The organism is Streptomyces sp. NPDC003393, assembly GCF_053589015.1.
Map to the genome: position 1 here is coordinate 1 of NZ_JBSFRB010000027.1, position 108,277 is coordinate 108,277.

103 protein-coding genes and 4 pseudogenes are annotated in these 108,277 nt (G+C 72.6%); 58 read left to right on the forward strand and 49 right to left on the reverse strand.

What is annotated here, in order from left to right:
- Positions 1 to 101: 101 nt before the first annotated feature.
- A complete protein-coding gene (gene xylA, locus ACWDUZ_RS24100; RefSeq protein WP_451633865.1) occupies positions 102 to 1,268 on the reverse strand; it encodes a xylose isomerase in 1,167 nt (388 codons plus the stop codon).
- A 182-nt stretch (positions 1,269 to 1,450) separates the two neighbouring features.
- Here xylA and xylB point away from each other — a divergent pair, with 182 nt between their 5' ends.
- The 6 genes and pseudogenes from xylB to ACWDUZ_RS24130 all read left to right on the forward strand — a co-directional run bounded on the left by xylB (position 1,451) and on the right by ACWDUZ_RS24130 (position 9,105).
- Positions 1,451 to 2,887 carry a xylulokinase gene (gene xylB, locus ACWDUZ_RS24105; protein ID WP_451633866.1) on the forward strand — a complete coding sequence of 479 codons (1,437 nt, stop codon included), beginning with the start codon at positions 1,451 to 1,453 and terminating at the stop codon, positions 2,885 to 2,887.
- An 84-nt stretch (positions 2,888 to 2,971) separates the two neighbouring features.
- Positions 2,972 to 4,180, forward strand: coding sequence for an ROK family protein (locus ACWDUZ_RS24110; protein ID WP_451633867.1), 1,209 nt, complete (start codon positions 2,972 to 2,974; stop codon positions 4,178 to 4,180).
- A gap of 370 nt (positions 4,181 to 4,550) precedes the next feature.
- Positions 4,551 to 5,150 (forward strand): N-acetylmuramoyl-L-alanine amidase, encoded by a 600-nt coding sequence (locus ACWDUZ_RS24115; protein ID WP_451633868.1) that lies wholly within the window; start codon positions 4,551 to 4,553, stop codon positions 5,148 to 5,150.
- A 212-nt stretch (positions 5,151 to 5,362) separates the two neighbouring features.
- A pseudogene (locus ACWDUZ_RS24120) lies at positions 5,363 to 6,487 on the forward strand (PAS domain-containing protein); the annotation flags it as partial.
- Between the two features lie 199 nt (positions 6,488 to 6,686).
- Complete coding sequence (locus ACWDUZ_RS24125; protein WP_451633869.1) at positions 6,687 to 7,430, forward strand: SpoIIE family protein phosphatase; 744 nt, start codon at positions 6,687 to 6,689, stop codon at positions 7,428 to 7,430.
- Between the two features lie 475 nt (positions 7,431 to 7,905).
- Positions 7,906 to 9,105, forward strand: a complete 1,200-nt coding sequence (locus ACWDUZ_RS24130) for a phosphodiester glycosidase family protein (protein ID WP_451633870.1) — start codon at positions 7,906 to 7,908, stop codon at positions 9,103 to 9,105.
- Positions 9,106 to 9,124: 19 nt separating this feature from the next.
- Here ACWDUZ_RS24130 and ACWDUZ_RS24135 read toward each other — a convergent pair whose 3' ends face one another.
- The 5 genes from ACWDUZ_RS24135 to ACWDUZ_RS24155 all read right to left on the reverse strand — a co-directional run bounded on the left by ACWDUZ_RS24135 (position 9,125) and on the right by ACWDUZ_RS24155 (position 13,433).
- Positions 9,125 to 9,319 (reverse strand): hypothetical protein, encoded by a 195-nt coding sequence (locus ACWDUZ_RS24135; RefSeq protein WP_030167020.1) that lies wholly within the window; start codon positions 9,317 to 9,319, stop codon positions 9,125 to 9,127.
- A gap of 190 nt (positions 9,320 to 9,509) precedes the next feature.
- The gene (locus tag ACWDUZ_RS24140) at positions 9,510 to 10,592 is read right to left on the reverse strand and encodes an acyl-CoA dehydrogenase family protein (RefSeq protein ID WP_451633871.1); all 1,083 of its coding nucleotides are present in this window, start codon (positions 10,590 to 10,592) and stop codon (positions 9,510 to 9,512) included.
- On the reverse strand, positions 10,589 to 11,770 hold the full coding sequence (locus ACWDUZ_RS24145) for an acyl-CoA dehydrogenase family protein (protein ID WP_451633872.1): 1,182 nt from the start codon (positions 11,768 to 11,770) through the stop codon (positions 10,589 to 10,591). Before ACWDUZ_RS24145 ends, ACWDUZ_RS24140 begins: the two co-directional genes overlap by 4 nt.
- The gene (locus ACWDUZ_RS24150) at positions 11,767 to 12,744 is read right to left on the reverse strand and encodes an NADPH:quinone oxidoreductase family protein (RefSeq protein WP_451633873.1); all 978 of its coding nucleotides are present in this window, start codon (positions 12,742 to 12,744) and stop codon (positions 11,767 to 11,769) included. Before ACWDUZ_RS24150 ends, ACWDUZ_RS24145 begins: the two co-directional genes overlap by 4 nt.
- Before the next feature lie 104 nt (positions 12,745 to 12,848).
- Entirely contained in the window at positions 12,849 to 13,433 is a 585-nt protein-coding gene (locus ACWDUZ_RS24155; protein ID WP_451633874.1) for a helix-turn-helix domain-containing protein, read from the reverse strand.
- Positions 13,434 to 13,502: 69 nt separating this feature from the next.
- Between ACWDUZ_RS24155 and ACWDUZ_RS24160 the strand changes: the two genes are divergently transcribed.
- The 8 genes and pseudogenes from ACWDUZ_RS24160 to ACWDUZ_RS24195 all read left to right on the forward strand — a co-directional run bounded on the left by ACWDUZ_RS24160 (position 13,503) and on the right by ACWDUZ_RS24195 (position 22,068).
- Entirely contained in the window at positions 13,503 to 14,513 is a 1,011-nt protein-coding gene (locus tag ACWDUZ_RS24160) for an NAD(P)/FAD-dependent oxidoreductase (protein WP_451633962.1), read from the forward strand.
- Positions 14,514 to 14,646: 133 nt separating this feature from the next.
- On the forward strand, positions 14,647 to 16,185 hold the full coding sequence (locus tag ACWDUZ_RS24165) for an ATP-dependent DNA ligase (protein WP_451633875.1): 1,539 nt from the start codon (positions 14,647 to 14,649) through the stop codon (positions 16,183 to 16,185).
- A complete protein-coding gene (locus ACWDUZ_RS24170; RefSeq protein ID WP_451633876.1) occupies positions 16,182 to 16,664 on the forward strand; it encodes an NUDIX domain-containing protein in 483 nt (160 codons plus the stop codon). Before ACWDUZ_RS24165 ends, ACWDUZ_RS24170 begins: the two co-directional genes overlap by 4 nt.
- 73 nt (positions 16,665 to 16,737) lie before the next feature.
- Positions 16,738 to 18,123: an NADP-dependent succinic semialdehyde dehydrogenase gene (locus ACWDUZ_RS24175; RefSeq protein ID WP_451633877.1), complete on the forward strand. Its 1,386-nt coding sequence runs from the start codon at positions 16,738 to 16,740 to the stop codon at positions 18,121 to 18,123.
- Between the two features lie 25 nt (positions 18,124 to 18,148).
- Positions 18,149 to 18,388, forward strand: a complete 240-nt coding sequence (locus ACWDUZ_RS24180) for a DUF6213 family protein (RefSeq protein WP_028423261.1) — start codon at positions 18,149 to 18,151, stop codon at positions 18,386 to 18,388.
- 519 nt (positions 18,389 to 18,907) lie between these two features.
- Positions 18,908 to 19,975 (forward strand): annotated as a pseudogene (locus ACWDUZ_RS24185) (type III polyketide synthase); the annotation flags it as partial.
- Between the two features lie 332 nt (positions 19,976 to 20,307).
- Positions 20,308 to 21,465 (forward strand): cytochrome P450, encoded by a 1,158-nt coding sequence (locus ACWDUZ_RS24190; RefSeq protein ID WP_451633963.1) that lies wholly within the window; start codon positions 20,308 to 20,310, stop codon positions 21,463 to 21,465.
- 6 nt (positions 21,466 to 21,471) lie between these two features.
- Positions 21,472 to 22,068: a cupin domain-containing protein gene (locus ACWDUZ_RS24195; protein WP_451633878.1), complete on the forward strand. Its 597-nt coding sequence runs from the start codon at positions 21,472 to 21,474 to the stop codon at positions 22,066 to 22,068.
- A 73-nt stretch (positions 22,069 to 22,141) separates the two neighbouring features.
- On the opposite strand, the gene ACWDUZ_RS24200 is transcribed toward ACWDUZ_RS24195, so the two are convergent.
- The gene (locus ACWDUZ_RS24200; protein ID WP_451633879.1) at positions 22,142 to 23,368 is read right to left on the reverse strand and encodes an acyl-CoA dehydrogenase family protein; all 1,227 of its coding nucleotides are present in this window, start codon (positions 23,366 to 23,368) and stop codon (positions 22,142 to 22,144) included.
- Positions 23,369 to 23,538: 170 nt separating this feature from the next.
- Here ACWDUZ_RS24200 and ACWDUZ_RS24205 point away from each other — a divergent pair, with 170 nt between their 5' ends.
- The gene (locus ACWDUZ_RS24205; RefSeq protein ID WP_451633880.1) at positions 23,539 to 24,183 is read left to right on the forward strand and encodes a TetR family transcriptional regulator; all 645 of its coding nucleotides are present in this window, start codon (positions 23,539 to 23,541) and stop codon (positions 24,181 to 24,183) included.
- A 21-nt stretch (positions 24,184 to 24,204) separates the two neighbouring features.
- Here ACWDUZ_RS24205 and def read toward each other — a convergent pair whose 3' ends face one another.
- Positions 24,205 to 24,774 (reverse strand): peptide deformylase, encoded by a 570-nt coding sequence (gene def / locus ACWDUZ_RS24210; protein WP_451633881.1) that lies wholly within the window; start codon positions 24,772 to 24,774, stop codon positions 24,205 to 24,207.
- A gap of 159 nt (positions 24,775 to 24,933) precedes the next feature.
- Here def and ACWDUZ_RS24215 point away from each other — a divergent pair, with 159 nt between their 5' ends.
- From ACWDUZ_RS24215 to ACWDUZ_RS24235, 5 genes are all read left to right on the forward strand, one after another.
- Positions 24,934 to 26,172, forward strand: coding sequence for a MurT ligase domain-containing protein (locus ACWDUZ_RS24215; protein ID WP_451633882.1), 1,239 nt, complete (start codon positions 24,934 to 24,936; stop codon positions 26,170 to 26,172).
- 19 nt (positions 26,173 to 26,191) lie between these two features.
- Positions 26,192 to 26,920, forward strand: a complete 729-nt coding sequence (locus tag ACWDUZ_RS24220) for a type 1 glutamine amidotransferase (protein ID WP_451633883.1) — start codon at positions 26,192 to 26,194, stop codon at positions 26,918 to 26,920.
- Positions 26,921 to 27,271: 351 nt separating this feature from the next.
- Positions 27,272 to 28,297: a 6-phosphofructokinase gene (locus tag ACWDUZ_RS24225; protein ID WP_451633884.1), complete on the forward strand. Its 1,026-nt coding sequence runs from the start codon at positions 27,272 to 27,274 to the stop codon at positions 28,295 to 28,297.
- Between the two features lie 158 nt (positions 28,298 to 28,455).
- Positions 28,456 to 29,406: a cytochrome c oxidase assembly protein gene (locus ACWDUZ_RS24230; protein ID WP_451633885.1), complete on the forward strand. Its 951-nt coding sequence runs from the start codon at positions 28,456 to 28,458 to the stop codon at positions 29,404 to 29,406.
- A 122-nt stretch (positions 29,407 to 29,528) separates the two neighbouring features.
- Entirely contained in the window at positions 29,529 to 29,702 is a 174-nt protein-coding gene (locus ACWDUZ_RS24235) for a hypothetical protein (protein ID WP_451633886.1), read from the forward strand.
- 63 nt (positions 29,703 to 29,765) lie between these two features.
- On the opposite strand, the gene ACWDUZ_RS24240 is transcribed toward ACWDUZ_RS24235, so the two are convergent.
- Genes ACWDUZ_RS24240 through ACWDUZ_RS24255 form a run of 4 tightly spaced genes read right to left on the reverse strand, consistent with a single transcriptional unit; the run spans position 29,766 to position 33,845 of the window.
- Entirely contained in the window at positions 29,766 to 30,977 is a 1,212-nt protein-coding gene (locus tag ACWDUZ_RS24240; protein ID WP_451633887.1) for a sensor histidine kinase, read from the reverse strand.
- A complete protein-coding gene (locus ACWDUZ_RS24245; protein ID WP_451633888.1) occupies positions 30,974 to 32,704 on the reverse strand; it encodes a sodium/solute symporter in 1,731 nt (576 codons plus the stop codon). Before ACWDUZ_RS24245 ends, ACWDUZ_RS24240 begins: the two co-directional genes overlap by 4 nt.
- 12 nt (positions 32,705 to 32,716) lie before the next feature.
- Entirely contained in the window at positions 32,717 to 33,076 is a 360-nt protein-coding gene (locus ACWDUZ_RS24250) for a hypothetical protein (RefSeq protein WP_306185515.1), read from the reverse strand.
- A gap of 13 nt (positions 33,077 to 33,089) precedes the next feature.
- Entirely contained in the window at positions 33,090 to 33,845 is a 756-nt protein-coding gene (locus ACWDUZ_RS24255; protein WP_451633889.1) for a LytR/AlgR family response regulator transcription factor, read from the reverse strand.
- A 251-nt stretch (positions 33,846 to 34,096) separates the two neighbouring features.
- Between ACWDUZ_RS24255 and ACWDUZ_RS24260 the strand changes: the two genes are divergently transcribed.
- The 3 genes from ACWDUZ_RS24260 (at position 34,097) to rocD (ending at position 36,772) form a co-directional block, all read left to right on the forward strand.
- Positions 34,097 to 34,600 (forward strand): Lrp/AsnC family transcriptional regulator, encoded by a 504-nt coding sequence (locus tag ACWDUZ_RS24260; protein WP_451633890.1) that lies wholly within the window; start codon positions 34,097 to 34,099, stop codon positions 34,598 to 34,600.
- Between the two features lie 124 nt (positions 34,601 to 34,724).
- Positions 34,725 to 35,555 (forward strand): dimethylargininase, encoded by an 831-nt coding sequence (ddaH, locus tag ACWDUZ_RS24265; protein WP_451633891.1) that lies wholly within the window; start codon positions 34,725 to 34,727, stop codon positions 35,553 to 35,555.
- On the forward strand, positions 35,552 to 36,772 hold the full coding sequence (gene rocD, locus ACWDUZ_RS24270; protein WP_451633892.1) for an ornithine--oxo-acid transaminase: 1,221 nt from the start codon (positions 35,552 to 35,554) through the stop codon (positions 36,770 to 36,772). Before ddaH ends, rocD begins: the two co-directional genes overlap by 4 nt.
- 105 nt (positions 36,773 to 36,877) lie before the next feature.
- On the opposite strand, the gene ACWDUZ_RS24275 is transcribed toward rocD, so the two are convergent.
- Positions 36,878 to 37,297, reverse strand: a complete 420-nt coding sequence (locus ACWDUZ_RS24275) for a CBS domain-containing protein (RefSeq protein ID WP_451633893.1) — start codon at positions 37,295 to 37,297, stop codon at positions 36,878 to 36,880.
- A gap of 186 nt (positions 37,298 to 37,483) precedes the next feature.
- On the opposite strand from ACWDUZ_RS24275, the gene ACWDUZ_RS24280 reads away from it, so the two are divergent.
- Positions 37,484 to 37,801, forward strand: a complete 318-nt coding sequence (locus ACWDUZ_RS24280; RefSeq protein ID WP_451633894.1) for a hypothetical protein — start codon at positions 37,484 to 37,486, stop codon at positions 37,799 to 37,801.
- 36 nt (positions 37,802 to 37,837) lie between these two features.
- On the opposite strand, the gene ACWDUZ_RS24285 is transcribed toward ACWDUZ_RS24280, so the two are convergent.
- Entirely contained in the window at positions 37,838 to 38,359 is a 522-nt protein-coding gene (locus ACWDUZ_RS24285) for a DUF4396 domain-containing protein (RefSeq protein ID WP_451633895.1), read from the reverse strand.
- A gap of 107 nt (positions 38,360 to 38,466) precedes the next feature.
- Entirely contained in the window at positions 38,467 to 39,132 is a 666-nt protein-coding gene (locus ACWDUZ_RS24290) for a DedA family protein (protein WP_451633896.1), read from the reverse strand.
- Between the two features lie 170 nt (positions 39,133 to 39,302).
- Between ACWDUZ_RS24290 and ACWDUZ_RS24295 the strand changes: the two genes are divergently transcribed.
- Positions 39,303 to 40,028: a lysophospholipid acyltransferase family protein gene (locus ACWDUZ_RS24295; protein WP_451633897.1), complete on the forward strand. Its 726-nt coding sequence runs from the start codon at positions 39,303 to 39,305 to the stop codon at positions 40,026 to 40,028.
- An 80-nt stretch (positions 40,029 to 40,108) separates the two neighbouring features.
- On the opposite strand, the gene ACWDUZ_RS24300 is transcribed toward ACWDUZ_RS24295, so the two are convergent.
- Entirely contained in the window at positions 40,109 to 41,677 is a 1,569-nt protein-coding gene (locus ACWDUZ_RS24300) for an alpha/beta hydrolase (RefSeq protein ID WP_451633964.1), read from the reverse strand.
- Positions 41,678 to 42,031: 354 nt separating this feature from the next.
- Positions 42,032 to 43,231: an alpha/beta hydrolase family protein gene (locus ACWDUZ_RS24305; RefSeq protein WP_451633898.1), complete on the reverse strand. Its 1,200-nt coding sequence runs from the start codon at positions 43,229 to 43,231 to the stop codon at positions 42,032 to 42,034.
- Positions 43,232 to 43,412: 181 nt separating this feature from the next.
- Here ACWDUZ_RS24305 and ACWDUZ_RS24310 point away from each other — a divergent pair, with 181 nt between their 5' ends.
- Together ACWDUZ_RS24310 and ACWDUZ_RS24315 are read left to right on the forward strand one after the other, a co-directional pair.
- The gene (locus tag ACWDUZ_RS24310) at positions 43,413 to 44,024 is read left to right on the forward strand and encodes a hypothetical protein (RefSeq protein ID WP_451633899.1); all 612 of its coding nucleotides are present in this window, start codon (positions 43,413 to 43,415) and stop codon (positions 44,022 to 44,024) included.
- 42 nt (positions 44,025 to 44,066) lie between these two features.
- On the forward strand, positions 44,067 to 44,417 hold the full coding sequence (locus ACWDUZ_RS24315) for a DUF6233 domain-containing protein (RefSeq protein ID WP_451633900.1): 351 nt from the start codon (positions 44,067 to 44,069) through the stop codon (positions 44,415 to 44,417).
- 156 nt (positions 44,418 to 44,573) lie between these two features.
- Here ACWDUZ_RS24315 and ACWDUZ_RS24320 read toward each other — a convergent pair whose 3' ends face one another.
- Together ACWDUZ_RS24320 and ACWDUZ_RS24325 are read right to left on the reverse strand one after the other, a co-directional pair.
- Positions 44,574 to 44,855 carry a type II toxin-antitoxin system Phd/YefM family antitoxin gene (locus ACWDUZ_RS24320; RefSeq protein WP_451633901.1) on the reverse strand — a complete coding sequence of 94 codons (282 nt, stop codon included), beginning with the start codon at positions 44,853 to 44,855 and terminating at the stop codon, positions 44,574 to 44,576.
- A 32-nt stretch (positions 44,856 to 44,887) separates the two neighbouring features.
- Positions 44,888 to 45,247, reverse strand: a complete 360-nt coding sequence (locus tag ACWDUZ_RS24325) for an ANTAR domain-containing protein (protein ID WP_451633902.1) — start codon at positions 45,245 to 45,247, stop codon at positions 44,888 to 44,890.
- A 179-nt stretch (positions 45,248 to 45,426) separates the two neighbouring features.
- On the opposite strand from ACWDUZ_RS24325, the gene ACWDUZ_RS24330 reads away from it, so the two are divergent.
- The 3 genes from ACWDUZ_RS24330 (at position 45,427) to ACWDUZ_RS24340 (ending at position 47,409) form a co-directional block, all read left to right on the forward strand.
- On the forward strand, positions 45,427 to 46,062 hold the full coding sequence (locus ACWDUZ_RS24330) for an ATP-dependent Clp protease proteolytic subunit (RefSeq protein ID WP_451633903.1): 636 nt from the start codon (positions 45,427 to 45,429) through the stop codon (positions 46,060 to 46,062).
- A gap of 7 nt (positions 46,063 to 46,069) precedes the next feature.
- A complete protein-coding gene (locus tag ACWDUZ_RS24335) occupies positions 46,070 to 46,378 on the forward strand; it encodes a hypothetical protein (protein WP_451633904.1) in 309 nt (102 codons plus the stop codon).
- A gap of 557 nt (positions 46,379 to 46,935) precedes the next feature.
- The gene (locus ACWDUZ_RS24340) at positions 46,936 to 47,409 is read left to right on the forward strand and encodes a C40 family peptidase (protein ID WP_451633905.1); all 474 of its coding nucleotides are present in this window, start codon (positions 46,936 to 46,938) and stop codon (positions 47,407 to 47,409) included.
- Positions 47,410 to 47,480: 71 nt separating this feature from the next.
- Here ACWDUZ_RS24340 and ACWDUZ_RS24345 read toward each other — a convergent pair whose 3' ends face one another.
- A complete protein-coding gene (locus ACWDUZ_RS24345; protein WP_451633906.1) occupies positions 47,481 to 47,942 on the reverse strand; it encodes an ATP-binding protein in 462 nt (153 codons plus the stop codon).
- 238 nt (positions 47,943 to 48,180) lie between these two features.
- Between ACWDUZ_RS24345 and ACWDUZ_RS24350 the strand changes: the two genes are divergently transcribed.
- Positions 48,181 to 49,041 carry a helix-turn-helix domain-containing protein gene (locus ACWDUZ_RS24350; RefSeq protein ID WP_451633907.1) on the forward strand — a complete coding sequence of 287 codons (861 nt, stop codon included), beginning with the start codon at positions 48,181 to 48,183 and terminating at the stop codon, positions 49,039 to 49,041.
- Between the two features lie 32 nt (positions 49,042 to 49,073).
- Complete coding sequence (locus ACWDUZ_RS24355) at positions 49,074 to 49,304, forward strand: DUF397 domain-containing protein (RefSeq protein WP_451633908.1); 231 nt, start codon at positions 49,074 to 49,076, stop codon at positions 49,302 to 49,304.
- 37 nt (positions 49,305 to 49,341) lie between these two features.
- Here the strand turns inward: ACWDUZ_RS24355 and ACWDUZ_RS24360 are convergent, their stop codons facing one another.
- Positions 49,342 to 50,469: an 8-amino-7-oxononanoate synthase gene (locus tag ACWDUZ_RS24360; RefSeq protein ID WP_451633909.1), complete on the reverse strand. Its 1,128-nt coding sequence runs from the start codon at positions 50,467 to 50,469 to the stop codon at positions 49,342 to 49,344.
- A gap of 147 nt (positions 50,470 to 50,616) precedes the next feature.
- On the opposite strand from ACWDUZ_RS24360, the gene bioB reads away from it, so the two are divergent.
- The 11 genes and pseudogenes from bioB to ACWDUZ_RS24415 form a co-directional block, all read left to right on the forward strand.
- Positions 50,617 to 51,753, forward strand: coding sequence for a biotin synthase BioB (gene bioB / locus ACWDUZ_RS24365; protein ID WP_451633910.1), 1,137 nt, complete (start codon positions 50,617 to 50,619; stop codon positions 51,751 to 51,753).
- Entirely contained in the window at positions 51,746 to 53,053 is a 1,308-nt protein-coding gene (locus ACWDUZ_RS24370; RefSeq protein ID WP_451633911.1) for an adenosylmethionine--8-amino-7-oxononanoate transaminase, read from the forward strand. The genes bioB and ACWDUZ_RS24370 overlap by 8 nt, the downstream gene beginning before the upstream one ends.
- Position 53,054: 1 nt before the next feature.
- Positions 53,055 to 53,783: a dethiobiotin synthase gene (gene bioD, locus ACWDUZ_RS24375; protein ID WP_451633912.1), complete on the forward strand. Its 729-nt coding sequence runs from the start codon at positions 53,055 to 53,057 to the stop codon at positions 53,781 to 53,783.
- Positions 53,784 to 53,923: 140 nt separating this feature from the next.
- A complete protein-coding gene (locus ACWDUZ_RS24380) occupies positions 53,924 to 54,625 on the forward strand; it encodes a class I SAM-dependent methyltransferase (protein WP_451633913.1) in 702 nt (233 codons plus the stop codon).
- A gap of 370 nt (positions 54,626 to 54,995) precedes the next feature.
- Positions 54,996 to 55,835, forward strand: coding sequence for an ABC transporter ATP-binding protein (locus ACWDUZ_RS24385; protein WP_451633914.1), 840 nt, complete (start codon positions 54,996 to 54,998; stop codon positions 55,833 to 55,835).
- Between the two features lie 5 nt (positions 55,836 to 55,840).
- Positions 55,841 to 58,408, forward strand: coding sequence for an ABC transporter permease (locus tag ACWDUZ_RS24390; RefSeq protein ID WP_451633915.1), 2,568 nt, complete (start codon positions 55,841 to 55,843; stop codon positions 58,406 to 58,408).
- 46 nt (positions 58,409 to 58,454) lie between these two features.
- Positions 58,455 to 59,345 carry an LLM class F420-dependent oxidoreductase gene (locus ACWDUZ_RS24395; RefSeq protein WP_451633916.1) on the forward strand — a complete coding sequence of 297 codons (891 nt, stop codon included), beginning with the start codon at positions 58,455 to 58,457 and terminating at the stop codon, positions 59,343 to 59,345.
- A 161-nt stretch (positions 59,346 to 59,506) separates the two neighbouring features.
- Positions 59,507 to 59,932 carry a GNAT family N-acetyltransferase gene (locus ACWDUZ_RS24400; protein ID WP_451633917.1) on the forward strand — a complete coding sequence of 142 codons (426 nt, stop codon included), beginning with the start codon at positions 59,507 to 59,509 and terminating at the stop codon, positions 59,930 to 59,932.
- A gap of 158 nt (positions 59,933 to 60,090) precedes the next feature.
- Entirely contained in the window at positions 60,091 to 61,461 is a 1,371-nt protein-coding gene (locus ACWDUZ_RS24405; protein WP_451633918.1) for a hemolysin family protein, read from the forward strand.
- Positions 61,458 to 62,471, forward strand: coding sequence for a hemolysin family protein (locus ACWDUZ_RS24410; protein WP_451633919.1), 1,014 nt, complete (start codon positions 61,458 to 61,460; stop codon positions 62,469 to 62,471). Before ACWDUZ_RS24405 ends, ACWDUZ_RS24410 begins: the two co-directional genes overlap by 4 nt.
- 127 nt (positions 62,472 to 62,598) lie before the next feature.
- Positions 62,599 to 63,334 (forward strand): annotated as a pseudogene (locus tag ACWDUZ_RS24415) (SGNH/GDSL hydrolase family protein); the annotation flags it as partial.
- A 309-nt stretch (positions 63,335 to 63,643) separates the two neighbouring features.
- Here the strand turns inward: ACWDUZ_RS24415 and ACWDUZ_RS24420 are convergent.
- The 4 genes from ACWDUZ_RS24420 to ACWDUZ_RS24435 all read right to left on the reverse strand — a co-directional run bounded on the left by ACWDUZ_RS24420 (position 63,644) and on the right by ACWDUZ_RS24435 (position 68,410).
- A complete protein-coding gene (locus tag ACWDUZ_RS24420; RefSeq protein WP_451633920.1) occupies positions 63,644 to 64,345 on the reverse strand; it encodes a type 1 glutamine amidotransferase in 702 nt (233 codons plus the stop codon).
- A 221-nt stretch (positions 64,346 to 64,566) separates the two neighbouring features.
- Entirely contained in the window at positions 64,567 to 65,541 is a 975-nt protein-coding gene (locus ACWDUZ_RS24425; RefSeq protein ID WP_451633921.1) for a PDR/VanB family oxidoreductase, read from the reverse strand.
- A gap of 41 nt (positions 65,542 to 65,582) precedes the next feature.
- Complete coding sequence (locus ACWDUZ_RS24430) at positions 65,583 to 67,019, reverse strand: glutamine synthetase family protein (RefSeq protein WP_451633922.1); 1,437 nt, start codon at positions 67,017 to 67,019, stop codon at positions 65,583 to 65,585.
- Positions 67,016 to 68,410: a Rieske 2Fe-2S domain-containing protein gene (locus ACWDUZ_RS24435; protein WP_451633923.1), complete on the reverse strand. Its 1,395-nt coding sequence runs from the start codon at positions 68,408 to 68,410 to the stop codon at positions 67,016 to 67,018. Before ACWDUZ_RS24435 ends, ACWDUZ_RS24430 begins: the two co-directional genes overlap by 4 nt.
- A 111-nt stretch (positions 68,411 to 68,521) precedes the next feature.
- Between ACWDUZ_RS24435 and ACWDUZ_RS24440 the strand changes: the two genes are divergently transcribed.
- Complete coding sequence (locus tag ACWDUZ_RS24440) at positions 68,522 to 69,292, forward strand: IclR family transcriptional regulator domain-containing protein (RefSeq protein ID WP_451633924.1); 771 nt, start codon at positions 68,522 to 68,524, stop codon at positions 69,290 to 69,292.
- A gap of 73 nt (positions 69,293 to 69,365) precedes the next feature.
- Here ACWDUZ_RS24440 and ACWDUZ_RS24445 read toward each other — a convergent pair whose 3' ends face one another.
- The 7 genes from ACWDUZ_RS24445 to ACWDUZ_RS24475 all read right to left on the reverse strand — a co-directional run bounded on the left by ACWDUZ_RS24445 (position 69,366) and on the right by ACWDUZ_RS24475 (position 75,487).
- Complete coding sequence (locus tag ACWDUZ_RS24445; RefSeq protein WP_451633925.1) at positions 69,366 to 70,721, reverse strand: MFS transporter; 1,356 nt, start codon at positions 70,719 to 70,721, stop codon at positions 69,366 to 69,368.
- A 75-nt stretch (positions 70,722 to 70,796) separates the two neighbouring features.
- Positions 70,797 to 71,462 carry a nitroreductase family protein gene (locus ACWDUZ_RS24450; protein ID WP_451633926.1) on the reverse strand — a complete coding sequence of 222 codons (666 nt, stop codon included), beginning with the start codon at positions 71,460 to 71,462 and terminating at the stop codon, positions 70,797 to 70,799.
- Between the two features lie 49 nt (positions 71,463 to 71,511).
- Positions 71,512 to 72,000 carry a hypothetical protein gene (locus ACWDUZ_RS24455; RefSeq protein WP_451633927.1) on the reverse strand — a complete coding sequence of 163 codons (489 nt, stop codon included), beginning with the start codon at positions 71,998 to 72,000 and terminating at the stop codon, positions 71,512 to 71,514.
- Positions 72,001 to 72,008: 8 nt separating this feature from the next.
- Positions 72,009 to 72,917, reverse strand: coding sequence for a PDR/VanB family oxidoreductase (locus ACWDUZ_RS24460; protein ID WP_451633928.1), 909 nt, complete (start codon positions 72,915 to 72,917; stop codon positions 72,009 to 72,011).
- Between the two features lie 65 nt (positions 72,918 to 72,982).
- Positions 72,983 to 74,185, reverse strand: a complete 1,203-nt coding sequence (locus ACWDUZ_RS24465; protein ID WP_451633929.1) for a Rieske 2Fe-2S domain-containing protein — start codon at positions 74,183 to 74,185, stop codon at positions 72,983 to 72,985.
- A 228-nt stretch (positions 74,186 to 74,413) separates the two neighbouring features.
- On the reverse strand, positions 74,414 to 75,211 hold the full coding sequence (locus ACWDUZ_RS24470) for an IclR family transcriptional regulator (protein ID WP_451633930.1): 798 nt from the start codon (positions 75,209 to 75,211) through the stop codon (positions 74,414 to 74,416).
- A 93-nt stretch (positions 75,212 to 75,304) separates the two neighbouring features.
- Positions 75,305 to 75,487 (reverse strand): 4-hydroxylaminobenzoate lyase, encoded by a 183-nt coding sequence (locus ACWDUZ_RS24475; RefSeq protein WP_451633931.1) that lies wholly within the window; start codon positions 75,485 to 75,487, stop codon positions 75,305 to 75,307.
- Positions 75,488 to 75,952: 465 nt separating this feature from the next.
- On the opposite strand from ACWDUZ_RS24475, the gene purB reads away from it, so the two are divergent.
- Both purB and mug read left to right on the forward strand, forming a co-directional pair.
- Positions 75,953 to 77,395, forward strand: a complete 1,443-nt coding sequence (gene purB, locus ACWDUZ_RS24480) for an adenylosuccinate lyase (RefSeq protein WP_451633932.1) — start codon at positions 75,953 to 75,955, stop codon at positions 77,393 to 77,395.
- A 44-nt stretch (positions 77,396 to 77,439) separates the two neighbouring features.
- Positions 77,440 to 77,940: a G/U mismatch-specific DNA glycosylase gene (mug, locus tag ACWDUZ_RS24485; protein WP_451633933.1), complete on the forward strand. Its 501-nt coding sequence runs from the start codon at positions 77,440 to 77,442 to the stop codon at positions 77,938 to 77,940.
- A gap of 30 nt (positions 77,941 to 77,970) precedes the next feature.
- On the opposite strand, the gene ACWDUZ_RS24490 is transcribed toward mug, so the two are convergent.
- A complete protein-coding gene (locus ACWDUZ_RS24490; RefSeq protein ID WP_451633934.1) occupies positions 77,971 to 78,414 on the reverse strand; it encodes a hypothetical protein in 444 nt (147 codons plus the stop codon).
- A gap of 360 nt (positions 78,415 to 78,774) precedes the next feature.
- Here ACWDUZ_RS24490 and ACWDUZ_RS24495 point away from each other — a divergent pair, with 360 nt between their 5' ends.
- Positions 78,775 to 79,932: an ROK family protein gene (locus ACWDUZ_RS24495; protein WP_451633935.1), complete on the forward strand. Its 1,158-nt coding sequence runs from the start codon at positions 78,775 to 78,777 to the stop codon at positions 79,930 to 79,932.
- An 88-nt stretch (positions 79,933 to 80,020) separates the two neighbouring features.
- On the opposite strand, the gene ACWDUZ_RS24500 is transcribed toward ACWDUZ_RS24495, so the two are convergent.
- On the reverse strand, positions 80,021 to 80,782 hold the full coding sequence (locus ACWDUZ_RS24500; RefSeq protein WP_451633936.1) for a GntR family transcriptional regulator: 762 nt from the start codon (positions 80,780 to 80,782) through the stop codon (positions 80,021 to 80,023).
- Positions 80,783 to 81,069: 287 nt separating this feature from the next.
- On the reverse strand, positions 81,070 to 81,954 hold the full coding sequence (locus ACWDUZ_RS24505; RefSeq protein ID WP_451633937.1) for an RNA polymerase sigma-70 factor: 885 nt from the start codon (positions 81,952 to 81,954) through the stop codon (positions 81,070 to 81,072).
- Positions 81,955 to 82,137: 183 nt separating this feature from the next.
- On the opposite strand from ACWDUZ_RS24505, the gene ACWDUZ_RS24510 reads away from it, so the two are divergent.
- Positions 82,138 to 82,968 (forward strand): alpha/beta fold hydrolase, encoded by an 831-nt coding sequence (locus ACWDUZ_RS24510; RefSeq protein WP_451633938.1) that lies wholly within the window; start codon positions 82,138 to 82,140, stop codon positions 82,966 to 82,968.
- A 477-nt stretch (positions 82,969 to 83,445) separates the two neighbouring features.
- Here the strand turns inward: ACWDUZ_RS24510 and ACWDUZ_RS24515 are convergent.
- A pseudogene (locus ACWDUZ_RS24515) lies at positions 83,446 to 83,907 on the reverse strand (EamA family transporter); the annotation flags it as partial.
- Here ACWDUZ_RS24515 and pdxR point away from each other — a divergent pair.
- The gene (gene pdxR, locus ACWDUZ_RS24520) at positions 83,898 to 85,361 is read left to right on the forward strand and encodes a MocR-like pyridoxine biosynthesis transcription factor PdxR (protein ID WP_451633939.1); all 1,464 of its coding nucleotides are present in this window, start codon (positions 83,898 to 83,900) and stop codon (positions 85,359 to 85,361) included. The pseudogene ACWDUZ_RS24515 and the gene pdxR overlap by 10 nt on opposite strands.
- A 431-nt stretch (positions 85,362 to 85,792) precedes the next feature.
- Positions 85,793 to 87,232, forward strand: a complete 1,440-nt coding sequence (locus ACWDUZ_RS24525; protein WP_451633940.1) for an N-acetyltransferase family protein — start codon at positions 85,793 to 85,795, stop codon at positions 87,230 to 87,232.
- Positions 87,233 to 87,341: 109 nt separating this feature from the next.
- Here the strand turns inward: ACWDUZ_RS24525 and ACWDUZ_RS24530 are convergent, their stop codons facing one another.
- Positions 87,342 to 88,565, reverse strand: a complete 1,224-nt coding sequence (locus tag ACWDUZ_RS24530; RefSeq protein WP_451633941.1) for a trans-sulfuration enzyme family protein — start codon at positions 88,563 to 88,565, stop codon at positions 87,342 to 87,344.
- Positions 88,566 to 88,624: 59 nt separating this feature from the next.
- Here ACWDUZ_RS24530 and ACWDUZ_RS24535 point away from each other — a divergent pair, with 59 nt between their 5' ends.
- Together ACWDUZ_RS24535 and ACWDUZ_RS24540 are read left to right on the forward strand one after the other, a co-directional pair.
- Positions 88,625 to 89,134 carry an Lrp/AsnC family transcriptional regulator gene (locus ACWDUZ_RS24535; protein ID WP_451633942.1) on the forward strand — a complete coding sequence of 170 codons (510 nt, stop codon included), beginning with the start codon at positions 88,625 to 88,627 and terminating at the stop codon, positions 89,132 to 89,134.
- 33 nt (positions 89,135 to 89,167) lie between these two features.
- Positions 89,168 to 90,859: a DUF885 domain-containing protein gene (locus ACWDUZ_RS24540; RefSeq protein ID WP_451633943.1), complete on the forward strand. Its 1,692-nt coding sequence runs from the start codon at positions 89,168 to 89,170 to the stop codon at positions 90,857 to 90,859.
- A gap of 66 nt (positions 90,860 to 90,925) precedes the next feature.
- Here ACWDUZ_RS24540 and ACWDUZ_RS24545 read toward each other — a convergent pair whose 3' ends face one another.
- Positions 90,926 to 91,429 carry a rhodanese-like domain-containing protein gene (locus ACWDUZ_RS24545; RefSeq protein ID WP_451633944.1) on the reverse strand — a complete coding sequence of 168 codons (504 nt, stop codon included), beginning with the start codon at positions 91,427 to 91,429 and terminating at the stop codon, positions 90,926 to 90,928.
- A gap of 123 nt (positions 91,430 to 91,552) precedes the next feature.
- On the opposite strand from ACWDUZ_RS24545, the gene ACWDUZ_RS24550 reads away from it, so the two are divergent.
- Positions 91,553 to 91,999: an Lrp/AsnC family transcriptional regulator gene (locus ACWDUZ_RS24550; protein ID WP_451633945.1), complete on the forward strand. Its 447-nt coding sequence runs from the start codon at positions 91,553 to 91,555 to the stop codon at positions 91,997 to 91,999.
- A 35-nt stretch (positions 92,000 to 92,034) separates the two neighbouring features.
- Here the strand turns inward: ACWDUZ_RS24550 and ACWDUZ_RS24555 are convergent, their stop codons facing one another.
- From ACWDUZ_RS24555 to ACWDUZ_RS24575, 5 genes are all read right to left on the reverse strand, one after another.
- Positions 92,035 to 95,031, reverse strand: a complete 2,997-nt coding sequence (locus ACWDUZ_RS24555) for an AAA family ATPase (RefSeq protein WP_451633946.1) — start codon at positions 95,029 to 95,031, stop codon at positions 92,035 to 92,037.
- Positions 95,028 to 96,191, reverse strand: a complete 1,164-nt coding sequence (locus ACWDUZ_RS24560) for an exonuclease SbcCD subunit D (protein ID WP_451633947.1) — start codon at positions 96,189 to 96,191, stop codon at positions 95,028 to 95,030. Before ACWDUZ_RS24560 ends, ACWDUZ_RS24555 begins: the two co-directional genes overlap by 4 nt.
- Positions 96,192 to 96,297: 106 nt before the next feature.
- Positions 96,298 to 96,924, reverse strand: coding sequence for a YigZ family protein (locus tag ACWDUZ_RS24565; RefSeq protein ID WP_451633948.1), 627 nt, complete (start codon positions 96,922 to 96,924; stop codon positions 96,298 to 96,300).
- Between the two features lie 130 nt (positions 96,925 to 97,054).
- The gene (locus ACWDUZ_RS24570) at positions 97,055 to 97,603 is read right to left on the reverse strand and encodes a SixA phosphatase family protein (protein WP_451633949.1); all 549 of its coding nucleotides are present in this window, start codon (positions 97,601 to 97,603) and stop codon (positions 97,055 to 97,057) included.
- Positions 97,600 to 98,331 carry a hypothetical protein gene (locus tag ACWDUZ_RS24575; protein WP_451633950.1) on the reverse strand — a complete coding sequence of 244 codons (732 nt, stop codon included), beginning with the start codon at positions 98,329 to 98,331 and terminating at the stop codon, positions 97,600 to 97,602. The genes ACWDUZ_RS24570 and ACWDUZ_RS24575 overlap by 4 nt, the downstream gene beginning before the upstream one ends.
- Before the next feature lie 149 nt (positions 98,332 to 98,480).
- Between ACWDUZ_RS24575 and ACWDUZ_RS24580 the strand changes: the two genes are divergently transcribed.
- Entirely contained in the window at positions 98,481 to 98,900 is a 420-nt protein-coding gene (locus ACWDUZ_RS24580; protein ID WP_451633951.1) for a CoA-binding protein, read from the forward strand.
- Between the two features lie 91 nt (positions 98,901 to 98,991).
- Positions 98,992 to 100,215 carry a 4-hydroxybenzoate 3-monooxygenase gene (locus ACWDUZ_RS24585; protein WP_451633952.1) on the forward strand — a complete coding sequence of 408 codons (1,224 nt, stop codon included), beginning with the start codon at positions 98,992 to 98,994 and terminating at the stop codon, positions 100,213 to 100,215.
- A gap of 133 nt (positions 100,216 to 100,348) precedes the next feature.
- Here ACWDUZ_RS24585 and ACWDUZ_RS24590 read toward each other — a convergent pair whose 3' ends face one another.
- Positions 100,349 to 100,708, reverse strand: coding sequence for an ArsR/SmtB family transcription factor (locus ACWDUZ_RS24590; protein WP_451633953.1), 360 nt, complete (start codon positions 100,706 to 100,708; stop codon positions 100,349 to 100,351).
- Positions 100,709 to 100,770: 62 nt separating this feature from the next.
- Between ACWDUZ_RS24590 and ACWDUZ_RS24595 the strand changes: the two genes are divergently transcribed.
- The gene (locus ACWDUZ_RS24595) at positions 100,771 to 101,877 is read left to right on the forward strand and encodes a cation diffusion facilitator family transporter (protein WP_451633954.1); all 1,107 of its coding nucleotides are present in this window, start codon (positions 100,771 to 100,773) and stop codon (positions 101,875 to 101,877) included.
- Positions 101,878 to 101,900: 23 nt separating this feature from the next.
- Here ACWDUZ_RS24595 and ACWDUZ_RS24600 read toward each other — a convergent pair whose 3' ends face one another.
- Positions 101,901 to 102,455: a YbaK/EbsC family protein gene (locus ACWDUZ_RS24600; RefSeq protein ID WP_451633955.1), complete on the reverse strand. Its 555-nt coding sequence runs from the start codon at positions 102,453 to 102,455 to the stop codon at positions 101,901 to 101,903.
- A gap of 43 nt (positions 102,456 to 102,498) precedes the next feature.
- Complete coding sequence (locus ACWDUZ_RS24605) at positions 102,499 to 103,071, reverse strand: helix-turn-helix domain-containing protein (RefSeq protein ID WP_451633956.1); 573 nt, start codon at positions 103,069 to 103,071, stop codon at positions 102,499 to 102,501.
- A 93-nt stretch (positions 103,072 to 103,164) separates the two neighbouring features.
- Here ACWDUZ_RS24605 and ACWDUZ_RS24610 point away from each other — a divergent pair, with 93 nt between their 5' ends.
- The gene (locus ACWDUZ_RS24610; protein WP_451633957.1) at positions 103,165 to 104,022 is read left to right on the forward strand and encodes an EamA family transporter; all 858 of its coding nucleotides are present in this window, start codon (positions 103,165 to 103,167) and stop codon (positions 104,020 to 104,022) included.
- Between the two features lie 41 nt (positions 104,023 to 104,063).
- Here ACWDUZ_RS24610 and ACWDUZ_RS24615 read toward each other — a convergent pair whose 3' ends face one another.
- Positions 104,064 to 104,855, reverse strand: coding sequence for an acyltransferase (locus tag ACWDUZ_RS24615; protein ID WP_451633958.1), 792 nt, complete (start codon positions 104,853 to 104,855; stop codon positions 104,064 to 104,066).
- A 106-nt stretch (positions 104,856 to 104,961) separates the two neighbouring features.
- On the opposite strand from ACWDUZ_RS24615, the gene ACWDUZ_RS24620 reads away from it, so the two are divergent.
- Positions 104,962 to 105,489, forward strand: a complete 528-nt coding sequence (locus ACWDUZ_RS24620; protein ID WP_451633959.1) for a gamma carbonic anhydrase family protein — start codon at positions 104,962 to 104,964, stop codon at positions 105,487 to 105,489.
- A gap of 56 nt (positions 105,490 to 105,545) precedes the next feature.
- Here ACWDUZ_RS24620 and ACWDUZ_RS24625 read toward each other — a convergent pair whose 3' ends face one another.
- Complete coding sequence (locus ACWDUZ_RS24625) at positions 105,546 to 106,769, reverse strand: RNA-guided endonuclease InsQ/TnpB family protein (RefSeq protein ID WP_451633960.1); 1,224 nt, start codon at positions 106,767 to 106,769, stop codon at positions 105,546 to 105,548.
- Positions 106,770 to 107,052: 283 nt separating this feature from the next.
- Positions 107,053 to 107,703, reverse strand: a complete 651-nt coding sequence (locus tag ACWDUZ_RS24630; RefSeq protein WP_451633961.1) for a DedA family protein — start codon at positions 107,701 to 107,703, stop codon at positions 107,053 to 107,055.
- Between the last annotated feature and the right edge of the window lie 574 nt (positions 107,704 to 108,277).

A 108,277-nucleotide genomic window follows, 5' to 3' on the forward strand; every position in this document is an offset into this window, starting at 1 on the left:
GACGGTGTTGACGGTCGCCCAGTCGCCGGTGGAGGGGAACGTGTGGCTGACGGCGCCGTTGCCGTTGGGGTGGCCACCTGCCGGACACCTCGCGGTGTGGGTCAGCCCCGCGCCCCCAGCAGGTGGTCCATGGCGAGCTGGTCGAGCCTCTCGAAGGCCATGCCGCGCGCGGCGGCCGCGTCGACGTCGAAGTCCTCGAAGGCCGAACGGTCCGCGAGCAGCGCCTGGAGGCCGTCGGCCGCCGTGGGCTGCGCCAGCTGGTCGAGCCGGGCGGCGCGCAGGGCCTCCTGGACCTCAGGGTCGGCGCGGAAGGCCGCCGCGCGCTCCTTGAGGATGAGGTAGTTGCGCATGCAGCCGGCCGCCGAGGCCCACACACCGTCGAGGTCCTCGGTCCGCGGCGGCTTGAAGTCGAAGTGGCGCGGGCCCTCGTAGCCGGCGCTCTCCAGCAGGTCGACCAGCCAGAAGGCGGCACGCAGGTCACCGGCGCCGAAGCGCAGGTCCTGGTCGTACTTGATGCCGGACTGGCCGTTGAGGTCGATGTGGAAGAGCTTGCCCGCCCACAGGGCCTGGGCGATGCCGTGCGGGAAGTTCAGGCCGGCCATCTGCTCGTGGCCCACCTCGGGGTTGACGCCGTACAGCTCGGGGCGCTCCAGGCGCTCGATGAACGCCAGGGCGTGGCCGATGGTGGGGAGCAGGATGTCACCGCGCGGCTCGTTCGGCTTGGGCTCGATGGCGAAGCGGATGTCGTAGCCCTGGGCGGTGACGTACTCGCCGAGGAGGTCGAAGGCCTCCTTCATGCGGTCGAGGGCGACGCGCACGTCCTTGGCGGCACCGGACTCGGCACCCTCACGGCCGCCCCAGGCCACATAGGTCTTGGCGCCCAGCTCGGCCGCCAGGTCGACGTTGCGGATGGTCTTGCGCAGCGCGTAGCGGCGCACGTCGCGGTCGTTCGCGGTGAAGCCGCCGTCCTTGAAGACCGGGTGCGTGAAGAGGTTGGTGGTGGCCATCGGCACGGTCATGCCGGTCGCGTCGAGCGCCTGCCGGAAGCGCTTGATGTGCGACTCGCGCTCGGTGTCGGAGGACCCGAAGGGGATCAGGTCGTCGTCGTGGAAGGTCACTCCGTGGGCGCCCAGCTCGGCCAGACGCTGCACCGTCTCGACCGGGTCGAGGGCGCGGCGCGTGGCGTCGCCGAACGGGTCCCGTCCCTGCCAGCCGACGGTCCACAGGCCGAAGGTGAACCTGTCCTCGGGGGTGGGCTGGTAGTTCATGCCGCGGCTCCTTGCTCGCTTGCGACTATTTCGTCATGGCGGTTTACAAATTAGTATGCCAACGCGTCCCTGGGAAGGGACACGGGGTCGCGACCGATGTCACGCGCGCGTCGCGAATCCCGGACAAACGTTGAAACCGCAGGTCAGCGCCCGTGGGCCGCGAAAAAAGTTAGGGAGAGCCGATGTCAGCAGCCGAGGGTCCGCTCGTCGTCGGTGTGGACTCGTCCACCCAGTCCACCAAGGTGCTCGTCGTCGACGCGGCCACCGGTCGGGTCGTGGCGAGCGGCCAGGCACCGCACACCGTGTCCTCGGGGGCGGGCCGCGAGAGCGACCCGCGTCAGTGGTGGGACGCCCTGCGCGCGGCGCTGCACCAGTGCGGGGAGGCGGCGCACGAGGCCGCCGCCGTCTCGGTCGCCGGCCAGCAGCACGGTCTCGTCACCCTGGACGCCCAGGGCGAACCCGTACGCCCGGCGCTGCTGTGGAACGACGTGCGCTCGGCCCCGCAGGCCCGGCGGCTCGTGGCCGAACTGGGCGGCCCCAAGGCCTGGGCGGAGCGGACCGGCAGCGTGCCCGGCGCCTCCTTCACGGTGACGAAGTGGGCCTGGCTGGCCGAGCACGAACCGGAGGCGGCACGGTCGGTGGCCGCGGTGCGGCTGCCGCACGACTACCTCACCGAGCGGCTGACGGGCGAGGGCAGCACCGATCGGGGCGACGCCTCGGGTACGGGCTGGTGGGCGTCCGCGACGGAGGCCTACGACGACGAGGTCCTCGCCCGGGTCGGGCTCGACCCGGCGCTGCTCCCCCGGGTGGTCCGGCCCGGCGAGGTGGCGGGCACCGTGCGCGACAGCCATGACCTGCCGTTCTCCAAGGGCACCCTGGTCGCGTCCGGCACCGGTGACAACGCCGCCGCCGCGCTCGGCCTCGGGCTGCGACCCGGCACGCCCGTGCTGAGCCTCGGCACCTCGGGCACCGTGTACGCGGTGTCCCGGCACCGCCCCGCCGACCCCTCCGGCACCGTGGCGGGCTTCGCCGACGCGCACGGCGACTGGCTGCCGCTGGCCTGCACCCTGAACTGCACCCTCGCCGTCGACCGCGTCGCCGCCCTGCTCGGCCGGGACCGGGAGGCCGTCGAGCCGGGCACCACCGTCACCCTGCTGCCCTACCTGGACGGCGAGCGCACCCCGAACCTGCCCGACGCGTCCGGGCTGCTGCACGGTCTGCGTCACGACACGACCGCCGGGCAACTGCTCCAGGCCGCCTACGACGGCGCCGTCCACTCCCTGCTCGGCGCGCTGGACCTGGTCCTCGACCAGGACGCCGACCGGACCACTCCCCTGCTGCTGATCGGCGGCGGTGCCCGGGGCACGGCCTGGCAGCAGACGGTGCGGCGGCTGTCGGGCCGGCCGGTGCAGGTCCCGCGGGCCAAGGAGCTGGTCGCGCTGGGCGCCGCCGCTCAGGCGGCCGGCCTGCTGACGGGCGAGTCCCCGGTCGCGGTCGCCAGCCGCTGGAACACCGCCGACGGGCCGGTGCTGGAGGCCGTGGAACGGGACGAGGAGACGCTCGCGAGGATCTCCGGGGTACTCTCCGACGCGGCCCCGCTGCTGGAGCGGGGCCACTGACCTGCTGACCGGACCGGCGGGAGCCCGCCGGCAGACACGGCGGCGGGCTCCCGCCGCCGGACACCGACCGAGGACGACGGAGGCATGACCGCACCGCTGCACGAGCCGCACCTGGCCGGGCCCGGACGGGCGCTGCCCGACACCCAGCAGGGCATGCGTCGGCGCAACCTCGCCCGGGTCATGCACACCGTCAGCGCCGAGGGGCCGCTGTCCCGGGCGGCGGTGGCCTCCCGCATCGGTCTGACCCGCGCGGCGGTGTCGACACTCGTCGACGAGCTCATCCGCTCGGGGCTGCTGGAGGAACTGGGCCCCGAACGGCCCGGCCGGGTCGGCCGCCCGGGCTCGGCGCTGGCCGTCAGCCGGCGTGGCCCGGCCGGAGTCGGCGCGGAGGTGGGCGTCGATCACCTCGCGGCCTGCGTGGTCGATCTGCGCGGCCAGGTGCGGGCGCGTGCGGTGCGGCACGGCACGAATCGCGGACGCTCCGCCGAACCGGTGGCGAAGGACCTCACCGCGCTGATATCCCAGGTGGTCGCCGAGGCGGAGCAGCATGGGCTGTGGCCGGCGGGGCTCGCCGTCGCCGTGCCCGGTCTGATCGCCCGGGACGGCCGTACGGTCGTGCGGGCGCCCAACCTCGACTGGCACGACACCGATTTCGCCGCCCTGCTGCCGGACGCGTTCGCCCCGGCCGTGGACAACGAGGCGAACTTCGGTGCCCTGGCGGAACTCTGGCTCGGCGAGGGCACGCCACGGGACTTCCTGCATGTGTCGGCGGAGATCGGCATCGGTGCCGCGGTGATGGTCGACGGACGGCTGCTGCGCGGTACCCGCGGCTTCGCGGGTGAGCTGGGGCATGTGCCGGTCGAGCCGGAGGGACCCGCGTGCCCGTGCGGCGGGCGCGGGTGCCTGGAGCAGTACGCGGGCGAGGAGGCGGTGCTGCGGGCGGCGGACCTGGAACCCGGCGAGGGCCGTGTCGGGCTTCTGGCGGCCCGCGCCGAGGCCGGTGACGAGCGCGTGCGGCGCGCGCTGAGCGGCGCCGGTACGGCGCTCGGCATCGCGTTGACCGGAGCGGTCAATCTGCTCGACCCCGAAACCGTCGTGCTGGGCGGCGCGCTCGCCGCTCTCGCGCCCTGGCTGCTGCCGTCGCTGAAGGCCGAGCTGGCCCGGCGCACGGCCGGACCCGCCTGCCCGGTGTCCGTGTCCCGGTTCGGACCGGAGGGTCCGCTGCTGGGCGCGGCGCACGCGGTGGTACGGGGCGTCCTCGACGACCCGGCCGCGGTCGCCCAACGCGCCTGAACACAAGGTCACCTCACCCGATCGGGTGGCCGAGTTCTCCACAATTCCCGGCTCCTCCACTGAACACGGCGATGCTCTTCTGCCCAATCCCCGGGCGCCGTACCGTGATTCACGCGAGCGCCGATCCGGCCCGGGACGCGAAGGCGCCAGCGGACGGCCGCGTCGGTCGGCCGTCGGGCGCGACACCAGCCACACCGGTGCGGCCGTGCTCCACGGGGAGCGGCGTGCCGTACGCGAGACTCACCGCCACCGAGACACTTTCGCGACGCCGGGCATCCGGCGAGCGACCGACCCCCTGCCGGCCACCAGCACCTCCCGCAGGGACGAGCAGCCCCAGACGACGAGCACCCCACGAGAAAGGCCATCGATCATGGACCGGGCCGGACTCCAGCCCACCAGACGACGGATCCTGAAGGGCGCAGCCCTGGCCGTCGTTCCCTACGCGTTACTTCCCGCGACCCGGGCAGGCGCCCGGACCGACACCGCCGACTGTCCGCCCGCCGAGTGGCAGCCGGCGAGCATCTCCAACTACACGGCGTCCGACCGGCCCACCAGCTACTCCGTCGACCGAGTGATCATCCACGTCACCCAGGAGACGTACGCCGAGACGTTGGCCGTCTTCCAGAACCCGCAGAAGGAGGTGTCCGCGCACTACGTCGTGCGGTCCGCCGACGGGCACGTCGCGCAGTGCGTGCATGAGGCGGACGTCGCCTGGCACGCCGGTAACTGGGACTACAACACGCACAGCATCGGCATCGAGCACGAGGGGTGGGTGGACGAGCCGGCCTATTTCACCGACGCCCTGTACGAGCAGTCGGCCAGGCTCACCGCGGCGGTCTGCGACCGGTACGGCATCCCCAGGGACCGGGGGCACATCATCGGCCACGACGAGGTTCCGGGCGCGGATCACACCGATCCCGGACCGAACTGGGACTGGGTCCGCTACATGGGGCTGGTCAACCTGGCCTGACGGGCACCGTCCTCCCCGCCGGCCGTCGGCGGTCGTACGACCAGGGTGCTGGGCGTGCGGCGTGCCCGCGGGCGGAGCACCTGGAGAGGCACCACCGGGCGCGTGCCGGCGGGTGCGGACCCGGGCAGGGCCGGGAGCGTCGGCCGAGACCGAAGGAGGTCGCAGTGGCGTACGGCGGTCCGGGGCGGCCCGCGGACAAGATGTTGGCCGCCATGCTGGAGGCACTGTTCACCAGTTCCCCGGTCGGGCTCCATCTGCTGGACACCGATCTGCGCGTGGTGCGGCTGAACACCGCGACGTCCGGCATGCGGGGTGTTCAGGTGGAGGACATGGTCGGACGGCCCGTCCGCGACGTCTACCAGGTGGTCGAGGACAGCGACATGGAGACGGTGCTGCACCATGTGCTGGAGACCGGGGAGCCCCTGTGGCAGCGCATCGTGCGGGCGCAGATCAAAGGGGAGCGGCCCGAGGAACGCCACTTCGAGGTCACCGCGATGCGGCTGGAGAAGCAGGGGCCGCAGCCGGAGGTGCTCGGGCTGGCGGTCACCGTGGTCGACGTCACGGAGCGTGAGCGGGGCCGTGTCCGCTCCGGGGTGCTTGACGCCGTGCGTCGACGGGTGGGTCGGGCTCTGGACCCGTCGGTGACCGGTGAGGAACTCGTGGCGGCCCTGGTTCCGGACTTCGCCGACATCGCGATCGTGGAGGTGGTGGACTCGGTCATCCGCGGGGACGAGCCGCCACCGGCCCCGCTGCCGCCGGGCACCGCGCTGATGCGCACCGCCTTCCGCAGCGGCCAGGCGCACCCGCCGCAGGCGCATCCCGTGGGTGAGGTGCGCCGGCTGCCGGGGCCCACACCCTTCACCCAGGCGCTGGCCGATCTGTGCCCCCGGGTGGTGCCCCTGCACGCGCCCAGCCCGTGGATGGACATCGACCCGCCCCGCGCGGAGGCGATGCACTCCTCGAAGTCGCACACCCTGCTGGTGGTGCCGCTGGCGCTGCGCGACGCGGCGCTGGGCCTGGTCAGTCTGTACCGCACCGGGCAGTCGCCGCCGTTCGACACGGGCGACCGGCAGCTCGCGGTCGAGCTGGCCGCTCACACCGCCCTGGCCATCGACAACGCGCGGCGATACATCCGCGAGCACACCATCGCCGCCACCGTCCAGCGACAGCTGCTGCCCCGGCGCCCGGAGACGCACCCGTCGCTGGAGACCGCCTATCTGTCGGTGAGCGGTGTCGACCCCGGCGCCTGGTACGACACCATCACGCTGTCCAGCGCCCGGACCGCGCTGGTGATCGGCAATGTCTCGGGCCGGGGTCCGAACGCGGCGGCCGGCATGGGGCAGCTGCGGACGGTCGTGCGGTCCCTGGCGGCGTTCGACCTCCCCCCCGGACGAGCTCCTGGCCCGGCTGCACGACACAGCTGCCGAACTCGCCTACGAGCGGGCGAATCTGCCGCTTTGAGATCCCCTCCGGCGGGAGGCACTGACCGCCGACTGCGCGTACGCCGTTCACGACCCCCTGACCGGCACCTGCGTCATGGCGACGGCCGGGTATCTCACGCCCGTGGTGATCCGCCCCGACCACAGCATGATCATCCCCGACACCCCGGCCGGGCCGTCTCTGGGCGTGGCGGAGGACGCGCCGTTCGCGACCACCGAGTTCGCGGTGACGGCCGGCAGCGTGCTGGTCTTCACCAGTGACCCGCTGGTGACCGGGTACCTCGCGGAGTCCTCCCGCCCGCTGCGGTCGGCACCCGACTACGCGGAACGACCGCTGCAGGAGCTGTGCGACGACATCGTCCACAGCCTCCCCGAGGGCTTGGGCGCGGGGGACCCCGCGGTGCTCATCGCGCGTACCCGCGCCTTCCCCGCCGAGGGGCGCGCGAGCTGGTGCTTCGGCAACGATCACGCCTCGGTGGCGACCGCGCGCCGTCTGACCTGCGAGCAGCTGGCCGAGTGGGGCGTGGACGACGAGACGACCTTCAACACACAGCTCATCGTCAGCGAACTCGTCACCAATGCCCTCCGCTACGGGGCGCCGCCGATCGAGGTCCGCCTCATCCACGACCGCGTGCTCACCTGCGAGGTCCGCGACGCGGGCCAGGCCGCGCCACACCTGCGGCACGCCCGGGTGGCCGACGAGGGCGGCCGCGGCCTGTTCATCGCCGCGGAGCCGGCACAGTCGTGGGGCGTGCGGTACATGCACTCGGGCAAGATGGTCTGGACCGAGCAGCCGCTCGCGGACGAACCGGTGAGGCCCACAGCCACCGCTCCTGCCTGACCGGCCGTCCCCACCCTCCCGCGCGCCGGTTCCGCGAGCGCACCCCTGACTCCCCACGCGCCGGTTCCGCGTGAGGGACCGCGACAGCCCGCGCGAGCGCAACCCTGACTCCACGAGCGGCGGCTCCCACATTCGAGACCCCGACAGGCCGCGCCGGCGCAACCTGACTCCACGGGCGCCGGCTCCCGCGTGCAGGACCCCGACAGTCTTGTGATCGACGTACGTCGCCACCCCTGAGGCCGACGCGAGCGGCCCGGCCGCCAGGTCACCTCCGGGCTTCGCCCGGGTCTCCACCGTCACCGCTCGAAGCACCCGAAGGAGTGCGTTTTCCCACCCGTTTCCGCGTCGTCGGCGTCCGCGCACCGTGCGCGGCCCCGGATTCTGGTGCACTTCCCTGAGTTCAGGCGGAGTTGACGAGACATCAGGGGAGACGGTGGGCACTGCGACACGTCGCTGCGGACGGCTCAGAACGGCGTTGACGATCTTCCTGGCCTGCGGCTCGCTGGCCGGCGCGACCTTGGTGGGGGCCTCGCCGGCCAGTGCCGGCGGCCCACGGCGCGCCGAGGTGATCGCCCCGGGCGTGGAGTACCGGGACTTCGACCTCGTCACGGCCCACGGCGTGACCCACGCGCACCTGGTCAGCGTCGACCTGGACGACAAGCACGTACGGGTCGGTCTGCTGCGTCCGCGCGCGGTGGCGTCCCGGGGCACGGTGTCCCGACTCGCGGACACCCAGGGCGCGCTGGCGGGGATCAACGGCGACTTCTTCCACATCTCCGAGTCCCAGCACCCGGGCGTCGCGGTCACCGGTTCGGCCGTCGGCCCGGAGATCGCCGACGGGCGTGTCCTCAAGGCCGCGGTGCCGCGCGGGCAGCGCTTCGGCCCCGCCCTGCCGTCGGGCACGACGACCGAGGACGTGCTCGGTGTGGGCACGGACCGCACCGCGCGCCTGGACCGCCTGACCCTGTCCGGCTCGGTGAACTCACCGGAGGGCGTCTGGAAGCTCGGCGGTCTCAACCAGTACGCACTGCCGGTGGGTTCGATCGGGGCCTACACCTCCGACTGGGGCAGCGCCTCACGGGCCCGGGCCACCTGCGGCACGGACTCCGGCAGAAGCGCTCCGTGCAGCACGGACACCTACGAGGTGACCGTCAAGAGCGGTCAGGTCGTCGCCACGGCCGGCAAGCCCGGTGGCGGCACCATCCCGGCCGGGACCACTGTGCTGGTGGGACGCGAGGCGGGAGCCCGTCAGCTGCGCAAGTTGTTCAAGGGCGAATCGGTGCGGGTGGAGCACCATGTGACGGCGGTGTCCGGGGCCGCGTACGCCTTCGCCGTCGGCGGGTTCCCCGTGCTGCGGCACGGCGCGCCGCTGTCCGGCCTGGACAACACGGCGACCGCGGTGCGCACCGCGGTGGGCATCGGGAGCGACGGGCACCGTCTGCTGCTGCTCGCCCTGGACGGCGCCTCCAAGTACCGCAGCGGTCTGACGGTGGCCGAACTCGCGGCTCAGTTGCGGAGGCTGGGTGCCACGGAGGGGTTCAACCTGGACGGCGGCGGCTCCAGCACGCTGGTCGTCCGCAGGCCGGGGAAGAAGGTGGTGAGCGTGCTCAACCATCCGAGCGGGGGCGCCGAACGGGCGGTGGCGAACGGGGTCGGGGTCTTCTCCGCCCCGTGAGCGGTTTGGTGAGGAGGACTCAGGGCCGCAGGCTGCTGACGATCTGGGCGGTGGCCTCCAGTCCCTCGTGGATCGTGGGTGCCATGCTGGTGCCGGCCAGGAAGAAGCCGAGCAGGACGCAGACCAGGCAGTGCGAGAACTTCAGGGCCCCGTTGCGCACGAAGATGATCGCCAGGATGGCGAGCAACAGCACCCCAGAGATGGAAATGGCCACCGTGAACCTCCTCCGCCACGCTCACTCGCGGCTTCCGGCCGCAAGTGTGGCGTAGCGGAGGGTTCGACCGGGCGGCTGACGTGTCCTCCGAACGTGTGGTTCTGCGAAGGGCTTGCACCGATCGCCCACCGGCGCCGAGGGCCGGGCGTCGCACCCCGCGGTGCACCCCGTCGGCGCCGAGGGCGGTGGGTCAGGGCGCCTGGAGGTCGACCAGGTGGGCCAGCGTCTCGCGGTGGGCGCCGGCCGTGCCGTAGGCGATCGAGTCCGCCTTGGCCCGCTTCAGGAACAGATGGACCGGGTGCTCCCAGGTCATGCCGATGCCGCCGTGCAGTTGCAGCGCCTCCTCGGCCGCGTGCACGGCGACCGGGGCGGCACAGGCCTGCGCGACGGCCACCGCGACATCGGCGTCCTCGTCCCGCGCGAGGGCATCGGCCGCGTTGCGGGCGGCCGCGCGGAGGCCCACGACCTCCAGCCACAGCTGGGCGAGCCGGTGCTTGAGCGCCTGGAACCCGCCGACCGGCCGGTTGAACTGCTTGCGCTCCTTCAGGTAGCGCACCGTCTCCGTCAGCGTCCCGTCGGCCAGCCCCAGTTGCTCGGAGGCGAGCAGTCCCGCCCCGGCGCGCAGGGCCCGGCGCACGGCGGGCTCGGCGTCGCCGATCCGGCGTCCGGCGGCGCCGTCGAACCGTACGGTGGCCACGGGACGGGTCAGGTCGAACGACACCTGGCCGGTGACGGTCACCGCTTCGGCGTCCACCGCGTACAGGCCGCCGTCCTCGGCGGGGACCAGCAGCACGTCGGCGACGGCCGCGTCCGCGATGCCGGTCAGCTCCCCGTGCAGGGCGCCGTTCTCACGGCGCACCACGGGCACGGCGGCGCCGGGGGCCAGGTGCAGGCCGACCGCGAGGGCGCCGATGGAGCGGCCGGAGGCCAGCCGGGCGAGCAGCGCCTCGTCGCCGCAGGCCAGCAGCGCCTCGGTCGCGACGACGGCGCTGGTGAGATACGGGACGGGGGCCACGGCCCGACCCAGCTCCTCCAGCACGACGGCCGCTTCCCGGTGCGTGGCGCCCTGCCCGCCGCGCTCCTCGGGCACCAGCAGTCCGGCCAGTCCCATGCCGTCGGCGAGCGCCTTCCACAGGGCGAGGTCGTGCGGGGCGTCCGACTCCGCGCGGGTGATCACTCCCGCCGGGTCGCAGTGGTCCGTGAGCAGGTCGCGGACGGCGGCGCGCAGCGCCTGTTCCTCCTCGGAGTAGAGAAGATCCGGCTGGGTGCTCATCGGGCCAGGTCCTTCCATGCGACGTCCTTGTCGGTGCGGGGTTCGGCGGGCAGGCCGAGGACCCGCTCGGCGACGATGTTCAGCAGGATCTCGCTGGTCCCGCCCTCGATGCTGTTGCCCTTGGCGCGCAGGTACCGGTATCCGGCGTCCCGGCCGGTGAAGTCGACCAGTTCGGGGCGGCGCATGGTCCAGTCGTCGTACAGCAGCCCCTCGGCGCCGCGCAGTTCCACCTCCAGGCCGCTGATCTCCTGGTTCAGGCGGGCGAAGGCGAGCTTCATGCCGGCGCCCTCGGGGCCGGGCTGGCCCGCGACGAGCTGCTGGCGCAGCCGCTCTCCGGTGAGACGGGCGACCTCCGCCTCGACCCACAGCTTCAGCAGCCGCTGATGCAGGTCGTGGGTGCGCAGCTCCGGGCGCTCACGCCAGGTCGTGGCGACCACGCCGATCATGCCGCCCTCGCGGGGCAGGCGCATGCCGCCGATGGCGACGCGTTCGTTGTTCAGCGTGGTCTGCGCGACGCGCCAGCCGTCACCGATCTCGCCGAGGCGGCGGGAGTCGGGGATGCGGACGTCGGTCAGGAACACCTCGTTGAACTCGGCCTCCCCGGTGATCTGCCGCAGCGGACGGACGTCGACGCCGGGGTCGGTCATGTCGCAGACGAAGTAGGTGATGCCCGCGTGCTTGGGCACGTTCGGGTCGGTGCGGGCGATGAGGATGGCCCAGCGGGCGTTGTGCGCGCCCGACGTCCACACCTTCTGCCCGTTGACCACCCAGTCGTCCCCGTCCCGGACGGCGCGGGTGCCGAGGGCCGCGAGGTCGGAGCCGGCGCCGGGCTCGCTGAAGAGCTGGCACCACACCTCCTCGCCGGTCCACAGCGGCCGCAGGTAGCGCTGCTTCTGCTCCTCCGTGCCGTACCTGAGGATCGTCGGGGCGGCCATGCCGAGCCCGATGCCGTTGCGGCGCGCGTCGTTGTCGGGGGCGCCGGCGGCCTCCAGTTCGGCGTCGACGACGGCCTGCAGGGAGCGGGGGGCGCCGAGGCCGCCGAGCCCCTCCGGGTAGTGCACCCAGGCCAGTCCCGCGTCGAAGCGGGCCCGGAGGAAGTCCAGGCGGTCGGTGGTCGCCGGCGGGTGGGCGGCCAGCAGCTCTCCGGTGCGGCTGAGCAGGTCGGCTGCGTCGGTCATACGGCGGCTCCGTTCTCCAGCGTCGGTACGACGGCCACCCGGCCGGTGGTGAGGCCGTCGGCGACCCGTTGCACGGCTGCCGCGGTCTTCTCCAGCGGCACCCGCTCGCTCACCAGGGGCCTGATGGCGCCCCGTGCGGCCAGCTCCGTGAGTTGTTCGTGGCAGTGCTGGACCAGCTTCGGGTTCTTGGTGTTGTACAGGCCCCAGTGCAGGCCGAGGATCGCGTAGTTCTTGATCAGGGCGTGGTTGAGCGCCGGACTCGGGACGGAGCCGCTGGCGAAGCCGACGACCACGATCCGGCCCTCGAAGGCGACGGCCTTGGCCGACTGGGCGTAGGCCTGGCCGCCGACCGGGTCGTAGATCACATCCGCGCCCCGGCCGCCGGTGGCCTCCTTGACCGCGGCGACGACGTCCTCGCCGCGCCGGTCGACGACGACGTCACAGCCCAGCTCCCGGGCGACGGCGGCCTTGTCGGCGCCGCCGACGACACCGATGACCGTGGCGCCGGCCGCCTTGCCGAGCTGCACGGCCGCACTGCCGACCCCGCCGGCGGCGGCGTGCACGAGCAGCGTCTCGCCGGCCTGCAGGCGGGCCCGGCGGTGCAGGCCGAACCAGCCCGTCTGATAGCCGATGTGCAGGGCCGCGGCCTCGGCGTCGTCGAGCGCCTCGGGAGCGGGGAGCAGGCCCGCGGCGTCGGCGACGGTGTACTCGGCGAAGCCGCCGTGGGGCAGGGCCGGATGGGCGATCACACGCCGGCCGTCGGGTGTCTCGCCGCAGATCTCCACGCCCGGAGTGAAGGGCAGCGGCGGCCTGACCTGGTACTGACCGCGGCAGAGCAGGGCATCCGGGAAGTTGATGTTGGCCGCCCGCACCCTCAGCAGGACCTGGCCGTCGCCGGGCGTGGGCCGCTCGGTCCGCTCCAGGCGCATCACCTCGCCCGGCTCGCCGTTCTCGTGCACTCGCCATGCCTGCATGCGCCGCCTCCACGGGACTGCGGTTCTCGGACACTGGGACAGTCGGACCGGGCCCGACCAGAGGCATACTAAGCGGTCGCTTGCCCATCCGGGAACACCGGTCGTCAGTCGTCTTCGCCGCGCCGCGACGGCCGTGCCCGTACGTGCATGCGCTCGCCCTGCGGCCCGAACAGGCTCAGGAACTCCACGGGCCCCTCCCCCGTCGAGCCGAACCAGTGCGGCACACGCGTGTCGAACTCCGCCGCCTCGCCCGCCGTGAGCACCACGTCGTGCTCGCCCAGCACCAGCCGCAGCTTCCCGGAGAGCACGTACAGCCACTCGTACCCCTCGTGGGTCCGGGGCTCCGGTTCGAGACGGCGCCGTGGTTCGAGGACCTTGAACGCCTGCAGGCCGCCCGGCTGCCTGGTCAGCGGCCAGTGGGTGCGGCCCCCGCGCACGATCGGCTTGGCCCGCACCCGGGGATCGCCCACCGGAGGGGCGCCGACCAGCTCGTCCAGAGGCACCTGATGCGCCTGTGCGATGGGCAGCAGCAGCTCCAGGCTCGGTCTGCGCAGGCCGGACTCCAGCCGTGAGAGAGTGCTCACGGAGATGCCGGTCGCCTCCGACAGTGCGGCCAGGGTCACCTCGCGATCCTTGCGGATCCGCCGCAGCCTGGGCCCCACACCGGCCAGTACGTCGTCTGTCGTCATGTCGCCATTGCAGAATCAGCAAGAATGTTTGTCAATCCGGCATGGCTGAGGCGATCGTCACCGGTGGAGGTGGTCACCGTGACCGAGAAGCATCCCAGGACCGAGCACTACGAAGCGGTCGTCGTCGGAGGCGGGGCGGCCGGGCTGTCCGCCGCGCTGGTCCTCGGCCGCGCCCGGCGACGCACGCTGGTCGTCGACGCGGGCGAGCCGCGCAACGCGCCCAGCGCGCACATGCAGGGCTTTCTGTCCCGGGACGGCATGTCACCGGCCGAATTCCTGGCCGTCGGCCGGGAGGAGATCGCACGGTACGGGGTCGGCCTGGTCCGGGACCGGGCGGTGGACGCCGTCCGCGGCGCGACCGGCGAGTTCGATGTCACCCTGGCGGGCGGCGGCACCGTCCACGCCCGGCACCTGGTCGTCGCCACCGGACTGAAGGACGAGCTCCCGGCGGTCCCGGGCGTGGCCGAGCGCTTCGGCCGGGACGTGCTGCACTGCCCGTACTGCCACGGCTGGGAGGTCCGCGACCGGGCCTTCGGCGTGCTCGCCACGAGCCCGCTGAGCGTGCACCAGGCACTGATGGTCACCCAGTGGTCCAAGGACGTGACCCTGTTCCTGCACCAGGTCGGTGAGGAGGAACTCTCCGACGACGATCTGCGCAGACTGGCCGCGGCCGGGGTCGACGTGGTGCCGGGCGAGGTGGCGGGTGTGGTCGTCGAGGCCGACCGGCTGACCGGAGTCCGGCTCGCCGGGGGCACTTCCTCCGGGGGAGGCCCGACGCACGCTCGTGAGGTGCTGTTCGTCGCCCCTCGTGCCGTGCCGCGCACCGAACTCCTGCGGCGGCTGGGCGCCGAGCTGCGCGAGACGCCCTTCGGCGCCTACCCCGTGATCGACGAGCGCGGCCTGACGACCGTCCCCGGCCTGTGGGCCGTCGGCAACGCCGGCGGCTTCACCGAACAGGTGATCAACGCGGCCAGCCGGGGCTACCGGGCCGGTGCGGCGATCAACGGCGAACTGCTGTTCACCGACCTCGACGCGGCGTTGGCGGCACGGGGCACCACGCAGGCCACCGCCCGGGCGTAGCGCCGCGGGAAGGGACCGAGCCCCACGGATGAACCGTGGGTCGCGGACGACCCGTGACGCGCACGAACCGCACTCCGAGAACAGTTCGTGCCGCCCGGGTGTGCGCCGGCGGCCCGCGGTGCACCATGGCTGCATGTTGCTCGCGCGGCTGGCGGAGGTGTCACGGGAGGTCGCGGCGACCTCGGCGCGGTCCCGGAAGACCGCGCTGCTCGCGGAGCTGTTCCGGGAGGCGGACGCCGGCGACGTGCCGATCGTCATCCCGTATCTGGCGGGACGGCTGCCGCAGGGGCGCCTCGGGGTGGGCTGGAAGGTGCTCGGCCGCCCGGTCCCCCCGGCCGCCGCGCCGTCGCTCACCGTGCGCGCGGTGGACGCCCGGCTGAGCGAGCTGGGCAAGGTGTCCGGGCCCGGCTCGCAGACGGAACGCGCCCGGATCGTCGGCGAGTTGATGGGCGCGGCCACCGAGGACGAGCAGCGCTTCCTGCGGGGCCTGCTCACCGGGGAGGTCCGGCAGGGGGCGCTGGACGCCGTCGCCGTGGAGGGGCTGGCCGCCGCGACGGGCGCACCGGCGGCGGACGTGCGGCGCGCGGTGATGCTGGCCGGGTCGCTGCAGACCGTGGCCCAGGCGCTGCTCGCGGACGGCCCGGCGGCGCTGGAGCGCTTCCGGCTCACCGTGGGCCGTCCCGTCCTGCCGATGCTCGCGCACAGCGCGTCCTCCGTGGCCGAGGCGGTGGACAAGCTGGGCGGGTGCGCCGTGGAGGAGAAACTCGACGGCATCCGGGTCCAGGTGCACCGCGACGGCGACACGGTGAGGGTCCACACCCGCACCCTGGACGACATCACCGGCCGGCTGCCCGAAGTGACCGCGGCCGCACTGGGGTTGCCGGGCGAGCGGTTCATCCTGGACGGCGAGGTCATCTCCTTCGGGTCGGACGGGCGCCCGCGCTCCTTCCAGGAGACCGCCGGGCGCGTCGGCTCCCGGCTGGACGTGGCCACGGCCGCCGAGGCGGTCCCCGTCTGGCCGGTCTTCTTCGACGCGCTGTCGGTGGGCGACCGGGACCTGCTCGACCTGCCGTTCAGCGAGCGGCACGCCGAGCTGGCACGGCTGGTCCCGGAGCCCATACGGGTGAGACGTACCGTCGTGTCCGGGTCGCAGGAGGTCGGGGCGGCCGAGGACTTCCTCGCCCGGACCCTGGAGCGCGGTCACGAGGGCGTGGTCGTCAAGGCGCTCGACGCCCCCTACAGCGCGGGCCGCCGCGGCGCGTCCTGGCTGAAGGTCAAACCCGTCCACACCCTCGACCTGGTGGTCCTGGCCGCGGAGTGGGGGCACGGCCGCCGCACCGGCAGGCTCTCCAACCTCCACCTCGGCGCCCGTACCGCCGACGGCTCCTTCGCCATGCTCGGCAAGACCTTCAAGGGCATGACGGACGCGATGCTGGCCTGGCAGACCGAGCGGCTGCGGGAGCTGGCCGTGGAGGAGAAGGGCTGGGGGGTGCGCGTGCGGCCCGAGCTGGTCGTCGAGATCGCCTACGACGGCCTCCAGCGGTCCACGCGCTACCCCGCGGGCGTCACCCTCCGCTTCGCCCGGGTCGTGCGCTACCGCGAGGACAAGCGCCCCGAGGAGGCGGACACCGTGGAGACGCTGCTGGCCGCGCACCCGGGGGTCGCGCCGTGAGCGACCGTCGGGGCGGGCACAGTGCCGGCCTGCTGCTGTTCCGGCGCACCGGCGACGGCACCGCCGGCCTGGAGGTCCTGCTCGGGCACATGGGTGGCCCGTTCTGGGCCCGGCGTGAGGCGGGGGCCTGGACCGTGCCCAAGGGCGAGTACGAGCCGGACGAGCCCGCCTGGGAGGCCGCCCGCCGCGAGTTCCGGGAGGAGCTGGGGCTGGAGCCGCCCGAGGGCGAGGCCCTGCCGCTCGGCGAGGTCCGGCAGAAGAACGGCAAGATCGTGACCGTCTGGGCGGTCGAGGCCGATCTCGATCCGGCGACGGTGGCCCCCGGCACGTTCCTGATGGAGTGGCCGCCGCGCTCCGGGCGGACCCAGGAGTTCCCGGAACTCGACCGTGTCGCGTGGCTGGGCCTGGACCGGGCCCGCGAGGTGATCGTGACCGCCCAGGCCGCGTTTCTCGACCGGCTGGCGGAGCACTCGCTCTGACGAGGCACTACGCGTTGCGGTGGCCACCGCCGCGCGGGAAGGTCGAAGCACAGCGCTCCCAGGGAGGTCAGTCATGTCCATCGCCACGGTGAACCCGGCCACCGGCGAGACGCTCAAGACGTACGAGGCCATGGACGAGGAGGAGATCGAGCGCCGGCTCCAGCTCGCGGAGGCCACCTTCCGTACCTACCGGACGACGGCCTTCGACGAGCGCGCCCGCCTGACCCGCGCGGCCGCCGACCTCCTCGTCGAGGACCAGCAGGACGTGGCCCGGATGATGACCACCGAGATGGGCAAGCCGGTCCGGCAGGCCCGCGCGGAGGCCGTGAAGTGCGCCAAGGCGCTGCGCTGGTACGCCGACCACGCCGAGGAACTGCTCGCCGACGAGAAACCGTCCGACGCCGACGTGAAGGACTCCGGCGCCACCGAGGTCCGGGTGCGCTACCGGCCGCTGGGGCCCGTGCTCGCGGTGATGCCGTGGAACTTCCCGCTCTGGCAGGTGATCCGTTTCGCCGCGCCCGCGCTGATGGCGGGCAACGTCGGACTGCTCAAACACGCCTCGAACGTGCCGCAGACCGCCTTGTACCTGGAGGACCTTTTTCACCGGGCCGGCTTTCCCGAGGGCTGCTTCCAGACCCTGCTGATCCCCTCTCGCGCGGTCGACGACATCCTGCACGACGAGCGGATCAAGGCCGCCACCCTCACCGGCAGCGAGCCCGCGGGCCGGGCCGTGGCGTCCACCGCCGGTGAGATGATCAAGAAGACGGTGCTGGAGCTGGGCGGCAGCGACCCGTTCGTGGTCATGCCCTCCGCCGACCTCGCCCGGGCCGCCGAGGTCGCGGTGACCGCGCGGTGCCAGAACAACGGGCAGTCGTGCATCGCCGCCAAACGGTTCATCGTGCACACCGACGTCTACGACGCCTTCGCCGCACGCTTCGTCCGGGGCATGCAGGCGCTGAAGATGGACGACCCGTTGCACGAGGAGACCCAGATCGGGCCGCTGTCCAGCGAGCAGGCCCGCAAGGACCTGGAGGAACTGGTCGACGACGCGGTGCGCGGCGGCGCGACGGTGCTGTGCGGCGGCAAACGCCCCGACGGGCCCGGCTGGTACTACCCGCCGACGGTCCTCGCCGGCATCACCCGGGAGATGCGGATCCACCGGGAGGAGGCCTTCGGCCCGGTGGCCACCCTCTACCGCGCGGCCGATCCGGACGAGGCCGTACTGATCGCGAACGACTCACTGTTCGGACTGAGTTCGAACGTGTGGACGCACGACGAGGCCGAGATCGACCGGTTCACCCGGGATCTGGAGGCGGGCAGCGTCTACGTCAACGGGATGACCGCCTCCCATCCGGCCTTCCCCTTCGGCGGGGTGAAGCGGTCGGGGTACGGCCGTGAGCTGTCCGGGCACGGAATCCGCGAGTTCTGCAACATCACCACGGTATGGCACGGAGCGTGAACGTTCCGCGGCTACGATCCCTCGTGTGAACCGCGAAGTGACTCTCCCTCTGATCGTCGACGACCGCGGTACCTTGCAGGTGGCCGCGGCCGATGTGAGCAAGCTGCTGCGGACGGTGGGCGGCCGGTGGCTGCGCCTGGTCGAGGCCGGGCAGGAGGGTCTCGACGAGGACACGGTGGCCGCGCTGACCATCGAACTCGCCAAACTGGCCGACCGGATCGACGTGGCCTGCATCGCGCACAGCAGCGGAGCGGCCTCCGGATAGGCACCGCGCGGGACCCGACGAGCGCACCGCTCCGCGCCACGGGGCCGCGGCCGCTTCCTCCTCCCCCCCGCCGTCGGCCGCTTCCTCCACCCGCGCCGTCTCCCGCACGGAAGACCGCGCCCCCCTACGACCGCGCCACCGCCGCTTCGTCGCCTCCCGACCGCCCAGCCGTCGCTTCGTCGCCCCCCGAACGCCGCACCGCCGTCCCGCCTCCGCGCCTGGCGCGGCGCGCGCGCCCTCGCACTCCGTGCCTTGTGCCGCCCATGGCGGAGTCCCAACGAAGCGCGCCCACCGTACCCGGACGCCCAAGCCCCTGATCTGCGCTTCTCTCCTGGTCGCCGCCCTCCCGCGCACGGCCGGCCGGACGGTCCGGGGCACCGCGGCCCCGTTCCGTCATCGCCGGATTGGAGTAGTCCGGCGAGAGATCGTCGCTCTCCCGGGTGATCGTGGGTGGACCACCCTTCTGGGTGCACCACCCTCTGACCGGGGGGCTACCGGCCTTCCGGAAGGCGAAAGCAGGCACGGATCATGGCGACTTTGTGCAGGCCCTCGGTGTCCGTTCCAGAACACGTGATCACCATGGAGGAAACGCTGGAGCTCGCGCGTTCCCGTCACGCGGACCACCCGCAACTCCCGCTGGCCCTCCGGCTGATCGAGAACACCGGTGTGCACACCCGGCACATCGTCCAGCCCATCGAGGAGACCCTGAAGCACCCGGGCTTCGAAGAGCGCAACAAGCTCTACGAGCACGAGGCGAAGGCCCGGGTCCCCGCGGTCATCCAGCGAGCGCTCGACGACGCCGAACTCCTGACCACCGACATCGACGTCATCATCTACGTCTCGTGCACGGGCTTCATGATGCCCTCGCTGACGGCGTGGCTGATCAACGAGATGGACTTCGGCTCCACCACCCGCCAGCTGCCCATAGCCCAGCTGGGCTGTGCGGCGGGCGGCGCCGCGATCAACCGGGCCCACGACTTCTGTTCCGCCTACCCGGACGCCAACGCGCTCATCGTGGCCTGCGAGTTCTGCTCGCTGTGCTACCAGCCGACCGACCTCGGCGTCGGCTCGCTGCTGTCCAACGGCCTGTTCGGCGACGGCATAGCCGCCGCCGTGGTCCGCGGCACCGGCGGCACCGGTGTCCGGCTGGAGCGCAACGGTTCGTACCTGATCCCCAAGACGGAGGACTGGATCGCGTACGACGTCCGGGAGACCGGTTTCCACTTCCTGCTGGACAAGCGGGTGCCGACGACGATGGAGCCGCTCGCCCCGGCCCTCCAGGACCTGGCCGCCATGCACGGCTGGGACGCGACCGACCTGGACTTCTACATCATCCACGCGGGGGGCCCGCGCATCCTCGACGACCTCAGCAAGTTCCTGCACGTCGAGCCGTACGCGTTCCGGTTCAGCCGGGCCACGCTCACCGAGTACGGCAACATCGCGAGCGCGGTCGTGCTGGACGCGCTGCGCCGTCTGTTCGACGAGGGCGGCGTCGAGGACCGCGCACGCGGGCTGCTGGCCGGGTTCGGGCCCGGCATCACCGCGGAGATGTCCGTCGGCAGCTGGCAGAACGGGGGCCGGTCATGACCGACACCGCCGACGTGACCGGGGCCCCCGACGTGACCGGGGTGACCGAGCCGACCGGGGCGCTGGAGGCTTCAGGGGTGGCCGGGGCGACCTCGGCCACCGCGGTGGCCGGCCCGGCCGGGGCGAGCGAGGCGACGCTCTCCGAGACGCTGACCCTGACCGAGACGCTCACCACCACCGAGACGCTCAGCCCCGCCGAGCCCCTGCCCCTCACCGAACCCCTGCCCTCCACAGAGCCCCTCCCCGTCACCGAACCCCCACCGGTCACCCAGCCGCCTCCGCTCACCGAACCGTCCCCCGTCACCGAGCCCGCCCCCGGGTCCTTCCCCCCGATCCGGCACTGGCCGGCGTTCGACCTGCCCGGAGTCGACTTCGACCCGGTGCTGGCCGACCTGATGGAGGAGGGCCCGGTCACCCGCATCGAGCTGCCCAACGGCGAGGGCTGGGCATGGCTGGTGACCCGCATGGACGATGTGCGGCTGGTCACCAACGACCCCCGGTTCAGCCGGGAGGCGGTCATGGACCGGCAGGTCACCCGGCTCGCCCCGCACTTCATCCCGAGCCGTGGCGCGGTGGGCTTCCTCGACCCGCCCTACCAGACCTGGTTGCGCCGCTCGGTCGCTCCCGCGCTCACCGCGCGCGGTGTCGAGCGGATGCTCGACGAGCTGCTCGACGAGCTGCTCGCGGCCGGCCCGCCCGCCGACCTCACCAGCGCTGTGCTCAGCCCGTTCCCGATCGCGGTGATCTGCGAGCTGATGGGTGTGCCGACCGCCGACCGGCAGAGCATGCACACCTGGACCCAGCTGATCCTGTCCTCCTCGCACGGCGCCGACGTCAGCGAGCGGGCCAAGGAGGAGATGGGCGCGTACTTCACCGAGCTGATCGACGCGCGCGCGGAGAGCGCCACCGGGGACGTGGCCTCGCTGCTCGGCGCCGCCGTCGAGCGCCGTGAGATCTCCCTCGCGGAGGCCGTGGGTCTCGCGGTGCTGCTCCAGATGGGCGGCGAGGCGTTCACCAACAACAGCGGGCAGATGTTCTACATCCTGCTGACCCGGCCCGAGCTGGCCGACCAGCTGCGCGCCCGGCCGGAGATCCGTCCGCAGGCCATCGACGAACTGCTGCGCTACATCCCGCACCGCAACGCGGTCGGACTGTCGCGGATCGCACAGGAGGACGTGGAGATCAAGGGAGTGCGGATCCGGGCGGGCGACGCGGTCTACGTGTCGTACCTGGCCGCCAACCGTGACCCGGACGTGTTCCCGGACCCGGAGCGGATCGACTTCTCGCGCAGCCCGAACCCCCATGTGGCGTTCGGCTTCGGCCCGCACTACTGCCCGGGCGGCCAACTGGCCAGGATGGAGGCGCAGCTGCTGGTCGACGCCCTCCTCGACCGGCTGCCGGGGCTGCGGCTGGCGGTGCCGCCGGATCAGGTGCCCTTCCGCAAGAGCGCGTTGATCCGCGGGCCCGAAGCCCTGCCCGTGACGTGGTGAGCTGAGATGACGGCGACGAACGAGCCCTACTTCACCACGGTCGTGGACGGCCGAACCCCGGCGTCGGACGAGGATGCCCCGCCCGCCGAGAACGAAGGGCTGCTGGTACCGCCGGGCCACGGCCGGGTCGTCCAGACCCCCGCCCAACGCGTGACGTTCAAGGTGACCGGCTCGCACTCCCGGACGGCCTCCACCTTCGAGGTGGAGGTCCCGCCGGGCTTCGACGTGGGCGCCCATGTGCACACGCGCAGCGAGGAGTTGTTCTACGTGCTGGAGGGCGAGGTGGACGTGCTCGCCTTCGAGCCGCGGATCCGGACCCCCGACCGCTGGCAGAAGTGGGAGTCCCCGTCCGGCAAGCGGGTCGTGCGGGCGACGCCGGGCACGGTCATCGTGGTGCCCCCGGGCTGCCCGCACGCGTTCGCCAACCCCACGGAGACCCCGGCGAAGATGTTCTTCCAGGCCTCGCCGCCCCCGGACCACGAGCGGTACTTCGAGGAGCTGCTGGAGATCCTGGGCACCAAAGGCCCCCCGGACCATGAGGCCATCGAAGACCTGCGCCGACGCTACGACATCGAACAACTGACACCGCTGAGGCACCGCTGAGCCGCCGGGCCCTGTCGGCGCACGTCCGTGCGGCCCGCCCTTCGGGCGGAGGACGGGAATGTGACGACAGGGCCTAGCGGATCGGCATGCCGGAGATCGTGCGGGCGATGACCAGTCGCTGGATCTCGCTGGTGCCTTCGAAGATGGTGTAGATCGCCGCGTCGCGGTGCATGCGCTCCACCGGGTACTCGCGGGTGTACCCGTTGCCGCCGAGGATCTGGATGGCCTGGGCGGTGACCTTCTTGGCCGTCTCGCTGGCGAACAGCTTGGACATGGAGCCCTCGGCGGCCGTGAAGGGCTTGCCGTTGACCGCCATCCAGGAGGCGCGCCAGACCAGCAGCCGGGCCGCGTCGATCTGGGTGCGCATGTCGGCGAGCTGGAAGGCGACGCCCTGGTTGTCGATGATCGGCCGGCCGAACTGCTCACGCGTCCCGGCGTAGTCGAGGGCGACCTCGTAGGCGGCGCGGGCGGTGCCCACGGCCATGGCGCCGACGGCCGGGCGAGAGGCCTCGAAGGTGGCCATGGCGGCGTTCTTCACGCGCTCGCCGCCCTTCTTGGCCTTCTCCCGGGCGCGGGCGAGACGCTCGTCCAGCTTCTCCTTGCCGCCCAGCAGGCAGGAGCCGGGGACGCGCACGTCGTCGAGGATCACCTCGGCGGTGTGGGAGGCGCGGATGCCGTGCTTCTTGAACTTCTGGCCCTGGGCGAGGCCCGGTGTGTTCGGCGGGACGATGAAGGAGGCATGGCCCTTGGACCCCAGTTCCGGGTCGACGGAGGCGACGACCACGTGCACGTTGGCGATGCCGCCGTTGGTCGCCCAGGTCTTGGTGCCGTTGATCACCCACTCGTCCTTGGCCTCGTCGTACACCGCGCGGGTGCGCAGGGAGGCGACATCGGAGCCGGCGTCGGGCTCGGAGGAGCAGAAGGCGGCGACCTTCACGTCGTTCGGGTCGCCGTACATCTGGGGGATCCAGGTGCCGATCTGCTCCTCGGTGCCGTTGGCGAGGACGCCCACCGCGGCCAGGCCGGTGCCGACGATGGACAGGGCGATGCCCGCGTCGCCCCAGAACAGCTCCTCCATGGCCATGGGGATGCCGAGGCCCGTGGAGTCGAAGTACTGCTGGGCGTAGAAGTCGAGGGAGTAGATGCCGACCTTGGCGGCCTCCTGGATGACCGGCCAGGGAGTCTCCTCACGCTCGTCCCATTCGGCGGCCGCGGGCCGGATCACATCGGCGGCGAAGCCGTGCAGCCAGTCCCGGACCTCCTTCTGTTCGTCGTTGAGCTCCATGGTGAACTCGGCCATGTCCCCTCCAGTGCCACACCTGCGTGTTACTTACGGTAACCCTACTTTGTTACCGACCGGTAGGGAAAGTCAAATCCGCTGTCCGCCGTCGGCAGCCCGTTCGATGTCCCGGGGCCGGTGAGTGTTAGTTTGCGCAGGCGTCACCGAATCAGCACGGGTGGGGAGAGCTCATGGACACCACACAGCGGACCGAACAGCAGCGGTCCGCCGACCGCCGACGGCGCGAGCTGCTGGAGGCCGCCGACCGGGTGGTGCTGCGCGACGGCCCGCAGGCCTCGATGAACGCCATCGCCGCCGAGGCCGGCATCACCAAGCCGATCCTCTACCGCCACTTCGGCGACAAGGGCGGCCTGTACGCCGCTCTCGCCAAGCGGCACACCGACGCCCTGCTCGACTCGCTGCGGGCCGCTCTGGACGCCCCCGCCGACCGGCGCGAACGAGTGGAGTCGACGCTGGACACCTATCTGGCGGCCATCGAGGCCCGCCCGCAGGTGTACCGCTTCCTGATGCATCCGGCGGAGGGTGGCCAGGGCGGCGACCAGGGCTTCGACGTCGGCAAGCACTCCGCCCCGCTGCTGCGCCGCATGGGCGAGGAGCTGGCCCAGGTCATCGAGGAGCGCCTGGACCTCGGCCCGAACAGCCAGCAGCTGGCGCGGGTATGGGGCCACGGCATCGTCGGCATGATGCACGCGGCCGGGGACTGGTGGCTGGGCGAGCGCCCCTGCTCCCGCGCGGAACTGGTCCGCAGCCTGGCCGACCTCCTCTGGGGCCGCCTCGCGGCGGCCGGGGACCGGATGGGCGGCCCGGGATTCTGAGCCCGGACCTCCCGCGTTGTCTCAGCGCCCGGGCCTTCCGCCACCGACCCGGTCGCGGTGCCAGGGCGCCCTCGCCGCCTGCCTGAGCAGCCTGCGCCGGCGCCACCCCGTCAGGCGGTCCGGGTACAGGCCGCCGTCCAGGTGATCGCACTCGTGCTGAAGACAGCGCGCGAAGAACCCCGTCCCCTGCACGGTGACCGGCTCTCCTGTCGCCGTGAAGCCCTCGACGACCGCCTCGTCGTACCGCTCGGTGCCCGCCTCCAGGCCCGGCAGGGACAGACAGCCCTCCGGGCCGCGGAGCACCACGCCGCCGGTCTTCACCAGGCGTGGGTTGACCACGTGCCCGAGGTGACGTACGTCCTCGTCGTCGGGGCAGTCGTAGACGAACACCCGGAGCGACTCCCCCACCTGGTTCGCGGCCAGGCCGACGCCACGGGCGGCGTACATCGTGGCGAAGAGGTCCTCCACGAGCCGCGACAGTGCGGGACCGAAGCCGGTGATCTCACGGCAGGGCGCGTGCAGCACGGGGTCCGAGAGCAGGCTGAGGGGCCGGACGCGCCCGCGGGCGCCCGGGATCGAGCGGTGTGGCATGGCGGCAAGGGTACGGTCCTGTCGTCACGCGCGAAGGGCGCGCGTGCGTCGCGACGGTGCCGGGGTTCGGGAGTGCGAACCGATCTCGATAGGCTGAGGTCCACACCACGTTGCCGGATGGCTCAGGCGCGGCGCGTACGCAAGGAGGATCGAGGACGGATGGCAGGCAACTCGGACCCGCTCACGCCGCGGGCCAAGCTGGCCGTGACCGCGGGCAAGGCGGTCGCGGCGGCATCGCGTGCCGCGGGGCGCGGCAGCGGTTCGGTGATCGGCGGTCGGGTGGCCCTCAAGCTCGACCCCGAGCTGCTCGGCCGGCTCGCCCAGAACCTGGACGTCGTCCTGGTCTCGGCGACCAACGGCAAGACCACCACCACACGGCTCATCGCCGAGGCGCTGCGGGCCGCGGGCCCGGTCGTCTCCAACGCCCTCGGCGCCAACATGCCGGCCGGCATCACCTCCGCGCTGGCGGGCGGCTCGGACGCCAAGTTCGGCGTGATAGAGGTCGACGAGAAGTACCTCGCGGGTGTGGCCCGCGACACCGGCCCCAAGTGCATCGCGCTGCTCAACCTGTCCCGCGACCAGCTGGACCGGGCCGCCGAGACCCGGATGCTCGCCGAGAACTGGCGTGAGGGCCTGGCCGGCTCCAAGGCCGTGATCGTCGCCAACTGCGACGACCCGCTGGTGGTGTGGGCCGCGTCCTCCTCGCCCAACGTGATCTGGGTCGCCGCCGGCCAGATGTGGAAGGACGACGCCTGGTCGTGCCCGTCCTGCGGCGGCGTGATGCAGCGCCCCGGCGACGACTGGTTCTGCGGGGAGTGCGGCTTCCGCCGGCCCACCCCGAGCTGGGCGCTCTCCGGCGACCACGTGCTGGACCCGCACGGCTCGGCCTGGCCGATCCACCTTCAGCTGCCGGGCCGCGCGAACAAGGCCAACGCCGCCTCCTCCGCGGCCGTCGCCGCCGTCTTCGGGGTGCCGCCGCAGGTCGCCCTGGAGCGGATGTACCAGGTGCAGGCGGTCGCCGGACGCTACGACGTGGTGCAGTTCCAGGGCCGCGACCTGCGCCTGCTGCTGGCGAAGAACCCGGCCGGCTGGCTGGAGACGTTCTCGCTGATCGACCCGCCGCCCACCCCGGTCATCCTGTCGGTGAACGCGCGCGGCGCCGACGGCACGGACACCTCCTGGCTGTGGGACGTCGACTACACGCGCCTGACCGGCCACCCGCTCTTCGTGATCGGTGACCGGAAGCTGGACCTCGCGGTGCGCCTGGAGGTCGCGGGCCAGCACTTCCAGGTCTGCGAGAACCTCGACCAGGCCGTGCAGCAGGCCCCGCCGGGCCGGATCGAGGTCATCGCCAACTACACCGCGTTCCAGGACCTGCGCCGCCGCGTCGGCAACTGACCAGGAGGACGACCACTTCATGAGCGACAACCAACTGCGGCTGGTGTGGATCTACCCGGACCTGCTGAGCACCTACGGCGACCAGGGCAACGCGCTCGTCGTGGAACGCCGGGCCCGGCAGCGCGGCCTGGACGTGGCCCGCCTCGACGTGCGCAGCGACCAGCCGATCCCCACCTCCGGCGACATCTACCTGATCGGCGGCGGCGAGGACCGGCCGCAGCGGTTGGCGGCGGAGCGGCTGCGCCGCGACGGGCACCTGTACCAGGCCGTGCAGAACGGGGCGATCGTGTTTTCCGTCTGCGCCGGGTACCAGATCCTCGGCCACGAGTTCGTGAATGACCTCGGCCAGCGCGAGCCGGGCCTGGGGCTGCTCGACGTGGTCTCCACGCGCGGTGAGGGCGAGCGGTGCGTCGGCGACGTGCTCGCGGACATCGACCCGCGTCTCGGCCTGCCTCAGCTGACCGGCTTCGAGAACCACCAGGGCGTCACCCACCTCGGCCCGACCGCCCGCCCCTTCGCGCAGGTCCACATCGGCAAGGGCAACGGCACGGGCGACGGCACGGAGGGCGCGTACAACGACACCGTCTTCGGCACGTACATGCACGGACCGGTGCTGGCCCGCAACCCGCAGATCGCGGACCTGCTGCTGAAGCTGGCGCTCGACGTCAACGCGCTGCCGCCGGTCGACGACCGCTGGTACGAGGCCCTGCGCGGCGAGCGCATCGCGGCCGCGCAGCAGCCCGCGTAGGAACGGCGGCCCCGCCGGCCCAGCCGCGCGGCCGGCTCGCGCGACGCGGCCACGCCGCCTGCCCGCGCGAGGCCGGCCGTCCAGCGGCATGTGCGCCTCCGGGAAACCGCCTCGGCGCGCGTCCGGGGGCGCGCGGAAACGGTCCTTCCGCGGCTCGCGCGACCTCGCGGGCACCGGCCCGTCAGCACGGCGCGATCAGCCCGTCTGACGGGCCGTCCGCACAGGTGAGCGGCCCCGTCCAGCAGGCGGACGCTCGGTTCGGACCTGCCCCCTGGTGCCGCTAGGGTGGCGGGGATCGAGCCGGACAGCGCGGTCCGGTCCCATGCCCAGGTGGAGAAGGTTGTTCGGGCTATGCGCATTGGTGTCCTCACGTCCGGCGGCGACTGCCCCGGCCTGAACGCCGTCATCCGGTCGGTCGTGCACCGCGCCGTCGCCGACCACGGCGACGAGGTCATCGGCTTCCGGGACGGCTGGAAGGGCCTCCTGGAGTGCGACTACCTCAAGCTCGACCTCGACGCGGTCGGCGGCATCCTGGCCCGCGGCGGCACCATCCTCGGTTCCTCCCGCGTCCGCCCCGAGCACCTGCGGGACGGTGTGGAGCGGGCCAGGGGTCACGTCCAGGAGCTCGGACTGGACGCGATCATCCCGATCGGCGGCGAGGGCACCCTCAAGGCGGCCCGGCTGCTCTCCGACAACGGGCTGCCCATCGTCGGCGTGCCGAAGACCATCGACAACGACATCTCGGTGACCGACGTCACCTTCGGCTTCGACACCGCCGTGACCGTCGCCACCGAGGCGCTGGACCGGCTGAAGACCACCGCCGAGTCCCACCAGCGGGTGCTGATCGTCGAGGTCATGGGACGCCACACCGGCTGGATCGCGCTCCAGTCCGGCATGGCGGCCGGCGCCCACGCCGTCGTGGTTCCCGAGCGGCCCTTCGACATCGAGGAACTGACGAAGAAGGTCGGCGAGCGGTTCTCGGCGGGCAAGCGGTTCGCGATCGTCGTCGCCGCGGAGGGCGCCAAGCCGCTGCCCGGCACCATGGACTTCGACGAGGGCGGCAAGGACATCTACGGCCACGAGCGGTTCGCGGGCATCGCCCGGCAGCTCTCCCTGGAGCTGGAGCACCGCCTGGGCAAGGAGGCCCGGCCGGTCATCCTCGGGCACGTGCAGCGCGGCGGCACGCCGACGGCGTACGACCGGGTGCTGGCCACCCGGTTCGGCTGGCACGCCGTGGAGGCCGTGCACCGCGGGGAGTTCGGCCGGATGACCGCGCTGCGCGGCACGGACATCGTGATGGTCTCGCTGGCCGAGGCGGTGGAGACCCTCAAGACGGTTCCCGCCGACCGGTACGCCGAGGCGGAGTGCGTGCTGTAGCTCACACACGGCACACGCGGACTCGCACCGCCCCCGGTCGCCGTCGCGGCCGGGGGCGGTTCTAGTCTGGTGCGGACAGACAGCTGCGGACAGACAGCGGCGGACACGCACAGCTGCGGTCAGACAGCGCACAACCCCCACGAATCAGGAGCCGGCGGATGGATCACAGCGGGCATGGCATGACCATGGACCTGCCGCCGTTCACCCTGGGCCGCGGCCTCGAGTGGTCCGCCGACCCGTTCTTCCTCGTCGCCTGTCTGCTCGGGCTCGGCCTGTACGGCTGGGGCGTGGTGCGGCTGCGCCGGCGCGGCGACACCTGGCCGGTGGGCCGTACCGTCGCGTACGTCATCGGCGTGCTGACCGTGGCGCTCACGATGTGCACCGGGCTGAACGACTACGGCATGGTCATGTTCAGCGTGCACATGGTGCAGCACATGGTCATCAGCATGCTGTCGCCGATCCTGATCCTGCTCGGTGCCCCGATCACCCTGGCGCTGCGCGCCCTGCCGGTGGCGGGGCGGGGCCGCAAGGGGCCGCGCGAAATGCTGCTGGCCCTGCTGCACAGCCGCTACGTCCAGGTCGTCACGCACCCCGCGTTCACCATCCCGCTGTTCATCGCGAGCCTGTACGCGCTGTACTTCACACCGCTGTTCGACCTTTTGATGGGGTCGAGGACCGGGCACATCGCGATGATGGTGCACTTCCTCGCGGTCGGCCTGGCGTTCTTCTGGCCGATCATGGGCGTCGACCCTGGTCCGAACCGGCCCGGCTATCTGATGCGGATGCTGGAGCTCTTCGCCGGCATGCCGTTCCACGCGTTCTTCGGCATCGCGCTGATGATGGGCTCCACGCCCATGGTGGACACCTTCCGGCATCCGCCGGCCTCCCTCGGCATCGACGCGCTGTCCGACCAGTCCGCGGCCGGCGGCATCGCCTGGGCCTTCAGCGAGGTCCCCTCGGTCCTGGTGCTGCTGGCGCTGCTGTTCCAGTGGTACCGCTCCGAGCAGCGGCAGGCCAAGCGCAAGGACCGGGCCGCGGACCGGGACGGCGACAAGGAACTCGAGGCGTACAACGCCTATCTGGCCTCCCTCCAGGCGCGCGGTAACTGACCACCCGGAGGGGATCCTCCTGGAGTCCGTCCCCCTTCTCCGCATTCCGCCGCACCCCCACCGCTCGAACGGCGGAACCGGGGCACCATGGAGGGGAGACGGACCACGAGGAGGGTGTCGCGATGCCCGGTTCGACGGACGGTTCCACGAAGACGATGGGGGCGCTCACCATAGGCGCCCTGGTCGCCGTGACGGCCTACTCGGTGGCGCTCGGCGGCAACGGCTGGCTGTGGTTCGGGTGGGTCGTGCTGGGCCTGATCACCCTCGCCATGGTGGTCACCCACGGCAGCGCCTGAGCCCCCGGGCGGCGGAACTCCGGTCACCGCAGGCATCGGGACCGGACCGCAGGGCCGTGTTCCTCAGTCGGCGAGCTGCCCGATCCGTCCCGAGGAATGCACGCCCGGCTGGTACTTCGGCAGCCGGACGGTGATCTTCATGCCCGCGCCCGGCGCGGTCTCGATGACCAGACCGTGACCGTCGCCGTAGACCTGGCGGAGCCGGTCGTCGACGTTGGACAGCCCGATGCCCCCGGAGGGGCTGTCCTCGCCGGCGAGGATGCGGCGCAGGAGCTCGGGGTCCATGCCGGCGCCGTCGTCCTCGATGACGACGAGCGCCTCGGCTCCCGCGTCCTGGGCGGTGATGCGGATCCGGCAGGTGCCGGCCTTGCCTTCCAGGCCGTGCTTGACGGCGTTCTCCACCAGCGGCTGCAGGCACAGGAAGGGCAGGGTGACCGGGAGCACCTCGGGGGCGATCTGGAGGGTGACGGCCAGACGGTCGCCGAAACGGGCCCGCACCAGCGCCAGGTAGTGCTCGATGGCGTGGAGCTCGTCGGCCAGGGTGGTGAAGTCGCCGTGCCGCCGGAACGAGTAGCGGGTGAAGTCGGCGAACTCCAGCAGCAGCTCGCGGGCGCGCTCGGGGTCGGTGCGGACGAACGAGGCGATCACCGCGAGCGAGTTGAAGATGAAGTGCGGGGAGATCTGCGCCCGCAGCGCCTTGATCTCGGCCTCGATGAGCCGGGTGCGCGACCGGTCGAGCTCGGCGAGCTCCAACTGGACGGAGACGAACCGGGCGACCTCGGCGGCGGCACGGACCAGGACGGCGGACTCCCGGGGCGCGCAGGCGACCAGGGCGCCGTGCACACGGTCGTCCACGGTGAGCGGGGCGACGACGGCCCAGCGCACCGGGCAGTCCGGGGTCCGGCAGGTCAGGCGGAAGGCCTCGCCGCGGCCGGTGTCCAGCGGCCCGGTGAGCCGGTCCATGATCTCGCCGCGGTGGTGGGCGCCGATCCCGTCCCAGGCCAGCACCTGGGTGTCGTCGGCGAGGCAGAGGGCGTCGGTGCCGAGCAGGGAGCGCAGCCGGCGGGCCGACCTGCGGGCGGTCTCCTCGGTCAGCCCGGCCCGCAACGGGGGCGCGGCCAGGGATGCGGTGTGCAGGGTCTGGAAGGTGGCGTGTTCGACGGGGGTGCCGAGCCCGCCGAGGCGCGGCGGCCGCGAGGTGTGCCGGCCGAGCCAGAACCCGGCGCCCAGCAGCGGCAGGACGGCCACGCACAGTCCGGCGAGGAAACCGCTCACGCCTGCACCTCCGCCCTCAGCTGCTCGGGCAGGTGGAAGCGCGCGAGGACCGCGGCCGTACCGGCGGGGACGCGCCCCGGGGTGGCCAGGGACACCAGCACCATGGTGAGGAAACCCAGGGGCACCGACCACAGCGCGGGCCAGGCGAGCAGGGAGCGCAGCGGGCCGCCGCCGGGGAGGCCGGCCATGGTCACGGCGACGGCGACGAGCGCGGCGCCGCCGCCGGTCAGCATGCCGGCGGCGGCGCCGGGCGGGGTGAGCCGCCGCCACCAGATACCGAGGACGAGCAGCGGGCAGAAAGACGAGGCGGACACGGCGAAGGCGAGCCCGACCGCGTCGGCCACGGGCAGTCCGCCGACCAGCACGCTCGCGGCCAGCGGCACGGCCATCGCGAGCACCGTGCCCAGCCGGAAGTGCCGTACGCCGCGGGCGGGCAGCGGACCGCGCGAGGGCAGCACGTCCTGGGTGAGCACCCCGGCCACCGCCATCGTCAGGCCGGAGGCGGTGGACAGGAACGCGGCGAAGGCACCGCCCGCCACCAGCGCGCCCAGCAGGTCGCCGCCGAGGCCGCCGATCATCCGGTCGGGCAGCAGCAGGACGGCGGCGTCCGCGTTGCCGGTGATCGTCAGCTCCGGGGCGTAGATCCGGCCCAGGGCGCCGTAGAGGGGAGGCAGCAGGTAGAAGCCGCCGATCAGGCCGAGGACGGCGACCGTGGTGCGGCGGGCGGCGACGCCGTGTGGGCTGGTGTAGAAGCGGACGACGACGTGAGGCAGGCCCATGGTGCCGAGGAAGGTGGCGACGATGAGGCCGTAGGTGGCGTACAGCGGGCGGTCCTCGCGGCCCCCGGTGAGCGGGGTGGACATGCCGCCGGTGTCCTTCCGGGCGGCCTCGGGGACGGCGGTTCCCGCGGCGAAGGTCAGCCGGGTGCCGCGCTCGAGGCGGTGGGTGCCGACGGCCAGGGTCACCTCCCGGTCGTGGTGGGCGCGGCCGTCGACGGTGCCGGCGACGGTGACGGTGAGCGGACGCTCCAGCCGCAGGTCGAGGGTGCCGTCGACACGGACGGTGCGCCGCTCGCGGAAGGCGGGCGGCTCGTCGAAGGCGTGGCGCGGGGCGCCGTCGCCCTGCCAGGCGAGGACGAGGAAGAGCGCGGGGACCAGCAGGGCGGTCAGCTTCAGCCAGTACTGGAAGGCCTGGACGAAGGTGACGCTGCGCATGCCGCCCGCGGCGACCGTGGCCACCACGACGGCGGCCACGACGACGCCGCCGAGGGCGTTCGGCGCGCCGGTGAACACCGCCAGGGTCAGCCCGGCGCCCTGGAGTTGCGGCAGCAGGTACAGCCAGCCGACACCGACCACGAAGGCGCCCGCGAGCCGGCGCACGCCCTGTGAGCCGAGCCGGGCCTCGGCGAAGTCGGGCAGCGTATAGGCGCCGGAGCGGCGCAGCGGGGCGGCGACGAACAGGAGCAGGACGAGATAGCCGGCGGTGTAGCCGACCGGGTACCAGAGCATGTCGGGGCCCTGGACCAGGACCAGGCCCGCGATGCCGAGGAAGGAAGCGGCGGAGAGGTATTCGCCGCTGATGGCGGCCGCGTTCAGGCGAGGGCCGACGGTGCGGGAGGCGACGTAGAAGTCCGACGTCGTCCGGGACACGTGCAGTCCGAACGCGCCGACCAGGACGGTGGCCACGACGACGAGGGCCACGGCGGGGACGGTGTAGGCGGAGTTCACGGTCGCGCGTCCTCAGCGGTCCTCGACGAGCCGGACGAAGTCGCGTTCGTTGCGTTCGGCACGGCGCACGTACCAGCGGGCGAGGAGCACGAACGGGGCGTAGAGGCAGAAGCCGAGGACCGCCCAGGTCAGGCGGCGGGCCTCGGGGGCCGCGGCGAAGACCAGCGGCAGTGGGGCGACCAGCAGTACCAGTACCGCGAACACCGCCAGGGCGGTGCGCAGCTGGCTGCGGATCAGGGAGCGGACGTAGGTGTGTCCGAGGGTGGTCTGCTCGTCGATCTCGGTGCGCGGGCGGTAGTGGCCCGGGGCCCGGCGGGTGCGGCGGGGCGGACCGGTGACGGTGACGCGGCGTTCGCCGGCGTCCTGCGGCATGGCGTACGACCCCCTAGTGCGCGGTCCGGCGCAGCAGCAGTTCCCGCAGCTCACGCGCGTGACGGCGGCTGACCTGGAGTTCCTCGTCGCCGACCAGCACGCTCACCGAGCCCGCGTCCAGGCGGAGCTCGTCGATGTGGCGCAGGGCGACCAGGTGCCGGCGGTGGATGCGGACGAAGCCTCTCGAGCGCCAGCGTTCCTCCAGCGTGGACAGGGGGATGCGGACCAGGTGGCTGCCCCGGGTGGTGTGCAGGCGGGCGTAGTCGCCCTGGGCCTCGACGTGGGTGATGTCGTCGACGGCGACGAAGCGGGTCACACCGCCGAGTTCGACGGGCATCTGGTCGGGGTCGGGCTCGCTGACGGTGATCCGCGGGGCGGCGTCGCGCAGTTGGGCGGCGCGGCGGACGGCCTCGGCGAGGCGTTCCTTGCGGACCGGTTTGAGGACGTAGTCGACGGCCTTGAGGTCGAAGGCCTGCACGGCGAAGTCCTCGTGGGCGGTGACGAAGACGATCAGCGGCGGCCTGGCGAACCCGGTCAGCAGCCGGGCCAGGTCGAGCCCGTCGAGGCCGGGCATCTGGATGTCGAGGAAGACGACGTCGATGGCGTCGGGTCCGTCGGGGCCGGACTGGAGGGCCCGGTTGATGCGGCGCAGCGCCTCGGTGGCGTCGCCGGCGCCCTCCACGCCGGTGATCCGGGGGTCGGCGTTCAGCAGGTACAGCAGTTCCTCGAGCGAGGGGCGTTCGTCGTCGACGGCGAGGGCGCGCAGCATGAACGTGGAGTGTAGGGCCTCTCGTTCGGATCAGGCCGGGCTCGCGGGGTCTGGCACGCACATCCGCGGCGTTGTCGTCACTCGCCGACGCTCCGCGTCGACTCCCTCCTCCGCCTTGCATCTGCACGCCCCAGACCCCGCTCCCTGATCCAGCCTGATCCGAACGAAAGACCCTGTGGGCGAAAGGCGCGCCATGACATGTCCCGGGCCTGGACGTTCGCGCTGGATACGGTGGTGGATACAGTGCGGACATGAACAGCAGGCCGGTACCGTTCGACGACCTGGATCGGAAGATCCTCACCGCCCTGATGGCGAACGCCCGCAGCAGTTTCGCGGAGATCGGCACGGAGATCGGACTGTCCGCGACGGCCGTGAAACGGCGGGTGGACCGGCTGCGCGAGACGGGTGTGATCACCGGGTTCACGGCCACGGTGAAGCCGGCGGCGCTGGGCTGGCGCACGGAGGCGTACGTCGAGGTGTACTGCGAGGGAGCCGCGCCGCCCCGGCGGCTGGCCGAGGTGGTGCGCAACCATCCGGAGATCACGGCGGCCATGACGGTGACCGGTGGCGCGGACGCGCTGCTGCACGTGCGGGCGCGGGACGTGGAGCACTTCGAGGAGGTGCTGGAGCGGATCCGGACGGAGCCGTTCATCCGCAAGACGATCAGCGTGATGGTGCTCTCGCATCTGTTGCCGGACAGCCCGGAGGCGGGTACGAGCCAGCCGGCCCCCGAAGACGCAGCGGACGTGCGCTGAGCGGTTCGGATACGCAGCGTTCCTGCTCGAACACGCAGCTTTCGTTCCTTGTCGGCCGTATCCGTCCCTTCCTACCGTGGTGTCAACCCTCAGTCGACACCCCAGGAAGCGGAGGAACCCCTTCGTGCCCGAGTCCCGTGTGCCGCGCCGGCGGCGCTTCGTCGTCTGCGAACCCAGACATTTCGCCGTGCAGTACGCGATCAATCCCTGGATGCGTCCGGACCGTCCCGTCGACGTCCCGCTCGCCCAGGCACAGTGGCAGGCGCTGGTCGACGCCTATCGCGCCTACGGCCACACCGTCGAGACCGTGGAGCCCGTGCCGGGTCTGCCGGACATGGTCTTCGCCGCGAACGCGGCCGTCGTGGTCGGCGGCCGCGTCTTCGGCTCCCTCTTCCGCGCCCCCGAGCGGCGCCCGGAGTCCCTCCCCTACGACACCTGGTTCAAGTCGGCCGGGTTCGACGTCTACCGGCCGGAGTCGGTGTGCGAGGGCGAGGGCGACTTCGTGCCGGCCGGGCGCTGGCTGCTCGCCGGCACCGGCTTCCGCACCACGCCGGAGGCCCATCGCGAGGCTCAGGAGTACCTGGGCGTGCCGGTGATCGGCCTGACCCTGGTGGACCCGTACTTCTACCATCTGGACACGGCACTGTTCGTCCTCGACGACGGCACGGACGGCACCGACGGGAACATCGCGTACTACCCCGAGGCGTTCTCGCCCGGCAGCCGCGAGGTGCTCGCCCGCCTCTACCCGGACGCGGTGATCGCCACCCGCGAGGACGCGATGGCCTTCGGCCTCAACTCCGTCTCCGACGGCCGCCACGTCTTCATCTCCCCCGGCGCCACCGCCCTCGCCGGCCGGCTCGCCGACCACGGTTATCTGCCCGTTCCCGTCGACCTGTCGGAGTTCCACAAGGCAGGCGGCGGTATCAAGTGCTGCACCCAGGAGATCCGCTCATGACCGCACCCGCACGCACCCGCACCTCCGACGAGCTGATCCGCGCCGAGGAGCCTGTCCTCGCGCACAACTATCACCCGCTGCCGGTGGTCGTGGCCCGGGCCGAGGGCGCCTGGGTGGAGGACGTCGAGGGCCGCCGCTACCTGGACATGCTGGCCGGTTACTCGGCCCTGAACTTCGGCCACCGCCACCCGGCGCTGATCCAGGCGGCGCACCGCCAGCTGGACCGCCTCACCCTCACCTCGCGTGCCTTCCACAACGACCGGCTCGCCGAGTTCGCCGAGCGGCTGGCGGAGCTGACCGGGCAGGACATGGTGCTGCCCATGAACACCGGCGCCGAGGCGGTGGAGAGCGGCATCAAGGTGGCCCGCAAGTGGGCGTACGAGGTCAAGGGGGTCCCCGCCGACCGGGCGACGATCGTGGTCGCGGCGGACAACTTCCACGGCCGTACGACGACGATCGTCAGCTTCTCGACGGACGAGACGGCACGGTCGGGCTTCGGGCCGTTCACACCGGGCTTCCGGATCGTTCCCTACAACGATCTGGCGGCCCTGGAGGCGGCGGTCGACGAGACCACGGCGGCGGTGCTGATCGAGCCGATCCAGGGCGAGGCGGGCGTGATCATCCCGGACGACGGCTATCTGGCCGGTGTACGCGAGCTGACCCGCCGGGCCGGCTGCCTGTTCGTCGCCGACGAGATCCAGTCGGGTCTCGGCCGCACCGGGCGGACCCTCGCCGTCGAGCACGAGAACGTGGTGCCGGACGTCGTGCTCCTCGGCAAGGCGCTGGGCGGCGGCATCGTGCCGGTGTCGGCGGTCGTGGGCAGCCGCGAGGTGCTCGGGGTGCTGCGGCCCGGCGAGCACGGCTCGACGTTCGGCGGCAACCCGCTGGCCGCGGCCGTCGGCACGGCGGTGGTCGAACTGCTGGAGACCGGTGAGTTCCAGCGCCGGGCCGCCGAACTGGGCCTGGTGCTGCGCGAGGGGCTGACCGCTCTGCTCGGCGCGGGCGTGGTGGGCTTCCGCTCGCGCGGCCTGTGGGCGGGCGTCGACATCGACCCGGCCATCGGCACCGGCCGGGAGATCAGCGAGCGTCTGATGCGGGAGGGCATCCTGGTGAAGGACACCCACGGTTCCACGATCCGGCTGGCCCCGCCGCTGACCGTCGCCGAGGACGAACTGCGCTCCGCGATCGGCTCCTTGGAGAAGGTCCTGGCCTCCTGACGGCCCGGTCGACCACGGCTGGGGGCGCCCGTGCGGGCGCCCCCAGCGGTCGGATCCGGTCGTGGCTCGTCGGTTCCGTCCTGTCGCGGTCCGTCCGGTCGCGGTCTACTCGTTGGGCTCGGCCGCGCTGATGCCGCCCAGCGCGGAGCGCGGGTCGCGCTCGATGGCCAGGTCGCCGATGGAGATGATGCCCACGGGGTGGCCCTGGTCGATGACCGGTATACGGCGCACGGCGTGCTCGCGCATCATCTGCACCGCGGTGTCGACCTCCTCGTCCGGGGTCACGGTGAAGAGGTCGGCGCTGCACGCCGACTCGACGGTGCGCTTGTCCTGGTCGCCGCCCTCCGCCAGCGAGCGGATCACCAGATCGCGGTCGCTGACCACACCGCGCAGTTCGTCGCCCTCGCACACCAGGACGATGCCGATGTCCTCGTCGCGCATCTTCTGGGCCGCCGCCGTGACCGAGGTCTGCGGCTCCACCGTCACCAGTCGGCTGGTCATGAGGTCGCGTACGTGCTGAGCCATGACGCCTCCCTTCGTCAGGTCCTGCGGTGCCGTTCACCGCACTGCTCCGCCGGGTACCCGGCGGAGCAGTCAGCGCACATGCCCGCCCGTTCCGTACGGCCTCATCCGCGCGGGCCGGCTCGTTGGTGGAGCGGCGATGCGGGTACCCGACCCGGAGAGACGGCACTTCCTGAGGAGATGACTCCCATGCTGCTCTTCGGCCTGCTTCTCCTGGCGGCCACCGGAGCGTTCACCGGACTGGCCATCGCCGGAAACCTCTCCGGCGGGCCCGACTACACGGTCTCGATGCTCGGCAACCAGATCGTCACCATGAACGCCCTCGCGATCTTCAGCGCCGGGCTGGCCCTCGCTCTCCTCTTCTGCCTGGGTCTGTCCCTGATGACCGGCGCCGCCACGCACCACCGGCGCGCCCACCGGGCCGCGCAGCAACCCGGCCGCTACGGCGGAACGGCCCCCGGCCGGATGAACGAGAGCACGCGCCCGGACGACCGTCCCCATCCGTGACGCCGGCCGGCGGGGCCGGCGTCAGGGCCGGCGCGGTCAGTGGTAGGCGTGCACGACCGCGTGTCCCTTGCCCCGGCCGATCATCCACCGGTTGACCGGAGTGGTCAGCACGAAGGCCAGCACGAGGGAGAGGACCAGCGAGACCCAGAACAGCGCGTCGGCCAGCCCCGCGTCCATCGCGCCGGGCACCCCGACCATGACGGTGTTGTCGATCAGTTCCATCACCGCGATGGACACCGTGTCCGCGGCGAGGGCGACCTTGACCGCCTGCCGCACGGGGACACCCGCGTGGAGCACGCCGCGCATGGTCAGCGCGTAGCCGAAGACGAAGGCCAGGGCGATCGAGACGGTGACCGTGGCCGCGTTGTGCAGCCCGGCCGCCGTGCCGACGACCATGCCGAGCACCTCGCCGATGGCGCAGCCGGTCAGGCAGTGCAGCGTCGCCCGTGCGGCCAGGGGCCAGGAGGCACCCGTGGCGGCGGCCGGGGCGTGCGCGTGTCCCTGGTGGTGTCCATGGTGCTCATGCTGGTGTTCGTGCCGGTGGGCCGGGTGTGTCATCGTCGCTCTCCCCTGTCGGCGCTGATACGGCCCCGCCGGCCGGCGAAGCCCTTCACCACACCGGAACAGCATACCCCCAGGGGGTATTCCCGTCAGCAGCGTTTCCCTCAGGAGTGCTCCTCCCGGCCGTGTTCCTCCCGGCCCTCCCGCCGCCCCCGCCGGCGCCTGCGCCGCAGCAGATGGCGGACGACCAGGGCGGCGACGAGAACGCCGATTCCGACGAACACGTACACCTCGTACCGCTGGATGGTGTCGTAGACGGCGTTGATGTGCGTGCCCGCGAAGTACGCCAGGGTCACCCACAGCCCCACCCACAGCGCCGCGCCGAGCGCGTTGAAGGCGAGGAAGCGGCGCCAGGGCATGCCGGTGGTGCCGGCGATGATTCCGTTGGCCTGGCGCAGCCCCTCGATGAAGCGTGCCACGGTGACGATCTTGCCGCCGTGCCGGGTGAAGAACCGCTCGGCCGCCTCGAACCGCTTCGGCGTCAGGAAGACGTATGTGCCCCAGCGGTGGACGAAGGCGCGCCCGCCGAAGTGGCCGACCACATAGCCGATGTTGTCCCCGACGACGGCGGCCAGGAACCCGATGACGCCCACGGCCACGACGTTCAGCTCACCCGCGCCGGCGTACACACCCGCCGCGATCAGGATGGTCTCGCCCGGGGCGGGGATCCCGAAGTCCTCCACCAGGACCACGCCACCCACGGCCCAGTAGCCGTAGTGGCCGAGCAACGGCGCCAGGTCCTGGAGCGGACCCGGGAGCGGAGGGGCCATACGGCCCACCGTACGTCGCCCGGCGCGCGGGATCCGGCAGGCGCCGCGCGCCCGGTTCCGCGCACCCGCCACCGCACATACACTTGCACCCCACGGCACAGAGGTTGACCTGCGAGAACGTCGGCCTAGCGGGACGGCCCGGCGAATCCGCACGACGAGGAGCGACCCCCTTGTTCTACTATCTGCTCAAATATGTGCTGCTGGGACCGCTGCTCCGGATGGTCTTCCGGCCGCGTATCGAGGGGCTGGAGCATGTGCCGGACTCCGGTGCGGCCATCGTCGCGGGCAACCATCTGTCGTTCTCGGACCACTTCCTGATGCCCGCGATCCTCAGACGGCGCATCACCTTCCTGGCGAAGGCGGAGTACTTCACGGGTCCGGGCCTCAAGGGCCGCCTCACGGCCGCCTTCTTCCGCAGCGCCGGGCAGATCCCCGTCGACCGCTCCGGGAAGGAGGCCGGTCAGGCGGCGATCCGGGAGGGGCTCGGGGTGCTGCGCAAGGGGGAGTTGCTCGGCATCTATCCCGAGGGCACCCGTTCGCACGACGGCCGCCTGTACAAGGGCAAGGTCGGTGTCGCCGTCATGGCGCTCAAGGCGGGGGTCCCGGTGGTGCCCTGCGCGATGATCGGTACGTTCGAGGCCCAGCCGCCGGGCAAGGTCGTGCCGAGGATCCACCCGGTCGTCATCCGCTTCGGCAAGCCGCTGGACTTCTCCCGCTACGCCGGGATGGAGGACGAGAAGGCGGTCCTGCGCGCCGTCACCGACGAGATCATGTACGCCGTCCTGTCGCTGTCCGAGCAGGAGTACGTCGACCAGTACGCGGCCGTGGCGAAGGCCGAGCAGGCGGCCGCCGCGGGCGAGAAGGAGCGCAGGTTCCCGCGGTCACCGCTGGGCTGACCCCCGGGCCCGGGGCCGAGACGGTACGGCGAAGGGGCGGCCATGATGCCGGCCGCCCCTTTGCCGCGTGCGTCCGCCCGCTACGGCTGCGGGGTGGCGTGCGGCGTGCAGGTCACGTCCGCCGCGTCCAGCTTGCCGGTGAGCAGGTAGGCGTCCACCCGGCTGTTGATGCACGGGTTGACGAGACCGGTGACGCCGTGGGAGCCCGCGTCCTTCTCGGTGATCAGACGGGAGCCCTTGAAGCGCTTGTGCAGCTCGACGGCGCCCTGGTACGGGGTGGCCGCGTCGCGCGTGGACTGCACGATCAGCACCTGCGGCAGTCCCTTGCCGGTCTTGACGTTCACCGGGGTCCGCTGCTGAACCGGCCAGGTGGCGCACGGCAGGTTCATCCAGGCGTTGGACCAGGTCAGGAACGGGTACTTGGCGTTGAGCCGGGTGTTGTCCCGGTCCCACTTCTGCCAGCTGGTGGGCCACTTGGCGTCGGTGCACTCGACGGCCGTGTAGACGGCGTTGCCGTTCTCCGAGGAGATGTTGCCCGCGGTGTCGGACATGTCGGGGGCGGCGGCGTCGACGAGCGCCTGGGTGTCGCCGGCGAAGTACTTGCTGAACACCGTTGCGACCGGGGCCCACGCGGAGTCGTAGTACGGGGCGCCCTGGAAGAAGCCGAGCAGTTCGGTGGGGCCGACGACCCCGCCGATCGGGTTCTTCTTCGCGGTGGCGCGCAGCTGGAGCCACTTGGCCTGGACGGCGTCGCGGGTGGTGCCCAGGTGGAAGCTGGCGTCGTTCTTCGCGACCCAGTCCTCCCAGTCCTTCCAGCGGCCCTCGAAGGCGACGTCCTGGTTCAGGTTGGCCTGGTACCAGATGTTGTCCTTCGCCGGGTTGACCACGCTGTCCACGACCATCCGGCGGACGTGGCCCGGGAAGAGCGTGCCGTAGACGGCGCCGAGGTAGGTGCCGTAGGAGACGCCCAGGTAGTTGATCTTCTTTTCGCCGAGCGCGGCGCGGATGACGTCCAGGTCGCGGGCGGTGTTCGGCGTGGTCATCTGCTCGAGCATCGCCCGGCCGGTGCGGTCCAGGCAGCCCTCGGCGTACTCGCGGGCGAGCTTGCGCTGCACGAGTTTGTCGGCCTCGGAGTCGGGCACCGGGTCCAACTTGGGCGCCTTCACGAACTCCTGCGGATCCATGCAGGAGATGGGCGCCGAGTGGCCGACACCGCGCGGGTCGAAGCCGACGAAGTCGTAGGCCTTCGCCACGTTGGCCCAGACGGGGTTCTTGGCGGTGACCCGGGCCGGGAAGCGCAGACCCGATCCGCCCGGACCACCGGGGTTGTAGACGAGAGCGCCCTGGCGCTCCTGCGGGGTGCCGGTATTGCCGATGCGGTCCACGGCGAGCTTGATCTGCTTGCCGAAGGGGTGCGCGTAGTCGAGCGGCACCGAGACGTACCCGCACTGGATGGGCTTGGCCAGTCCCCAGTCCTCGGGGCAGTCCTGCCAGTCGACACCGGCCGCGGCGGCGCGGGCGGCGGCGACGGCGGCGCCGATCGCCTCGCGGTCCTTGCCGTGGCGGCTGTCCGCGCTGGCCGCGGGGGCGGACACGGCGCCGGCTATCAGGGTCGCCGTGACCAGCGCACCGGCCGAACCGAGCGCCATGGCCCGGCTCTTCGCTCTGATGTCCCTCAAGTAGGACCTCCCCGTACATCGTTACGAATCGAGTACGGGGGATCCTTCCGGCTGTGAGGTCCCTGAGAACAGGGGGCGTTGACCTTCTTTGCCAATCCGATAACCGGCGCGGCTTGTTCCGCTCAGCGGAGATCCTGCGCACGCCGAGCGGCCCGCTCGAACGTCTCCCGACCCGTCGCGCCACCCATGCGACGGGGACACACCGGGGTTGACGGACGGCCGAGGGCTGCGGCGGGTGGCTGGATCTCGCCGGCGGGCTGTCGCGGGGACAGCGGGAAGCCCGGTCCCCGCGCGGTGACGAGGCAGCGGCCCCTCTCGGGCCGTCTACGCCAGGCAGCCGTCCAGCCAGTCGAAGACACGCTGCTCGAACAGCGCGCGGCCCATCGGCTCGCAGTGCAGGTGCGCCCCCTCCGACTCGGTGAAGCGCACCAGGTGCTTCGGACCTGGCAGCAGGTCGTACAACTCCCGTGCGGCGCCCGGCCAGAAGTGCTCGCCGTCCGGGTCGGTGACCAGCAGCGGGGTGGTGATCCGGCCGGCGACGGGCGTGACGTCGTACCGGGAGACCTCCGTCAGCAGGTCGAACGGCGACTCGATGCCGTACGGCTTGGCCCGCCAGCGCCACATCGCGGCCGGCCCCGGGTCCTGGCGCAGGCCCTCCTCCATGAAGCCGTCGAAGGCGTCGCGGTCGCCGGACTCCCACAGGCCGCGCAGCTCCGGTCCGAGGTTGCGCCACCAACTGTCCGCCACCCGGACGACCCCCGGGTCGGCGACCGCGGCGGCGATCCGGTGCTCGAAGGCGAGCGCCCGCGGGACCCAGTAGCCCGCCTGGCTGATCCCGGCCAGGGCGAGCCGCCCGGGATCGACGTCGGGGCGGGCGAGGAGGAAGTCGACGACCGGGGTGATCACGTTCTCCCAGTCCGGCCGGAAGGTCACCTGCCGCTCGAAGAGCATCGACTGCTGGCCCGGGCCGTCGAAGAGCAGCACCCGGTAGCCGCGGGCCACCGCCGGGGCGCCGAGCAGCGTCCAGGCGGAGCTGACCGGGCCGTCGCTGCCGTTGTTGACGATCAGCGTGGGCAGCGGACCGGACCCGTTTAGAGGACCGACCAGGTATCCGGGCAGCGAGGTGCCCTCGTACGGGATCGAGACCGGCTCGGCCGGTGGGTCCCAGGCCCGCAGGAAGCGGTCGAAGCACGCGCGGTGCGCGGGAAACACCTCGGCCAGCCGCTCGCCGGGGTCGGCGACCGCGTCCACGCCCACCAGCGCGGTACCGAAATACCCGGCGGCCCGCAGCCAGCAGTCCCGGGCGCTCGCCGTCCGCCCCTCGGCCGCTGCGCGCTCGGCCCGCTCCCGCACCCCGCGGGCCAGCTCCGCCCAGGCCGTGAACCAGGCCTCCCCGTCCCCGTCCGCCACGGCGGATGCGGTGGCCAGCACCTCGCCCACGTCGGCGCCCTGCCGCCAGGCCGAGCCCAGGGCGAGCCGGATCTCGTAGTCGAACTGCTCGTTCGCGCTGAATCGGTGGCCCATGGCGACTCCCGGTCAGGTCGTAGCGACACCCCTCGACCGTCCGGACCGCAGGTTCACGCCAGGAGACTTCCGGCCGGTCCGCACCGCGGGCCACACGCCCCGCCGTCCCGGAGGGTGCGAGCGGCCGCACGGCGGCACGATGGGAGAGGAGACGGGGCGCGTGATCCGGCGGGAGGAAACCATGGCCCAGCAGACAGCGACGAAGGCCCCGGCGAAGAAGTCCGCCGGTGCCGGCAGTGTCTTCCTCTCCTTCGCACCGTGGATCATCTTCGGCGTGGTCGCGAGCCCCAGTACCTGGGAGTACGCGGCGCTCGCCGCCCTGGTCGCCTCGCTCGCCCTGTCGGGGCACGACATGCTGCGCGGCAGGCTCCGCGTCCTGGACGTGACCGGCATCGTCTTCTTCGCCGTGATCTGTGTCCTCGCGCTGGCCCTGGACCGGGCGCAGCTGCTCTGGCTCGAGACGTACGCGCAGGTCATCTCCAACGGTCTGGTGGCCGTCGTGGCGCTCGGATCGCTGTTCGCGGACCCGTTCACCGCGCAGTACGCCCGGGAGTCGACACCCCGCGAGGTGTGGGGCTCGCCCGTCTTCACGCACATCAACCGCGTGCTGACGGCGGTGTGGGGGCTGACTTTCGCGCTGATGACCCTTTCCACCTGGCTGGCCGTCCGGTACCCCGCCCAGGACGACTGGTTCAACTGGCTCGTCCCGGTGGCCCTGCTGGTCGTGGTCGTGAAGTTCACCGAGCACTATCCGGAGGCGTACAAGGCGCGCCCGGCGCACGGAGACGTGTGACCCGGCGGGATCACCGCAGGCCACACGGCTAGACTCGAACATGTGAACGAAGGCAAGCCGTCCCGTCTCGAGCTGCTGCACTTCGCGCGTCGCGTGATCGTGCAGCAGGCGACGGCCGCGCTGGCGCAGATCGACGGGTGGATCGCGGCGGAGGAACGGCGGGAGGCCGAGCGCCGCCGCGGTGAGGAGATGCGGCCGCCGCCTCCGGAGTGGTTCATCGAGGTGGGCCTCAACAAGGGCAACCTGCTGGCGGTGCACACGGGCGACTGCTGGGACCCGGGGAAGCGGCGGCGGCCGGTGACGCGGGCCGAGGCGCTGGACGCGCTGACGCGCCTGCAGGTGACGGCGTGCTCAAAGTGCAGGCCGGACACGGCGCTCGGCGTCCTGGAGTAGGCCGGCTGGCCGGATCGTCCGCTGACGGTGCGGCGCCCGCGCGAAGTGCGGCACGCCGGCGGTGGTGATGTCCGCGCGGATCCGGGCGAACCGTATGAATCGGACCTGAGGGCTGTCCCGCCATCCCCGGCGGGCGCGCGGATCACGGGACAGCCCTCAGCGGGGCTCCGGTCCGGGGTGCTCCGCCGTGATGCCGAAGCGGTGCTGTTCGCGCGGGACGGCGGGGACGTCCCGGACCTGGGAGACTGCGCCGATCACCTGCTCTCCGGCGGGCTCCTCGCTCTCACGCTCGAGCCGTTCCAGGTCGGCGGCGGAGACCAGGGCGACCAGAGGCTTGCCGTGCCGTGTGACCACGACGCGCTCACCGCCGTAGACCACGCGGTTGATCAGGTCGGCGAGTTCAGCCCTGGCTTGCGTCACCGGAATCTCGTAGGCCATACCCCCACCTTACGGGGCGTCCGAGCTCGCCCTCAGGGCTCGGAACGGCCCACGGGCAGGCCCGCCGTGTGCCGATCGAGTGCCCGCCTCAGCTCCTCCAGTTCGGTGTCGGACAACGCGCCGCCCTGCGCGAACTTCAGGACGTGCTCGGCGACCGTGCGCACCTTGGTGTTCGTGCGCTGCGAGACCTCCCGCAGGACCCGCCAGGCGTCGTCGGGCGGCACTCCGGCGAAGGCCACCACGGCGCCGATGGCCTGGTCGATGACCGCGTGCGAGGTCACGGCGTGCCGCAGCTGGCCGATCTCCTCGTGCAGCCGCTCGTGCTCCAGCACGAGATCGGTCACGGAGAGCGGCTGAAGGGGATGCCACCGGGAAATCGCGAAGAACGCCATGGAGATCTCCTGGGTCGTCGAACGGCCGGAGTTCCATCTCCAGCTTGCTCCAGGACCCTCCGGAGCACGACCGGAGACCGGGCGAGCGACGCATCACCGTGCGATCCCCCCCGACATCCACCCCTGATCGTGTACGTCCTGTACATTTTTTACAGAACTCTTTCCGGAGGAGACGCACCATGAACCCACCGCCCGACCACTCCGCCCCACCGGAGTTCACCGAGCTCACGAGCGCCGGACGACGCACCCTGGACCCGTACGCGAAGCTTCTGGAGGAACGGATCGTCCTGCTCGGCACACCGATCGACGACATCTCGGCGAACGACGTGATCGCACAGCTCGTCCATCTCGAGCACCAGAACCCCGACCGGGAGGTGTTCCTCCACATCAGCTCGCCCGGCGGCTCCTTCGAGGCCATGGCGGCCATCCACGACACGATGGCGTTCGTCGCCTGCGACGTGGCCACGGTCTGCCTGGGCCAGGCCGTCTCGGCCGCCGCGGTACTGCTGGCCGCGGGCGCCCCGGGCAAGCGGTCCGCGCTGCCCGGCGCACGGATGGTGCTGCGGCAGCCGTCGCTGCCCGAGCCGGTCGAGGGGCAGGTGTCCGACCTGTCCGTCCGGGCGGAGGAGCTGCTGCGTGTGCGGGCCCGCCTGGAGGGCATGCTCGCGCGGCACACCGGGCGTGCCCCGGAGCAGGTGACCGCGGACCTGGACCGCGAGCGGATCCTGGACGCGCGGGGCGCGCTGGAGTACGGGCTCGTGGACCGGATCGTCCCGGGCCGTGACGCCGTGCGGACCGCTTCGGACGCGGGGTGAGCCGCCGATGCTGCCACCCGAGCCGCCGCCGCTGCCCGCACTGACCCGCGCCGAGGCGGAACTGATCGACCGATACCTCGACGTGGTGGACCTGCTCGGCCGGATCAACCCGGGCCGGCCCGGCGACACCTACCGGGGCCTGAGGGCCGCCCAGGCCCTGGCCGGCAGGGCGGCGGAGCTGCGCGAGGCGCTGACCCTGATGCATCGGCGGGGCGAGACGGAGCTGCACGCGGCGACCCTGGCGCGGGCGCTGCGGGTCCTGGACGGCGACCGGCGCACGGCCCGCGTCACGGTGCCGCCTCACGGTGCGAGTTGACGTCACCGCAGCCCCCCGACGGCCGGACGGTGGAGACACGGCGCGCGTGGATGGGCCGGAACGGCCCACAGGGCGTACGGCCTTTCGGTGGAAACGGCGATCCCCCTTCGGGGCCGCAGCGGTTGCGCGGCGCACCTGCCCCACTTGGCGCAACGAGGTGTGACGACGCTGGTCCGGGCCTCGCTCCGGATGGCGACGGGCGTTCGGGGACCGGGGGTGTCCACCCGAACGGACGAGTGGTGAGTAACAACACAAATCACCTGTCCCACTGGGACTTTCGGAGATCCGTGGGCCAAGATCCCTGTCTGACGACAAGCCCCCGCCGCAGCGGCGGGGCGGTCCGGGCGGACGCCGAGTCCTGCCGCCGCCCGGACGACCGGTCGACGGCAGTGGATCGGCAGGAGTGGAGGACCCGAGCACGACGGGTCGCCGGTTCGGTCACGCCATGGCCGGGCCGAGCAGCCCTTGGGGTGAAGCCGCGTGTCGCGCGGCCGGGCTACTTCGCCAGCCCGAATCCGACAGGTCATCCTTCACAGGCGGCTGACGAAGGGTTGCGCATGACTGCGCTCAATCGTGTCCCGTCGTTCGTGGCCCGGGCCGGTACGGCCTCGGCCCTGACCATCGCCGCCGTGGGCGGCTCGATCGTGGTGCCGGGCTTCGCGCCGGACGCCTCGGCCGCGACCCTGGCGACCAAGGCGCTCAAGATCGCGGCATCCAAGAAGGGCTCCCCGTACCAGTGGGGAGCGACCGGTCCGCGCAGGTTCGACTGCTCCGGGCTCACGCTGTACTCGTTCAAGAAGGCGGGCAAGCGGCTGCCCCGCACGGCCGCCCAGCAGTACAACAGGACCCGCCACATCTCCGCACGCAGCCGCAGGGCCGGGGACCTGGTGTTCTTCCACTCCGGCTCGTACGTCTACCACGTCGGCATCTACGCCGGTACGGGCAGGATCTGGCACGCTCCGAAGACCGGCGACGTGGTGAAGTTGCAGAAGATCTGGACCCGGAGCGTCTGGTACGGCCGGGTCCGCTGACGAGCCCGAGGCGGTGGCGGGGCCTCGGGGCCGCCACCGCCTCGGGCCGCCACGCACCCCGCCGGCCCCGCCTACGGCTCCTGCCGCACCGCCGTCGTGACCGGGCGGCGCTCGAAGGTCCACGGCAGCTCGATCCAGACTGTCTTGCCGCCCTCACGGGTGGGCCGCACGGTGAGGCTGCCGCCGCACTCCGCGGTGAGCCATCGAATGATCACCATTCCCCGGCCGTTGTCCTGCTGGACGGCGGCCGGCAGTCGTCTGGGGAACCGCGGGTGACTGTCGGTCACCCCGATGCGCAGCTGTTCGTCGCGGTCCAGGACCATGTCCACCGTGAAGGTGGGCGACTGCCCGAGGGTGTGCTGCACGGCGTTGGTGGCGAGTTCGGAGACGATGAGCCGCACGGTGTCGGCGGTGTCCGTGTCCGACGACGGCAGGCCCCACTCCGCCAGGGTGTCCACCACATAGGTCCGGGCGGCGGAGACCGAGGCGGGATCGCTCGGCAGAGTGACGGATGCTTCCAGATGGTCTGCCATGGCGACGTCGTCCCTTTCCCACGGGACCGGGGTCCGACACGGAGTGGATGGTTCGAGTACGGTCCCGGACTGGTGCTTCGCCGTCAGACTGCCACCACCGGGCCGGTCGCGGGTGGCGATCCACCAAGATATGCATATATCTGTCGCTCGAAGCGGTGAACTCTGCGACGGCCGAGCGTATTCGGCGCGAGTTCCCGAAGGCTGTCACCTCAGGCGCAGAAGAGTTAAGGAGCAGTCGATGCAGCACGGTCCCGCGGTGCGCCGCCGGAAGCTGGGCGCCGAACTGCGCGCACTGCGCGCCGAAGCGGGCCTCACCAGTGGTGAGGCGGCCCGGCTGGTGGGCTGGCACCAGTCGAAGGTGAGCCGGATCGAGACCGGTGCGAGCGGGGTGAAACCGGCCGATGTGCGGTTACTGCTGGACGCCTACGCGGTCCGCGACTCCCGACTGCGCGATCTGCTCATGGTGCTGGCGGGCTCCGACGGCGGCGACGAACGGGAGCACTGGTGGCACGCCTATCGGGGCGTACTGCCGCCGACGTACCGGGACTTCATCAGCCTGGAGTCCCAGGCCACCGCGATGCGCACGCTGGAGACCTCGGTGGTGCCGGGGCTGTTGCAGACCCCGGAGTACGCCCGCGCGGTGACCCGGGCCGCCGTGGACGGGCTGGACGACGAACGGCTGGACGCCCTGGTGGAGGTGCGGCTGGCCCGGCAGGACGTGCTGCGGGCCGATCCGCCGCTGGAGCTGCACGCCGTGCTGGACGAGGGGGTGCTGCGCCGGGAGGTCGGCGGGCCGGAGGTGATGGCGCGCCAGCTGGAACGTCTGACCAGTGCGGCGCGGCTGCCTCAAGTGCGGCTCCAGGTACTGCCGTTCGCCGCCGGGGCGCACATCGGCATCACCGGGCCTTTCGTAATCTTTTCATTTTCGAATACTTCTGATCTGGACGTCGTTGTTCTCGACCACTTGACGAGTAGCCTCCACCTCGAACGGAAAGAAGACCTAGAGGCCTACACAGAGGCCTTCAACTCCCTTCGGTACCACGCGCTTTCGATCGAGGACTCGTTGGACTTCATCGCCGCGATACACCACGACAGGTGACGGCACGGCACGCAACCGCATAAGGAGGCACCATGTCCGCTTTGCCGCGGCACGTACCTTCCCCTACGGATCTGCACGGTGTGCGGTGGCTGCGCAGCAGCTACAGCACGGGAGCCAACAACTGCGTCGAGACGGCCCGCCCGGCCTCAGGGCCGTGCGCCGGACTGCTCGCCGTGCGCGACTCCAAGGCCCCGGCCGGACCCGCGCTGCTCTTCTCCCCCGAGAGCTGGGCGGTCTTCACGGCCGCGGTGCACCGCATCTGAGTCCCTGTCCGGTGACCCACGGCCGTGTCACGCCGACTCATGGCCGCGTTTCACCGATCACCCGTACAGCGCGTTCGATCTGAGCCCCGGAGAGGTCGGCACGGGCGGTCAGCCGGAGCCGTGAGATGCCGTCGGGCACGGAAGGAGGGCGGAAGCAGCCGACGGCCAGGGCCGCCGCACGGCAGTCGGCCGCCCAGCGCACGGCCTTCTCCGGGGACGGCGCCCGCACGGAGACCACCGCGGCGTCCGGGCGCACCGCCGCGAGCCCCGCCTCGGTCAGGCGTGCGTGCAGTTCGGCCGCCACCGTGCGCGCCCGCGCCGCCCGCTCGGGCTCGCGGCGCAGCAGCCTCAGGGCCGCCAGGGCCGCGCCCGCCGCGGCGGGGGCCAGGCCCGTGTCGAAGATGAACGTCCGGGCCGCGTTGACCAGGTGCTCGATCACCCGGGCGGGCCCGAGCACCGCACCGCCCTGGCTGCCGAGCGACTTGGACAGCGTGACCGTCACGACCACGTCGTCGGCGCCCGCGAGCCCCGCCGCGTGCGCGGCTCCGCGGCCGCCGGCGCCGAGGACGCCCAGGCCGTGGGCGTCGTCGACGACCAGCCCCGCGCCGTACTCCCGGCAGACCGCGGCCGACTCGGCGAGCGGGGCCGCGTCCCCGTCCACCGAGAACACGGTGTCGGAGACGAGGACCGCCTCGCCCGCGTGGGTGCCGAGCGCCTTGCGCACAGCCTCGGGATCGGCGTGCGCGACGACCTGGGTGGTGGCGCGGGCCAGCCGGCAGCCGTCGATGAGCGAGGCGTGGTTGCCCGCGTCGGAGACGATCAGCGAGCCGTGCGGCGCGAGAGCGGTGACCGCGGCGAGATTGGCGGCGTATCCGGAGGAGAACACGAGAGCCGCCTCGAAGCCGCAGAAGTCGGCCAGCTCGCGCTCCAGTTCCGTGTGCAGTTCGGTGGTGCCGGTGACGAGCCGCGATCCGGTGGAGCCGCCGCCCCAGGCGTGCGCGGCAGCGGCGGCCGCGTCGGTCACCTCGGGGTGGCGGGCCAGCCCCAGGTAGTCGTTGCTCGCCAGGTCCAGCAGCGGCGAGTCGGCGGGGCGGGGCCGCAGGGTCCGTACGAGTCCGGCCCGGCGGCGCGCGTCCGCCTGCCCGTCGATCCAGCCGAACGCCATGGTTCCTCCGGGCTTTTGTAGGCAGTGCACAGACACTAGCCCGACGACCAGCCGGGCATCGTGTGGCAATACCCACACGTCGAACCGGCGGTAGTTGTACGAACCCTCCTTGGCCCGGGACGGTTCCGTAGGACAGGATCAACTCTCATGGACCTGCTGAACACGCTGGTGGACAAGGGGCTTCGGCGCGAACTGCCGACCCGTGAGGAAGCTCTGGCCGTGCTGGCCACCTCCGACGACGACCTGCTCGATGTGGTGGCGGCGGCCGGAAAGGTGCGCCGTCACTGGTTCGGCCGACGGGTGAAACTCAACTATCTGGTCAACCTCAAGTCGGGTCTGTGCCCCGAGGACTGCTCCTACTGCTCTCAGCGGCTCGGCTCCAAGGCCGACATCCTCAAGTACACCTGGCTCAAGCCGGAAGAGGCCTCCGCGGCCGCGGCGGCCGGACTGGCCGGCGGCGCCAAGCGGGTCTGTCTGGTGGCCAGCGGGCGTGGTCCGACCGACCGCGACGTGGACCGGGTCTCGGAGACCATCAAGGCCATCAAGGACCAGAACGAGGGCGTCGAGGTGTGCGCCTGCCTCGGACTGCTCTCCGACGGCCAGGCCGAGCGCCTGCGCGAGGCCGGGGCCGACGCCTACAACCACAATCTCAACACCTCCGAGGCGACCTACGGCGACATCACCACCACCCACACCTACGCCGATCGGGTGGACACGGTGACCAAGGCGCACGCGGCCGGGCTGTCCGCCTGCTCCGGACTCATCGCCGGCATGGGCGAGAGCGACGAGGACCTGGTCGACGTGGTGTTCTCGCTGCGCGAGCTGGACCCGGACTCGGTGCCGGTGAACTTCCTCATCCCGTTCGAGGGCACCCCGCTGGCCAAGGAGTGGAACCTCACCCCGCAGCGCTGTCTGCGCATCCTGGCGATGGTCCGGTTCGTCTGCCCCGATGTGGAGGTACGCATCGCCGGTGGCCGCGAAGTGCACCTGCGCACGATGCAGCCGCTCGCCCTGCACCTGGCCAACTCGGTCTTCCTCGGTGACTACCTGACCAGCGAGGGCCAGGCCGGCAAGGCCGACCTGGAGATGATCGCGGACGCCGGGTTCGAGGTGGAGGGCGCCGACCAGGTGACGCTGCCGCAGCACCGGGCGTCCGGCGGCTGCCACGACGGCGGGGTGTGCGGCACCGCGGCCGACGCGGCCCCCTCGGCGAGCGAGCCCCGCACGGACCTCGTCGCCGTACGCCGCCGGGGCGCCGGAACGGATCTCGCACCCAATGCCTGATCCGCACGACCCTTCCGAGCCGAGCGTGTCCCGGCTGCTGGAGCTCGACCGGCGGCACGTGTGGCACCCGTACGGCCCGATGCCCGGCCGTCAGGAGCCGCTCGTCGTGGACTCGGCGAGCGGGGTCCGTCTGAAGCTGAGGCTCGCCGACGGAACCGACGACGAGGTCGTGGACGGCATGTCGTCCTGGTGGGCGGCGATCCACGGCTACAACCACCCGGTGCTCAACGAGGCCGTCCGTGCCCAGCTGGACCGGATGAGCCATGTGATGTTCGGCGGGCTCACCCACGAGCCCGCCGTCCGACTCGCGAAGCTCCTTGTCGACATGTCGCCCGACGGTCTGGAACATGTCTTTCTCGCCGACTCCGGGTCGGTCTCGGTCGAGGTCGCGGTCAAGATGTGCCTGCAGTACTGGCGCTCGCTGGGCCGGCCGGCCAAGCGGCGGCTGCTGACCTGGCGGGGCGGCTATCACGGCGACACCTGGCAGCCGATGTCCGTGTGCGATCCCGAGGGCGGGATGCACGAGCTGTGGACCGGCGTGCTGCCGCGCCAGGTGTTTGCCGAGGCGCCACCGGCCGAGTACGAGGAGGCGTACGCCGCCCATCTGCACGAGCTGATCGAGCGCCACGCCGGTGAACTGGCCGCCGTGATCGTCGAACCGGTGGTGCAGGGCGCGGGCGGGATGCGCTTCCACTCCCCCGCCTATCTGCGGGTGCTCCGCGAGGCGTGCGACGCGCACGACGTGCTGCTGGTGTTCGACGAGATCGCGACCGGGTTCGGCCGCACCGGCGCGCTGTTCGCGGCGGAGCACGCGGAGGTGACGCCGGACGTGATGTGCGTGGGCAAGGCGCTGACCGGCGGTTACCTGACGATGGCGGCGACGCTGTGCACCGCGCGGGTGGCCGACGGGATCTCCCGGGGCGAGGTGCCGGTGCTGGCGCACGGTCCGACGTTCATGGGCAACCCGCTGGCGGCGGCCGTGGCCTGCGCCTCGATCGAACTGCTGCTCGGCCAGGACTGGCGCACGGAGGTGGAACGGATCGAGGCGGGACTGCGGACGGGCCTGTCCGACGCGGCCGGGCTCGACGGGGTGAAGGACGTCCGGGTGCTGGGCGCCATCGGGGTCGTCCAGCTCGACCACCCGGTGGACATGGCTGCGGCGACCCGGGCCGCCGTGCGCGAGGGCGTGTGGCTGCGGCCGTTCCGCGACCTGGTGTACACGATGCCGCCGTATGTCACGGGAGACGAGGACGTGGCACGGATCGCCCGCGCGGTCCGCGCGGCGGCACGGGAGGGATGAGATGCCGGTACTGGTGGTCACGGGAACGGGCACGGAGGTCGGCAAGACGGTCACGACGGCGGCGGTCGCCGCCGCGGCCGTCGCGGCGGGACGGTCCGTGGCGGTGCTCAAGGCGGCGCAGACCGGGGTGGGCCCGGACGAGCGCGGGGACGCGGCGGAGGTCGCCCGGCTCGCCGGTGCGGTGACGGCGTGTGAGGTCGCCCGCTATCCCGAGCCCTTGGCGCCCGGGACGGCCGCGCGCCGGGCCGGGCGGACGCCGGTGCGTCCGCAGGACGTCGCCGAGGCCGCCGCCAAGCTGGCCACCGAGCACGATCTGGTGCTGGTCGAGGGGGCCGGCGGTCTGCTCGTACGGTTCGACGAGGCGGGCGGCACGCTGGCGGACGCGGCACAGTTGCTGCGGGCCCCGGTCCTGGTCGTCGCCTCGGCCGGTCTGGGCACGCTGAACACCACCGAGCTGACGGCCCGGGAACTGCGCGGCCGCGACCTCGACCTGCTGGGCGTGGTGATCGGCGGCTGGCCCGCCGAACCCGACCTCGCCTCGCGCTGCAACGTGGCCGATCTGCCGAAGGTGGCCGGTGCCCCGCTGCTGGGCGCCCTGCCCGACGGCGCCGGGGTCCTCGCCCCCGCGGACTTCCGGAGGGCCGCCCCGAAGTGGCTGGCGCCCCGCCTGAACGGCAGCTGGGACGCGGCGGCGTTCGCCCGGCGGGAGGCACCGGCGCCGTTCGCCTGACGCCTGTACGCGGCGGGCCCGCGGAGCTCCCTCAGTCGGGCGGGTGATGGCCCTTGCGGCCGGGCGGGTCCGTGCGGTGGAGTCGTAGGCAGGAGTACGGGGGACACTCCCCGTAGGCCCGTCGCGTCCGGGAGGTCGTCATGTCGCTGCGGTCCACCGGCTCCGGCCAGGTGACGCGGGATGCCGTGCACCATCCGCTGTTCGCCCGCTGGTACACGCGGCTCAGCGTGGCCGCCGAGGCCAGGATGGGGATGGCCGGGGTCCGCGAGCGGCTGCTCGGCGGGCTGGCCGGGCGGGTGATCGAGATCGGCGCGGGCAACGGGCTGAACTTCGCCCACTACCCGGACACCGTCTCGGAGGTCGTCGCGATCGAGCCTGAGCGCCTGCTGCGGCAGAAGGCCGTGGCGGCGGCCCGGCACGCCGAGGTCCCGGTGGACGTGGTGCCGGGCTCTGCGGAGGCGTTGCCGGTCAAGAGCGAGGGCTTCGACGCGGTGGTGTTCTCGCTGGTGCTGTGCAGTGTGCGCGATCTGCCGCGCGCCCTCGCCGAGGCGCGGCGGGTGCTGCGGCCGGGCGGCGAGGTGCGCTTCTTCGAACACGGCACGGGCGGCGGCCCGGCGATGGCCCTCACCCAGCGCGTCCTGGACCGCACGGTGTGGCCGCTGCTGGCCGGCGGCTGCCATCTCTCCCGCGATCCGGTCGCCGCCCTGCGGGCGGCGGGGTTCGAACTCGGGCCCTACCGGAGGGTGATGATGCCCGAGACCGGGCCGGTCCTGCCCAGCTCGTACTGCTCGCTGGGCACCGCCTGGCGGCCGCCGGCGGACGCCGCGACCCCCCGCCGCTGAGCGGACCTCTGTTCGTACGGCCCGCTCACGGGCGCCACCGGCGCAGCGCCGCGCGAGATCCTCACCGACGCCTCACATCTCCCCGGCTCCCCCCTCTCCGCCCGTCCGGCCACCGTCCCGCCGGCCCGGTCGGCCGAACCGCCGGCACCCGCGAGACGCCGCCCCTGGGACGGGAGGAGCCGAGCCTCCGGTCGACGGGTGCCCCCTACACCTGAATCGGGGCGCCCACCCGAGGGTGGAGCCGGGGGTGGAGATCGGCTCGGCCCAACGGGGGATACCGGCTGCGCGCCCGGTCACACTACGCTCGACGGGGGACAAAGCAGTCATAGATCAGCACGTTCCACGTCCACGCACCACCGAGGAGGGCACTGTGTCCACACCCGCTCCGGTGTCGGGCCGGGCGTCGTCCGGCGGGATCGCCGCCCGCGCCCGCGGTCTGACCAAGGCCTATGGTTCGGGCGAGACCGCCGTGCTCGCGCTGGACGCGGTGGACGTCGACATCGCCCGCGGCCGTTTCACGGCGGTCATGGGTCCCTCCGGTTCCGGGAAGTCGACCCTGATGCACTGCCTGGCGGGTCTGGACACCGTCTCGGCGGGGCGCGTGTGGATCGGCGACACCGAGATCACGGGGCTCGGGGACCGCGAGCTGACCCGGCTGCGGCGGGACCGGATCGGGTTCATGTTCCAGTCGTTCAACCTGATCCCCACGCTGAACGCGCTGGAGAACATCACCCTGCCCATGGACATCGCAGGGCGGGCACCCGACCAGGCATGGCTGGACCAGGTCATCGACACCCTCGGGCTCAGGAACCGGCTCGGCCACCGGCCCTCCCAGCTCTCCGGGGGACAGCAGCAGCGCGTGGCGTGCGCGCGGGCGCTCGCCTCCCGGCCCGAACTGATCTTCGCGGACGAGCCCACCGGCAATCTCGACTCGCGCGCCGGCCTGGAGGTGCTCGGCTTCCTGCGGGACGCCGTCGACAGTCTCGGCCAGACCGTCGTCATGGTGACCCACGACCCCGGCGCCGCCGCCCACTCCGACCTGGTGCTCTACCTCGCCGACGGACGCATCGTGGACGAGCGGGAGCACCCGACCGCGGAAGCCGTGCTGGAGCGCATGCGCCTGTTCGCCGGGGAGGCCGACCGGGCGGCGGGTCCCGCTCTCGGGACCCCGCTGCGCGGCGGGGACGGCACCGCCGTCGGGGAGGCCTGACCCCGGTGCTCAGGGCGACACTGCGCAGCTTCCTCGCACACAAGGGGCGGCTGCTGCTCTCGGCCCTGGCCATCGTGCTCTCCGTGGCCTTCGTCGCGGGCAGCCTGATCTTCTCCGACACCGTCAGCCGCACCTTCGACCGGCTGTTCGCCTCGACCGCCGCCGATGTCACGGTGGCGCCGAAGCAGGAACTGAGGTCGCCGGTGCGCACGGGCGCGGTGCAGACCGTGCCGGCGTCGCTCGCCCGGCGGGTGGCCCAGGTGCCGGGCGTCGCGGCGACCCAGGTGGACGCGACCGTCGAGAACGTGGTGGTGGTCGACAGCAGCAACGAACCGGTCGGCCCGACCACCGGCGCGCCCACCATCGCCCGCAACTGGGAGGTCACCGGCCGCAGCCCGGTGAAGCTGACCTCCGGTCACGCACCGCACGGGGACGGCGAGGCGCTCCTGGACGCCGACACCGCCCGGCACAAGCGCGTGCGGATCGGGGACGTGCTGACCGTGCAGGCCCAGCCGGGCACGTTCCGGGTGCGGGTGGTCGGCATCGCCACGTTCACCACCACCAACCCGGGCGCGGCGCTGCTGTTCCTCGACACCCCGACCGCGCAGGCCAAGCTGCTCGGCTCCACCTCCCGTGCGACCAGCATCTCCGTGGAAGCCGCCGCTGGCGTCACCGACGCCCAGCTCAAGCAGCGTGTGGCCGCGGCGGTGGGCAGCGGGACGTACGACGTGAAGACCGCCGGTGAGCAGGCCAAGTCGGCCGCCGCGAGCCTCGGCGAGTTCCTGAAGATCATCAAGTATGTGATGGTCGGCTTCGCCGGGATCGCGGTCCTCGTCGGGATCTTCCTGATCGTCAACACCTTCTCGATGCTGATCGCCCAGCGCACCCGGGAACTGGGCCTGGTGCGGGCCCTGGGCGCGGACCGGCGGCAGGTGCGGCGGTCGGTGCTGACCGAGGCGGTGCTCCTGGGCGTGGTGGCCTCCACGCTGGGTCTGGCGGCCGGCATCGGCCTCGCGGCCGGTCTCATCCGGCTCCTGGGCGTCTTCGGCATGAACCTGAGGACGACCGAGATGGTCATCGGCTGGGCCACCCCGGTCGCGGCCTACGTCGTCGGCGTGGGCGTCACGTTCGTGGCGGCCTATCTCCCGGCCCGCCGCGCCGCGGCCGTCTCCCCGATGGCGGCCCTGGCGGACGCGGAGGTGGCCGGGTTGGGACGGCCGCTGCGGGTGCGTGCGCTGGTGGGCGCGGCCATGGGGGCGGCCGGTGCGGCGGCGCTCGGGGGCTGCGCGGCCGCGAGCAGGACCGCGACCGCCGCCTCGCTGCTGGGAGTGGGCGTCGTCCTCACGCTGATCGCCACGGTGGTCGCCGGGCCGCTGCTGGTGCGCCCGCTGATCCGGGTGCTGGGCGGGGTCTTCCCGGCGGTGTTCGGGGCGGTCGGGCGGATGAGCCAGCGCAACGCCCTGCGCAATCCGCGGCGGACCGGCGCGACCGCTGCCGCGCTGATGGTGGGGCTGGCCCTGGTCGGCGGCATGTCGGTGGCCAGCGCCTCCATGACGCGCTCCTTCGACCGGCAGATCGACAAGACGCTCGGCGCCGACTACATCGTGCAGAACCGCAACTTCCTGCCCTTCTCGCAGCAGATCACCGAGGCGGTGCGCCGCACCCCGGGCGCGGGTACGGTCGTACGGCAGCGGCTGGCGGCGATCGCGGTGCGGCTGCCGGACGGCAAGCGGGTGGAGACGGCGGCCAGTGGCTTCGACCGGCAACTGGACGCGGTCGCCCACATCACGTACCGGGCGGGTAACTCCGCGGCGGCGCTGGCCGACGGGCACCTGGCCATGGACATCGACTTCGCCCGGAGGCACGGCGTGCGGGTGGGCAGCGTGCTGCCGGCCGAGTTCCAGAGCGGGCGCCGGGGCGAGCTGACCGTGGCGGCCCTGACCGACCAGGACCAGGCCGAGGGGTTCGGCCTCCAGGGCGGGCTGTACCTCGGCCTCGGCACGCTGGAGAAGTACGTGCCCGGCACCGAGGACGTGGCCGTGTTCGTGAACGCCGCCCCCGGCACCGGCGCCGGCGAGCTGCGCTCCCGGCTGGAGCGGAACCTCGCCCCGTATCCGAACGTGCAGGTCCGTGACCAGGCGGACTACAAGAAGCTGGTGCACGACCAGATCGCGGTGCTGCTCTATCTCGTCTACGCGCTGCTCGGCCTGGCGATCGTCATCGCGGTGCTCGGCGTGGTCAACACGCTCGCGCTGTCGGTGGTGGAGCGCACACGGGAGATCGGGTTGCTGCGGGCGATCGGGCTGGCCCGGCGGCAGCTGCGGCGGATGATCCGGCTGGAGTCGGTGGTGATCGCGGTGTTCGGCGCGGTCCTGGGCTTGGGCCTGGGCCTGGTGTGGGGCGTGTGCATCCAGCGCGTCCTGGCGCTGCAGGGTATGACCGCGCTGGCGATCCCGTGGGGCACGATCGTGGCGGTCGTGATCGGTTCGGCCGTCGTGGGGATCGTGGCGGCGCTGCTGCCGGCGCTGCGCGCGTCCCGGATGAATGTGCTGGCGGCGATCGCGCACGAGTGATGGAATCACCGCAGGAGCTCAAGTAGCCTCCGGCGGAGGAGAGTTCATGACGCGTCCGTTCCGTTTCGGTGTCAATCTGCTCGATCTCGCGCCCGCCGGGGAGTGGCGCGCCAAGTGCCGTCGGGCCGAGCAGCTCGGCTATGACGTGCTCCTCGTCCCCGACCACCTCGGCTGGCCCGCGCCGTTCCCGGCCCTGGTGGCGGCCGCCGAGGCCACCGAGCGGCCTCGGCTGGGCACGTTCGTGCTCAACGCGGGCTTCTGGAACCCGGCGCTGCTGGCCCGCGAGGTGGCGACGACGGACGCCCTGACCGACGGCCGGCTCGAAGTGGGGCTGGGCACCGGCTACGTCCGGGCGGAGCACGAGAGGGCCGGGCTGCCGTGGGGTTCGCCGGGCGAGCGTGTCGATCACGTGCGGCACACGGTGGAGGAGCTGAAGCGGCTGCTGGGCTCCCCCGAGCAGGAGCCCCGGCCGGTGCAGGAGCCCGGCATCCCGCTGCTGATCGGCGCCAACGGCGACCGGATGCTGCGGCTGGCCGCCGAGCACGCGGACATCGCGGCCTTCACGGCCGCGCGATCGGTGCCGGGGAGCGCCTCCGGGCAGCTGGAGCCGCTCACGGCCGAGGAGCTCGACGAACGGGTGGCGCTGTACCGCAAGCTCGCGGCGGGCCGCCCGGAGCCGGCCGAACTCAATCTGCTCATCCAGCTGGTGGCGGTCACCGACGACCCCGAGCCCGTGCTGCAGCCGCTGCTGGAGCGGCTGCCGAGGCTGACCGTGGAGCAGGTGCCGGCACTGCCCATCGTGCTGGTGGGCACCCTGGAGCAGATCGTCGAACGGGTGCGGGCGCAGCGCGAGCGGTACGGCTTCACCTATCTGACTGTGCTGGAGCCGTACATGGAGGCGTTCGCGCCGGTGATGGAGGCGCTGCGGGGTGCGTAGACACGCGTGGGTGCACAGGTGCGCCTGCGCACAGACGGGTGGGCGGGCGCGCGGTTTCCCGCGGGGCCGGGCAGGCGGGGCGCACGCGCGGGCAGGTGGGCGCAGGTGTCCGGATGGTGGAATTCCGTGGCGCGCGACTCGGCAGGTGATGGGATCGCCCGATGAGTGATCTGCGGATACGGGCCGCGGTGCCCGAAGACCTCGATGCCGTTCTGCGTTTCTGGAAGGCGGCCGCGAAGGGCGCCAGCATCAGCGACGACCTGGAGGGTGTGCAGCGGCTGGTCGCGCGCGACCCCGAGGCGCTGCTGCTGGCCGAGCGGGACGGCGAGCTGGTCGGCACGGTGATCGCGGGATTCGACGGCTGGCGCTGCCATCTGTACCGGCTCGCGGTGCACCGCGGCCGGCGGCGGCAGGGCATCGGCTCGGCGCTGCTGGCCGCCGCCGAGGAACGGTTCGTCGGCCTGGGTGGGCGGCGCGGCGACGCGATGGTGCTCACCGGCAACGAGACCGCGCATCACGCCTGGCGTGCGGCGGGCTACGCGCCCGAGGAGCACTGGCGGCGCTGGGTGAAGCCGCTGACGGAGTGAGACGCCACAGGCTTCTTTACCCATCCTTTACTCTTGGAGGAGCACTCGGTCCTGCATGAAAGGTTGTGAGCGTCCGCCCATGGGCGAGCCTCCCGGTACGCGGCCCCACCGCCGAGCGATCCCCCTGGTCCTGCCCGAGGATGAGAGGGGGTGACCCGATGACCGAAGTGCTCCTGCTGATCGTGGCGGTGCTGCTGTGCGTGGTCTGCGGTGCCTTCGTGGCCGCCGAGTTCTCACTGACCACGGTCGAGCGCAGCGCCCTGGAGCGGGCGGCCGAGCGCGGCGAGCGGGGCGCCTCCGGTGCCCTCAAGGCCGTCCGGAGCCTGACGTTCCAGCTCTCCGGGGCCCAGCTCGGCATCACCGTCACCAACCTGGTGGTCGGCATGCTCGCCGAGCCCTCGATCGCCCGGCTCATGTCGGGACCGCTCCAGCAGATCGGCCTGTCCGGGTCCGCGGCGACCTCGGTGGCGCTGGTGCTGGGCACAGCGCTGTCGACGATGTTCCTGATGGTGGTCGGCGAGCTGGTGCCCAAGAACTGGGCGATCTCCTCCCCGCTGGCGGTGGCCCGGCGGGTGGGCACCCCGCAGCGCTGGTTCAGCGCCGCCTTCCGTCCCTTCATCACCCATCTCAACAGCACGGCGAACCGGGTGGTGCGCCGGCTCGGTGTGGAGCCCGCCGAGGAGCTGGCCTCCGCACGCGGCCCCCAGGAGCTGGTGGCGCTGGCCCGGCACTCCGCCAGGGCGGGCGCCCTGGAGCCCGACACGGCCGAGCTGTTCGTCCGCACGCTCAACCTCGCCGACCTGACCGCGGAGAACGTGATGACGCCGCGCGTCCAGGTCGTCGCCCTGGACGCGCAGGCCACCTGCGAGGACGTGGCGAACGCGACGCGGGCGACCGGCCTGTCCCGCTTCCCCGTCTACCGCGGCAGCCTCGACGGGGTGGTGGGCACCGCCCACATCAAGGACGTACTGGCCGTACCCGTCCATCGGCGGATGCGTCTGAAGGTTTCGGAGATCATGCGCGAGCCGCTGTTCGTCCCCCAGTCGCTCACCGTCGACCGGCTCCTCGACCGGCTCTCGGGCAGACGCACGATGGCGGTCGTCATCGACGAGTACGGCGGCACGGCCGGCGTGGCGACGCTGGAGGACATCGTCGAGGAGGTCGTCGGCGAGGTCCGCGACGAGCACGACCCGCACGAGACGCCCGACCTCGCTCCTGCGGGCGCCGACGCGGAGGGCCGCGGCCTGTACTCGGCCGACGGCTCCGCCCGCATCGACCAGCTGGCGGGCGTCGGGCTGCGGGTGCCGGAGGGGCCGTACGAGACGCTCGCCGGTCTCGTCGCCACCGAGCTGGGCCGGATTCCCCGGACCGGGGACGTGGTGCAGGTCGCCGGCTGGCGGCTGGCGGTGGTGGACGCGAGCGGACGCCGCGCCGCGCGGGTGCTGCTGCACGCGCCCCTCGACGACGAGACCGCGCCGCCGCCGCGCCACGGCCTGCACCCGGGCGACGGGAAGAGGGCCGGCCGGTGACCGCCGTACAGATTCTGATCGGTCTGGCGACCCTGGTCGTCAACGCCTTCTTCGTGGGGGCGGAGTTCGCGCTGATCTCGGTACGCCGCAGCCAGATCGAGCCGTACGCGGAGGAGGGCGACCGCCGGGCGAAGAGCGTGCTGTGGGGGCTGGAGCACGTGTCCGCGCTGCTCGCGGCGGCACAGCTCGGCATCACCCTGTGCACACTGGTCCTCGGTGTGGTGGCCGAGCCCGCGATCGCGCACCTGCTGGAGCCGGTGTTCCACGCGGTGGGCGTGCCGATGAGCGCGGGGCACGCGGTGTCGTTCGTGATCGCGCTGGCCCTGGCGACGTATCTGCACATGCTGCTGGGCGAGATGGTGCCCAAGAACGTCGCGCTCGCCGAACCGGTGCGCAGCGCGCTGCTTCTCGGCCCGCCGCTCGTCGCGCTGTCCCGGGCGCTGCGCCCGGTGATCTTCACGGTGAACGCGTTCGCGAACGCTTTGCTCAGGCTGTTGCGGGTGGAGGCCAAGAACGAGGTCTCGGCGACCTTCACGGACCGGGAGCTCGCCGAGATCGTCAAGGACGCCAGCCAGGCCGGCCTCATCGACGACCGTGCGCAGGAGCGGCTGCACGATGCTCTGGAACTGGGCAGCCGGCCGGTGCGCGACGTGGTGCTCCCGCTGAGCAAGGTCGTCTACGCGCGCGTCGGGATCACCCCGGAGCAGCTGGAGCGGTTGTCGGCGGAGTCCGGGTTCTCCCGCTTCCCGGTGGTGGACGAACAACGCCGGATCATCGGTTATCTGCACGTCAAGGACGCGCTGGACGCCTCGCCGAGCAACGAGCCGTTCCGGCTGCGGGACATGCGTCCCATCGCCCGGGTCCGGGAGGGGACACCGCTGGACGACGTGCTCACCGCGATGCGGGGCAGCCGTACGCATCTGGCGGCGGTGCTGGGCACGGACGGACGGTTGGCGGGCCTGGTGACGATGGAGGACGTGCTGCGGGAGCTGTTCGGCCAGCCGGTGTGAAGGGCCGGGGCGCGGAGGCCCACCGGGCGGGACGGAGCCCGGAGCGAGTGAAGCATCGCCGAACGGGGCGGAGCGGAACCGACCGCTTGGTATGCGTGCGCGAGCGCGGGATACGATCGCTCACGCCATGCAGACGAATCCCACACACACCAGCCTGGTCGCGGTCGGCGACTCGTTCACCGAGGGCATGTCGGACCTGCTGCCCGACGGCTCCTACCGGGGCTGGGCCGACCTCCTGGCGGCCCGGATGGCCGCCCGTACGCCGGGCTTCCGGTACGCCAACCTCGCCGTGCGCGGAAAGCTCATCGGACAGATCGTCGACGAGCAGGTCGAGGTCGCGGCGGCCCTGCGGGCCGACGTGGTGACCTTGGTGGGCGGGCTCAACGACACCCTGCGACCCAAGTGCGACATGGGCAGGGTGCGGGGCCTGCTGACGGAGGCGGTGGAGCGGCTGGCGCCGTCGTGCGGGCAGCTGGTGCTCATGCGCAGCCCCGGCCGGCAGGGACCGGTCCTGGAGCGCTTCCGGCCGCGCATGGAGGCGCTCTACGCCTGCGTGGACGAGCTCGCCGAGAAGCACGGGGCCGTCGTCGTCGACCTGTACGGCGCGCCTTCGCTGGGCGACCCGCGGCTGTGGGACGTGGACCGTCTGCACCTGACGGCCGAGGGTCACCGCCGCGTCGCGGAGGCCGTGTGGCAGGCGCTCGGCCGCGAGCCCGAGGACCCCGAGTGGCGCACGCCGATGCCCGGGACCACGCCGCCGGGCTGGATCACCCGCCGGGTCGCCGACGTCCGCTTCGCCCGGCAGCACCTGCTGCCCTGGATAGGCCGCCGCCTGACCGGCCGCTCCTCCGGCGACGGTATGACGCCGTTGCCGGTCCCCCGCTGGGATGATCCGGTGTGTGCCGAGCACTGCCTCGAGATCGGTTGCTACGGGACCTGGGCCGACCTCTGGCCGGACGGTTCACCCGCTGCGGCCCCGCACACGCACAGGGCCGTAGGTCTCTCAGAGCCGTGTGCCGTGTGTGCCACGGCTGCCGGGGCCTGATGCGCGGTCCGGAAGACGCCTTGTGCGGATGCCACCCGCACCGTCGTGGAGACGGGAGCGGGCGCTCGGATCGACGCCGGACACGTGAAGCCGAAGGACAGGTGACAACGGCCCGGGAGCCTCCCGATCAGAGGTGCCGGGCACAGAAGGCGCCCACGAGTTGATCGCAGGCACGGACGCTGTCCTCTTCGTGGTGTTGGATCTCGCGGCGCAACGCGTCCGCGTCCAGGCCGCCGTCGCCGGTGTCCGGCGACGCGCCAGTGGCGGCCCACCGTTCGGTCCAGCTGTCGAAGCTGTCGACCGTGGTCTCCGGATGAAACTGAACACCGAGCGCGTTTCCCGCGACGAACCCCTGCGAACCACTGGCGTTGTGGGCGACCTCGGTGGCTCCCGGCGGGACGGTGAAGACGTCGGCATGCAACTGCATCCAGGGGCCTCGCCGGATCAGGTCGGGGTCGGTCGACTCGACGAAGGTGATGCCTCGCTCCGGACACGGAGAGCGCACGACCTTCCCGTTCAGGACCCGTGCCAGCAACTGGCCGCCGAAGCAGATGCCGATGGTGGGAAGTTTCCGTTCGACCGCTGTGGTGACAAAGCCCAGTTCGTCGGCGAGCCAGGGAACGCGCGGATCGATCGCGGACTCGTGGGAGCCCATGACGACGAGCAGATCGTACGTCTCGAGGTCGGGCTCTGAACGGAGTCCGCCCACGAACGAGACGACGTGGGGTTCGATGTCGCGTCGCTGGAGTGCGGGACGCAGCGCCCCGGGAATGCGGTCGCGCCGGCTCTTGGCGGGATCGTGGACGAGCACGAGGGCCCTCGACGGCATGTCGTCTCACCTTTCTCGAAGCAGGTTCTCGCGCGACGCGATCGCCCGAAACCGGGCTTCACGCGCAGGGGTGGTCTCGCGGGCACGGCACCGGAAGGTGGTGCGGTGCCCGCGAGGCCACTTTCAGGGGTTCTCCTCGAGTTCCCCGCGCACGGCTCTCCGGAGTCGAGCAGCCGCGTGCGGCCGTGGGAGTCCGGTTGCGGCGAGGAGACCGGCGCGGATCAGAGGTCGAGTACGAGACGCTCCGACCTGGCGCGGCTGACGCAGATCATCATGGTGCGGCTGTGCGCGTGTTCGTGGGCGCCGAGCACCTCGTCGCGGTGGTCGACGACGCCCTCGAGGACCCGGGTCTCGCAGCTGCCGCAGTACCCCTCCTCACAGGAGGACGGCACGTCGGGGCAGACGTCCCGGACCGCTTCCAGGATCGACCGGTCGGCGGAGACCGTGATGCTCGTGCCGGACCGGGCGAGTTCGACCTCGAAGGGCCCGTCGCCGTCGGCGTGCACCGGAGGTGCGTCAGGATCCGCGGAGAAGCGTTCGACGCGCACGTCCAGGCCGTTGCCGGCCTGCTCGCAGGACGTGCGCACATCGCTGATCAGCGACGGCGGGCCGCAGCAGTACACGGCCGTTCCCTCCGGAAGCCGGCCGATCAGGGCCGCGACGTCGGGACGCCCGTCCTGGTCGGTGTGTACGACCGTGACACGGTGGGCGTCGAGCTCCCGCAGTTCGTCGACGAAGGGCATGCTCCCCCGGTGACCGCAGTACAGGACGTGCCAGTCCTGTCCGCAGCGTTCGAGCGCTCGTGCCATGGCGAGGATCGGGGTGATGCCGATGCCTCCGGCGACGAGGAAGTGCCGCGGGGCCCGGGCCAGGGGGAAGTGGTTGCGCGGGCCCAGGACCGTCAGCTGCCTGCCCACCAGGCCGGTGGTGTGGATCTCGTGCGACCCGCCCCGCCCGGCGGGTTCGTGCAGGACGGCCACGGTGTAGCCGGTCTTGTCCTGGTCGTCGCCGCACAGGGAGTACTGCCGTACGGTCCCGGAGGGCAGTACGAGCTCCAGGTGCGCTCCGGGTTCCCAGGGCGGGACGGAACCTCCGGCGGGATCGACCAGGGTCAGCGTCACCACGCGCGGTGTCTCGGCGCGTATCTGTTTCACCAGCAGGGGCCTCGCGCCTGGTTCGGGACGGTTGTCGGGCATGGTGGTTCTCGTCTTTCTCCGAGCATCGGCTCGGGGCCGTCTCAGAAGAGTTCGAAGTACTCGTTGTGCTCCCAGTCCGTGACGGCGGCGTTGAACCGGGCGAGTTCGTGACGTTTGATGCCGACGTAGTACTCGACGAACTGCTTGCCGAAGGCCTGGGCGAACTCGGTGTCGTCGCTGAGCGCCTGGAGCGCCTCTCCCAGCGTCGCCGGCAGACGCGGGGCCTCCGTCTCGTAGGGCTCGTCGGCTGCCGGCCCGAGTTCCCAGCGCTGCTCCATGCCGTTGAGGCCGGCGGTGAGCTGGGAGGCGATGTAGAGGTAGGGGTTGGCCGCGGGTTCGCCGATCCGGTTCTCGACATGGCTCGAGCGGTCGGCCGCGGAGCCGCAGACGCGGAGCATCGCCGCCCGGTTGTCCTGTGCCCAGAGCACCCGGTCCGGGGCCATGGAATAGGACTGGAACCGCTTGTATCCGTTGACGGTCGGCACGGCGAAGACCGAGGCCGCCGCGGCATGGCGCAGTTGACCCGCGAGATAGTGGCGGCCCACCTCGGACAGGACGGCGCCGGGCTCGTCGGGCGCGAACGCGTTCTCGCCCTCCCGCTCGCCCCTGTGCAGCAGGGACTGGTGCAGATGCCATCCGCTGGAGAAGACGCGGGGGATCGTCGGCCGGCACATGAAGGTCACGTGGTAGCCGTGGCGGCGCGCGACCTGCTTCAGGGCGCTGCGCAGCAGCATCACCGTGTCGGCGGCGCGCACCCCGGTCTCGGGACTGAGCGTCACCTCCAGTTGGCTGGGGCCGAATTCGACCTCGAAGGTCCGGACGGGGACGCCGAGGCGTCGCAGCTGCTCGCCGAAGATGGCGATGATCGAGTCGAAGGAGTCCATCCGGTCCTCCGACAGCAGCTGGTAGCCGGAGTTGAGGGGTCCGGGCCGGACCGGGGCACCGGGCCCGGACGCGCCGGGTGCGTCGGCGCGGAAGAGGTGGAACTCGAGTTCCGCACCGGTCAGGACGGTGTAGCCGTGGTCGGCCGCGCGCTGGACGGTACGCCGCAGCAGCCCCCGGCTGCACAGCGGGACGGGTTGTCCGTTGGTGAAGTAGAGGTCGCACAGCAGCCAGCCGGTGCCTCCTGCCCAGTCCAGTACGCGGAACGTGCTCGGATCGGGGACCATGACCATGTCCGAGGCCCCGGCCATCTCGGCGATGCCGCAGCCTCCGTCGGGCGAGAACGCTTTGTAGACGGTGGTGCCGGAGGTGTCCTTGGAGAGGAGCGTGGAGACGACGGTGAGGCCGCTGCGCAGCACGGATCCCAGCTCCTCGGCCGCCACGGTCTTGCCGCGCAGCAGTCCGTGCTGGTCGGCGAAGACGATCCGGACGAAACGGAGTCCCTCCCGCTCGACGCGTCCGACGAGTTCGGCGGCCTCGCGCGTCTGGTCGTCCGAGTACAGGTCGTACCGCTCGATGAATCCCATGGCGCTCATTCCGCGTCGTTCGGCAGGGGCGGCAGCAGTTCGTCGTCGGGTTCGGGCGGCGAGAGCCTGACCCCGGCGGGACCACTGGTGCGGGCGGCGTCGGAGTCCTGGGCCCACGGACTGCCGCGGCGCAGCGAGTCGATCGCCTCGGTCCAGAAGGTCTCCCATTCCCCCGTCGGGCCGATCCCGTCCAGCGGGATGGGCCCTCTGCTCTCCACGTCGGCGGTGTCCCGCAGGAGCATGTCCGGGCTCTTGCCCTCGGCGACCGCGTCGATGGCGGCCAGCAGCATGCGGCGATAGGTCACGATGGCCTTGTCGGAGCGGCTCAGATGCTCGCGGGTGCGGTCATGGATGAGCCCCTGGCCTTCGACGGCCATCTGGTCGTGCACATTGATGTCCGGGCCGAGGCCCGTGTACGTGGAGGTGCGCTGCTCCTCGGGGTCGAACAGGTACTGGTTGGCGCGGTTCCGCACGGGCTTGTAGTCCGGCAGGGTGATGCCTTCCAGCCGCTGCTCGCGCATCTTCTCGCGGTCGACGGGCTCGTCGAGGCTGGTGAACATCGCGTACCAGTAGCAGGAGGTGTCGTCGACCGGGACGTGCCACTGGGTGATCGCCATCGAGGCGCTCAGCGGGATGGTGATGCCGTGCGGGAAGACCTGGTGGGTGATGCGCACATGGGTGGCGCTGCCGTCGTGGCCCTCGCCGTCGATCCTGCGGAGGGCGACGATGCGCTGGCCGTACTCGGTTCGGGCGTTGAGGATCTCGGGCCGGCCGTACTCCCGAAGGATCTTCGTCATCGGCAGGTCCGTGCCCAGCGAGACGTTGCGGAACTGCTTGCCGTAGGCGTCGCCGGAGTCGTCGTCCTCTGCGAAGCGGTGCAGATAGGAGGCGTGGGCGGGGTCGATGCCGACCTCGAGGGCCTGCAGCCAGTTGCAGTCCAGGTAACCCTTGAAGGCGAAGGTGTACTCCTCGGGGGCGAGGAAGCAGTCGAGCGCGGGAAGGGTCGGCGGCTCACCGGGGCCGAGATAACCCCACACGATGCCGTTGCACTCGCGCACCGGGTAGGACTTGATGCGCACCCTCGAGGCCAGCTTGCTGCCCTCCGGTTCCGCGGGCGTCTGCAGGCAGCCGCCGGTGTTGTCGAACAGCCAGCCGTGGAAGTAGCAGCGCAGTCCGCCGTCCTCCGGCCGGCCGAGGGAGAGGTCCGCTCCCCGGTGCGGGCAGCGCCGCTCGATCAGGCCGAGGGAGCCGTCCTGGTCGCGGAACAGGACCAGGTCCTCGCCGAGCACCCTGACCGTGACGACCGGACGCGGGCCCGCGAGTTCCTCGGTCAGTGCGACAGGCTGCCAGTAGAGGCGCATCCAGTTCCCGGCGGGCGTTCCGGGACCGGTCTCGGTCATCTTCCTGTTTTCTTCTGCTAGCATCCAGACCCCAGGAGTTCGATTACCGCACAGATGTTCAATTTTCTGGCGGGGTGGGTGGACGGTACGACCGGACAGGGGACGAACGCAATGGGCCGGCTCAACGAAAAAGACGCACAGACGCGACGGCAACGGGAACTGGCAGGCACCGCGAACCCGGCCGACTTCTCCGAGGCGCTCGCGCGGGGTCTCGCGGTCCTCTCGGCCTTCGGTCCGCACCACAGACGCATGACCCAGGCCGACCTGGCACGCGAACTCGGCCTGTCCCGGGCCACGGTCCGACGCGCGGTGCTCACCTTGGAACACCTCGGCTACCTGGCCGCCGACGGGCGCGCCTATGAGCTGACGCCTCGCATCCTCGGCCTCGCGGAGGGCTATCTGACGTCGAACGCGATCAGCACCATCGTCCAGCCGATGTGCGATCGCGTCTGCGGCCAGTTCAATGCCTCGTGCTCTGCGGCCGTCCTCGACGGAACCGACGCCGTCATGATCGCTCGGGCGGTACGGCAGTCCCTGCTCATCGTCGGAAGCGGAATCGGCTACCGCGTGCCCGCGCACAGTTCGGCCCTGGGCAAGGTGCTGCTGGCCCATCTCGACCCCGCCGGGGACGCCTCGCACGACGGCGCCCCGGACAGCGCGGCGCTGGAAGAGATCCGACAGGCCGGCTACTGCTACGTCGCGAACGACGTCGAGGCGGGGTTCCACTCGGTGGCCGTACCGATCAGGCGGTGGGACGGCCAGGTCGTGGCCTCCTTGAACGTGGGTGCGGCCATCGAGCAACTGGCGCCGGAGGAGATGCTCGGGAAGGTCCTCGACACGCTTCGGCTCAGTGCCGAACACCTCGGGAAACAGCTGCTCTGACCTGCTCGTACGCGGGAGGCACAAGGCCGTCGCGGGCGCTTGCGGAGGAACGGATGCCGTGGCAGGACATCGGTCAGCCCGCCCGCTCCCACTGGACCGGCGCCTCCTGCGCCGTGTCGCGGCCCGGGTCGACGATCGCGGCGGCGACCAGGCCGCCGACCGCGATCAGGGCACCTGTCACCAGGAACGCGGTGTTGTAGCCGTCGACCTGGTTCTTCGCGGCGTCGACGAGTGCTCCGGTCGCCCAGGGCGCGATGATCCCGGCCGTGCTCTGCAGCCCGATGAACAGGCTGAGGACACTGGTCCGTTGCGAGGGTGCCGCACAGGTGCCGATCGCCGCGTAGACGATCGGCAGGGCCAGCAGCGTGAGGCAGTAGCCGACGACCAGCAGCCCGTACGCCACGTAGCGCTGGTTTCCGGCGAGGGGCAGGGCGGCGAGGAACAGCCCACCGACGGCCAGGGACAGCGTGGGCACCAGGCCTCGGGCCACCCGGGCCGAGAAACCCGAGGCGAGGAGGCGATCGGTGAGCCAGCCGGCCCCGAGCATGATGCCCATGCCCACGATGCTGGGCAGGCCGAACAGGAACCCCGAGGTGAGCGGAGAGAACCCGAGGCCGGCTTCCAGGTACGACGGGAGCCAGCTGAGGATCACCGAGATCAGCGCGTACAGCGGGTAGGTCGCCAGCAGCAGCAGGACGAATGTCCGGCTCGTGACGACCGCGAGGAAGGTGCGTCGTCGTGCCGCCCGACCGGCGAAGACCTCGGCGCGCGTGGCCCCGGCCGGCGCCTGAGGGGTACTGGCGTAGGGCCCGGAGCGTCCGAAGGCCAGCCAGAGACCGCACCACACCGCGCCCGCCACCGCCAGTGCGAGGAAGGCCGTACGCCACCCCTGACGCACGATCAGGAACGTGAGCAGGGGTGCCGCCACGAGCTTGGCGAGTGAGGGTCCCGAGGTGAGCACGGAGGTGGGAAGTCCCCGCCGATGCGGCGGGAACCAGCTGTAGGCGGTGGAGTTGGCCACGGCCGTCGCCGGACCCTCCGCTGCGCCGAGAGCGACGCGTGTGGTGAGCAGTACTCCCCCGCCCGCGAACAGGAAGACGGGCAGCTGGGTCGCCGCCCACAGCAGCGACATGGTGAACAGCAGTCGGCGCAGCGGTATGTGCCGGGTCGCCAGGAACCCGATCCCGATCGCACTGACGCTGTAGAGGAAGTAGAAGGAACTGCTGACGAGGCCGAAGTCCGATGCCGACAGCCCCAGCTCACGCATGAGCGGCTGAGCCGCCAGGGCCAGGACGGTGCGGTCGGCGAAGTTGATCACCATGAAGACGCACAGCATGATCAGCATGCACCAGGCGGCCAGTGGGCGGAACTCCCGGTCTCTGGCGTCCGGTTCGGTGATCGACGGGCTCGGTTTCCAGGCTGTGGCCACTGCGTTTCCTTCCGGGACGGGGATGCGTGCACGATGCTGCGTCGCAAGCGCACAGCGTGGGTGCGGGCGCCGCGTTCACTGCGCGGTGGGCGGCCACAGCGGCTCGGGGACGGTCGCCCCGATGGGGCGGGCCCATCCGTTGCGGCCGGCCACCTCGTGGACCGGACGACGGTTGGCGGCCACGCCCCACCGGCCGAGGGGGTAGCCGAGCGCGAGCATGACGTTCATCCGCCAGCCGTCCGCCGTGGGGACGCCGAGGAGCCTGTGCACGGTGTCCTCTTCGTAGCGGAGCACGGTGGTGATGACGCCGCCGACGCCTTCCGCGCGAGCGGCGAGCAGGGTGCTCCAGATGGCCGGGTAGATGTTCGCGCCTCCGTGGTCGTCTATCGAGAAGACGAACAGCAGCAGGGGGATGTCGGTGAAGTGCTCGGTGAAGTAGTCGCCCGAGGCCTTGATCTTGCGCAGGGTGGCGGCGTGCGCCTCGGGGTCGTGAATCGTTCTGGCGAGCGCGCCCTGGGCGATGTCCGCGTACTCCTGTTCGCGGCACTTCTGGTAGAGCTCGGCCAGTTCCTCCTTGATGGCGGGGTCGTCCACCGCGACGAAGTGCCAGCGCTGGGCGTTGCCGCCGTTGGGCGCCCGGATCGCGGCATCGAGGATGCGGCACTGCGTCTCGAGCGGGATGGGATCCTTGCGCATCCGCCGCATCATCCGGGTGGTGTACAGGGCCTCGTAGACATCCATGGGGTGCTCCTTGGCAGGTGGAGGAGGAAATCGGGGGGAATGCGGGGGTTCATCGGCCCGTGGGCCACGCGGCCACCCGCCGGTCCAGTTCCACGCGCAGCGCCTCGGGATCGACGGCGACGATCCCGAGGCTGCCGTCCACCGGCACAAGCACGCCGTCCGGCGGGTCGTCCACCGGGCCGAGGTCGTGGATGCTGTCGTCGATCCAGACCCACGGCCGGCCCGCGGCGAAGGCGCGGATGGCCCGAAGCTTGTGGAACTGCACGGGGAGGAAGGGCCAGGGGCGTTCGGGCAGGCCGAGTATCGGCCGCAGGGCCGGATGGGCGTTGTGGGACCAGGCACCGGCCCACACGATGTCGAATCGCCCGGCCAGTTCCCGCAGGCGCACGTCCGCCCCGACCGGCACGCTCACCCGCCGGGCCCATCTGTTGCCGTAGGCGTGCACGACGGTCTCGGTGACCGGAACGGACGGGTGGTCCAGAGCCAGCACGCCGTCCACGTCGACGACCGCGAGGGGCCGTCGCATCACGTCAGTCACGGTGTCTCCTACACGTCGAGGACCAGGCGGGGGGACCGGCAGCGTGAGACGCAGATGAGCATGGTGTCGCCGGCCCGGCGTTCCGCGTCGCTGAGGACGGAGTCGCGGTGCTCGATGTCGCCCTCGACCACCGCTGTCTCACAGGTGCCGCAGATGCCGTCCTGACAGGAGTAGGCCACGGGCAGGCCGGCCTCCCGCAGAACGTCGAGGATGCTCTGATCCGGCCCGACACTCGCGTGCGCCCCCGATCGCCGGCACACCACCTCGAACGTCGTCGCCGGAGCGTCGCCGGTCCGCTGCCGGGCGGCGAACCGCTCGAGCAGCAGTGTGCGGTGGTGCTTCGAGCAGGCGGTCTCCGCGGCGGCCAGCAGCGGTTCGGGTCCGCAGCAGAACACCGCCGTGCCGGGTGTGGTGTCGTCCAGCGCCCGGTCGAGGTCGAGCAGTCCGAACTCGTCCTCCGGGCGGACGAGAACGTGCTCGCCGTAGCGCTCGATCCGGTCCAGGAAGGCCATCGACGCCCGGCGTCGGCCGCCGTAGAGAAGCCGCCATCGAGTGCCCCGGCCGTGCACGGCCGAGATCATCGGCAGCAGCGGTGTGATCCCGATCCCGCCGGCGACGAACAGGTACTCGGCGGCGTCCACCAGGGCGAAGTTGTTCCTGGGGTGCGAGACCCGCAGGAGTGCGCCGGGCCTGAGGGCGGCGTGGACGTACGCGGAGGCCCCCCTGCCCGCGGGCTCGTGGAGCACCGCCACCGTCAGTGTCCGGTCGTCGCAAGGATCTCCGCACAGCGAGTAGCTGCGGCGCAGCCCCGGACCGAGAGCGACGTCGATGTGCGCGCCGGGGCTCCACGGGGGCAGTGCCCGCCCGGCCGGGTCGGCCAGGACCACCGAGAGCACTCCCTCCGCTTCCCAGGTCATGGACACGACGCGCACCTCCCGGTCGGGAGCCGGCGGTGTGGGTCGGGGCGAGGCCACACCGCTGGTCATCTCGCGGCCCGCGCAGGGTCGGTGGCGGTGGCACCGTCGAAGTAGCTGCCGGCCTCGACGTGGTAGGTGACGGTGTCGCCGTCACGGGTGACGCCGACCGGATCGCCGCCCTCGGCCACAGCCTTGATCTGCTTGCCCATCATGCGCCGCAGCATCGCGACGCCCTGGTCGGTGGTGGTGAGGAACTCACGGGAGTGCGTGGCGACGGCACCCTGGGACTTCTGGGCCTCGTAGTCGCCGGGGTAGCGCTGGTGCTCGGCCTCGGTGAGTTCGTGCCACCACTTGCCGTCGCCCATCCGGCTGCGCTCGCCGAGCAGATAGTCGGGGTGGTCGGCCTTGAAAAGGGTGAACACCCCGAAGTGTGTGTCGTCGAAGGGCACTGCCCAGCCGATGATCGGAGTCGGTCCCAGGGCGGTCAGCTTCGGCCCGGGGATCAACCGGACGTTGGGGAAGACGCAGTCGGTGACCCGGTTCAGCACCCGGCCGTCGGGAAACTCGCGGACGGACGTGACGCGCACACCCTGCTCGGTGTACGAGAACGTGCACTCCGGCAGGATGGCCATCTCCGGAATGAACTGGTTGCCGGAGAAACGCGCGTGCAGGATCGGCACGTGGAAGGGGTCCATCACGTTCTCCCAGTGCTGGAGCCAGTTGAAGTCCAGCTCCACGGGACCGCCCGCGCCGAAGCTGCGGTCGTCGGCGAAGACGGACTCCCCCGCTTCGCGGCTCTCCAGCACGTCGTAGACGGGGAAGGCCGGTTCACGGTCGGGCGGCCCCATGTACGCGAAGATCAGGCCGTGGTACTCACGCAGCGGGTACCACGGTTGGCGGACCCGGTCGCGATACCGGCCGAGCTCCGGCTCGCACGGCTGCTCGAGGCAGTGGCCCTCGGTGTCGAAGACCCATCCGTGGTAGCAGCACCGGATGCCGTCCTGCTCGACTCCGCCGTAGTACAGCGACGCCCCGCGGTGCGCGCAGTCCGGTGCCAGCAGACCGGGCCTGCCCCGACGGGTGCGGAACAGGACGAGGTCCTCCCCCAGGATCCGCAGCCGCTTCGGGGTCGTGGTGGCGTCACCGGAGAGCGCGACGGGTTGCCAGTACCGGCGAAGGACCTCACCGTACGGGGTGCCCGGACCCACCCGGGTCAGCTCCAGCAGCGACGTTCCGGGAGGGCGTCCGTAGGCGGTGCCGACGTCCATGAGGACTCCTTGCTCTCGGTGGGCTTCGGTCGGGCGGCCGGCCGGGGACGACCGCCGTCGGGGACAGCGGTCCGAGAGGTCGGCGCGCCGGTGCCCCGCCTGTCGGAAGTGCGGTGCATCCTGGCGGAGGGGCAGAACAGCGGCCTTCGGCCGGGGTGCCCAGCCAAACGGCCGGAGACCCTCCCGCTCAACGCCGGCTCCATTCAATGAGAAGCCGCCCGCGTCCGCTCACGTCCGAGCAGGCGGGGACCCGGTTCCCGGCGGGCGGTGGCGCCGCGTGTGTGCGGGCCCACTCGGAGCCGGGGTGCGCAACGTCCGCCCGATGCCGCGTGCAGCGGTCAGCAGCGCGGGAACCAGTGTCCAGGGCTGTGCCTCGGCGGTCGGGACGACGACACCGATCGCGGCGACCGCTCCGCCGTCCCGTCCCGGCACCGGTACGGCGATGCTCGTCCCCTGCGGGTGGACGAACCCGTTGCACACGATGTACCCCTGCCGGCGGGCATGCGCCCACAGCCGGCGCAGCTCGTGCGGGTCCGTCGGAGTACGGTCGCTCAGCCGCGTCAGCGGTCCGGCCAGCACCACCTCCTGTCGTGCGGCACCGGCGTGCGCCAGCAGCACGGCGCCGCCCGCCGCCGCGTGTGCGGGCACTCGGCGCCCCGCGTGCAGGAGCAGGCCGCGGAGCGACTCGCGTGCCTTGAGCCACTCCACCACCAGCACGTCGGTGCCCTCCAGGACCGTGAGCTGGGTGTGCTGCCGCGTCGCCGCGTGGACGTCCTCGAGGTAGGGCATGGCGGCCTCGCGCAGGTCCAGGGCCCGGGCGCCCAGCGCGGCGATCTCCCACAGATGGAGGCCTACGCGTACCCGGTGTTCCTCCACGCGCTCCAGGAAGCCCACGTCGAGGAGTTGGGCCACCAGCCGGTGCGCCGTCGGCACAGGCACGGCCGCCCGCCGGGCGATCTCCGCGACCGTCAGCACCCGGCGGTCGTGATCGAAGGTCTCCAGGACCCGCGCGGCACGGGCCAGCACGGACTCACCTGTTTCGCAACGCGGCACTCTCGCCTCCCTCGCGTCGGCCCGGACCGCTGTGTCGGCAGGGCCGCGCCCCCCGTGCGCGCCGCGTCATCGCCGTCCTCGCGGTTCACGCCGCGGTACCGGCCGGTCGCACGGGACGGATGTCGTGGGAGATGCGTCCCGCGGGGAGGCAGGCAGGTCGATCAGAACGCCGCCGCGCACCTCCGGGCAGTGGTGGCTGCCCGGCCCGGGCGCGGTCCAGCCCGCTCCCCGCCGGCCGCTCGGCCTCACCGGCCCGGCTCGACGCCGGCGGTCCGGTTCCCGACGTCCTCGAGGAACGGGATGCCGCGGTCGATCAGCTCCTGAGCAGTCACCGTCGTGAGCCCCTCATGTTCAAGTCACGTCCCACACACGCTGTGGTTCGGATCACACTAGGTGGCGATTTCCGTTACAGTCAAGAGCTGTAAACCAAGGCCCGTGGCACCCGTTCCCGGCCGAGGCGAGGAACCGCCGGGCCGGCGAGGAACTCCAGGCCAGGCCCGCCGCCGCAGCGGGCCCGGACCGCGAGCCCCGCCAGGAGCCGGCACGTCTGACCGACCTCGGTGCAGCGGAAGAGGGCCGGGCGCCGGAGCGGCCCGCACCGGTGCCCCACGAGGCCGGCTCGGCACGGCCGGCGACCCAAGCCGGGCCCTCGTAGCTTCCGACGAACGGCCCGGTGGCGCCGGCCTGCAGGAATCGCCAGTAGAATCGATGCACGTGACTGCTGCGCCCGCAAAGCCCCGTATCCCGAACGTCCTCGCCGGACGCTACGCCTCCACCGAGCTCGCCACGCTCTGGTCGCCCGAGCAGAAGGTGAGGCTGGAGCGGCAGCTCTGGCTCGCCGTGCTGCGCGCCCAGAAGGATCTCGGCATCGAGGTGCCGGACACGGCGATCGCCGACTACGAGCGCGTCCTGGACACCGTCGACCTGGCCTCCATCGCCGAACGCGAGAAGGTCACCCGGCACGACGTGAAGGCGCGGATCGAGGAGTTCAACGCGCTGGCCGGGCACGAGCACGTGCACAAGGGCATGACGTCCCGGGACCTGACGGAGAACGTCGAGCAGTTGCAGATCCGGCTCTCGCTGGAGCTGATGCGCGACCGTACGGTGGCCGTGCTGACGCGCCTGGGCAAGCTGGCCGCGGAGTACGGCGAGCTGGTCATGGCCGGCCGCTCCCACAACGTGGCGGCGCAGGCCACGACCCTCGGCAAGCGGTTCGCCACCGCGGCCGACGAGCTGCTGGTGGCGTACGGACGGGTCGAGGAGCTGCTGGGCCGCTACCCGCTGCGCGGCATCAAGGGCCCGGTCGGCACCGCCCAGGACATGCTGGACCTGCTCGGCGGGGACGCGGCCAAGCTCGCCGAGCTGGAGGGGCGGATCGCGCGCCACCTGGGCTTCTCACAGGCCTTCACCTCCGTCGGCCAGGTCTACCCGCGCTCCCTGGACTACGAGGTCGTCACCAGCCTGGTGCAACTGGCCGCGGCGCCGTCCTCACTGGCCAAGACCATCCGCCTGATGGCCGGGCACGAGCTGGTCACCGAGGGCTTCAAGCCGGGCCAGGTCGGCTCCTCGGCGATGCCGCACAAGATGAACACGCGATCCTGTGAGCGCGTCAACGGCCTGATGGTCGTGCTGCGCGGCTACGCCTCGATGACCGGTGAGCTGGCGGGCGACCAGTGGAACGAGGGCGACGTGTCGTGCTCGGTGGTGCGCCGCGTGGCCCTCCCGGACGCGTTCTTCGCGCTGGACGGCCTGCTGGAGACGTTCCTGACGGTGCTCGACGAGTTCGGCGCCTTCCCCGCGGTGATCGCCCGGGAGCTGGACCGCTATCTGCCGTTCCTGGCGACGACCAAGGTGCTGATGGGCGCGGTGCGGGCCGGCGTCGGCCGCGAGGTCGCCCACGAGGCGATCAAGGAGAACGCCGTCGCCACCGCCCTCGCGATGCGCGAACAGGGTGCCGAGCGCAACGACCTGCTCGACAAGCTCGCCGCGGACGACCGCCTCCCGCTCGACCGTGCACACCTGGACGCCCTGATGGCGGACAAGCTGTCCTTCACCGGCGCGGCCGCCGACCAGGTCGGCACGGTCGTCGTCCGTATCGAGGAGATCGTCAAGCAGCACCCGGAGGCCGCGGCCTACACCCCGGGAGCCATCCTCTGACCCGCCTCACCCCGGCAGACCTCGAGGCCGCCCGCGACCGCCTGGTGCCGGACGTGGTCACGGGCGGCCTGAGGGTGCTGTTCTGCGGTATCAACCCCGGCCTGATGACGGCCGCGACCGGCCATCACTTCGCACGCCCCGGCAACCGCTTCTGGCCGGTGCTGCACCGGTCGGGGTTCACGCCGAGGCTGCTGAAACCCTCGGAGCAGGACGAAGTGCTGTCGTACGGGCTCGGCATCACGAACGTGGTGGCCCGGCCCACGGCACGCGCCGACGAACTGACGGTGGAGGAGTACCGGGAGGGCGGACGGCTGCTGGCCCTGAAGGCGGCGCAGCTGCGGCCCCGGTGGCTCGCCGTGGTCGGCGTCACTGCGTACCGGGCGGCCTTCGGCGACCGCATGGCCCAAGTGGGGCCTCAGGAGCGGATGATCGGCGCCGCGCGGGTTTGGGTCCTGCCCAATCCGAGCGGGCTGAACGCGCACTGGACGGCCGAGACGATGGCGGAGGAGTTCGCACGGCTGCGGGTCGCGGCGGAGACCGCCTAGGCGCCGCCGGGGTGCCGACCGGACGGGCGGTCATGGCGGGTCCGTGTCGGTGACGACCGCGAGCAGTTGGAACGGCAGCTCCCTGTCCCACTGCGACACTCCGAGGGCTATCCACCGGCCCGTCTCCCGCGCCCGCCACAGCTGGACGTCGGGCACGTGACCGCTCAGCGAGGCCCACGGCTCCGGCAGGTCCTCCCCCTCCACCGTCCGATGGAGCACGCTGTACAGGCTGAACTCCCGGGGCGGCCCCCACCGCTCCGTCAGCCGCTCACCCAGTCCGTCCCGGTCGCACGCGTACTGTTCCTCCGCCTCCTCCCGCCGGGTGCCGTCGTCCTCCCAGAAGTCCTCGCTCGTCTCCAACTCGGCTATGCAGTAGCCGGGTCCGGCCGTGCCGACGTCCGTCCTGACCTGCTCGGCGGGGAACGCCCCGGAGCACAGCCGGTCGATCACGGCGAGAGCCTTCGCGATGTCCATGTTTCCCAGTAAACCGGCCACCACTGACAATTGGCGGCGCGTCAGGACCCGGCGCGGGCAGCCGAGGGCGACGTGTCGGGGACGGCGGGCTGCGGGGTCGCGGACCACGGACGGCAGGGTCCCGGCCACGGACGACGACGAGTCCGTGGAGGTGCTGCCCCGAAGATCCGTGGACCCGCCCCGCCCGGTCGCCCCGACGGTCTCGACCGAGGGCTCGGGCGGCGGCGCGAGCCTCGCGGGCCGGGCCCCGCCCGAGGCGCGTGACGAGCCGTACGGACGCCTCGGCGTCCCGGCACTCGCTGGTCCGGTCCGTGCCGAGTACGATCCGGCCAACACGCGCACGAGCTGGGAGGACGGACGGTGGGGCGGCTTACCGGCGGGGATCCCTCGCTGCTGCGAAGGATCAATTCCGCGGTGGTGCTGCACGCGCTGCGTGCCACGGACTGCGCGACGCTCACGGAGATCACCGGGGTGACCGGGCTGTCCCGGCCGACGGTCGAGGGCGTCGTCGAGGACCTCATCGGGGCGGGCCTGGTCGTCGAGACGGCGGCCGAGGAGGGCGCCACCCGGCGTCAGGGACGGCCCGCACGGCGGTTCCGGTTCCGGGCCGAGGCCGGACATCTGCTGGGTCTGGAGATCGGCGCCCACCGGGTCGCCGCACTGCTGTCCGACCTGGACGGCCGGGTGATCGGGGCCCAGGCCAAGGACGTGGACGAGACGGCCGAGGCGGACGAGCGTCTCGAGCGGCTGCGCACCGCGGTGGCCGAGCTGCTGCGCCGCGCCGGCGTCCCGCGCAGCTCGCTGCGGGCCGTGGGGGTCGGCACACCGGGGATCGTCGAGGCGGGCGGCATCGTTCGGCTGGGCACCGCGCTGCCCGGGTGGACGGGTCTGCGCCTCGGCGAACGGCTGAGCCGCTCCTTCAAGTGCCCGGTGCTGGTCGAGAACGACGCCAACGCGGCGGCGGTCGCCGAGCACTGGAAGGGCGCGGCCACCGAGTCCGACGACGTGGTCTTCGTACTGGCCGGGCTGAGCCCCGGGGCGGGGTCGCTGATCGGCGGGCGGCTGCACCGCGGGTTCGGCGGGGCGGCCGGTGAGATCGGCGCGCTGCACCTGCTGGGCCGGGGGGAGACCCCGGAGACACTGCTGTCGACCACGGACCAGCCGCTGCACCCGCTGGACGAGCAGGCGGTGGCGGCGGTCTTCGCGCTGGCCCGCGAGGGCGACCGGCGGGCTCTGGAGGCCGTGGACCGTTTCATCCAGCGGCTCGTCCACGACGTGGCGGCGCTGGTGCTGGCGCTGGATCCGGAATTGGTGGTCATCGGCGGCTGGGCGGCCGGCCTGGACGGCGTCCTGGAGCCGCTGCGCCACGAGCTGGCCCGCTACTGCCTGCGGACGCCGCAGGTGACCCTGTCGATGCTCGGCGAGGCGGCGGTGGCGACGGGTGCCCTGCGGCTCGCCCTCGACCACGTGGAGGAGCAGTTGTTCGCCGTGGAGGGCACGGTGCCGGCCCACCACTGAGCCGGGCAGGCCGACAACCGCCCTGCTGAGCGCCGCCCCCCCGGGACGCCCAGCAGGGCGGTTGTCGGCCGTTCTCAGCCGGCGGTGGTCACGAGGCGCGGCGCTCCGGACCGTGGTCGATCACCACGCCGCCGGACTCCTTGAAGGTCAGTCGGCAGGTGTCCGCGCGGTAGGTGGCCACGGAGAGGGCGGCGGTGCGGCCTCCGGCGAGGAAGCGCGTCGTGACGACGAGGACGGGCGCGCCGGGCAGCCGGTCCAGTTCCTTGGCGTCGTCCGCGCGGGCGGAGCCGAGTTCGACGGCGCGGTCCTGACCCTCCAGGTCCAGGTGCTGCAGCTCGCGCAGCACGGCACGCGCGCGTGCGGTGCCGGACGGGGCGTCGATCGCGGTCAGACCGGGCACCGACGACGCCGGGATGTACAGCAGTTCGGCCGCGACCGGCTGCCCCTGGCTCATCCGGGACCGGCGCACCGTGTGCACGGGCTCGTCGCGGCCGGTCTCCAGGGCGTCGGCGACGGCCGCCGGAGGCACCGACTCCGCGCAGTCCACGGGCTGCCAGGCGTCACCGGCCGCCCCCGGCCATGCCTGTTCCTCGGTGCCGACGGCCACGCCCACGCGCGGCGGCGCGACGGTCGTGCCGACGCCGCGGCGACGCTGCAGCCGGCCCTCCAGCTCCAGTTGTTCCAGGGCCTGGCGGAGCGTGGCCCGGGCGACGCCGAACCGAGCGGCCAGTTCCCGCTCGTTGGGCAGGATCTCCCCGACCGAGAACTCGGATTCCAGTGCCTCACTGAGCACGGTCCTGAGGTGCCAGTACTTCGGCTCCGGCACCGACTCCAGCTGCGTGGTCCCCACCCTGTCCTCCGCGATAGCCCTGGTCCGGCGGCTTTTAGCGCCCTTGTTTATTAAAGGTTGTTGTACTTATCTGCGACGATAGGGCCGCCCCCACCCTTGGTCAATACCAATCCTCGGCCGGGCGCGGGACGGCGCGCCGCACAGTGTTCGCACGGCGTTCGTACGGCGTTCGCACGGGGGCGTCGACCGCCTCGCGGGGGACCGCGCACAAGAGCGCCGGTGCCCTCACGCCGAAGCCCCCGCCGTACGGACGGGGGCTTCGGCGCGGGTGGTGGTGGCCGGGCGTCTCAGGCGGCGGCCAGGAGCCGGAGTTTGTCCGGGTTGCGGATGATGTAGACGGCGAGGACCCGCCCGTCGGCGACGTCCACCTGGACGACGCTGTCGGGTCTGCCCCCGGACAGGACGAGCACGGCCGGGCCGCCGTTGACCTCCAGCCGGCGCAAGGACATGTCCGCGACCCCCTTCTCGGCCACCCCGGCCAGGAAGCGGCCGACCTTGTCGGCGCCCTCCAGGACCCGCAGCGGCGCCTTGGACTTGCCTCCGCTGTCGCCGACCAGGCGGACGTCGGGCGCCAGCAGCGCCATCAGACCCCCCAGGTCGCCGTCGGCCGCGGCGGCCAGGAACCGCTCCGTGAGGTCGCGCCGCTGGACCGGGTCGACGTCGTAGCGCGGACGCCGCTCCTCGACGTGTCTGCGGGCCCGCCCGGCGAGTTGGCGCACCGCCGCCTCGCCCCGGTCGAGCAGCGCGGCGATCTCCGCGTACGGGTAGCCGAACGCCTCCCTGAGGACGAACACCGCGCGTTCGAGCGGTGAGAGCGACTCGAGGACGACCAGCATCGCGAGCGAGACGGAGTCGGCGAGCACGGCCCGCTGCTCCGCGTCCGCGGTGGCGCCCGCGACGTCGGTCGCCAGGGGTTCCGGCAGCCAGGGGCCGACGTACGTCTCGCCCCGGGCCTTGATCCGGCGGAGCCGGTCCATGGCGAGACGCGTGGTGACGCGCACGAGATAGGCGCGCGGCTCCCGCACCGCGCCCCGGTCGGCGCCGGACCAGCGCAGCCAGGCATCCTGGACCACGTCCTCCGCGTCCGCCACTCGCCCGAGCATGCGGTACGCCACGCCCATGAGGACGGGACGGTGCTCTTCGAAGAGGTCTGTCTCGGTTTCGGTGGTCACCGCACCATCCCAGCCGACACCCGCGGCCGTGTCCAGACGGTCACGGAAGCGAGGCGGCGCTGCCCGGGGGCTGCCGAGGACGACGGCGAGAAAGACCTCCTGCGTGGGGCTACCGGCCAGTAGCAATTGCTGACAAGCTGTCTACCCGGCGTCGGCCGCCGAGTCCCCCATCGAGGAGCCCCCATGTCCGCCACCGTCTCCTTCACGGTCCCCTCGCCGCACGGTCCGCGGACCGTGACCCTGTCCTACGCGCGCGTGGGCAGCGGCGAGCCGCTGCTGCTGTTGCACGGCATAGGCCACCACCGGCAGGCCTGGGACCCGGTGGTCCACCTCCTGGCGGCCGAGCGCGACGTGATCAGTGTCGACCTGCCCGGCTTCGGCGCCTCCCCGGCCCTGCCCGAGGGACTGCGGCACGATCTGCCGACGATGAACGTCGCGCTCGCCGCGCTGTGCGAGGCCCTGGAGATCGACCGCCCCCATGTGGCGGGCAACTCCCTGGGCGGCCTGCTGGCTCTGGAACTGGGCCGTGAGAAGCTCGCACGGTCCGTCACCGCCCTCTCCCCGGCCGGCTTCTGGACACAGGCCGAACGGCGCTACGCCTTCGGTGTGCTCCAGGCGATGCGGGCCGTCGCGCGGCGGACTCCGCTGCCGCTGGTCGAACGGCTGGCGCGGACGGCTGCCGGGCGCACCGTCCTGACGAGCACCATCTACGCGCGGCCGGGCCGTCGTTCACCCGAGGCCGTGGTCGCCGAGACGCTCGCGCTGGCGCAGGCCACCGGCTTCGAGCAGACCCTCCGCGCAGGCGTCGACATCCGGTTCACCGACGACGTCCCCGGCATTCCGGTCACCGTGGCCTGGGGCTCCAAGGACCGGCTGCTGGTGCGCCGGCAGGGGGTGCGCGCCAAGCAGATCATCCCCCGCGCCCGGCTGGTGCGGCTGCCCGGCTGCGGACACGTCCCGATGAACGACGACCCGGCGCTCGTCGCCCGCGTGCTCCTCGACGGCAGCCGCTGACCGCCGCCCGACAGGGGCCCACGCCCCTGACCCCAGGGCGACTCCCGTACTCACCAGGGCAGTGCCCGCGGCTTGGGCCACCCCGTAGGAGCCGGTGCCGACGAGGGGTGCGGTGCAGGCCGCCGCGACCGGGATCAGGCCGGAGAAGAGCGTGGCGCGCTCGGCTCCGATCCGCTGCATGCCCAGGTACCAGCACACGAAGCCGACGACGGTGACGACCGCCGCCTGCCACAGCAGCGCCATGGCCTCGCCCGTGCCGGGACGCCGGAGCCAGGCGGTGCCGTCGAGGCAGATCCCGGCGACCGCCGCCTCCACGGATGCCACGCCGCACACCACGGCGGACAGCAGCCGCGGCCCGAGCGGGCGCAGCACCGGGCCGGCGAGGACCGCGAAGCCGACCTCACCGGCCAGCGCGCACGCCGAGAAGGCGATGCCGGTGGCGTCGGTGCGGCCCCACCCCTGCACCGCGAACGCCCCGGCGGCCACCAGCCACGCCCCGTACAGGACGGTCCGCCGCGGCCTCCGCCCGTCCCGGAGCGGGACGAGGACCGCCACGACCAGGGGGGCGCAGCCGACGAAGACCCCCGGCACCGCCGGTTCCGCGGTGCGCTCGGCGGCCAGCACCGCCAGGTTGAAGCCGACCATGCCCACCGCCGCGAGCAGCGCGAGCCGGACCCACTGCCGGGGGCCCAGCCGGCGCAGCCGCCCGGCCGAGCCCCGCCCGGCCACGGGCAGGAGCAGCAGGCAGGCCAGGCCGTAGCGCAGGAACTGGCCGCCGGCGTACGGGTAGTGGCCGAGGACGCTGTTCGCGGTGAAGGACCCTCCGACGAGGACGCAGGCGAGCGCGGCGAGCAGGGCGCCGCGCGAGGCGGTGGCGTTCATGCCGGCGACGCTACGGAGCACGGCGGCCCGGTCTAAGGTCCACATCCATGACGTCATCGGAGACCAATCCGGGCGATGGGGCCGCCTCCGCCGCCTGGGAACTGCTGCTGCCGGCCGCCTCCGCACCGGCACGCGCGCGTGGCCGGTCGCTCCAGGCCGCGTTGCGCGAGGCCGTCCGCTCCGGCCGGCTGGCTCCGGGCACCCGGCTGCCCTCCAGCCGGGATCTCGCGGCGGACCTCGGCGTGTCGCGGGGGCTGATCACCGAGGTGTACGAGCAGTTGGTGGCGGAGGGCTATCTGCGCAGCGGGCGGGGCGCGGGGACGTGGGTGGGCGGCGCCGTACGGGCCGCGCACCCGCGCGCGCGGGACCTCGCCCCCCGCTCCCCCGGTGCCCGCGTGGACTTCGTGCCGGGCGTGCCCGACCTCTCGCTGTTCCCGCGGGCCGCGTGGACGGCCGCGCACCGCTCCGTGCTCGCCGGCCTGCCGCACGACCACCTCGGCTATCCCGACCCGCGCGGGCTGCCCCGGCTGCGCACCGCGCTGGCCGAACTCCTGTCCCGCCGCCGGGGCGTGGTCGCGGACCCGGAGCGGATCGTGGTCGTCTCCGGGGTGACGCAGGCGACGACGCTGCTCGGTTTCGTGCTGCACGCGCGCGGGATCCGCTCCGTGGGCGTGGAGAACCCGGGCAGCCCCCAGCACAGCGCCCTGTACGCGTCGGCCGGCATCGAGACCGTTCCGCTCCCCCTGGACGCGGAGGGTCCCGCCCTCGGGCCGTTGCGCCGCTCGGGCGTACGGGCCGTGACGACGACCCCGGCCCACCAGTTCCCCACCGGCATTGCCTGCTCCGCCCGCCGGCGCGCCGAACTCCTGGACTGGGCGCGGTCGGTGGACGGGATCGTCCTCGAGGACGACTACGACGGCGACTTCCGCTACGACCGCGCCCCTGTGGGCGCCCTCCAGGGCCTCGACCCGGAGCACGTGGTCTACGCCGGGTCGGTCAGCAAGTCCCTGGCACCCGGGCTCCGGCTGGGCTGGATGGTGGTGCCCGAGCGGCTGGCCGACGAGGTCGTCGAACGCAAACGGACCATGGACCTCGGTCATCCGACCCTCGAGCAGGCGTTGTTCGCGCACTTCGTCGAACGCGGCGACTACGACCGGCAACTGCGCCGCTGCCAGCGCGCCTACCGGGAGCGCCGGGACGCGCTCGTCGCCGCCCTTCAGGAGCACTTCCCAGGCGCGCGGCTGTCCGGGATCGCGGCGGGCCTGCACCTGATCGCCGAACTGCCCCGGCGGTACGGCCCGGAGGACCGGTTCCTGGCCCGCGCGGGCGCGGCCGGGATCGCGGTGCGCACGCTGACGGCGTACACGCACGCGCGTGCCGGTGGCTCCGCCGGGGACGACGGCACGGCCGGGGCGTCCGACGGCGTACGACTGGTCCTGGGGTACGCGCACCTGTCGCCGGCGCGGGTGAACGAGGGTGTACGACTGATGCGGGAGGCGGTCGGCGGGTGACCGTCACCCGCGACGGCGGTTGTGCGTCCGGCGGTCACGGCGGGGCGGCCGTGCGCCGCCGTCAGGGCGTGCGGTTCGTGTCCGGCGCGCCGGCGGTCCGGGAGCGCGGGCAGGACGGCGGCGTGCCCTTTCTCGACTCAGGCGCTCCGACCGGGGTGCATCGGACCGCAGGTCCCGTACTCTCTTCGTCCGTGCCGCGCCCCGGCGTCATCCCCCGGGACGCGGCGCGGACCCCGTGCCGACGGCCAACTGCCCCTGCGGCACGGTGTTTCCACGGAGCCGCACCGACCGTCGTCGGTCTCCGTCACGGCCTTCGGCACCCCATCGGTCGCCACGGCGGCAACGGCGCGGATCAACGCTTTACCGGGGCGACACGGGATGTTCGCGATCGCGCAACGCCGGTGCTTCACCGTGGTCGCATGACTGGAGACATGTCGGATGTGACACGGAGAAGGCACGGCCGTCCGGTGCACCACTGGCGGCGGGACATGGTGGAGTTGGCCGCGCTGTTCACGGCCGTCGCGGTGGCGGACGGCGTGGCGAACCTGATCGGGCACGGGCCCGGCGGGCCTGCCCTGTTGCTGATCTCGGCGCCGGCGCTGCTCGCGACGGCGACGTTCCACACCTGGTGGGCACGGCGCCACGGGCACGCGCCCCCGCCGGGGGATACCGGCGCCCGGCCGCTCGCCGGCGAGGGGCGGCAGGCCGGGCCCTCCGTCCCCGCCACGGTGGCGCGGGACGGGGTGGTGACGACGAGCGCGCTGTGGCGGATGCGGACGACGGTGCGGGACGAGCCGGGGTCGCTGGCCGCGCTGTGTGCGGCGCTGGCCGCCCGTCAGGTCGACATCCTGAGCCTGCAGACGCATCCGCTGGCCGAGGGCACGGTGGACGAGTTCCTGCTGCGCGCTCCGGGCCGGACCGAGGCGTCGGAGATCACCCGGGCGGTCGAGGCCGCGGGCGGCGCGGACACCTGGATCGAGCGGGCCGACGCGCACGACCTGGTGGACGCGCCGACACGGCTCCTGGGCCTGGCCACCCGCACCGCCCTGGACGCCGCGGAACTCCCGCTGGCCCTGCGGCAGCTGCTGGGCCGCTACGTCATCCGTTCGCTGCCGGCCCGGCCGTCGGGCGGCGGCCGTGGGCCCGACGAGGTACCGGCCGAGGGAGTGCTGGAGGACACGGTGCTGCGGCTGCGGGCGCCGGAAGGCGGAGTGATCACCGTGGAGCGGCCGTATCTGCCCTTCACGCCCGCCGAGTTCGCACGGGCCCGCGCGCTGGTGGAGCTGGACAGCCGGCTCGGACCGCGCGTCCCGCGCGGCCGGGACGTGCTGACGCTGCCCGAGGGCGAGGCGATCACCGTGCGGCGGGCCGACAGGAGCGATCTCAGGGCCGCCCGGCAGATGCACGAGCGATGCTCGGCGCGGACGCTCGGCCTGCGCTACCACGGGCCGGTCCACGACGTCGACCGCTATCTCGACCACCTGCTCAGCCCACGCTTCGGACGCACGCTCGCCGCGCAGACCGCGCGGGGACGGATCGTCGGCCTCGGCCATCTGCTCTGGGACGGCGACGAGACCGAGGTCGCGCTCCTGGTCGAGGACGACTGGCAGCGGCGCGGCATCGGCGCCGAACTGCTGGGCCGGCTGGTGGGCATGGCCGTCGAGGCGGGCTGCGCGAGCGTCTACGCCGTGACGCAGGCGTCGAACACGGCGATGGCCGCGGCCATGCGCGGCCTGGGCCTGCCGCTGGACTTCCGGATCGAGGAGGGCACCCTCGTGATCACCGCCCGTCTGGACACCGTCCCGGCGTCCTGCCGGCTGCCGTACGCCGGCCGGCGGGAGGAGTACGACGGCACCGCCCTGCCCGACTGACCCGCCCCACCGATCCCCGGCCGGCCGCACCGCGCGGGACCCGGCGGCGAGAGGGTGTGCGGTCCGGCGAAGTCGCCGGGCCACACACCCTCTTCCTGCCGCCCGCCGTTCAGCTCATCGCCTCGTGCAGCCCCTTCACCGCGGGCGACCCGGACGGCGGTTGCCCCAGGGCCGTGTCCAGGTCGGCCCACAGGTCCTCGACGTCCTCCAGGCCGACCGACATGCGCAGCAGCCGGTCGCTGACCCCGGCGCCGCGCCGGTCCTCCGCGTCCACGATGCGGTGGCTGATGGAGGCCGGGTGCTGGATCAGCGTGTCGACGCTGCCGAGGCTGACGGCGGGGGTGATCAGCCGGACGCCGCCGATGACCGCGTGCGGGTCGCCGTGCACCTCGAAGGCGACCATCGCGCCGCCGATGCGCGGATAGTGCACCCGGGCCACCCGCGGATCGGCCGCCAGCCGGGCCGCCAGGTCGGCGGCGGTGGCGGAGGCGGCCCGCACCCGCACCGGCAGCGTGGACAGGCCGCGCAGCAGCAGGTACCCGGCGAGCGGGTGCAGGACGCCGCCGGTGGCGAAGCGCACCTGCCGCAGCCGCCCGGCGAGTTCCTCGTCGCACGCCACCACACCGGCCATGACGTCCCCGTGTCCGCCCAGGTACTTGGTGGCACTGTGCAGCACCAGCCGGGCACCGTGCTCGACCGGGCGCTGGAGCACCGGCGTGGCGAAGGTGTTGTCGGCCAGCAGCGGGACGGAGCCGCAGGCGTGGGCGACGGCCCGAAGATCCACCTCGGCCAGCGTCGGGTTGGCCGGGGACTCCACCATGACCAGTCCGGTGTCCGGGCGCAGCGCGTCACCGATGCCCGCCGGGTCGGTCCAGGTCACCTCGGTGCCCAGCAGACCGGCGGTGAGCAGGTGGTCGCTGCACCCGTACAGGGGCCGTACGGCCACGACGTGGCGCAGGCCCATGGCGGACCGGGCGAGGAGGACGGCGCTGAGCGCGGCCATGCCGCTGGCGAACGCGACCGCCGCCTCGGTGCCCTCCAGCCGGGCCAGCGCGGTCTCGAAGCGGGCGACGGTCGGGTTGCCGAGCCGCCCGTAGACCGGCGGGCCGTCGAGTTCGGCGCCGTCGCCGGCGAAGGCGTCGATACGGGCGGCCTCCGCCCGGCTGTCGTAGGAGGGGTAGGTGGTGGACAGGTCGATCGGCGGGGCGTGCAGTCCCTGGCGGGCGAGGTCGTCCCGGCCGGCGTGCACGGCCTCGGTGGCCAGTGCTCTGGGTGCGGCGGTGCGCACGTCGTCGTACGCGGTGGTGCGCGCGGAGTCGAGGGGCGTGTCCATGACCGCAGGGTGAACAACCGTCGAGGATCCGGCCGGGAACTCCGTGCTACGTTCGGCACATGGCCGAATCCGTCGAACTGGACGCGGTGGATCTCCATCTGCTGCGCCTGTTGCAGAACGACGCCCGGATCACCTACCGGGATCTCGCCGCCCAGGTCGGGGTGGCGCCGTCGACCTGCCTGGACCGGGTGACCCGGCTGCGCCGGTCGGGCGTCATCGTCGGCCACCGCCTCCGGCTCGACCCCGCCACACTGGGCCGGGGTCTTCAGGCACTGCTGTCGGTGCAGGTCAGACCGCACCGCCGGGAACTGGTGGGGCCGTTCGTGGAGCGTATCCGGGCGCTGCCGGAGTCGTTGTCGGTGTTCCATCTGACCGGGCCGGACGACTATCTCGTCCATGTCGCCGTCGCGGACATGGCGGATCTCCAGCGGCTGGTGCTGGACGAGTTCACGGCCCGGCGGGAGGTGGCCCGGGTGGAGACCCGGCTGATCTTCCAGCAGTGGGACTGCGGCCCCCTGTTGCCGCCGGGCGCGGAGACGGCCACCCCCGAGACCGGTAAACCGGGCTGACGCGGCGCCCGTCCTCGTACGAGGATGGGCGTCATGTCAGAGACCACCAGCGCGCTTCCCCGTCAGATCGCCGACGCCTACGTCGACGAACTCATCGCCCTCGACCCGATCACCGGCACCTACCTCGGCGTGAAGGAGAGCTCGAGCAAGCTGCCCGACACCTCGCCCGCCGGCCAGGAGGCGCTGGCAGAGCTCGCGCGCACCACGCTGGCCCGCCTGGACGAGGCCGAACGCGGGCCCGGCGCGGACAGTGACATCGAGCGCCGCTGTGCGCGCCTGCTGCGCGAGCGGCTCACCGCGGAACTCGCCGTGCACGACGCCGACGAGGGTCTACGCGCGGTGAGCAACATCCACAGCCCCGTGCACTCGGTGCGCGAGGTCTTCACGATCACCCCCACCGACACCGACGAGGACTGGGCGGCGATCGCCGAGCGACTGCGTGCCGTACCCGCCGCGCTGCGCGGGTACCGCGAGTCCCTGGCCCTCGGCCTGGAGCGCAAGCTGTACGCGGGCCCGCGGCCGACCCAGACCTTCGTCGAGCAGCTCACCAAGTGGTCGGACACGAACGGCCAGGGCCGCGGCTGGTTCGAGGACTTCGCCGCCGCCGGTCCCGAGTCCCTGCGCGGCGAACTCGACGAGGCCGCCCGGGCGGCGACCGCGGCCGTCGTCGAACTGCGCGACTGGATGCGCGACGTGTACGCGCCGACGATCGAGGGCAGCCCGAACACCGTCGGCCGCGAGCGCTACGCCCGCTTCTCGCGGTACTTCAACGGCACGGACCTGGACCTCGACGAGGCGTACGCGTACGGCTGGTCGGAGTTCCACCGGCTGCTCGGCGAGATGCGGCAGGAGGCCGAGAAGGTCCTGCCCAGCGCCGAGACCCCGTGGGTGGCGCTCGCCCATCTCGACGCCCACGGCGCGCACATCGAGGGTGTGGACGAGGTCCGCGCCTGGCTCCAGGGCCTGATGGACGAGGCCATCGACGCGCTCGACGGCACCCACTTCGAACTGGCCGAGCGGGTCCGCAGGGTGGAGTCCCGCATCGCGCCGCCCGGCGGTGCCGCCGCGCCCTACTACACGGCGCCGTCCCCCGACTTCTCCCGCCCGGGCCGGACCTGGCTGCCGACCATGGGGCAGACCCGGTTCCCGGTCTACGACCTGGTGTCCACCTGGTACCACGAAGGCGTCCCCGGCCACCACCTCCAGCTCGCGCAGTGGGCACACGTCGCCGACAACCTCTCGCGCTACCAGGCGACGGTGGGCATCGTCAGCGCCAACGCCGAGGGCTGGGCGCTGTACGCGGAACGCCTGATGGACGAGCTCGGCTTCCTCACCGACCCGGAGCGGCGGCTGGGCTACCTGGACGCGCAGATGATGCGGGCGGCCCGCGTCATCATCGACATCGGCATGCACCTGGAGCTGGACATCCCGGCCGACTCGCCCTTCCATCCCGGTGAGCGCTGGACGCCGGAGCTGGCGCAGGAGTTCTTCGGCGCGCACAGCAGCCGTCCGCGGGACTTCGTGGCGAGCGAGCTGATCCGCTATCTGTCGATGCCCGGCCAGGCGATCGGCTACAAGCTGGGCGAGCGGGCCTGGCTGCTCGGCCGCGAGAACGCCCGGAAGCGGCACGGCGACGCGTTCGACGCGAAGGCCTGGCACATGGCGGCCCTGTCCCAGGGGTCGCTGGGGCTGGACGATCTGGTGGACGAGCTGTCCCAGCTCTGACCTCGGCCCTGTATCCCGCGCAGGGCGACCGGTGTCCGGCCGCTCTGCGCGGGTTCGTCCCGCGGTTCAGCAACCGCAGTCGTCGCCGCCGACCGGCGCCGTCAGCGGGTCGGCGGCGCGGCGGTCCTCGCCCCGCCACGTCTCGTACGCGAAGCCCTCGCGCACCCAGTACTCGAATCCGCCGAGCATCTCCTTGACCCGGTAGCCGAGTTCGGCGAGGGCGAGGGCGGCGCGGGTGCCACCGTTGCAGCCCGGGCCCCAGCAGTAGGTGACCACCGGGACGGACCGGTCGAGCAACGCCTCGGCCTGCTCGGGGATCAGCGCGGTCGGCAGGTGCACCGCGCCGGGGACGTGCCCCTGGTCCCAGGCTTCGGTGGAGCGGGAGTCGAGCAGGACGAAACCGGGGTCGCCGCCGGCCGCGAACGCGGCGGCGACGTCGGACACGTCGGCGTGGAGGGCGAGGCTCGCCCGGAAGTGGGCGGCGGCCTGAGCCGGAGGGGCCGGCGGGACCCGCAGCACCGGGTGGGCGGCGAGCGATGCGGAGCCGGCGGCGGTGGATACGGCGGTCATCGTGAGGTCCTTCCCCGAGCGGTCTCGACATCCGGAAATCTACGGCCGGTGATCATCTCCAGGAAGGAGCGATCCACGGCGGATCTCTTGATCGGCCGTGGATGTTCCTGGTATCCATCGCCCATGGCCGCTTTTTCCCCGGACGCCACCGACTGGCGCATTCTCGACGTCCTCCAGCGGGACGGGCGGGCCAGCTTCGCCGAGCTGGCGCGGGCGGTGTCGATGTCCCCGAGCGCGGTCACCGAGCGGGTGCGCCGCCTGGAGGAGGCGGGCGTCATCCAGGGGTACGCGGCCGTGGTCGACCCGGAGCGGCTGGGGATGTCGATCCTGGCCTTCGTCCGGCTCCGCTACCCCAACGGCAACTACAAGCCCTTCCACGACCTGGTGGCCGCCACTCCCGAGATCCTGGAGGCGCACCACGTGACCGGCGACGACTGCTTCGTCATCAAGGTGGCCGCGCGCTCCATGCGCCACCTGGAGGAGCTGTCCGGCAGGATCGGCGCGCTGGGTTCGGTGACCACGAGCATCGTGTACTCCTCGCCCCTGCCCCGCCGCCCCCTCGGCCGCTGAGGGCCTACGGGCGCGCAGAACGGCGGCGAGCAGGGTCAGGCCGCTCCGCGCTGCCGCACCGTCGAGCCCGACCGGCCCTTGACGACCTCCAGTTGGGCGTGGATCCGGCGGCGCAGGTCGGCGACATGGCTGACGATGCCGACGCTGCGGTCGCGTTCGCGCAGGGAGTCCAGGACGTCCAGGACCTCGTCCAGGGTCTGGTCGTCCAGGCTGCCGAAGCCCTCGTCGATGAAGAGGGTGTCCAGCCGGACGCCGCCGGCCTCGTCGGTGACGACGTCGGCGAGTCCGAGGGCGAGGGCGAGCGAGGCGAAGAACGTCTCCCCGCCCGACAGGGTCGCGGTGTCCCGCTCGCGCCCCGTCCAGGCGTCGACGACGTGCAGTCCGAGGCCGCTGCGCCCGCGTCCGGTCCGGTCGTCGGAGTGGACCAGGGTGTAGCGGCCGGACGACATGCGTTGCAGCCGGGCGGTCGCGGCGGCCGCCACCTGTTCCAGGCGGGCGGCGAGGACGTAGGACTCCAGGCGCATCCTGCGCTCGTTGTCGGCCGAGGTTCCCGCGGTGAGCGCGGCGAGCCGGGCCACGCGGTCGTGCTCCTGGCGCAAGGGTGCCAGGCGGCGTACGCCGGTGGCCGTGCGGGCGGACAGCCGGTCGAGTTCGGCGCAGCGCCGGGCGGCGGCGTCCCGGGCGGAGGAGGCCTCGCGCAGTCGCAGGCTCGCGGCGGCCGCGGCGGTCTCCGCCGCCGTGGGGTCGGCGGGCTCGCGCCCGGCGGCGGCCACGGTGTCGGCCTCGGCGAGGACGGCGCGGACGGCGGCCTCCTCGGCGTGCCGGGCGTCCAGGCGGTGCTGGAGTTCGCGGTGGGCGACGTCGTCCAGAAGCGCGGCGACCGCGGCCCGCGGGGTGTCGAAACCGGCCCGGAACGCGACCTCGGCGAGCCGCCCGTCGGCGTCCTTGAGCCGTTCGGCGCTCTCCTCGGCGGCGCGCGCGGCGTCCGCGGCGTCGGTGAGGAGCCCCACCTGGCGCTCCAGTTGGGCGGCCCGTGCGGTGACGCTCGGGGCGGTGCCTCTGGCCTCGGCCAGCTCGGTCTCCAGGGTCGCCTGTTCGCGGTCCAGGGACTCCTTGCGGGTCAGCCGGGCCGCCGACCTGATCTCGGCCTGACGGCGGTCGGCGAGCCGGCGTTCGTGCTCCTGCTCCGCCCGGCGCAGCTCCTCCCGCGCGGCGTGCAGTCCGGAGGCCTCCTGGCGTGCCCGCGTGAGCTCGCGCTCCAACGTCTCCGCCTCCTCGGCGAGTCGCGCCGTCGGCGCGTCGCCCGCCTCGGCGGTGGCGGCGGCCAGTCGCTCGCGCAGGGCGGCGAGCCGGCGCTCGTGGTCGGTGCGCCGTTCCTCGGCGTCCTGGAGGCCCGCCAGGGCCCGCTCCTCCGCCTCCCGGTCAACGTGACCGGTGACCCGGCGCGCGGGCGCGGGGTGGTCGGTGGCGCCGCAGACCGCGCAGGGCTCGCCGCCGGTGAGGTTCGCGGCGAGCTCGGCGGCGATCCCGTTCAGCCGCTGCTCCTTCAGGTCCAGCCAGTGGTCCTTGGCGCGCACGGCGCGTTCGGCGGAGTCGAGGGCGCGTCGCTGCGCCTCGTCGACGTCCCCGCGGAGCTGGTCGCGCAGCCTGGCCGCGCCGAGCCGGGCCTGGGCTCCCTCGCGTCGCACGGCGAGCTGGTCCGCCTGTCCGGCCGCCTCCTGGGCGGCCTCCGCACGAGCCCGGAGTCCGGCGCGGGTGTGCTCCCATCCGGCGAGCCAGGCCTCGGCCTCCTGCAGCATGTCCTCGTCGGCGCGCTCCTGGCGGTCCGCTTCCGCGCGCTCGGCGACGAGGTCGGCCAGGCGCCGCTCGGCGCGGCGGGCCGACTCCAGTCCGCCGAGTTCCTCGGCTGCCCGGCGCGCCGCGGCGGCCAGTCCGGCCGCGCCGGCGTCGGCGAAGCTCTCGGGCAGCAGTGCACGCGCGCGTGCCTCGGCGGCGGCGGCCCGGCGGTGCGCGGCGTCGGCGGCCTCCCGCAGCTCCAGCGCCGGTGCCACGGTCTGCGCCTTGCGCCCCTGTTCCATCCGCTCCCGTGTGCGGCGGTGCTCCTCGGCCTGTTCCTCCAGGCGTGCGGCGCGCTCCCGTGCCTCGGTGATCCGGCGTTGCAGCCGGGCCAGTTCGCGTACGTCGTGCAGGGCGCGCTCGGCGGCGGTGTGGGTGGTCTCGGCGGCCGTGAGCCGGATCCGGGCGATGTCCAGCCGCTCGCGCGCGGTACTGCGGGCGACGGCGGCTGCGGTCAGCACGGCCTCGGCCAGTCCCGGCTCGCCGGGCGTCAGCTCCGGCAGCTCCATGGTGTCGCCGGCCGCCTGCTGCATGCGGTGGGCGTCGGCCAGCAGCGCGGCGTCGCCCTCGCGGACCTGGGCCTCGGTGGCGCGCCGGCGCTCGGCGAGGCGCTTTTCCACCTCGGCGAAACGGTGGGTGTCGAACAGGCGACCGAGCAGCTTGCCGCGGGCCTCGGCGTCGGCGCGCAGGAAACGGGCGAAGTCGCCCTGCGGCAACAGCACGACCTGGCAGAACTGTTCGCGGCTCATGCCGAGCAGCTGGGTGATCTCCTCGCCGATCTCCTGGTGGGAGCGGCTGAGGTCCTTCCAGGCGCCGTTGGTCGCGTCGTACTCGCGCAGCCAGGTCTGCGCCTTGTCGACGGTGGTGCCGGTGCCGCGCCGCTTGGGCCGGGCCCAGGGCGGCTGCCGGGTGATCTCCAGGCGGCGTCCGGCGACGGTGAGGTCGAGGGTGACCTCGGTGCGGGTGCCCGTGGCGGCGTGGTCGCTGCGCAGGGTGATCCCCTGCCCGCTGCCCTGCCGTACGCCGGGCACCGAGCCGTACAGGGCGTAGCACACGGCGTCCAGTACAGACGTCTTACCGGCCCCGGTCGGTCCGTGCAGCAGGAACAGTCCGGCGGCCGACAGGGCGTCGAAGTCGATGCTCTGGGCGCCCCCGAACGGCCCGAAGGCGGTGATGTCGAGCCGGTGCAGCCTCACCGCGCCACCTCTTGCTCCGCCTGGTCGGCGCGTACGGCGTCGAAGGCCTCGCGCAGGACGGCCCGTTCGTGTGCGTCGGGTCCCGCGCCGCGCACATGGGTCACGAAGTCCTCGGCGATCTGCTGGTCGCTTCGGCCCGCGAGCCGGCGGGCGTAGGACACGTCAGGGTCGCCGGGGGTGCGGTCGGGGTCGAAGACGAGGCTGAGGGTGTGCGGGAAGCGCTCGGCGAGGCGGGCCATCGGGTCGGCCGGGCGCACCGGGTCGGTGAGCGTGGCCTCCACCCAGGCGTCCCGGTGGCGGGCGAGACCGGGGTCGGCGAGCAGTTCCTCCAGTGTGCCCCGGAGCCGGGCCAGCGGGCGCGGGACCGGGCAGCCGACCCGCTCGGCGGTGACCCGGCCGTCGGCGTCGAGGTCGACCAGCCACATGGTCTTGTGGTGGCCGGCCTCCGAGAAGGAGTACGGCAGCGGGGACCCGGAGTACCGCACGCGCTCGGTGATCGTCTGGCAGCCGTGCAGATGCCCCAGTGCGGCGTAGTCGACGCCGGCGAAGACGCCCGCGGGAACGGCGGCCACCCCGCCGACGGTGATGTCCCGCTCGCTGTCGCTGGCCTCGCCGCCGGTCACGAAGGCGTGCGCGAGGACGACGGATCGGGTGCCGGGCACGCGCGTCGCGAGGTCGGCGCGCACCCGGTCCATGGCGGCGGCGAGCACGGCCTCGTGCCCCGCCTTCTCGACCCCGAAGTGGTCCTTGACCAGAGCCGGTTCCAGGTACGGGAGGCCGTAGAAGGCCACGTCGCCGTGCGCGTCGGACAGCACCACCGGTGTGGCGCACGCCGCGGGCTCGGTACGCAGGTGGATGCCCGCGCGGTCGATGAGCCCCGCACCGACGCCGAGCCGGCGCGCGGAGTCGTGGTTGCCGGAGATCATCACCGTGGGCACGCCGAGGGCGGCCAGGCGGTGCAGGGCGTCGTCGAACAGCTCGACGGCGGCCAGCGGGGGCACCGCGCGGTCGTACACGTCTCCCGACACGACCACCGCGTCGACGCCGCGCTCACGCACGGTCGCGACGAGATGACCGATGAACGTGGCCTGGGCCTCGAGCATGCTCACCCGGTGGAAGGACCGGCCCAGGTGCCAGTCGGACGTGTGCAGCAGCCTCATGATCCCCGAGACTAACGGCAGGGTCCGACATCACGGGCGGTAACTCCCGTATCAGCCGTCATGCGCGGTCAAGTACGGAACCATCACTGGCGAAATGCCCGTTTCGTCAGGCATCGCCATAGGTCTCTCCGCCCAGTTCGAATCCGGCCGTGCCCGCCGTCGCGTCGGCGAGCCATGCCCGGAAGGCGTCCACATCGGCGTCGGGCAGGCCGATCTCGATCGTCACCGCCTCGCCGTAGCGGACGTCCCGCACCTCGCGCCCGGTCGCTCTCAGGTCGTTCTGCACCTTGCCGGCACGCTGGTGGTCGACGCGGACCGTGGCGAGGCGGAAGCGCCGGCGCGTCAGGGTGCCGAGCGCGTCCAGCGCCTCCCCGACGGCTCCGCCGTAGGCACGGATGAGGCCGCCCGCGCCGAGCTTGACGCCGCCGTAGTAACGGGTGACGACGGCGACGACGTAGCGCATGTCGCGGCGCAGCAGCATCTGGAGCATGGGCACCCCGGCGGTGCCGCCCGGTTCCCCGTCGTCACTGGCCTTCTGGATGCCGGCGTCGGCGCCGATGACGTAGGCCCAGCAGTTGTGCGTGGCGTCCGCGTGTTCCTTGCGGACGGCCGCGATGAAGTCCTGGGCCTCCTGCTCGGTGGCCGCCGGGGCGAGCGCGCACAGGAAGCGGGAACGGTTGACCTCGGTCTCGTGCACGCCCGGGCGGGCGACTGTGCGGTACTCGTCCTGCATCCGACCAGCCTAAGGGCTGTCCCGCAATCCCCGGCAGGCGGTCGACGCGAGCATGACGGCAGGACCCGGGCGGCCTCGCTGACGGCCGGGGTGCCCGTCCACGGCAGGGAGGCCGGGACGCGGTGACCCGTTACGACCCGCCCTTCGTGCCCCGCGGCACGGTCAGCCCGGTCAGCAGGGCGGTACCCGGGGCGAGCAGGTGCCAGCCGGTGCCGTGCCAGGTGAGCACGGCGAACGCGGAGGTGGGGAACTTCACCCGGAGCCGCTCCAGCGTGTCGTCCAGGCCCTCCCCGGCGAGACGGAGGACCAGTTCCTCCAGGCCCGGGTTGTGCCCGATGAGCAGCAGCGTCTCCACCTCCGGCGGCGTCTCGCGCACGACCTCCAGCAGGGTGGGGACGTCGGCGCCGTACAGCCGCGCATCGAGGCGGACCGACGGCGGGGTGCCCCACTCGGCGGAGGCCAGCTCCCAGGTCCGGCGGGCGCGCAGGGCCGTGGAGCACACCGCGAGGTCCGGCAGGAAGTCGGAGTCGGCGAGCGCGCGGCCCGCGGCCGGGGCGTCCCGGCAGCCACGCGGCGCGAGCGGGCGGTCGTGGTCGGCGACACCGGCGGGCCGGGCGGACTTGGCGTGCCGCAGGACCACCAGGCGGCGCAGCGGGCCGCCTCCCACGCGGGCGCTCACGGCGCGCGCCCGACGTCGCGGGTGAGGTCCAGCCCGAGCAGGCGGTCCGCGTAGGCGTACGTCTCGAAGCGGGCGCCGTCCGCGAGGTCCGGCCGGGTCTCGACCCACTCCAGCACCCGGAGCGTCGCCGGGACGTCCAGGTCGTCCTCCCAGCTTCCGCGCAGCCGGCCGCGCACGTCGTCGGGGATGGGGCGGGAGGGCTGCCGGGCCCAGTGGGCGACCGCGCGGCGCCACCGGGCGAGCGTCCGGGCGGCCTCGTCCAGCGCGTCGGCGTCGAGCCGCAGGGGCAGGGTGCGGCGGCGGACGAGCAGGGCGAGGCGCAGGGCGGCGGGGTCCGTGTCGGCCGCCCAGGTGAGGGGTACGGCGGCGTCCACGGGTGCGACGGCCAGCCGGACACCCTCGGACGCGGTCTCCTCGGCCTCACCGGCCACGTGCACGACCTGTGCCTCGCCCAGCGCGGCACCCAGCCCGCGGCTGTCCTCGAAGGGCCGGATGCCGAGGGTCCCGGCGGCCGCCCGCAGCTCCGCCTGCTCGCGTTCGCCGGTCAGCAGGGCCCACACCGGTGTGCCGCCCAGCTCCAGGGCGCGGACGAGCAGGTCGGCGACGAGGAGCACCCGCAGCCCGGAGGCGTCGAAACCGGACGCGCGGACCTCGATGCGGGTCAGGCCACGGCGGGCGGGGGCGGCGTCCACGGGCTCGCCGGTTCGTACGTCGGTGATGCGCAGCACGGCCCGAGCGTAGGCCCCCTGCCGGCCGTGTGCAGGCCCACGGCCCACATTCCGGGCAGCGTGCCGCTTCCGGCCGATCGGGGAATCGACCGGCCGGGGGTGCTGTTGGCGCAGTCGGCAACGTTCCCCGAGACGCGAGGAGACCTGTGGTGTACGGAGATGCGGCGACGGTCCGGAAGATCCTGACCGAACTCGGTGACACCTGGGCCGTCGTGGGCCTGTCGAACAACCGCGACCGTGCTGCGTACGGCGTGGCGCAGGTGCTCCAACGGTTCGGCAAGAAGGTCGTCCCGGTCCACCCCAAGGCGGAGACGGTGCACGGCGAGCAGGGCTACGCCTCCCTGGCGGACATCCCCTTCGACGTGGACGTGGTGGACGTCTTCGTCAACAGCGACCTGGCCGGGCCGCTGGCCGACGAGGCGGCCGCCAAGGGCGCCAAGGCGGTGTGGTTCCAGCTCGGCGTCGTCGACGAGGCCGCCTACGAGCGGACCAGGGCGGCCGGCCTGGAGATGGTCATGGATCGCTGCCCGGCGATCGAGATTCCGCGCCTGGGCACCGGACCGGCCTGACCACGGTCACACCCCGCTCCCGTACGGTGTCCCGCCGGCCGCGCCTCCACCACGTGGGGCGCGTCTGACGGGACACCGTCATAATGCCCGGGTGACTCAACCCTCCCCCCACCCCAACTCCCCCGACCCTGAACGCTTTCCGGTCGTCATCGTCGGCGCCGGACCGGCGGGGCTCACCGTCGGCAACATCCTGCGCGCCGCCTCCGTCGACTGCCTGATCCTGGAGACGGAGTCCCGGCGGTTCATCGAGCAGCGGCCCCGCGCCGGGGTCCTGGAGGAGTGGGCCGTACGCGGCCTGGAACGCCGTGGCCTGGCAGCGAACCTGCTGGAGCGGGCCGGCCGGCACACCGCGTGCGAGTTCCGCTTCGACGGCGCCGGCCACCGCTTCCCACACACGGAACTGACGGGCCGTCACCACTTCGTGTACCCGCAACCGCTGCTCGTGACGGACCTGGTGGGCGAGTACGCCGACGTCCGAGCCGGCCGGATCCGCTTCGGCGTGCGGGAGGTGACGCTGCACGACACCGACTCGGACCGGCCGTCGGTGTCGTACCTCTGCCCCGAGACCGGGCGACGGCGGGTGGTCCACTGCGACTTCGTCGCCGGATGCGACGGGGCCCGCGGGGTGAGCCGGTCCGTGCTCGTCCCTGAGCGGGCCCGGCCGGCTCGGCACGACTACGGCATCGGCTGGCTGGCGCTGCTCGCCGAGGCCCCGCCGTCCTCCGACTGCGTGCTCTTCGGCGTCCACCCGCGCGGCTTCGCCGGTCACATGCCCCGCAGCGCGGACGTGACCCGCTACTACCTCCAGTGCCGGCCCGGCGACGATCCGCGGAACTGGCCGCACGAGCGCGTCTGGTCGGAGCTGCGGCAGCGGCTCGCCGCGGCGGACGCCCCGCCGCTCACGGAGGGCCGGCTGCTGGAGCAGCGGGTGCTCGACATGCACGACTACGTCGTGGAACCGATGGCCTCCGGGCGGTTGTTCCTGGCCGGTGACGCGGCGCACCTGACGGCGCCCATCGCGGCCAAGGGCATGAACCTCGCCCTGCACGACGCCTTCCTGCTGGGGGACGCGCTCGCCGCGCACGTCACCCGGGGCGACGAGGGCGGCCTGGCCGGCTATTCGGCGGCGTGCCTGCGGCGCGTGTGGGACTACCAGGAGTTCTCCCAGTGGCTGTCCGGCATCTACCACGGCACCGCATCGGGCGATCCGTTCCACGCGGGCACCACGCTCGCCCGGCTGCGCCGTCTGTTCACCTCGCCGGCCGCGGCGGCCGCCTTCGCCGAGCAGTACCTCGGCACGGCGGGCCGCTTCTGAGGACGGCCGCGGGGCCGAACGCCGATCGACGGCCGCCCGAGGCCGAGCACCGGTCGACGGCCGCCGAAGGCCGATCTCCCGGTGCACGGCCGCCGATCGCCGGTCGTCCGCCGTCAGTGGTGCGGCAGGCGGGTCAGTCGTGCGGCGGCCGGTCGCCGAGCCGGTGGTCGGCCACGTTCAGCGCCTCGGCGACCAGGCGGCGCAGATGGCCGTCGTGCAGGGAGTAGATCACCCGGCGGCCCTCCTTGCGGGTGGCCACGAGCCCGGCCAGCCGCAGCCGCGCCAGGTGCTGGCTGACGGCGGGGCGGGCCGCGCCGCACGCCTCGGTGAGCGTGGTGACATCGGCTTCGCCCGAGGTCAGCGCGTGCAGCAGGGCGAGCCGGGTGCGGTCGCCGAGCAGGGCGAGCAGTTCGGCGGCGAGCGCGATCTGCTCCTCGCCCGGGGTGCGCGGGTGCGCATGGTGCGCAGGTGACAGGTGCATGCGTGCGCTCATACGCACATAATGTCGTCGTGGGCGTCCGGCGTCCACCTCCCGCGCACCGGAAGGGGAACGACGTGAGCGACCGGCACCACCCCCATGGCGACGACCACAGCGACCACCACGGCCACGACCACAGCGACCACAGCGACCACAGCCACGGTCATGCGCACCACCGCCCCCACTCCCAGGCACGGGCGTCCCTCCGGCACCGTCTGCGGCACCTGCTGACCCCGCACTCCCACGAGACCGCGGACAAGCTCGACCCGGCGCTGGAGTCCTCGGCGCGCGGCCTGCGGGCCCTGTGGGTCTCGCTGGCCGCCCTGGGGGCGACCGCCCTCGTCCAGGCGCTGGTGGTGGTGGGTTCCGGCTCGGTCGCCCTGCTCGGCGACACGGTGCACAACGCGGCCGACGCCCTGACCTCCGTGCCGCTCGGCATCGCCTTCGTGCTGGGCCGCAGGGCCGCGACCCGCCGCTTCACCTACGGCTACGGGCGCGCCGAGGACCTGGGCGGTCTGGTGATCGTGCTGACGATCGCGGCGTCGGCGATGTTCGCGGCATGGGCGGCGGTCGATCGGCTCCTCGAACCGCGCCCTGTGCAGCACCTCCCGGCGGTGGCCGCGGCGGCCCTCGCCGGGTTCGCGGGCAACGAGTGGGTGGCCCGGTACCGGATCCGTGTGGGCCGGGCGATCGGCTCGGCGGCACTCGTCGCCGACGGGCTGCACGCGCGTACGGACGGCTTCACCTCGCTGGCCGTGCTGCTGGGCGCGGGCGGCGCGGCGCTGGGCTGGCAGGCGGCGGACCCGGTCGTGGGGCTGGCGATCACCGCGGCGATCGCGCTGGTGCTGCGTGACGCGGCGCGCGAGGTGTTCCGGCGGATGATGGACGCCGTCGACCCGGCCCTGGTGGACCGGGCGGAGCGGGCCCTGCGCCAGGTGCCCGGGGTGCACGCCGTGGGTGAGCTGCGGCTGCGCTGGATCGGGCACCGGCTGCGGGCGGAGGTCGCGGTGGTGGTGGACGGCGAGGCGACCCTGCGCCAGGCCCACGCGGTCGCCGTCGACGCCGAGCATGCCCTGCTGCACGCCGTGCCCCGGCTCACCGCGGCCCTGGTCCACGCCGACCCGGCCCCAGCCCCGGGCGCATCCGACCCGCACCTGGCCCTCGCCCACCACGCCTCACCCTGAACGAACGCGGCGCGGGGCCGTGATCAGATCCCCAGACCGTCCAGCACCACCGCGCCCGGGAGTTCCGCGAAGGCCTTGCCGGGAACGAGGAGCTTGCCGCGGCGTCGACCGCTGCCGACCAGGACGTACGGGAGGTCCACGACGGCGGAGTCGACGAGCACCGGCCAGCCCTCGGGCAGCCCGATCGGGGTGATGCCGCCGTACTCCATGCCCGTCTCCCCCGTGGCCACGTCCATCGCAGCGAACGAGGCCTTGCGGGCGTCGAGTTGGCGGCGTACGACGCGGTTGACGTCGACGCGGGTCGTCGAGAGCGCCAGGCACGCGGCCAGCCTGCTCTCGCCGCCGCGCCTGCCGGACACCACCACACAGTTCGCGGACCGCTCCAGCAGGTCCTGGCCGTAGTGCTCGACGAACACCGCGGTGTCGGCCCACCGCGGGTCGGTCTCGACGTAGACGATCCGGTCGGCGGGGACGCTGCCGCGCCAGTGGCGCAGGGCGTCGGCGACCGGCGGGACCAGTTCGTCGAGGCAGTCGGGCGCGGGGACGGCCCGGTCGAAGTCTCCGATGGGTGCGCGCATGACCGCACCGTAACAGCCGCCCGGTGGGCGCGGCCGGGGCGTCTCAGTGCACGGGAGGCACCGACACCGCCATGACCATCTCCATGGGCACGGCCCCTTCGTTGCGGTACGTGTGCGGGGTGTTGGCCTCGAAGGACGCGCTCGCGCCCTCGGGTACGCGGTACTCCGCCCCGTCCACGGTGAGTGTCAGCTCCCCCGCCGTGACGTGCACCAGTTCGACCGTTCCGCTCGGGTGCGGGTCGGAGGCGCTGCCCTCCCCGGGCATCAGGCGCCACTCCCACATCTCCAGCGGGCCGGGCGCCTCGACGCCCGCCAGCAGGCGGTTGTAGCTGCCGGCGTCGGTGTGCCAGAGCCGGACGGCCTGTTCGGCGGGGACGATGCGGACCTTCGGGCCCTGCTCGTAGTCGAGCAGGGTGGTGATGCTGATGCCGAGCGCGTCACCGATCTTGACGACGGTGCCGAGGCTGGGATTGGTGCGGGCCTGCTCGATCTGGATGAGCATGCCGCGACTGACTCCCGCACGGGCCGCGAGCGTGTCGAGCGTGAAGCCGCGCTCGGTGCGCCAGCGCTTGACGTTGCGCGCCAGGGACTGGGTCAGCAGGTCGAGGTCCGACACATTCCGTCCAATATTCTGGATGACAGGGTTCACTTAACTGAACTACGCTGGGATGCACCCGATCGTGCACCGAACTGTACTGCGAGGCGTCCCGTGACAGCATTCTTCGCCCTGGCCACGAGCCTCCTGTGGGGCCTGGCCGACTTCGGCGGCGGACTGCTCACGCGGCGCAACCCGGCGCTGACCGTGGTCGTGGTCTCCCAGGCGATCGCCGCGACGGTGCTGGGCGCCGTCGTCGTGGCCACCGGCGGCTGGAGCGAGGCCGGGCCACGGCTGTGGTTCGCCTTCGCCGCGGGTCTGGTCGGGCCGGTCGCGATGCTGTCCTTCTACAAGGCGCTCGCACTCGGCCCGATGGGCGTGGTCTCGCCGCTCGCCACCCTGAGCGTGGCCGTCCCCATCGGGGTCGGCCTGGTGCTCGGCGAGCGGCCGGGCCTGCTCCAGGCCGTGGGAATCACGGTCGCCGTCACCGGAGTGGTGCTCGCGGGCGGGCCGCAGCTGAGAGGCGCCGCCGTGCAGCGGCGGACGATCTGGCTGACGCTTGTCGCCGCCCTCGGTTTCGGCACGGTGTTCGCGCTGATCGCCGAGGCGTCGACCACGGTCACCGGGCTCTTCCTGGCCCTGTTCGTGCAGCGGGTGACCAACGTGGCCGCAGGCGGGGCCGCGCTGTACGTCTCCGCGCGGCGCGGCGGTGCCGTGCTGCCGGAGGCCGGATTCCCCTGGGGCGCGCTGCCGGCCCTCGCCTTCGTCGGTCTCGCGGACGTGGCGGCCAACGGCACGTACTCGGTCGCCGCCCAGCACGGCCCGGTCACAGTGGCCGCCGTACTCGCCTCCCTGTACCCGGTGGTGACCGCGCTGGCCGCCCGCGGCTTCCTCAGCGAACGGCTGCGGGCCGTCCAGGCGGCGGGAGCGGGGCTGGCGCTGGTGGGAACGCTGCTGCTGGCGACGGGCTGAGGAGCCGGCCGCGGGCGACCGGCCGAGCGACGGGAAAGCCTTCAGGGACGCGCGGCCGGGGAACCGGAGTCCTCCGCGTCGCCCAACTGCGCGAGCCCCGCGACGCTCTCCGCGTCGAGGTCCGCCAGCGCCACCAGCTGTTCCGGGGTGACATCGTCCGGTATCGGCACCGGCGCCGGTGTCCGCAGCGGCGGCTGCCAGCCTCCGGCCGGCGTCCACCGGCGTACGACTCGGGCGGGCGCGCCGGCGACCACGGCGTGGTCGGGCACCTCGCCGCGCACCACCGCACCGGCCGCGACCACGACGTTCCGGCCGAGCCGCGCCCCGGGCAGGATCACCGCCCCGGTGCCGATCCAGCACCCGGGCCCGATCTCCACCGGCTCCATCCGCGGCCACTGCTTGCCGATCGGCTGGTGGGGGTCGTCGTAGGAGTGGTTGGTGGAGGTGACGTAGACGTACGGCCCGAAGTAGCAGTCGCTGCCGATGGTGACCGTCGTGTCGGCGATGACATGGCTGCCACGGCCGAGGACGACTCCGTCGCCGATGCGCAGGATCGGGTCGGGGCCGAGGTCGAGATCGGGCATCAGTCCGGCCGTCAGCGTGACCTGCTCGCCGACGATGCAGTGGGCGCCGAGACGGATCCACGGTTCACCGAACACCGTGCCGAGCGGGAAGGCCAGCCTGGTACCTGTTCCCATCGCGCCGAAGCGGAAGCGTCCGGGGTGCTCCGCCGTGACGGAACCCGTGCGCTGCACCCAGGCCCAGCCCGCATGGACGGCGCGCTGCGCGAGGCGGCGCCGCCATGATGAGAACGTGTTCTTGCGCTTGGGCACCCGCTCACCGTACTCAGGCGGTACCGCCCCGATGAGACCGGACGCCTGTGATCTTCACCCCACCGGATGACGTACGGTGCGGGGTGTCGACGACAAGGAGAGGGCGATGACGCACAGGGCGCTGATCACGGGCATCGGGGGCAGGGAGCCGAAGATCGACGGGGAGGCGTTCGTGGCCCCCACGTCCTCGGTGATCGGTGACGTGACGGTGGAGGCAGGGGCGAGCGTCTGGTACGGCGCCGTGGTCCGGGGCGACGTCGAGCGGATCCTCGTCGGGGCGGAGAGCAATATCCAGGACAACTGCACCCTGCACGCGGACCCCGGTTTCCCGGTGACCATCGGCGAGCGCGTGTCCGTCGGCCACAACGCGGTCGTCCACGGGGCGACGGTGGAGGACGACTGCCTGATCGGCATGGGGGCGACCGTGCTGAACGGCGCGGTCGTCGGAGCGGGATCGCTCGTCGCCGCCCAGGCGCTGGTGCCGCAGGGCATGGTGGTGCCGCCGGGTTCGCTGGTGGCGGGGGTGCCGGCGAAGGTGCGACGAGAGCTGACGGAGGAGGAGCGCCGGGGCCTCACGCTCAACGGCACGCTGTACGCGGAGCTGGCGAAGGCCCACCGGGAAGTGCACGGTTGACTTGCTCCTCGGGCTGAAGCCCGAGGATTCTGGCCTTCTCGATCGTTGCTGTGCCGCTACGCGGCACGGTTTCCGGTCGGGAATCCGTGGCTTCCTGTTTCTTCGCGCTGTGCCGGGATCGCTCCTGGTCTTACCGGCGCTCCGCAGGCCGATACCGCCGGTCCGGCGGCCGTCTTGATGTTGAGTGCGGCATTGTGGTCCCGGTCGTGGACGGTGCCGCAGGCGCTGCAGGTCCATTCCCGCACGTCGAGGGGTTTGGGTCCGTCCACGGCGCCGCAGGTGGAACAGGTCTGGGAGGTCGGTGTGAACCGGCCGATCTTGACCAGGGTGCGGCCGTACCGGGCGGCTTTGTACTCCAGCATGCTGATGAACTGTGCCCAGCCGGCGTCGTGCACGGACGTGGCCGGCTTCGTGCGGGCCAGTCCCGCCACCGACAGATCCTCCACGGCGATCCCTTGGTTCTCGGAGATCAGCTTCGTGGAGAGCTGGTGGTGGAACTCACGGCGTGCGTCAGCAACTCTGGCGTGGGCGCGGGCGACCTTCAGGCGGGCCTTGGCCCGGTTCTTTGATCCCTTCTGCTTGCGGGACAGCTCGCGTTGGGCCTTCTTCAGCTTCTTCTCCGCGCGCCGCAGAAAACGCGGGGAGTCGATCTTCGTGCCGTCGGACAGGACCGCGAAGTGGGTCAGGCCGAGATCGATGCCGATGGTGCGGTCGGTCGCGGGCATCCGTGCCTGGTCGGCGGCGGGGTCGGTGTCGATGACGAAGGAGGCGAAGAATCTTCCCGCCGCGTCCTTGATGACGGTGACGGAGGTGGGCGTGGCGGGCAGGGTCCGGGACCACTTCACCTTCACCGCGCCGATCTTGGGCAGGTTCAGACGGCCGCTGCCGGTGATGCTCCAGCGGGCATTGGCGGTGAACCGGATCGCCTGCCGGGCGTCCTTACGGGACTTGAAGCGGGGCGCACCCAGTTTCGGACCCTTGCGGGTGGAGCCCAGGGAGGCGAAGAAGTTGCGGTACGCCATCTCGGCGTCCCGCAGGGACTGCTGGAGCACCACCGCGGAGACCCCGCCCAGCCAGAACCGCTCCCTTGTCTGCTTCGCCTCGGTGATCAGCTTCCGGGACAGCTGCCCGGCCGTCGGGAACGGCTGTCCGGCCTTACGGGCGTCTTCACGGGCGCGGACCGCGTCGTTGAACACGACCCGGGCGCACCCGAACGCCCTGGCCAGCGCGGCCTGCTGAGCGGCATCGGGATACACCCTGAAGGCGTACCGGAGCTGCATGACGATCACACTAGGCACACCGAACCCACATCGTCACCCAGAACATGTGAGCGACCCGTCACCGTCACGCAGCAGCATCCGGCTCCGCCGGAACGCCACCGCGACGCTCCGCGCCGCGACCACAGCATTCGCTTCACCCCCGGCCTGAAGGCCCGAGCACTGCGAATGATTCCCGGTAGCGCGCGGCCAGACCTGTGCGGCCGGTGCACTGCAGGTACGCCGGCACGGCGGGCCCGGTCGCACGACAGGCACGCTCGCGCGGCAGGTCTGCCTCGATCGAAGCCTACTCGGCGGCGCCCACGGTCTCCACCTCGGGCTCCTGCGGGGCAGCCTGCGCCTTCTTCGCCTTGCGCCTGAGCACCAGCATCGACCCCAGCCCGATGAGCACGGCCACCACCAGGCCGAGCCAGGAGAACTTCTTCAGCCAGGACTCGGCGACGACGCCGACGTAGTAGATGACGGCCGTCGTGCCGCCCGCCCAGCAGATGCCGCCGAGCACGTTGGCGGTGAGGAACTTCCAGTACGGCATCCTCAGCACGCCCGCCAGCGGGCCGGCGAAGATGCGCAGCAGGGCGACGAAACGGCCGAAGAAGACGGCCCACATGCCCCACTTCTCGAACGATCGTTCGGCCATGGCGACATGTCCCTCGCTGAAGTGCCTGGGGAACTTCCTCCCCAGCCAGGCGAGCAGCGGTCTGCCGCCCTTGCGGCCGATGGCGTAGCCGATGGAGTCGCCGACGACCGCGCCGGCGGTGGCGCACGCGCCGAGCACGACGGGGTTGACACCGGTGTGCTGCGAGGACAGCAGGGCCGCCGAGACCAGGATGATCTCGCCGGGCAGGGGAATGCCGAGGCTCTCCAGCCCGATGACCAGGGCCACCACGGCGTAGACGGCGCCCGCGGGCACCGTGTCGAGCCACTCCTGGACGTGCACCGCCGGTTCCTCCCCGTTTCGCCTTCGCTTCTTCCCGGGCGCGCCGCGAAGAAGCGCCCCCGGGAAGCCTACCGGCTCGGCACCGAAGGGTGGTGTGCCATGGTTCGGCCGGAGTTCTCCGAGGCGGGACGCGGACGGGTCCCGGGGGCGACCGTGGCCGTGCGGGCGGGATCGCGGGGCGCTCCCTCGGCGAGCTGGGAGACGGGATCGCCGGACGCTCCCCCGGCGAGCTGGGAATCAGGTCGCCGGGCACCTCCCTGGCGACCTGGGACGGGGCGGCGGGCACCTCCCTGGCGACCTGGGACGGGGCGGCGGCTCGGCCGGCGGTCCAGTGCCGGCCAGGGGGTGTCCGTGAGATCACGCCGGGCGCACGGCACGTGGCATCGCACCTCGCCGCGTCTCGTCGGCGGGCGACGACAACGCCGCGATGTGCGGCAGACCCCGCGTCCGCACCCGTGATCGGCCCGACGGGCCCCTAACCTCGATCTTTCCTGAGGGTCCGCCGACGGAGTCGGTGGACCCTTTCGCTTTCCGGAGCTGACCGTGGGCAGGCCAGCGGCCCGGTTGTCGCATC

Excerpts from the sequence above, each read along its gene's own strand:
- xylA (WP_451633865.1), bottom strand. The coding sequence starts at position 1,268 with ATGAACTACCAGCCCACCCCCGAGGACAGGTTCACCTTCGGCCTGTGG.
- xylB (WP_451633866.1), top strand. The coding sequence starts at position 1,451 with ATGTCAGCAGCCGAGGGTCCGCTCGTCGTCGGTGTGGACTCGTCCACC.
- ACWDUZ_RS24110 (WP_451633867.1), top strand. The coding sequence starts at position 2,972 with ATGACCGCACCGCTGCACGAGCCGCACCTGGCCGGGCCCGGACGGGCG.
- ACWDUZ_RS24115 (WP_451633868.1), top strand. The coding sequence starts at position 4,551 with ATGGACCGGGCCGGACTCCAGCCCACCAGACGACGGATCCTGAAGGGC.
- ACWDUZ_RS24125 (WP_451633869.1), top strand. The coding sequence starts at position 6,687 with ATGGCGACGGCCGGGTATCTCACGCCCGTGGTGATCCGCCCCGACCAC.
- ACWDUZ_RS24140 (WP_451633871.1), bottom strand. The coding sequence starts at position 10,592 with ATGAGCACCCAGCCGGATCTTCTCTACTCCGAGGAGGAACAGGCGCTG.
- ACWDUZ_RS24145 (WP_451633872.1), bottom strand. The coding sequence starts at position 11,770 with ATGACCGACGCAGCCGACCTGCTCAGCCGCACCGGAGAGCTGCTGGCC.
- ACWDUZ_RS24150 (WP_451633873.1), bottom strand. The coding sequence starts at position 12,744 with ATGCAGGCATGGCGAGTGCACGAGAACGGCGAGCCGGGCGAGGTGATG.
- ACWDUZ_RS24155 (WP_451633874.1), bottom strand. The coding sequence starts at position 13,433 with ATGACGACAGACGACGTACTGGCCGGTGTGGGGCCCAGGCTGCGGCGG.
- ACWDUZ_RS24165 (WP_451633875.1), top strand. The coding sequence starts at position 14,647 with ATGTTGCTCGCGCGGCTGGCGGAGGTGTCACGGGAGGTCGCGGCGACC.
- ACWDUZ_RS24175 (WP_451633877.1), top strand. The coding sequence starts at position 16,738 with ATGTCCATCGCCACGGTGAACCCGGCCACCGGCGAGACGCTCAAGACG.
- ACWDUZ_RS24195 (WP_451633878.1), top strand. The coding sequence starts at position 21,472 with ATGACGGCGACGAACGAGCCCTACTTCACCACGGTCGTGGACGGCCGA.
- ACWDUZ_RS24200 (WP_451633879.1), bottom strand. The coding sequence starts at position 23,368 with ATGGCCGAGTTCACCATGGAGCTCAACGACGAACAGAAGGAGGTCCGG.
- ACWDUZ_RS24205 (WP_451633880.1), top strand. The coding sequence starts at position 23,539 with ATGGACACCACACAGCGGACCGAACAGCAGCGGTCCGCCGACCGCCGA.
- def (WP_451633881.1), bottom strand. The coding sequence starts at position 24,774 with ATGCCACACCGCTCGATCCCGGGCGCCCGCGGGCGCGTCCGGCCCCTC.
- ACWDUZ_RS24215 (WP_451633882.1), top strand. The coding sequence starts at position 24,934 with ATGGCAGGCAACTCGGACCCGCTCACGCCGCGGGCCAAGCTGGCCGTG.
- ACWDUZ_RS24220 (WP_451633883.1), top strand. The coding sequence starts at position 26,192 with ATGAGCGACAACCAACTGCGGCTGGTGTGGATCTACCCGGACCTGCTG.
- ACWDUZ_RS24225 (WP_451633884.1), top strand. The coding sequence starts at position 27,272 with ATGCGCATTGGTGTCCTCACGTCCGGCGGCGACTGCCCCGGCCTGAAC.
- ACWDUZ_RS24230 (WP_451633885.1), top strand. The coding sequence starts at position 28,456 with ATGGATCACAGCGGGCATGGCATGACCATGGACCTGCCGCCGTTCACC.
- ACWDUZ_RS24235 (WP_451633886.1), top strand. The coding sequence starts at position 29,529 with ATGCCCGGTTCGACGGACGGTTCCACGAAGACGATGGGGGCGCTCACC.
- ACWDUZ_RS24250 (WP_306185515.1), bottom strand. The coding sequence starts at position 33,076 with ATGCCGCAGGACGCCGGCGAACGCCGCGTCACCGTCACCGGTCCGCCC.
- ACWDUZ_RS24255 (WP_451633889.1), bottom strand. The coding sequence starts at position 33,845 with ATGCTGCGCGCCCTCGCCGTCGACGACGAACGCCCCTCGCTCGAGGAA.
- ACWDUZ_RS24260 (WP_451633890.1), top strand. The coding sequence starts at position 34,097 with ATGAACAGCAGGCCGGTACCGTTCGACGACCTGGATCGGAAGATCCTC.
- rocD (WP_451633892.1), top strand. The coding sequence starts at position 35,552 with ATGACCGCACCCGCACGCACCCGCACCTCCGACGAGCTGATCCGCGCC.
- ACWDUZ_RS24275 (WP_451633893.1), bottom strand. The coding sequence starts at position 37,297 with ATGGCTCAGCACGTACGCGACCTCATGACCAGCCGACTGGTGACGGTG.
- ACWDUZ_RS24280 (WP_451633894.1), top strand. The coding sequence starts at position 37,484 with ATGCTGCTCTTCGGCCTGCTTCTCCTGGCGGCCACCGGAGCGTTCACC.
- ACWDUZ_RS24285 (WP_451633895.1), bottom strand. The coding sequence starts at position 38,359 with ATGACACACCCGGCCCACCGGCACGAACACCAGCATGAGCACCATGGA.
- ACWDUZ_RS24290 (WP_451633896.1), bottom strand. The coding sequence starts at position 39,132 with ATGGCCCCTCCGCTCCCGGGTCCGCTCCAGGACCTGGCGCCGTTGCTC.
- ACWDUZ_RS24300 (WP_451633964.1), bottom strand. The coding sequence starts at position 41,677 with ATGGCGCTCGGTTCGGCCGGTGCGCTGGTCACGGCGACCCTGATAGCC.
- ACWDUZ_RS24305 (WP_451633898.1), bottom strand. The coding sequence starts at position 43,231 with ATGGGCCACCGATTCAGCGCGAACGAGCAGTTCGACTACGAGATCCGG.
- ACWDUZ_RS24310 (WP_451633899.1), top strand. The coding sequence starts at position 43,413 with ATGGCCCAGCAGACAGCGACGAAGGCCCCGGCGAAGAAGTCCGCCGGT.
- ACWDUZ_RS24320 (WP_451633901.1), bottom strand. The coding sequence starts at position 44,855 with ATGGCCTACGAGATTCCGGTGACGCAAGCCAGGGCTGAACTCGCCGAC.
- ACWDUZ_RS24325 (WP_451633902.1), bottom strand. The coding sequence starts at position 45,247 with ATGGCGTTCTTCGCGATTTCCCGGTGGCATCCCCTTCAGCCGCTCTCC.
- ACWDUZ_RS24330 (WP_451633903.1), top strand. The coding sequence starts at position 45,427 with ATGAACCCACCGCCCGACCACTCCGCCCCACCGGAGTTCACCGAGCTC.
- ACWDUZ_RS24335 (WP_451633904.1), top strand. The coding sequence starts at position 46,070 with ATGCTGCCACCCGAGCCGCCGCCGCTGCCCGCACTGACCCGCGCCGAG.
- ACWDUZ_RS24340 (WP_451633905.1), top strand. The coding sequence starts at position 46,936 with ATGACTGCGCTCAATCGTGTCCCGTCGTTCGTGGCCCGGGCCGGTACG.
- ACWDUZ_RS24345 (WP_451633906.1), bottom strand. The coding sequence starts at position 47,942 with ATGGCAGACCATCTGGAAGCATCCGTCACTCTGCCGAGCGATCCCGCC.
- ACWDUZ_RS24350 (WP_451633907.1), top strand. The coding sequence starts at position 48,181 with ATGCAGCACGGTCCCGCGGTGCGCCGCCGGAAGCTGGGCGCCGAACTG.
- ACWDUZ_RS24355 (WP_451633908.1), top strand. The coding sequence starts at position 49,074 with ATGTCCGCTTTGCCGCGGCACGTACCTTCCCCTACGGATCTGCACGGT.
- ACWDUZ_RS24360 (WP_451633909.1), bottom strand. The coding sequence starts at position 50,469 with ATGGCGTTCGGCTGGATCGACGGGCAGGCGGACGCGCGCCGCCGGGCC.
- bioB (WP_451633910.1), top strand. The coding sequence starts at position 50,617 with ATGGACCTGCTGAACACGCTGGTGGACAAGGGGCTTCGGCGCGAACTG.
- ACWDUZ_RS24370 (WP_451633911.1), top strand. The coding sequence starts at position 51,746 with ATGCCTGATCCGCACGACCCTTCCGAGCCGAGCGTGTCCCGGCTGCTG.
- bioD (WP_451633912.1), top strand. The coding sequence starts at position 53,055 with ATGCCGGTACTGGTGGTCACGGGAACGGGCACGGAGGTCGGCAAGACG.
- ACWDUZ_RS24380 (WP_451633913.1), top strand. The coding sequence starts at position 53,924 with ATGTCGCTGCGGTCCACCGGCTCCGGCCAGGTGACGCGGGATGCCGTG.
- ACWDUZ_RS24395 (WP_451633916.1), top strand. The coding sequence starts at position 58,455 with ATGACGCGTCCGTTCCGTTTCGGTGTCAATCTGCTCGATCTCGCGCCC.
- ACWDUZ_RS24400 (WP_451633917.1), top strand. The coding sequence starts at position 59,507 with ATGAGTGATCTGCGGATACGGGCCGCGGTGCCCGAAGACCTCGATGCC.
- ACWDUZ_RS24405 (WP_451633918.1), top strand. The coding sequence starts at position 60,091 with ATGACCGAAGTGCTCCTGCTGATCGTGGCGGTGCTGCTGTGCGTGGTC.
- ACWDUZ_RS24420 (WP_451633920.1), bottom strand. The coding sequence starts at position 64,345 with ATGCCGTCGAGGGCCCTCGTGCTCGTCCACGATCCCGCCAAGAGCCGG.
- ACWDUZ_RS24425 (WP_451633921.1), bottom strand. The coding sequence starts at position 65,541 with ATGCCCGACAACCGTCCCGAACCAGGCGCGAGGCCCCTGCTGGTGAAA.
- ACWDUZ_RS24430 (WP_451633922.1), bottom strand. The coding sequence starts at position 67,019 with ATGAGCGCCATGGGATTCATCGAGCGGTACGACCTGTACTCGGACGAC.
- ACWDUZ_RS24435 (WP_451633923.1), bottom strand. The coding sequence starts at position 68,410 with ATGACCGAGACCGGTCCCGGAACGCCCGCCGGGAACTGGATGCGCCTC.
- ACWDUZ_RS24440 (WP_451633924.1), top strand. The coding sequence starts at position 68,522 with ATGGGCCGGCTCAACGAAAAAGACGCACAGACGCGACGGCAACGGGAA.
- ACWDUZ_RS24450 (WP_451633926.1), bottom strand. The coding sequence starts at position 71,462 with ATGGATGTCTACGAGGCCCTGTACACCACCCGGATGATGCGGCGGATG.
- ACWDUZ_RS24460 (WP_451633928.1), bottom strand. The coding sequence starts at position 72,917 with ATGACCTGGGAAGCGGAGGGAGTGCTCTCGGTGGTCCTGGCCGACCCG.
- ACWDUZ_RS24465 (WP_451633929.1), bottom strand. The coding sequence starts at position 74,185 with ATGGACGTCGGCACCGCCTACGGACGCCCTCCCGGAACGTCGCTGCTG.
- ACWDUZ_RS24490 (WP_451633934.1), bottom strand. The coding sequence starts at position 78,414 with ATGGACATCGCGAAGGCTCTCGCCGTGATCGACCGGCTGTGCTCCGGG.
- ACWDUZ_RS24510 (WP_451633938.1), top strand. The coding sequence starts at position 82,138 with ATGTCCGCCACCGTCTCCTTCACGGTCCCCTCGCCGCACGGTCCGCGG.
- pdxR (WP_451633939.1), top strand. The coding sequence starts at position 83,898 with ATGACGTCATCGGAGACCAATCCGGGCGATGGGGCCGCCTCCGCCGCC.
- ACWDUZ_RS24525 (WP_451633940.1), top strand. The coding sequence starts at position 85,793 with ATGTCGGATGTGACACGGAGAAGGCACGGCCGTCCGGTGCACCACTGG.
- ACWDUZ_RS24530 (WP_451633941.1), bottom strand. The coding sequence starts at position 88,565 with ATGGACACGCCCCTCGACTCCGCGCGCACCACCGCGTACGACGACGTG.
- ACWDUZ_RS24535 (WP_451633942.1), top strand. The coding sequence starts at position 88,625 with ATGGCCGAATCCGTCGAACTGGACGCGGTGGATCTCCATCTGCTGCGC.
- ACWDUZ_RS24540 (WP_451633943.1), top strand. The coding sequence starts at position 89,168 with ATGTCAGAGACCACCAGCGCGCTTCCCCGTCAGATCGCCGACGCCTAC.
- ACWDUZ_RS24545 (WP_451633944.1), bottom strand. The coding sequence starts at position 91,429 with ATGACCGCCGTATCCACCGCCGCCGGCTCCGCATCGCTCGCCGCCCAC.
- ACWDUZ_RS24550 (WP_451633945.1), top strand. The coding sequence starts at position 91,553 with ATGGCCGCTTTTTCCCCGGACGCCACCGACTGGCGCATTCTCGACGTC.
- ACWDUZ_RS24560 (WP_451633947.1), bottom strand. The coding sequence starts at position 96,191 with ATGAGGCTGCTGCACACGTCCGACTGGCACCTGGGCCGGTCCTTCCAC.
- ACWDUZ_RS24565 (WP_451633948.1), bottom strand. The coding sequence starts at position 96,924 with ATGCAGGACGAGTACCGCACAGTCGCCCGCCCGGGCGTGCACGAGACC.
- ACWDUZ_RS24590 (WP_451633953.1), bottom strand. The coding sequence starts at position 100,708 with ATGAGCGCACGCATGCACCTGTCACCTGCGCACCATGCGCACCCGCGC.
- ACWDUZ_RS24600 (WP_451633955.1), bottom strand. The coding sequence starts at position 102,455 with ATGCGCGCACCCATCGGAGACTTCGACCGGGCCGTCCCCGCGCCCGAC.
- ACWDUZ_RS24620 (WP_451633959.1), top strand. The coding sequence starts at position 104,962 with ATGACGCACAGGGCGCTGATCACGGGCATCGGGGGCAGGGAGCCGAAG.
- ACWDUZ_RS24625 (WP_451633960.1), bottom strand. The coding sequence starts at position 106,769 with ATGCAGCTCCGGTACGCCTTCAGGGTGTATCCCGATGCCGCTCAGCAG.